Source organism: Streptomyces sp. NPDC002076, from assembly GCF_053593835.1.
The window spans coordinates 1-111,847 of the sequence record NZ_JBSFDI010000027.1 but is presented as its reverse complement, the minus strand read 5'-3'; the positions used below and the strand labels follow the sequence as shown (position 1 = coordinate 111,847).

Here is a 111,847-nt window from a genome sequence, read left to right as displayed (position 1 = left end):
GGCCGCCGGGAAACTCGACCTGGTCGGCGTCGTGGGTGTGGTCGATGGCCACGACCAGGTAGCCGTGGCTGGCCAGTTCCTCGATCAGAACAGTGCCGAGGCTGCGGTCGCTGCGCAGGCCCGGTGAGTACAGGACGACCGGCCTCCCGCACCGGCCGTGGTCCACCGGTGCGGCCAGGTGGGCGTGCGTGGTCGGCAGCAGCAGGGTGCCGGGCGGGATGCCCTGTTTCCGTTCGAAGAAGGGGACGGCGCCGGGTGACATCCATGGCGCGGGCGGGTGGCGATGGGCGGCGCGTGCCGGGTACCAGAGCTGGATCATGAGTTCCCGAGCCGGGCGGGAATCCTGCCAGGGATCGACGCGTGCCCGGTCGACCAGGTGCAACGAGACCGTGCCCAGGGGATGCGGACCGGTTGGTGCGGGCAGGGTAAGCCGCGCCGGAGCACGCGTGGGGTTGGCGGCGACCGGCGAGCCCGCGGTGGGTCGCGACCGGGCGGATGCCGCGGTGGCCAACGGGACGGAAGCGATGGCTGACGCCACGGCGGTACCGAGCAGCGCTCGGCGGGTCAGGAGCCGTCTGTCGTTCAACATCGCCAAAATGTAAGGTGTTCTTTCCATGAGGTCAAGAGTGCTTGACTCGATGGAAAGAACACCTTACATTCACGGCATGACAAAGCAGGTACAGCAGGACCAGGTGACGCGCGCGGCCCGCCGCGCTGTACTCATCGACGGCATCCCCGTGTCCACGTTGGGCGTGATAGCCCTGGCCCTGGGCAGCAACCCCAATCCGAGCGCCACCCAGAAGGTCTGGTGGATCGCGACCACCGCCGTCTTCACCCTCGCGATCGTCTGGGTGCTGTGGCGGGCATTCCGGCGCGCGGACGAATACCTGCGCAGGATTCAGCTGGAGAGCATGGCCATCGCGTTCGCCGCAGTCCTCGTGGGGCTGCAGGTAGCCACCCTGCTCGATGCCGCTGGCATCATCCAGCTGCATCAGCTCGCGGAGTTGATCCTCCTCGGCGGCGTGGCCATCTGGATGACGATCGCGGACCTGCGTACCCGCCTGAACCGGTGACGGCGCACTGTGAAGAACCGACTACGTGAACTGCGTGCAGCTCGCCGGTGGAGCCAGGCCGACCTGGCCGACCGGTGCCAAGTCTCCCGGCAGGCCATCAACGCCATCGAAACCGAGCGGCACGATCCCAGCCTGCCTCTGGCATTCACCATCGCCGACGTCTTCGGCCTGACCATCGAGGAAATCTTTCGTCCTGACCGGAGGGAAACGACGGACACCCCCGCCTGACATTGGCGGAGTCTTCGTCCTCCGGCACCAGCGAGACCACCGGCGTCGCATCCAGGTCGGTGCCGTGCGTCTCGACCAGCTCCAGCTTCTCGACCAGCACATTCGCCGCCCGGGGCGAGCGCAACGATCTTCCCGAGAACCCCCGCGCAGCACCCGATCACTGTGCTAACGACCAAGATCGACGGCATAGCCTTTTTGACCGCTGTACCGATGTTCCCCAAGGGCGAAACCGGTCAACCTATGCGGTGAAGGCACTACTCGTGCTGAGCGATGACTTCGGCCTCGGCGCTTTTATGGTTGGTCCCCGTGAACCGGCAGGAGCAGGGTGAAGGTGGCCGGGGTGCCGCGGGTCAGGGAGAGGCGGCCGCCGAGGGAGACTGCCAGGTCGCGGGCAAAGGCGAGGCCGATACCCGTCCCCGCCCCGCTGCCCGTGTGACCCCGATCGAACAGCCGTGCCGTATCACCGCTCACCTCGCCCTCGTCGGTGACGTCGAAGGCGAGCGCGTCGTCAAGGTCGCGCACCGTTACGCGGACCATGCCCTGGCCATGCAGGCGGGCGTTGTCCAGCAGAACGTCCAGGATTTCGGTGACAGCTCCACCGGGCACGGGCAGGTCGACCGGCACGTCGTGAGTGAGGTATTCCAGGCGTCTGCCGTCGTCGGCGAACAGGCCGTGCCAGCGCTGTTGCGTCGCCCGCAGCACCTGTCCCACCGGCCGCAGCAGGGCACTGGACCGGGGAGGGCCGGGTGAGCCGGACAGGCGCAGGACCTCCTCCACGGTGCGGTGCAGCCGACACGTGGTGGCCAGAGCCTCCTCCAGGACGGGCCGGAGCCGTGCGTCGTCGCCTTGCTGCAGGCCCGCCTCCAGGGTGAGCTGGAGACCGGTGAGCGGGGTGCGCAGCTGATGGGAGGCGTTGGCGGTGAAGTCTCGTTCACGGCGGAGGAGCTCGGACAGGCTGTGCAGCATCTCGTTGTGGGTACGGGCGACCTGGTCGATCTCGGTGATGCTGCTGGGGGCCGCGCGGGCGTTCAGGTCGCCGTCGGTGACGGCCTGGCAGTGACGCGAGAGGTCTTCCAGCGGGGCGGCCAGTGCGCGGGCCTGACGGCGGGCGACGAGGACGGCGACAGCCAGCCCGAAAGCGGCAACGCCCAGGAGCACACCCCACACGGCGAAAACGCGGTTGCGCACGGTTGCGATCGGCGAGGACGCCCGTACCACTCCGATCACCTGCTCGGCGTGGGAGACAGGCACGGCGACGACCAGGTCGCCGCCCGACCTGTTCGCGACCACCTGCCCTTTGAGGGCTTGGCGGACCGATGTGTCCCCTGGTCCAGAGCCGCTGCCAGTCCGTAGCCGCAGTTGTGGGTCGTACAGACCAAGCCGCGTGCCGGCCGGGGGTTGGGGGAGTTCGACTGGGTCGCCCTTCTGGTAGTCCGGGCTCACCTGCACGGCACCGGCGAGGGCGACCCGCTCCAGGCTGTCCCGCTGGTCGGTGTAGAGCACCGACCTGATGGCCCACGCCAGGGGGACGGCCAGGAGGACGACGGCGACCAGGGCGGCGGTGAGGGCGACTCGCACCACGCGCTGTCTCATGTCTTTCATCATGCGGGCCGTCGGCCTGACCGGGCGGAGTGAGCCACGTGCTTTTGCCGTCGTCTAACCGTCGGCGCGCCGGGCGTTAACCGGCCGGCTTCTAGCGTCGATGCCATGACCGTCTGGTCCAACGGCTCCTTGGGAGGGCAGTGGCCATGGCAGCACACGCACGGACGTCCGCCGTCGTCGGTCTGGCGCTGGTCGCCGCGGTGACCGCCGCCTGTTCCGGCGGTGCCGGATCGCACTCGGGTTCCGCCCCGTCAGCGCCCGCACCGGCCTCACACGCCGCGACAGGAGGCGGCAACAGCCCGAACAGTCCGGCGCCCACCGAGTCCAATCCGCCCGGCGACATCCCCGACAACCAGGTCTATGTCGCCTACCGGCCGGGCGGTGCCACGTTCACCTTCACCGGCTTCACGGTCAAGGTGCCCGAGGGCTGGGCCCGCACCGACCAGAAGAACACGACCGTGTTCACAGACAAGCTGAACACTGTGCGGATCACGGCGGCCTCCGCCTCCAGCGCCCCCACGGTCGGTTCGGTCACCAACACGGTCGTTCCCCAGCTGCGCACCCAGGTGCCGAAGTTCGCGACACCCAAGGTGTCGGAGGTGACCCGGCATGCCGGCCGTGTCGTCCTGCTGACCTACCAAGGCGACTCGGCCAAGGATCCAGTCACCGGGAAGGTGGTGCGGGACGCGTTCGAGCGGTACGCCTTCTACCGCTCCGGTCACGAGGTGGACCTGACGCTGTCCGGCCCGGTCAACGCCGACAACGTCGATCCCTGGCGGATCATCAGCGACTCCTTCGCCTGGCAGTGACCACCATGTCCGCCGACGCCTCCCACGAGATGCGCGCCCGCGCCCCCGCCGAGGACGTCCTCACGGCCCGCGAGCTGTATCGCTTCTACCGGGCCGGGGAGGAGGAGACGCTCGCGTTGCGCGGGGTGTCGCTGCGGGTCAGGCGCGGCGAGACAGTCGCGGTCGTCGGGCCGTCCGGGTCGGGCAAATCGACCCTGCTGGCGTGTCTGGCCGGACTGGACGAGCCCTCGGGCGGTGAGGTCCGCGTCAACGGGGTGCGGATCAGCCACCGTCCGGAGACCGAGCGCGCCCGGCTGCGCGCGGCGCACGTCGGCGTACTGCTGCAGACCCGCAACCTCCTGCCCCATCTGAGCCTGCGGGACAACATCCGCCTGGCACAGCGGGCAAAGGGCCGCGGGCCCGCCACCTCGCCAGGAGAGCTGCTGCGCCATGTCGGGCTCGCCGAGCGGGCCCACGCCCTGCCCAGGCAGCTGTCCGGAGGGGAACTGGCGAGGGCCGGACTCGCCGTGGCGTTGGCCAACTCGCCCGCCGTCCTGCTGGCCGACGAGCCGACCGGGGAACTCGACAGCGACACCGAGCGCATGGTGCTCGCCATGCTGCGCGATAGAGCCTCCGACGGCTGCGCGGTCCTGATCGTCACCCACAGCGCGGAGGCGGTGCGGGCGGCCGACCGGGTCATCGCTCTGGCCGACGGAATAGCCACCGACGCCTCGGCCCCCCACAGCGGACGCCCCGCACGGCAGGAGGTCCGCGATGCCACCGGATGAGGTGCTCGTGGCCTGCCAGGACGCAGCCCTCACCTTCGGCCAGGGCCCGCAGGCGGTCGTGGCCGTGCACGGAGCGAACCTTCGGATCGGGGCCGGCGATCGGCTCGCAGTCGTCGGCCCCTCCGGCTCGGGGAAGAGTTCGCTGCTGCACCTGCTGGCCGGGCTCGAACAGCCCACCGGCGGCGCCGTCACCCGGTCCGCGTCACTCGGGCCGTACGACATCGGTCTGGTCTTCCAGGGCGACAGCCTGATCCCGGCGCTGAGCGTGGTCGAGAACGCCGCCCTGCCTCTCGTGCTCGCCAACCGGACCGAACCGGAGGCATGGCAGGCCGCCCTTGCGGCGCTGGACCTGGTGGACGCCGCCGACCTGGCCGACCGGCTGCCCGAGGAGATCTCCGGCGGACAGGCCCAGCGAGTGGCCGTCGCCCGGGTCCTGGCCCAGTCTCCGCGGCTGATCCTTGCCGACGAACCCACCGGCCGTCTCGACCACGCCACCGGCGCCCATGTCCTGGACGCCCTGCTGGCCACCGCCCACCACATCGGGGCAGCCCTCGTCGTCACCACCCACGACCCCGCCATCGCCGCACGCCTGACCGTCCGGCGCTCCATGCGCGACGGTCGCCTGCTCGCCCCCGAGGAGGTCTCGTGATCACCGCCTGGGCTCGGGGCCTGACCCGTTACCGCACCGGACGGCTGCTGGCCGCCCTCGCCGGGATCGCGCTCGCGGTCGCTCTCATCGCCGCGCTCGGCTCCTTCCTCACGGCGTCGAAGGCGACTATGACCCAGCGCGCCCTGCGTTCGGTCGCCGTCGACTGGCAGGTCCAGGTACAGCCCGCGGCCGACCCGAACACCGTCCTCTCCCTGGTGCGCACGACACCCGCAACCCGCGCCGCCCTGCCGGTCGGCTATGCCGACACCACCGGCTTCACCGCCCGCGTCCAAGGCAGCACGCAGACCACCGGCCCCGGTATGGCCCTGGGCCTGCCCGACGGCTACCGCAGCCGGTTCCCCGACGCCATCCGCACGCTCTCCGGCGCCTCCACCGGCGTCCTGCTGGCCCAGCAGACCGCCTCCAACCTGCACGCCGCCCCCGGCGACACCATCGGCGTCCAGTTCCCCGGCATCGGAGTGCGGCAGATGAGGGTCGACGGCGTCGTCGATCTGCCCCAGGCCGACTCCCTCTTCCAGACGGTCGGCGCCCCCGCCCAGTCCCAGCCGACCGCACCCCCGGACAACGTCGTCCTTCTGCCCGCCACGCAGTTCGCCTCCCTCACCCACGGCGCCACGGGCGTCACCACCCAGATCCACGTCGCTCGCGACAACACGGGGCTGCCCTCCGATCCGGCCGCCGCCTTCACCGCGGTCACCGGCGCCGCCCACCACCTGGAAGCCCGCTCGGCCGGCGCCGCACTGGTCGGCAACAACGTGGGTGCCGCCCTCGACTCCGCCCGCCAGGACGCCCTGTACGCCCAGATCCTCTTCCTCTTCCTCGGCGTTCCCGGAGCCGTCCTGGCCGCCGCGCTCACCGCCGCGGTCGCCTCGGCCGGTGGCGAGCGCCGCCGCCAGGAACAGGGCCTGCTGCGCCTGCGCGGCCTGCGCCCAGCCCAGATCACCGCTCTCGCGGGTCTGGAAGCCGCCCTGATCGGCCTTGCCGGTGGCCTGGCCGGGCTGGGTATCGCCGCGCTGACAGGCCGCCTCGCCTTCGGCGCGGCCTCCTTCGGGGCGAGCGCGGGCACGGAGGCCATCTGGTACGGCATCGCCTTCGTCCTCGGCGCCGCCGTCGCCACGGCCGCCGTCCTGATACCCGCCCTGCGCGACCTGCGGACCGTCACCGTCGCCGACACCCGCAAGGAGGCCGGCGCACGCAGCACCCGGAGCCCGTGGTGGATGCGCTACGGCCTGGACTTCCTCCTGCTGGTCTGCTCCTGGTTGATCTTCCGCGCCTCCTCCGGCAACCAGTACGCCCTCGTCCTGGCGCCGGAAGGCGTGCCCAGCATCTCCGTGTCGTACTGGGCCTTCCTCGGCCCCGCCCTGCTGTGGATCGGCGCCGCCCTGCTGCTGTGGCGCCTGACCCTTCTCGCCCTCACCCACGGCCGTCCCGTCCTGGCCCGGCTGGCCCGCCCGCTGACCGCCACCCTCGCCGGCACCACCGCTGCCGTCCTGGCCCGACGCCGGCGCCCACTCGCCCGCTCCGTGGTCCTGCTCGCCCTCGCCGTCTCCTTCGCCCTCTCCACCGCCGTCTTCAACGCCACCTACCGGCAGCAGGCCGAGGTCGACGCCCGGCTGACCAACGGCGCCGATGTCACCGTCACCGAACCCCCGGGCGCCCGCGTATCGCCCAGCGCCGCAGGCACGCTGAAGGTCTCCGGCGTCCGGCACGTCGAGCCCCTCCAGCACCGCTTCGCCTATGTCGGCTCCGATCTGCAGGACCTCTACGGCGTCCGCCCGGACACCATCGCCCAGGCCACCTCTCTCCAGGACGCCTACTTCGCCGGAGGCACCGCCCACCAGCTCATGCGCAAGCTGGCCCAGCGCCCGGACAACCTGCTGGTCAGCGTCGAGACCGTCAACGACTTCCAGCTCTCACCCGGTGACACCGTCAACCTGCGCATCCAGGACGCCCGCACCAAGGCCCTGCGCACCGTCCCCTTCCACTACGCCGGCATCGCCAAGGAGTTCCCCACCGCCCCCAAGGACAGCTTCTTCGTCGCCAACGCCTCCTACATCGCCAAGGCCACCGGCAGCGACGCGGTCGGCGCCTTCCTCCTCAACACCGGCGGCACCCACCAAAATCAGATCGCCGCACACCTGCGCCATCAGCTCGGCACCGCCGCCACCGTCACCGACCTCACCCAGACCCGCGGCACCGTCGGCACCAGCCTTACCTCCGTCGACCTGGCCGGACTCACCCGCATCGAACTCGCCTTCGCCGTCCTGCTGGCCGCCGGAGCCGGGGGACTGGTCCTCGCCCTCGGACTCGCCGAACGCCGCCGCACCTTCGCCATCGCCACCGTCCTCGGCGCCAAGAGTCATCAGCTCCGTGGCATGGTCCTCACCGAAGCCCTCCTCCTGGCCGCCGGCGGACTGGCCGGAGGCGCCCTGATCGGCTGGGCACTGTCCGAAATGCTGGTCACGGTACTGACGGGCGTCTTCGACCCACCCCCCGCAAGCCTCTCCGTGCCCGGCTCCTATCTGGTGCTCACCACGCTCGCCGCACTGATCGCCATCATGGCAGCCGCGCTGAACGGAATCCGGCGCGCAAAGCGCCCGCCCGTGGAGGAGCTGCGTGACCTGTGAGCACCCCTCCGCCGCCGGCCAAGCCGATCCCCGCGCGCCCTCCTACGCTGTCGGCCATGCGCACCCCCGCCGTACCGGACCGCAGCCGCATCCGCGTCCTCGTCGTCGAGGACGACGACACCATCGGACGCCACCTGGAAACCGGCCTGCACAGCAACGGCTACGCGCCCACCTGGAGCCGCACCGGCGCAACCGCCCTGGCCGAAGCCGCCCGCACCCCCTACGACGCCCTCCTCCTGGACCTCGGCCTTCCCGACATGGACGGCCTCGACGTGGCCCGCACCCTGCGCACCCGCTGCCCCGACCTGCTCATCATCATCCTCACCGCCCGTACCGACGACATCGACGTGATCGCCGGCCTCGACGCCGGAGCCGACGACTACCTCGTCAAGCCCTTCAGCCTCACCGTCCTGCTCGCCCGCCTGCGCGCCCACCTGCGCCGCCACACCATCACCCCTGCCCCCCAGGAGGTACTCCGGCTCGGCGACCTCATGGTCGACACCACGGCGCGGCGCTGCAGCCTCCACGGCGAAGAGGTCCAACTGCGCCCCAAGGAGTTCGAACTCCTCGTCCTCCTCGGCCGGCACATCGGCGAGGCCGTATCCCGCGAAACCCTCATGGCCGAGGTCTGGGACGAGAACTGGTTCGGATCCACCAAAACCCTCGACGTCACCATGGCCAGCCTGCGCCACCGCCTCGCCGCAGCGGCCGAAGCATCCGACCGTCCCTGCCGACTGCCCCGCATCACCACCCTGAGAGGACACGGCTACCGGCTGGAAAGCCGTTCCTAGCACGCCGAGGGAGGGCCCAGCTCGGACAGACGGGGACAAGGGTGTCGACGTCGGCGGCACTGACGGCGTTCTCGTGCTGGCCCCTGCCGGGCACCCCTTCGGCCCTCAGACAGCTTGGCCGAGGCCGACGGTGGTCAGGTCCTGCTCGGGCAGCGGGCTGAACGGGCAGGCGTGGGAGGCAGTGGGTGAACGATTCCGCTGTGCTGGTGCACCGACCCCGAACGTAACCGTGTCGGGGTCACCAAGGCCCACCCGTGCTGGGACTATGCGCCTCATGCAGCCCCTGCCAGCCCCCTGCCCCGCTGATCTGATCCCGGACGTCACAGGGCTGGAGGCATTCAACGCCGCGTACAAGGCGGCAAAGCAACAGCGTGCCGTGTTCATCGCCATCGAGCGCCTGTGGCTCGCATTGGTCGGTCAAGGCCGACGCGCTCACCGCCCCGCAGCACGCCATCGACGCCAAGGTGTACGACGCCATCCGCACCGCGGTGATCCATCTCCCGCGAGATCCGCCCCGACTCCTCCGCCGGGCCCGTCTACTTCGTGCTGTACGACGTAGAGAGCGAACACAGGGCCCGCGAACTCGCCGCTGCACTCCACGCGGCCCTCTACGGACACCTCGAACCGCCGGCCCGTGCTATGCCGGGAACCCCGACCTGACGCCAGTCCCATCCCGGCAGCCGCAGATGTTGTCCGCACGCGCCGCCTCCAAGCCGAACACCGACGACATCCGGGACTCACCCGCCCTCGCCGTCGCCCAGAAGCTCCACGAACTCGGCGCCGAGGTCACCGTCACCGACCCCAGGCCCTGGACAACGCCTGCAGGGCACACCCCGACCTCGACTACGTCGACGACCCCATCGCCGCCGTGCAAGACGCCGAGCTACTGCTGCACCTCACCGAGTAGCCGCAGTTCGCGCACGGCAGACGTCGACGGCCAGGATTCGGTGAACGTCACCTCGGCGATCCTCGTCACCGGCATGCCGTGCGCGGACAGCAGCACCATCTGGGCCCGCCGCCAGGTCACCACCCACCCGGTGCCTCTGCGGATGATCCGCAGCAGCCGTCGGCCCTCGTCGTCATCGATCTCCGGAGCCTGAACTCTGTCGGCCACGCCGCCCGTGTTCGCTGAACTCGCCGATCGGAAGCGGATCCCGATCGGCGCGTCGCGGACTGCAGGTGTAGCTGTCAGCCGAGGTGCCTGGTGAAGAACCGTAGCGTGCTGTCCAGTTCGAATGCCGGGATCGCCCCGTGCTTGCCAGGGTTGGCGTGCAGGGTCTTCTCCGCTGAGGCCAACGCGTCGAACAAAGCCAAGCCGTGGGCCCGCGGCACCCGCTCATCGTCCCACTGCACCAGGAACTCCACCGGGACCGTGATCCGCGGGGCGGCCTCCGCTGATGCCAACGCCCCGCCCAACCCCAACACTGCCGCGCGGACCCGGGGTTCGTCGGCAGCGAACGGAACGCCGAGTCCACACCCCAACGACACCCCCCAAATACCCCACCGGACCAGCACCGACGTAGTCGAGATCCTGGACCCCGTCAAGAACCGCCTGCCATTCCGGGACGGTCTGGCGAGCGACGAGTGCCTGGAAACCGGCGACCAGCGGAGCCAGCTCCTCCCCGGCAGCCACGCGAGCCTGATTCTCGGTCGCGATCCGGTTGTACTCCTCATCCACCGGTCGGTCGCCATGGCCACGATGTCGGGAGCCTTCTTGTGCTGGCCGCCGCCGTGTCCCAGAACTCCTCGGGCGCCGGCAGGCGAGACAGAGCCCGGCGCGACCCCGGCAACCAGCTGCCGGTCACCTGCCGCGACTACGCAACATGGAGAAGAAGCATCACCACACGACTCAGCAACACCGTGGCGCTCGTGACCGGCGCGAGCAGTGGGATCGGCGAGGCGACCGCCCGCAGCCTCGCCGCCGAAGGTGCCGCCGTCGCCGTCGCCGTCGCCGTCGCCGTCGTCGGACGGCGGCGTGAGCGGCTGGAGCAGCTCGCCGACAAGATCCGGACCGATGGAGGCACGGCTCTCGTGGTGGAGGCAGACATCACCGATCAGCGGCAGGCCGCCGCCGCGGTGGGCACTGTGGTGGCCCAACTCGGCCGCCTGGACGCCGTCGTCAACAACGCCGGCTTCATGGGTGTCGGGCAGATAGTGGGCTCGCCGCTCGGAGAGTGGGAGCAGATGCTCGAGGTCAACGTCCAGGGCCTGCACTACATTACTCACGCCGCGTTGCCGCATCTCCTGCGCGCTGCAGAGGACTCGCCGCGAGGCATGGCGGACCTGGTCAGCATCAGCTCCACGGCCGGCCGGGTCGCACGGCCCGGCACGGCTGTTTACAACCTGACGAAGTTCGGCGTCAACGGATTCACCGAGGCCCTGCGGCAGGAGGTCATGCAGAAGCACGTGCGAGTGAGCGTGGTCGAGCCCGGCACCGTGGACACCGAGCTGAGCACCCATCTCCGCGATGGCGTGCGGCAGGCCATCGAGCGTCAGATCCAGGGCATGGAACTGCTGCGCCCCGAGGACATCGCCGACACCGTGTCCTACATCGTCACCCGGGACCGCCGGGTCGCCGTCAACGAGGTCCTCGTACGAGCCAGCGAGCAGACCTGGTAGCAGTCGACGGACGGCCTGCATGACCGCCCGCTCCTGCCTTACCGCTTCACGCCTTCCCGGGCCGACGGTCGCCGACCCCGGGATCCGCTCACACCCTAGGATGCCCTGAGGAGCAAGAGGTCGGCACCGCCTCCACCATCAGCTTGACGACGTCGCGCTGTGGTACCACCACACCATGTACGACCGTCACTTCTGGAACGCTTCCCAGTCCCCGTAGTGCCATGCGCTTTGACGGATGGCGGCGAGGCCTCGGGGTCGCCGCACGAAGCGTCATGTCAGAGGCATTCCCCGTCCCTCGCGCAATGCTGCAAGCCGGGCCATTTGCTCACCCATACCGCGTGCTCCGGCCAACGGCGTGTGGACGTGCGGCCAGACGGAGCGCACGAGGCTGATGTGTCGTGCACCTCCGAGGGCCACCACCGGGTCAAGGCCCACGATGTCACGCACGGTTGCCTGTTCCAGAAGGACCTGGCTCGTTACCGAGTCGGCTGCGCCATGAGGTGTGTCGTACGGCTCGATGACGTCGTCGAGGTCGAGGAGCCCGTGGCGTGCGGAGAGAATGAGCAGCAGGTCAGGTTGCAGTGCGTCGGCGGCCTTGCGGCATGCCCGGTGGTAGGAGCCTACGTACATGTCTGCGGAGCGCGCGGGCGAGCCCAGTTTGCGGCTGCCGCACGGGATGACGACGAGTTGCGGCTTGAAGTAGTCGAGATGGTCGTTTGTGGTCATGTCTGTGGTCCTGTGCTGTGATGTGAGCAGTACTGGTTGTGTGCGCGCCCGGCGTGTTCTGGTGGAGACCCGCCTGCCGGGCGGTCGAGCCGGGGGATGGCTATGGCGGAGCGGAGTTCGAGAAGAACAGGGTCATGCCGGATGACCGGCCTGAGGCGTCCAACGGGAGGGGCAGGGGAGGCGGCCGATGGAAGCTCAGACCCGGCGATGCCGCCGTCGCACGGACAGCTGGTGCACACTCGGCCTCTTCGAGCAGGCCCACCATGTCCCCTGACGCGCAGCGGCAACACCGTTCCGCCAGGCCCGCCGCGGCCGCGGACTCTCACTTTCGCCGCCGGCGGCACGTCAGACCACGCGCTCCTTGGCGTTGGTCCTCACCGTCGGAGTCTCGGCCGGTGTCGGGTGGATTCCGGCGAAGCCGAGGAACGCACCGAAGGCCGTCATGCCGGCGGCGATGGTGAAGCTGAAGGCGTAACCGTGCGCGGCGGCGGTCACCTGGTCGGCGCCCGCACGCCGCAGCACGGCGGCGTGGCCGGTGCCCAGTGAGACCAGGGCAGCCAGGCCGATGGCGCTGCCGATCTGCATGGACGCATTGTTCATGCTGGTGGCGATGCCCGCGTCCTCACCGGTGGCGCCGTCCACTCCGGCCACAGTGGATCCGACGAGGACGAGGCCGCCTCCCAGCGGCACGAGGATCAGTCCGGGCAGTACGTCGGCCACATAGGTGCCGTGGCTGCTGAGGCCGGCAAGGAGAACGTAGCCGACCGTGGTGACCGCAAGCCCTCCTCCGTTCAGGGCCCGCAGACCGAACCGGGGAAGGAGGCGTGGTGCCATCACAGTGGCGCTGAAGAGAATGACCAACCCGAACGGTACAAAGGCGAATCCGGTCGCCAGCGCGGAAAAGTGCAGTATGCGCTGGACATACAGGCTCAGTGAGAAGAAAAGGGTGGCGAACCCGACGTAGTAGCAGATGCGCACGATGTTGGCGATGCTCCGGTTACGTGAGCGCAGGAATGCGAGGGGCACCAGGGGTTGGGCCACGTGAGCCTCCACCAGCACGAAGCCGATCAGGCAGAGCACACCGATCCCGACGCAACCCAGGACGGGGAACGAGAACCATACGTGACTGTCCTTCTCCAGGAGGCCGAACACGACCAGGAGCAGACCGAGGGTGACCGTGACGGCGCCGAGGACGTCAGGCCGACCGCGCTTGGTGGCCCGGCTTTCGGAGACGAGCCTGAAAGTGGCGAAAAACGCGAACGCGGCGATGGGCAGATTGATGAAGAATATCCAACGCCAGGAGGCGATGGTGGTCAGGATGCCCGAGAGCACGACTCCCAGGGCTACCCCAACTCCGGCCAGGCCGCTCCAGATGGCCATGGCCCGTGCCCTTTCCTGCCGCTGTGTGAACAGCAGCGTCACCAGGGACAGGGCTGCCGGGCTGACGAGTGCCGCACCGACGCCCTGTACGAAGCGGCCGGCGATCAGTACACCGCCTTGCTGGGCCACTCCCGCGCTCGCCGACGCCAGCGCGAAGATCGCCAAGCCGGTCAGGAAGAGGCGTCTGCGGCCGAGCAGATCACCCAGGCGTCCGCCAAGCATCAGCAGCCCACCGTAGGTGACGGTGTAGCCGTTGACGACCCATGCCAGGCCCGTGGTCGTGAAGCCGAGATCGTGCTGGATGGGGGGAAGCGCGACATTGACCACGGTCACATCGAGGAGCAGCATCACCTGCACGAGGCAGATGATCCCGAGCGCGCGCCACCTGCGCGGATCCGGTTCGGGAGTGGGACTGATCGGAGTCATCACTGATCGCCTTCTATACGGTCGGGCCGCCGCCGTCCCCGCGGACGCCGTCTCAGGAGGAGAGGCAGCAAGCGGGCCCGGCCCGACGGACATTTCCTGAGGTTTTCAACTCGCAGGCGCCAGGTGTGCGTGGCCGCGGATAAGGACAGCGAAGGCGCACATTCGGTCTTCGCTGCGGGTTCGTCGCAGACCCCGGCGCCGGTACCGGAGCGAGGCTGAAGCACCTCCGGGTGCCGCCGCCTCCGGGGAGCGGCGCCGGCACCGTGATGTCCCAGGCCGGCGGGAGGGTCAGCCCTTCGCCCGCCTCCGTTGGCGGGACCCCGGATGCGCCCGATAGGCGCTGACGCTCGACTCGCCCAGCATCCAGAAGCGCCAGGGGTACAAAGCAGCAGGACCGCCCACCCCCGTCCGCGGCCCTCGACCGACCTGCGCGGACGAGACGCCCCCGGCGGGTTCCGCGAGGAACAACTCCGCCGCTGCGTCGCATGCTGACTGTCCGTCATGATGCAGATCGGCGATGCCCAACGCTCGCGCGAGGTTGGCCGGGCCGCGCGCCAGATCGCGCATCCGTACCCCAGGCCCCCGGCGTTCTTGCGCGACGTCTGCTCCCTCCACGACGGTGCCGGCGCGGAGCAGCACCGAAGCGGGACGCCGCCCGGGTCCGCAGACGGCGTTCAGGCACCGATGCACCGCGTGCGTCCGGTACACATAGAAGGTCCCCGGGGCCCCGAACTCCGCTCGATTGGTCCGGTTCGGGCCCCGGAACGCATGCGAGGCCGGGTCGTCGGGCCCCTCGTACGCCTCCACCTCGGTGATACGCACCGCCGTCACGCCGCGCTGCGAGCGCGAGACCACGAGAGCCCCGAGGAGTTCGGGAGCCACCTCGAGGGCGGGCCGGTCGAAGAAGTGCTCGCGCAGGGCGGACCGCCCTGCCGACGCAGCCCCCGGCTCATCGAACGCCCGCAACTGCTCGTGATCGGTCCCGGCCACGCCCGGGACCGTCCGGTTCTGTGCCAAGCCGCTGCCTCCTGTCGAGATTCCGGGACGCCGGATCCGACGCCCCCACCGTCCCAGCGCTCTCCTTGCGTTGCCCCATGGCCCGAGAAGCTGCCGTGAGGCACTCGGATACGGACCTCCGAGCCGAACGCCCACCAGGCCGTTGGAGGAAGGAACACGCTTCCGGACGAGGTGACATCGAGGCCGAGCACGCGATCCAGGCTGCGGACGCGATGCTGGACTATCCGCAGTCGGGCGAACGTTTCCGGGGCCGCGAGACAACGCGGCGGGCATCCGGCCGACCGGCGCTTCACCCTCCTGCGCGTCACCGGCCACGCGCATGTATGGGTGAGCGAATGCGTCACCATCTACGACGGTGCGCCTTCGTACTCGGCGAGCGTCATGGAATTCGCCGACCAGCAGGTCGTGCACGAGACGCAGTACTTCGCCGGTCGTTTCGGCGCGCCCGCGTGGCGGGCCGCGCTCGCAGAGCCGGTGCTTGGGACAGACTGTCGAGGAAGCCTGACTGGCCTCGTCCGGCACGGCCGGCCTGTCGGATTTCGGCGATTGTCTGTGCTCGCCGGATACCTCGAGGGCTCAGGCGCCCTTGCCGTCGACTCCGGTGTGCGTGGTGCGGAAGCGTGCCCGGTAGGCTCCCGGCGTGATGCCGAGGTTGCGCGTGAAGGCCCGACGCAGGGACTCCGGTGACCCGAAGCCGGTGCGCCGGGCCACGGTGGCCATGGGGTCGTCGCTGTCTTCCAGCATCGCCTGGGCGGCTTCCATGCGGACCTGCTCGACGTAGCGGGCCGGGGTCGTGTGCATCTCGTCGTGGAACAGGCGTGTCATGTGGCGGGTGCTCACACCTGCCCGGCGCGCCATGGCGGCAAGGGTGTGCGGGGCGGACGGGTCCTCGGCGACGGCGTCCAGGACCCGGCGCAGCATCTCCTGTCTCGCGCGCGGGGTGTGGGTGCGGACACTGAACTGGGACTGGCCGCCCGGCCGCTGCATGAACACGACCATGTCCTTGGCCACGGCGCGGGCGACGTCGGCGCCGAGGTGCTCTTCGACCAGGGCGAGCGAGAGATCGATGCCCGAGGTGACACCTGCGGAGGTCATGATGTGGCCGTCGCGTACGAACAGGGCGTCCGCTTCCACGGTCACCTTCGGGTAGCGCAGGGCGAGCTGGTCGGCGAAGCGCCAGTGCGTTGTCGCCTTGCGTCCGTCGAGCAGTCCGGCCGCGGCGAGGAGGAAGGCGCCGGTGCAGATGGACGCCGTGCGGCAGCCGCGTGCGTCGAGCCCTCTCATGGCGTCCAGCAGCGCGTCGTCCTTGATGAGGGAGGGCCACTCCGGGCCGCCGGGGATGACGACCACATCGCTGGCCGCCTGTACCTGCGCGGCAGCGAGGTCGACGCGCAGTCCGGTGCCGGCTGCGGTGACCACGTCGGCGCCGTCAGGGGAGACCGTGCGTACGCGGTAGCGGCCGCCGAATTCGTTGGCTGTCGTGAACACCTCGATCGGTCCGGTGACGTCGAGCAGCCGTACGCCGGGGAAGACCAGCACGGTCACCAGGAGCGGCTTCCTGCCTGACGGCCTGTCCTTCATCGTGCGCCTCCCGGACGGACTGGGGCCCACATCGGAGGACACCATCATGCGCCCGGCCTTGCTCTGCCGCTCCCGTGCCGATTGTCGTCCGCGTCCCTGCGGCATGCTGCTGCCTTCCGTGGTGTGGAACGAGGCATCGGGCTTCGGCGCCTCGCCCGTGTTCAGCGGTCGCTTGCCGTCTCGTCATGGCCACAGGTGTGGCCACAACACGCTCGGACAAGGACATCGGGGCATCGGGCCGGCACCCGGCAACGGGCCTGCACGGTGCTCGATGTCCTGGTGTGAGGGCGTCATGGCGCGTGCTGTTCTGTGGCGGGAGCCGCGCTTCGCCATAGCGTCGAGGGCGCCAATGGGCCGACGGTCTCGGCCGCGTCCCTGAGCTGCTGGGTGTGGCCCGGCCAGTCGGCCGGCCCGTCACCGTGGCTGGTCGTGGACGGTGACGAATCCGACACCCCAAGAGAGGGCACTCCGCGCCGTGACACCCCACCCCAGTACCAGCCGAGCGGTCCCGTCCCAGGTCGGCCCGGCCCCGAGAGCGTCCGCGGTCGGCTCGGCCCCGAGATCATCCGTGCTTGTACGTGACCAGCCGGACGAGGCGAACGGTAGGAAGCGTGGCCGGCTCGGTCCCGGCTGGTTCGCCGCCGTCATGGGCAGCGGGATCGTCGCCGTCGCGGCCGCCACCCTGCCGCGCGGTTTCCCCGGGCTCGGCGAGGCCGCCACGGTGGTCTGGGCGGGGACCGCGCTGCTGCTGATCGTGCTCGCCGTCAGCTATACCGGGCAGCGGGCGCTGCGGGTGCATGCCGGTGATCCGGTACTGGCCCAGTTCTTCGGGGCGCCGCCGATGGCTGTGCTCACCGTCGGGGCCGGGACACTACTGCTCGGCCGGCGGCTGATCGGGGAGCGTGCGGCGGTGGATGCGGACTGGGTGCTGTGGTCGGCCGGTACGGTGCTGGGTCTTGCCACCGCCTGCACGGTGCCGTATCTCATGGTCACGCGGCACCGTTTCACGCCGGACGCGGCGTTCGGCGGCTGGCTGCTACCGGTGGTGCCGCCGCTGGTCTCCGCCGCGACGGGCGCGCTGCTCATCCCGCGGGCGCCGGCCGGGCAGGTGCGGCTGGCCCTGCTGCTGTGCTGCTACTCGATGCTCGGGCTCGGGTTGGTCGCGGTCCTGCTGGTGCTGGCCATGGTGTACAGCCGCCTGGTGCATCATGACGCGCCCGGCGGTGCGGTGGTGCCCACGATGTGGATCGGCGTGGGGGCGCTGGATCAGGCGGTGGCGGCGCTGGGGACGCTGGCCACGGCGTCGCCGAGCGCGCTGCCCGCCCCGTACGCGCGCGGGAGTGGTGTCGTAGCGCTCCTGGGTGGGCTCGGGATCTGGGGCTTCGCCCTGCTGTGGCTGGTACTGGCCACAGCGCTGACCGTACGGGAAATCCGCAGAGGGCTGCCCTTCGCAGCCACCTGGTGGTCCTTCATCTTCCCCCTCGGTGCGTGCGTCACCGGCACGAGCGCGCTCGCTGCTCGTACCGGCTCGCAGCTGTTCGTCTGGATCGCCGTCGTCCTGTACGCCCTGCTCGTCGCCGCCTGGGCGGTGGTCGCCTGGCACTCCCTGCGCCATGCTGTCCGGCAGCGTGAGCGCGCCCGCCGCTGACAGGGCCCGTGTAACGCTCCGCATGACACGGACGCGTCGCGCGAACCCGGCTGTCTGCCGACGGGCAGCCGGGTTCGCGCCGCACCGCAACGCGTGCCTATGGCAGCGCCCCGGTTGCCGACGAGGCCGTGCTCTGCGGGCGGGCCGTCTGCCCCGCACCGGCGGATCCGTGCGCGGTCGTGGGGCGGGCCCGGAGCCTGGCTGCCACCATGGCGGCGAACACGACAGCCCAGAACACCACGGCGATCCAGACCTCCCAACGGCCCACGCTCGTCATCCACGAGGTTGCGGTCGCGCGTCCCAGCTCATGCGTGGTGACCGCATACATGCCGACCGGGAAGACGAGGTTCCACCAGCCGAGCACGTAGCGCAGCGGGATACGGCGCAGCGCGTGCCGCCAAACGCCCAGAGCCAGCAGGAGCGGAATCAGCCAGCTTGAGAACGCCCACAGGACGACGGACGTCCCGATGACGAGCGGACGCGACGACATCGTGGTGCCTGGATGGAGTGCGATCAGCCGGACTCCGGTGAGTACGGCGATCGCCGCCGCCCCCATGAAGATCCATACGGACGTCATGAGGCCTTCCGGCTGCACCGGCCGGGCCAGCAGCCGGGCCAGGACCAGCGCGGTGGTCGGCAGGTACTGCATCAGGCCGACGGCCCAGCACACCACTGCCAGGACGGCCAGTGCGTGGCCCGGGGTCACCCGGGCCAGCGATGCCGCCGCGACCGCCACCGACTCCGATCCCACCGACCACAGGAACCAGGTGCCGTTCACCTGGTCGAGCGAGGGGCCCCGCTTCAGCGTGGTGATGAGCGCGAGCGGGATGCCGTAGTCCAGCACCACCCACCCCAGCGTCCCGAACGCCAGGAACGCCCCGGCGACCGCGGTGTGTCCGGTCGGCACAAAGCGAGCAGCCAGCACGTTCGAGGAGATCGCGAGGGTGAGGAACGCGAAGGCACGCGGCCCGAGGAGATCCGCGACGAACCGCTCGCGCCGGCGCAGCAGCCGCCAGCCGTAGGCGGGCACCAGTACGGCATAACCGGCCAGGGCCTCCCACAGCAGTACGGCGGAGGCGGTATCGGCGCCGTTGACGTACAGGCCGTGGAGACGATGCCGGTGCCCATTACCGAACGCGAGTGCGCCCGCGTTGAGATTGGCCACCGCGGCGGAGACGGCCGCGCGGTGTCCGGGCGGCCGGGAACCGGGAGCGGTACGTCCGTGCTCGGGAAGGGCGGCATCCGGGCGCCGCTCATCGTGAGTTCCGGGTTGATGCGCGCCAGCAGGCTCAGCGCCGCTCCTCCTCGATGCTGCCGTGGTGTCGACGGATACGCGCCGTGGGCAGACGATGCGCACCGCGCGAGCCGCTGATCACTGGAAGGCCGATGTCACGAGAGCCTTCTGCTCCACGCCGTGCCGGCGGGCCGAGCCGACCGCGGGCGCGGGCGCCTCGGCCCGGCTCACGCACTCCACCGCGCGCCGGGTCAGCCGGTGCAGACGCGGCGCGACGAACGACCACGCACCCTGGTTCTCCGGCTCCTCCTGCACCCACCGCACGTCCGCGACCGCGCGGAAGCGGACGAGTTCCGCCGCGAGTTCCTCGTCGGGGAACGGGTAGAGGCGCTCCACGCGGACGATCGCCGTGTCGGTCGAGCCCGCGGCGTGCCGGTGGGCGTCGAGGTCGTAGAAGACCTTGCCCGAGCACAGCAGCACGCGCGAGACATGGGCCGGGTCCGTCGTGTCGTCCGGCAGGACCGGACGGAAGCCGCCCTGGGTGAACTCGGCGAGGGCGGAGACGGCCGCCTTCGACCGCAGCATCGACTTCGGGGTGAAGACCACCAGTGGCCTGCGGCCGTCCAGCGCCTGCTGCCTGAGCAGATGGAAGTAGTTGCCCGGCAGGGAGGGCATGGCCACGGTCATGTTGTCCTGCGCGCACAATTGCAGGAAGCGTTCGATCCGGGCGGAGGAGTGGTCGGGGCCCTGGCCCTCCAGGCCGTGGGGCAGCAGCATGGTCACTGCGGAGCGCTGGCCCCATTTCTGCTCGGACGAGGCGATGTACTCGTCGACGACCGTCTGCGCGCCGTTGGCGAAGTCACCGAACTGGGCCTCCCACAGCACCAGGGCTTCCGGACGGGCCTGCGCATAGCCGTACTCGAAGGCCAGCGCCGCCAGTTCGGACAGCATCGAGTCGTACGGTGCGAAGCTCGCGGCCTGCGGGCTGAGGGAGTTCAGCGGCGTGTGCTCCGCGCCGGTGCGCCGGTCCGTCAGTACGGCGTGGCGCTGGCCGAAGGTGCCGCGCCGGGAGTCCTGTCCGGCCAGCCGTACCGGGACGCCCTCCAGCAGCAGCGCACCGATCGCCAGTGTCTCCGCGGTGGCCCAGTCGACGGTGCCGGTGTCGAGCGTCGCCGTACGCCGGTGGAGCTGCGGCAGGACACGCGGGTGCACCGTGAAGCCCTGCGGCAGGTCGGTCTGCGATGCGATGACCTGACGGGCCCTCGCCTCGTCGATCGCGGTCGCCGTGCGCCGGGTGGCCGCCTGCCCGGCGTCGGCGCAAGGAAGGTCTTCGGCCGGTGCAGGAGCGGGCAGCGCCCGGGTCTCGGCGAAGGCCCGCTCGAGGTGATCCTGGTAGTTGCGGCGGGCACTGTCCACCTGCCGCTGGCCGATGTCCCCGCGGTCCATGAGGGCCGCGGCGTACAGCGTGCGCACCGAAGCCTTGGCGTCGATGCGTTCGTACATCATCGGCTGCGTGATGGACGGGTCGTCGACCTCGCTGTGCCCGTGGCGCCGGTAGCAGACCAGATCGACCACGACGTCCTTGTGGAACGTCTGGCGGTAGTCGAAGGCCATCCGTGCGACGCGGTCGACTGCTTCCGGGTCGTCGCCGTTGACGTGGAAGATCGGGGCCTCCACCATCCGTGCCACATGGGTGGCGTACGTGCTCGAACGGCCGTTGGCGGGCAGGGTGGTGAAGCCGACCTGGTTGTTGACGACCACGTGGACCGTCCCGCCCGTGCGGTAGCCCGGCAGTTGCGACATGTTCAGGGTCTCGGCGACCACGCCCTGGCCGGCGAAGGCCGCGTCGCCGTGGAGGACGACCGGCAGTACGGGGAAGGGCTCGCCCTGGTCCCCGGCCAGGTCCTGCTTGGCGCGCACCACGCCCTGGGCCACCGGCCCCACGATCTCCAGGTGCGAGGGGTTCGCCACGACCGAGACGGCGATGGTGCCGCCGTCCAGGGCACGGTAGGTGCCCTCCGCGCCGAGGTGGTACTTCACGTCCCCCGAGCCCTGGACCGACCGGATGTCCACCGCGTCCTCGAACTCGTTGAATATCTGGCCGTAGGACTTGCCGATGATGTTGGCCAGGACGTTCAGCCGGCCGCGGTGCGCCATCCCGATGACGGCTTCTTGGACACCGTCTTCGATGGCGCGGAGCAACAGGGCGTCGAGCAGCACGATGGCCGACTCGCCGCCTTCGAGCGAGTACCGTTTCTGGCCCACGTACTTGGTCTGCAGGAACGTCTCGAAGGCCTCCGCGGCCCCCAACCGGTAGAGGATCCGCAGCTGTCCGGCACGGTCCGGGCGGCGCTGCGGGCCCTCGACGCGCTGCTGGATCCAGCGGCGTTCCCGGGCGTCCTGGATGTGCATGTACTCGAACCCGGCGGTGCGGCAGTAGAACTCCCGCAATGCGCCGAGCACTTCGTCGAGTGTCATCGTGGTGTGCCCGGCGAACCCGTCCACGGCGAAGTCCTCCGCCCGGTCCGCGTCGTTGAGTCCGAACGCGGCGATGTCGAGTTCCGGAGGTGCGAAGGCGGGCCGCGCCATGAGCGGGTCCGTGCCTGCCATCAGGTGCCCGCGCACGCGATAGGCGTGGATGAGCGCCGCGACCCGGACCGCCTTGAGCGCCGCCTCGTCGGTGTCCTTGTGGTGTTGGGCTGAGGCGGTCAGGGAGGCCGTGGCGGCCGGGGACACCAGGGTGGCGAAGAAGTCCCTCCACGTCTGGTCGACCGAGCCGGGGTCCTGGAGGTAACGCCGCCGCTGCTCGTCCACGACCCATTCGTTGAGCCCGAAGTCCAGCCCGTGAGATGCTGCTCGAGCGGTGTCTGATTGCGACGCCATGGCGCGAACGCCTTCTTTCATCTGCGAAGCCTTGGGATGGCGGACGCGGCTACGGCGGTCGTCCGCCTGCGTGTCAGGTGTTCGAGGACTTCGCAACCGTTGCGGAGACCGACCCGTTCGACCGCGTCGCACTGACGACGCTAGGACGCCGGGAGTGCGGAGACGGATGGCCGGGCGGGCCACGACGGCCTCACATCAGGACATCGGCCGGTGACGGCCTGCTGCCTGCCGTCGTCGGACAGTCGGAGTGCGGGCGGGTGACGCCGTCCTGATCCGAGGGCTTCGTGTCCGTCCGGCCCGGGATCGACGTCGTATGGAATCTGGTTGTGATGCTGCGGCCGCGGGCTTGCGGCCGGAGAACCGACCCCTGGGAAGGAATATGATCGACTACGATTGGTCGGACACCACGCGGTGGCAGTTTCCAGGGGTCCTGCGGACCTTGGGTCTCGTGCACGGTGAGTTGCGGGTGCGGCACGGACTGTCGCTCCATGACTACCTCATTCTCGGCGCGCTCGGCGAGGTCGCGAGCGGATCTGTGCCCGTTGCCAAGCTGGCGGCGTTCCTCCAGGAATCCGGGGACCGGATGTCCTACCTCCTCAGGGGTCTGCAGGCTGCCGGACTGATTGATCGCCATCGTCGTGCCGCAGACCGCAGGACGGTCGAGGCCACCCTGACCGACGCAGGACGCTCCAGGTTCGCCGCCGCCGAGACGACCGCGCAGGCGCTGATGCGCCGGCACCTCGGTCCGGGACTGGACACCCAGGAGCCGTCCGGCCGATCGTGTGACGTCACTTGATCTGCTCGTTTTCCACGCCACCGGCTGTGGTCGGCGGACGGCACCTGGTGGCATGACCAAAGCGCCCAAGCCGAAGCCGGACCCCGACAACGAAGGCAATTACCTGCGCAACGGGGCCAAGGCCAAGGCCGGTACGAACCGCTCCATCACACAAGAGGCGTGGGGGCGGACGGTCACGATGCTGACCGCTCCCGTACACCTCCCAGCGATGCTCAGCGTGCGGCTTCATCATGCCAGGCAGCCGAGAGACCCAAGAGCTGTTCGCGTGCAAGAACACCGAGTGTGGACCGAGTGTGGATGGACCGGAAACGCCGACTGGAACGCGGCCCGGAACATCCTGCACCTGTATCGGATCGGCCACGTCATCATGGAGATCCCGGCCGCCGGAGGGCGCGGTCGTCGGGCGGGTAAATCCGTCAAGCCTGTCGCCGAAAGGTAGACGGGAATCCCCTTCCTGAGCTTGCGAAGGGAGGGGAGAACTTCAAGGCAGCTGGGTGTGACACCTGGTGCGTTCCGGGCCAGTTTCCGCACGACCGGCGTGGGCACTTCCGAGGCGGGCTCGGCGTCGTCCGTGACTGTTGTGCTGGTCGCCGGTGGAAGACCGCGGAGGCGGGAGGGCCCTGATCGACGGCGGCCCGGAGGGAGGAAACCCACACCTGAGAAGAACCACGCCGCGGTCGCGGTCACCGGAGTGACACCATCGGCCCGCGGGCCCAGGGCTTCGCACCCTACGACTCGACTCCTGATGCCTAGGCAGTGGCCGCGGTGCGGTAGAACTCGGCCGCGGTGACGGTGGCAGGGACGCCGAGTTCGGCGGCGACCGCGGTGATCGCCTTGTCGCCGACAGCGAGGTCGGCCTGGCCGTCCGTGGTGAAGTACGGCGCGATGAACGTGTCGTAGTGGGCTCGGGCCTCTTCCGCGGTCTGTCCGCCGAGGAACGTCTGCATGTGGCGCACCGTGGTGTCGGGGTCGTCGTGGATCACCTGAAGGGCGCGTCGGTGGGCTCGTACGACGGCCTGGACCGCAGGGTCGTGCGGTGAGATGTAGGTGGGGTCGACGGCCACGCCCACGGTGGGGATCTGGAAGTGGTCGCCGACCCAGGCCAGCACCTGCCAGCCGTGCTCGGCGGCCACCGCCTCCGGTGCCATGGTGCTGCCGACGTAGGCGGCGTCGATGCTGCCGTCGTTGAGCCGGCGCAGATCCATGCCGTAGTCGCCGGGCGAGCGGACGATGGTCTTCACGTCACGGTCCGGGTCAAGGCCGGCCTTTCGCAGCACGATCCGGGCGAATGCGCCGGGCGGGGTGTGCGGGGCGTGGACCGCCAGCCGTCGCCCGGCCAGGTCGGCCAGGGAGGTGAGGCCGGGGCGGGCGAGGAACCAGAACAGCGGGCGGTGGGTGTTGACACTGAGTGCGACCCACGGGGTGCCGTCGGTCAGTCGTGACAGCAGTGCCCGGCCGAGCCCGATGGTGGCGCAGCGGCGCAGCCGTTCCACGTCCCAGGTGCAGCCGTCGCGCAGCGCGACGTGGACACCCTCCTCGGCGTAGTAGTCCTGCTGGTCGGCGATGTAGGCGGCCAGCTCCTCGTGCAGGCCTCGTCCGACGTAGGCCAGGTCGATCGTGTGCATGAACGTCTTTCCTTGATCGTTTAAGGGTTCGGCCGCGTGTGCGGAGGTCAGCGGGGCGTCAGTACATGGCCATGCCGCCGTTGACCGCGGCCGTGGTACCGGTCATGAAGGAGTTGTCCTCGGCGGCGTAGAAGGCGACCGCCTGGGCGACATCGGCCGGGTAGGCCAGGCGGCCCAAGGGGGTGGCGGCCACCTGCCGCTGCCTCGTCGCGTCGTCGAGCACGGCATCGGCGGTGCGGGACTCCACCGGGCCGGGCGAGACGACGTTGACCGTGATGCCCTGCGGGCCGAGTTCCTGGGCGAGATACCGGGCGAACTGCTCGAGTGCGGCCTTGGAAACGCCCAGCGCGATCATGCCCGCCCGAGGCAGGCGGCTGAGTCCGGTGCCGATGTAGATGAGGCGTCCCCACCCTCGTTCGGTCATCGTGGGCAGTACGGCTTTGGTGACCGCGAACGCCGCGTGCATCTCGGCGTCGATCTTGCCGCCCAGTTCTTCCCACGTCATGTCCTGGAACGGCTTGACCGCATACGGGATGAGCGCGTTGTGCACGAGCACGTCGATGCCGCCCCAAGCTGCCTGGACCTGTCCGACCATGCTCTTGACGGCCGCCTCCTCGCGCACGTCGGCCTGCATGGCCATGGCCTGGCCGCCCGCGGCCTCGATGTCGGCCACGACCTCCTCGGCCGCCTTGGTGTTGCGGAGGTAGTTGACCACCACGCGCATTCCTCGCGCGGCCAGAAGTCGCGCCGTGGCCGCGCCGATTCCGCTGCTGGCCCCCGTCACCAATGCCACCCTGCCGGTCGTCCCGGTCATGGGCCCACCTCCTGATCGTCGTCGCGGGCCGTCGGGATGACCGCCCGGGGTTGTTCGTCGTCGATGCCCTGGCCTGTCGGGCGGATCGCCCCGTACAGCACGGTGTCGACGGTCGCCCGCAGCAGGTCGGCCGCGGTCCAGTCCAGATCGCGCGGCAACTCCGACATGAGCAGCCGCTCCAACGCGCCGCGGGTGATCTCACTCAGCAGCTCGGGCGGGGCCGGCAGCAAGCCCTGCTGGTGTCCCTCCCGGAACAGCTCGTCGAGCCGCCGGTAGACCACCGCGTCCACACGCTGCTCCACGTACTGGCGCAGCATCGCGTCGCCCCGCCCGGTCGCGAGCTGAGGCGCGCCGATCCGCCCGAGCTCACTGCCCGCCGCGATCAGGAACCGCTGCACCCGCACACCGAACGGTTGCCCTTCCGCGTCCTCGGCCGCCGCCACCAGCGTGCGCTCCACCGCGGCGAACTGGCGGTCCAGCACCGCGGCCAGCAGGCTGCGCTTGTCCGGGAAATGACGGTAGATCGTCTTCTTGCTCATCCCGAGCTCACGAGCGAGATCGTCCATGCTCACCCGCGCGAAACCCGCCCCGAAGAACAGCCGGCCGGCCGCCTCCACGATCACGTCCGCACGCCGCTCGTCACTGGTGGAAACTCGAGAAACTGGATTAGTTTCCATAGTTCCCATCGTTGCCCTCCGTCTCTTCGCTGTCAAGGCATGCCGTACGTCCCAAGTGCCTGCCGGCGAGGTCTGGCCGGGGGCGCGCTACCCGGCGGTGGCGAGCCCGATGAGCAGCAGGGCGATGTCGTCCGTCCGGGGCGCGGTCTGCCGTGCATGGTCGATCAGGGTCGTGGCGAGCCGGTCCATGGGCTGGGTCGAGGCCCGGGCGAGCTGGGCGGCGAGCCCGGACATGGCGTCGTCCATGTCGACCCCGGGAGTCTCGACGAGGCCGTCGGTGTACAGGGCGAGGACGGTGCCGGGTGTTAGCGGGATCTCGGTGGGGGGATAGTCCGCGTCGGGGTCGATGCCGAGCAGCACGCCAGGTCGGAGCGCAAGGACCTCGGCGTGGCCGTCCGGGTGACGCAGAACGGGCGGGGGATGGCCGGCGGTGGCGAGGACGGCTCGGTGGTGTGCGAGGTCGAGGTGGGCGTAGAGGCAACTGACGAAGCGGCCCGGGTCCATGGCGACCAGCTGACGGTTGGCCTGCGCGAGGGCCTGTGGAGGCGTGGCCCCCGAGGCGGCGTGGGCGCGGATGGCGGGGCGCACCCGGCCCATGAGCGCGGCGGCGGTGACGTTGTGGCCCTGGACGTCGCCGATGACCGCGGCTGCCGTGGTGTCGTCGACCCGGACCAGGTCGTAGAAGTCGCCGCCGATGTCCATGCCGCGGACGCTGGGCAGATAGCGGGCCGCCACATCCAGTCCAGGAAGGTCGGGCAGCGAGTCGGGGAGCAGGGCCGCCTGCAGGGTCTTGGCGAGTTCGTTGCTGGTGTCGTACAGGCGGGCCCGTTCCAGCGCCTGCGCGATCAGTCCCGCGAGCGCGATGAAGACGACCCGCTGCTGGTCGGGAAAGGGGTGGGGCCGGTCGAAGGCGAACACGCACGAGCCCACCGGACGCCCGGAGGCGATCAGCGGCAGAAACGCCCAGGCATGCAGACCCTTCTGATGCGGGGCGGGCGGGTAGGCCCGGGACAGCTCGTCGAAGGAGGCGAAGAAGCTGGGCACGCCGGTGGCGAGGACCCGGACCGCGGGTGCCGGGTGGGTCAGCGGCACGCCGTCGAAGTGTTCGAGCAGTGAGGGGTTGTAGCCGCTGCGGCCGATGACCCGCATTCTGCCGTCCTCGGCCGCGAGCAGGGCGACGGTCCGGGCTCCGAACGCCGGCAGCATCTCCTCGGTGACCAGATCGACCACGTCTGAGACGCCCACGGTTTCCGACAGGGCGGCGGCCAGGTGCAGCACCCGGTAGACCTCGCCCAAGCGGATCGGCTCGCCCTGGAACGTCTCCGTCATGGTGGGCCCCGGCTGCGAGTCCCCGCCCGGACCGGTCGGCGATATGCGGACGCTCACCCCCGAGCCGTCGGGATAGAGCTCGAACGCGAGCCACTGGTCCGGCGGGTGCATGGCGGTGTAGTAGCCGGGCTTCCGGCTGACCACGGTGGCGCGGAAGTGGTCCTCGAAGGCCGGGTCGGTGTGCCAGGGCAAGGACTGCCAGGGACGCGTGCCGATCAGGTCGTCGGGGCTGCTCGCGCCCAGTAGGGCGGCGGCGGTGGCGCTGACGTAGGTGAACCTGCCCTGGAGGTCGAGGGAGCAACTGCCCCAGGGCAGCCGCTCGACGAGGTCCGCTGCGGCGAGTGCCTCGGCCGGCCCCCGCTTGCCGGCGGGCGGCTGCACCAGGGTGCGGGGTGCGGGCCCCGGGCCGACGGCGTGGCCGGTGCCGGCGGCGTCGCGCAGGAACCGGCCCAGGCGTCGACCGGCGGCACGGACCCGTTCAGGGCTCGGGCCGTCGGCACGGGTGGAGCCGGCGCCGGGCCAGAACAGCAGCAGCGCGCCCCAGACCGTGGTGCCGGTGAGGAGCGGTGCCGCGGCCACCGCATGGTGGTAGGGCAGGGCGATCGCCGTGCGCGGATAGCGACGGGCGAGGTCCTCCGGGTCGCCGAGCCAGACGAGCCGCCGCTCGCGCACCGCATCGGTCACGGGAAAGCGGCTCGACAGCGGGACCCCGAACCAGGGCGCGAGATACTCCGCAGGCATGCCTGCGGTCACCTCCAGCCGCAGGGTCTGGCCGTCGGACGCCAGCAGGAAGACCGCTCCCGCGTGCACGCCCGTGTCGCGCACGGCGATCTCCAGCAGCCGGTCCAGCTCGGCCCGGCGCAGTGACCCGGCGGTGGGTGAAGGGGAGCGGGGCCCGTGGGGCTGCGCCGCGCCGCCTTCCCGCATGGCGCACATATCAGTACCGTACGTCCGCACCCGCCGGCCCCGCGCGGAGGCCGCTGCCGATTCCCGTCCCGGACGCCGTTCCCCACGACGGTCTGCTCACCCCGTTCGTGTCAGCGTTCGAGGACGAGGGCGAGGCCCTGGCCCACGCCGATGCAGAGGGTGGCGACGCCCGTGCCGGAGCCGCGGCGGGCGAGCTGGTGGGCGACGGTGCAGGCGAGGCGGGCGCCGGAGGCGCCGAGGGGGTGGCCGAGCGCGATGGCGCCGCCCTGCGGGTTGAGGATCGCCGGGTCGAACTCTGGCCATTCGGCGAGGCAGCCGAGGACCTGGGCGGCGAAGGCCTCGTTCAGCTCCAGTACGTCGAGATCGGCGAAGGTCCGGGCGGCCTTGGCCAGGGCCCGGTCGACGGCCTCGACGGGGGCGAGGCCGAAGTAGTCGGGGTCGATCGCGGAGACTCCGGTCGCGCAGACGCGTGCCAGCGGCTCGCGGCCGATGGCCTTCACACCCTCCTCGTCGGCCAGCAGCAGGGCGGCGGCGCCGTCGTTGAGGGGGGAGGCGTTGCCGGCGGTGACCGTGCCCTGCTTGGTACGGAAGGACGGCCTGAGCCTTGCCATCGCCGCGAGGGAGGCGTTCGGGCGTACGCACTCGTCGGCCGCGAACAGCTGGGGGTCGCCGTTGAGCTGCGGGACCGGGACGGGCACCAACTCGGCGTCGAACAGGCCCTGTTCCTGGGCCGCTGCGGCCTTCTGGTGGCTGTGCAGGGCGAACTCGTCCTGCTGCTCACGGCCGATCCTGTGCTTCTCGGCGATCAGCTCGGCCGACTCCCCGAGAGGGATGGTCCATTGCGGGTTCATCGCCGGGTTCACCATGCGCCAGCCCAGCGTGGTGGAGTACAGCTCGGCGTGGGCGGCCGGGAACGGTCTGTCGTTCTTGGGCAGGACGTAGGGGGCGCGGGTCATGGACTCCACGCCGCCGGCGATGGCGACGGAGGCGTCGCCGACAGCGATGGCGCGGGCGGCCTGGATGACGGCTTCGAGTCCGGAGGCGCACAGCCGGTTGACCGTCGCCCCGGGCACGCTGGTGGGCAGGCCGGCGAGCAGGGCGGCCATGCGGGCCACGTTGCGGTTCTCCTCGCCGGCGCCGTTGGCGTTGCCGAGGTACACGTCCTCGATGCGCGCAGGGTCCAACTGGGGCATACGGGAGAGGAGTTCGCGGATGGCGTGGGCAGCCAGGTCGTCGGGGCGCACCGGGGCCAGGCCGCCGTTGTAGCGCCCGATCGGCGTGCGCACGGCATCGACGATGTAGACGGGGTTCACAGGAGGCCCTCCGTGACGGTCAGCTTGGCGTCGGTCTTGGCGATGATCTCCTCGACGTCGACGGAAGGTGCGCACTCGACCAGCACAAGCCCCTCGTCCGTGACGTCGAGGACACCGAGATCGGTGATGATCCGGTTCACGCAGTGCTTCCCGGTCAGCGGCAGCGTGCACTCGGTGCGGATCTTCGGCGAGCCGTCCTTGGCTGTGTGCGTCATGACGACGATGACCGTGCGGGCGCCGTGGACCAGGTCCATCGCACCGCCGATCCCCGTGATCATCTTTCCGGGGATCGCCCAGTTCGCCAGGTCCCCCTGCTCGGAGACCTGCATGGCACCCAGCACCGCGACGTCGATGTGCCCGCCGCGGATCATCGCGAAGGACAGTGCGGAGTCGAAGAAGGAGGCGCCGGGCAGGACCGTGACGGTCTCCTTGCCGGCGTTGATCAGGTCCGGGTCGACCTCGTCCGCACCCGGGTAGGGGCCGGTGCCCAGGATGCCGTTCTCCGACTCGAGGATCACTTCCACCCCTGGCGGCAGGTAGGTGGGGATCAGCGTGGGCAGGCCGATGCCGAGATTGACGTACTGGCCGTCGCGCAGCTCACGCGCGGAGCGGGCGGCCATCTCCTCACGAGTCCAGGCCATCAGCTGGTCACCGTCCGCCGCTCGATCTTCTTGTCCGCCGCCTGCTGCGGGGTGAGGGCCAACACCCGCTGGACGAAGATGCCGGGCAGGTGCACCGTGTCCGGATCGATCTCGCCGGGCTCGACCAGCTCCTCCACCTCCGCGATCGTGAGCCTGCCGGCCATGGCCGCGAGGGGGTTGAAGTTGCGGGCGGACTTGCTGAACACCAGGTTTCCGTGCCGGTCGCCCTGCGCCGCCCGCACCAGCGCGAAGTCGGTGCGGATGCCGCGTTCGAGCACGTACTCGGTGCCGTCGAAGACCCGCACCTCCTTGGCCGGCGAGGCCAGTGCGACCCCGCCGGAGCCGTCGTAGCGCCAGGGCAGCCCGCCCTCGGCGACCTGCGTGCCCACCCCCGCCGGGGTGTAAAAGGCGGGGATGCCCGCGCCGCCGGCGCGCAGCCGTTCGGCGAGCGTGCCCTGCGGGATCAGCTCCACCTCCAGCTCACCGGACAGGTACTGCCGCGCGAACTCCTTGTTCGCCCCGACATACGATCCTGTCACCCGTCCGATCCGGCCCGCCGAGAGCAGTACCGCCAGGCCCGAATCCATTGCCCCGCAGTTGTTCGAGACGACCGACAGCCCGCCGACGCCCCGCTCGAACAGGGCCTGGATCAGCACGTTCGGCACACCACTCAATCCGAACCCGCCCACGGCCAACGACGCTCCATCCGGCACATCCGCCACGGCCTCCAGGGCCGTATTGACCAATTTCCCCATATTTTTCGGATCTCCAGATTCTCGCGTGAATTCTGTGTCCATCGCGGAGTGTTTTACGCCGCCGGCATGTCCGCCCGATGCGTATTCAGCCTGCCGGGGCCGTCCGCTGAGACCTGGTTCCACGGTCCGATGCCACGGCGCGCTTGGCCATCCCGCAGATCGGCGATATTGGCTGCGATTCAAGGGCTGTGCCGTCGGCCGCTCTCGCACGAATCGGGTATTTCACATTCCTGCGGGAATGAGATGCTGACGTGACAGGCGGGTGACCCCGTACGCCACCAGCGCGAGCCCGAACACCTGGAGGGTCAGCCACCAGCCACCACGCAGTCTTTCCCCGTAGAGGGTGACGCCGAGCGCCAGGCTCACCAGGGTGTCCCCGAGGGTCAGGGCAGGCTGGGAGGCGACCAGCGGTCCGGACTGCATGGCGTTCTCCAGCAGGAACAGGGCGCACACGCCGAGGGCTGCGAACGCATAGGTCTGCCATGTGGTGAAGAAGGCACCCATACCCCGGCGGCCGAGGGCAGCGGTCGAGGACTTCATGAGCGCGGCAGTGAGGGAGTAGGAGACGGCGGCGGCCAGGCCCATGCACGCGGCGCGCGCCGCGCCGTTGGGCAGCCTGACCGCGACGCTGCACAGCACCACCACGGCGAGCAGGCAGCAGGTCAGTACCGCTGTCCACCGGGCCGCGGGGATCCCGTGAGTGCCACCGGTCGGCGCGGCCGCGAACAACGCCAGGCCCAGGCCGCCCCCGATACTGCCGACAGGCAGCCAGCCGGCCCGGGGCAACGGGCGCCCGGAGACGATGCTCGCGAGCAGCAGCACGAACGGCAACTCCAGCATGAAGAGCGGCTGTACGACCGCCAGGGCGCCGGTGGCCAGCGCGGCGCCCTGGAACATCGCCGAGAGGGCGACCCCACCTATGCCGAGCAGCCAGACCGGTGTGCGCAGCAGGTCCCACATCAGGCCGATGCGCAGACCGCTGGACTGCGGGACGACGGTGGCGGCCCGGCGCTGCATCACGGTTCCCAGTGCGTTGGTTGCCGCTGCGAGCAGAGCGAAGATCGGCGACAGCACGGTCAACATCGTGGTCTCCTGTCCCAAGATCGCTGTGATCGATGATCGATCGATCGTGGGTGTGGGTCAGTACTCTGCGAGAAGATGCATCAGTTGGGCGTCCAGGTCGACATGCACGTGCTCGGTGCCGGGTGACACCACCGCATCGGTGCGTCGCAGGAACTCCGTCACCACCGGCCAGGGGAACATGAGGTCCGCCCGTCCTGCGGGCGGCGTGAGGACGATCTGCACCATGTGCTGTCCCTGGTGCCAAGCAGGGCGCAGGCGGACGTCGCCGATACCGACTGGCTGGAGCAGCCCCTCTCTCAGGAGCTCCCGGGCGAAGAACCACTCGACCGCCCGGTCACCGCCGAGGCGGAAGGTCGCACGGACCGCGTAGGGATCGTCGGGACGATAGCCCAGTCGCGTGGACACGGGCACCGCCGAGCCGTCCGGCATGACGAGGAGCGCACATAGCTCGGCACCGACGGCACCGGTGCTGGGTCTCGGCATTCTTCCTCACTCACTCGGTACGGGAGTCGAGCCCTCCGACCCGGGGCTGTCCCGGACACCGGGCCGGAGGGCTGTCAACGGGTGTTCCATGCGCTCTTGGAACACCGCTGCCCCCTGCATGCATCCCGCCTTCCCCCGCCGTCCCGGGTGACCTCGCTCACCAGCCCGTGGTGCGGACCCACTGCCTCGAACGTGGACCGCCGGATCGAGACGGTGCTCCTGGGCATAGCCCTCCAGCAGCGAGCGCAGCCGGCGGTGACCTCGGTGCAGTCGGGACAGCACGGTGCCGACGGGAGTCTGCATGATGTCGGCGATCTCACGGGTGGTGAAGCCCTCGACGTCGAAGAGGTACACCGCCGTCCGGAAGTCTTCCGGGACGGCTTGCAGCGCCGCGCTGACGTCCGAGTCGGGCAGGTGGTCGAGCGCCTCGGCCTCGGCGGAGCGCAGTCCCGACGAGGTGTGCGAGGCCGCGCGGGCGATCTGCCAGTCCTCGATCGCCGTCGTGTCGTCGCGTTGCGGCCGCCTGCGTTGACTGCGGCGGTAGTTGAGGAACGTGGTGGTGAGGATGCGGTACAGCCAGGCCCTGAGATTCGTGCCCTCGCGGAACTGGTGGAACGAGGCGTAGGCCCGGGCGTACGTCTCCTGGAGCAGGTCCTCGGCGTCGGTCGGACTGCCGGTCATCCGCACGGCGGCCGCGAAAAGCCGGTCACGGTGTACCAGTGCCGGTTCGAAGCGGGCCTGCATGTCGTGGTCCGCCACGGCCTTCGCGTCCTCATCGGTCTTCCCCGTCGCCGCCGGACTCAGCGGGATGTCGGGGTCGGCCTCGCAGTCGGGTCCGGTTCCGGTCATGGTGCCTCCTGGGGTGGGGACGACGGCCGGATCTCAGCCGTCGATCAGGTGCGCGCCGGACCGGTCCGCACCTGGTCCGGGAGACGCACGGACAGCGGCCGTATTCCTGGGTTCGGCACCCCCCGACCTGAACCCTCGCCGCTCGTGAATGCGGACCCCTCGGACGCCGTTCCGGTGACCTCGACCGGCATATCCGCCTGACAGAGGTCCGGATCCACGATCCAGCCCATGGACACCCACCGCATCGCGCAGACGAGTGATGTCCGTCGAGAGCCGGAGGCCCCGGGCGCGGAGCCTGTCGCACGAACAAGGTATTTCAACGCCGGTGCCCGTTATCCCTCGCGGATTACGTTGACCCCCGTCATTCAGGCATCGAAAGTCTTGGTTCCAAGCAGACGGCGGGACTGGGGAATTCTCATGAAGACATTCGTGCATCGGGGACAGATCACCAAGGTGGTCTTCGGCAGCGGTACGCGCAGCCGTATCCCTGAAGAGGCTGATGCCCTCGGATGCCGTCGGGTGCTCATCCTGTGCACACCTGGTCAAGCGGGCCAGGCAGTGGAGGTGCACGACGTACTGGGTACGGCGGCGGTGGGAACTTTCACGGAAGCGGCTCCGCACACCCCCGTCGAGGTCACGGAGAAGGCGGTCGCGTATGCCAGAACCGTGGGAGCGGACTCGGTGCTCGCCATCGGCGGTGGCTCGACGATCGGCCTCGGCAAGGCGATCGCTCTGCGGACCGGGCTGCCACAGCTGGCGTTGCCCACCACCTACGCCGGCTCGGAGATGACGCCGATCCTCGGAGAGACCGAAGGGCGCCGGAAGGCGACCCGCCGGCTGCCGGAAGTGCTGCCGAAGACCGTGGTGTACGACGTCGACCTGACGTTCACGTTTCCCGCGGCGGCATCGGTGGTCAGCGGCATCAACGCGATGGCGCACGCGGTGGAGGCCCTCTACGCACAGGACCGGGACCCGCTCGCCTTCCTGTTGGCCGGTGAAGCGCTCGAATCCCTCATCCGCTCCCTCCCGGTCGTCGCACAACGTCCGGACGACGGCGAGGCGCGGGCCGATGCCCTGTACGGGGCGTGGCTGGCGGGCACGTGCCTCGGCACGGTCGGCATGGCCCTGCACCACAAGGTGTGCCACGTCCTGGGCGGCACGTTCGGGCTTCCGCACGCCGAAACCCACACGGTCGTGCTGCCGCACGTCGTCGCCTACAACGCACCGGCGGCGCCCGAGGCCATGGCACGCATCGCAAGGGCGCTGTCGGCGGCCGACGCCGCGAAGGGACTCTTCGACTTCGCGGGACGGCTCGCCGCCCCCAGGGCGCTGCGGGACCTCGGCATGCCGGAATCGGGCATCGAGCAGGCGGCCGAACTCATCGTGCGGGACGGCTACTGGAACCCGCGACCAGTCGAACGGACGGCGGTACGCGCCCTCCTGGCCCGCGCCTGGGCCGGACAACCGCCGTGCACATCACCCGGCGACGGACATCCCCGGACCGAGTCCGCGACCCACCACCCAACCACCACGGGAGCGCGTCATGCGTGATCTGACCAGCGACACCATCACCGAGGCCGTGATCTCGACCATGCGGGACACCAAGGACTCCCGCGTCGCCGAGATCCTGGAATCACTGGTGCGGCACCTGCACGCCTTCGTCCGCGACGTCGAACTGACGCAGGACGAATGGGCCCGGGGAGTCGACTTCCTGACGCGCACCGGGCAGACGTGCACCCCGACGCGTCAGGAGTTCATCCTGCTGTCCGACGTGCTCGGAGTCACCATGCTGGTCGACGCCCTGACCAACCGACGCCCCAGCCAGGCCACGCAGAACAGCGTGCTGGGCCCGTACTTCAGGGAGGACAGGCCGCAGCAGGCCGACGCCGCCGACATCTCCGGGGGTCTGTCCGGTACCCCGCTGTTCTTCGAGGGACGGGTCGTGGACCACGAGGGAGCGCCGGTCGCAGATGCGGCGGTGGACGTCTGGCACAGCGACTCGGAAGGCCACTACGACATGGAGGTGCCCGGCCTGGACGAGCCGGCCATGCGCGCGCTGTTCCGCACCGACGAGACGGGGCACTTCGCTTTCCGTTCCATCCGCCCGTCCAGCTACCCGATACCCGGTGACGGCCCGGTCGGCGAACTCATGAGCGCGACCAGCAGGTCGCTCATGCGTCCCGCCCATGTGCACCTGCTGATCGAAGCGCCGGGATTCCAGCGCGTGACCACCATGCTCTTCCCCTCGGACGACCCGCACCTGGACACCGATCCGGTGTTCGGCGTCAAGGAGTCGTTGGTCGACCGCTACGACACCTACCCGGCCGACGCCGGGCCCTGCCGGGGCATGACCGACGCTCCGTACACCCTGCTGCGCCACACCTTCGTCCTCGAACCCTGCGTCACGGACTGATCCTCACGGCGTCACCACGACGGGAGCCGGTCATCCACGAGGACGGCCCACGTCGAACACTTCATCACACCGCGGGGTTCAGCCCCGAATTCACGGAGGTCCTCAAATGAGTGAAACCCTTGATGTCGTCTTCGGGTTCCGAGCCACGATGAGCCGGCTCGCCACGGGTGTCAGCGTGATCACCACATGCTCGGGCAGCACGCCCATCGGCATGACGGCGAGCGCCGTCTCCGCGCTGTCGCTGGAGCCGCTCCAACTGCTCGTGTGCATCGGAAACCAGCTGTACACGCGGACCGCGATCGCGGAGCACGGTCGCTTCGCCGTCAACGTCCTCGGCGAGGACAGCGAGCACCTCGCGCGGAACTTCGCCGTTTCCAAGCCGGACAAGTTCGCGGGTGTGGAGACCATCGACGACCACGGCGTGCCGGTGCTGAAGGACGCCATCGCGGCTGTCGTGTGCGACGTCGCCGCGGCGCTGCCCGGCGGCGATCACACCATATTCGTGGGCGACGTCCGTCACTTCGAACACCGGATGGAAGGCCGGCCGCTGCTCCACTTCGGCGGAGACTTCGGCACGCTCAGGCCCCCCTGCTAGCGCGGGTGACAGCGGCCCGACGAAGGCTGCCGTATCCCTGCCCCGGTCCACTACGGCCCCCGGCGTCCGGCTCCTGCAGGCGAGCCACGGACGCCGGGGGCTCCACCAGTCCTGACGACTCCACCGAAGGTGCCATGACCAGTTCCGTGCCGACCTTCAAGCTGCGTCCTGGGGACCAGCCCCCGCACCAGCTGACCCGCCCCCGGCTGCTACGCCGGCTGGACGCGTCGACCGAGCCCGTGGTGGTGGTCTCCGGGCCCGCCGGTGCCGGAAAGACGGTGCTCCTGACCGAGTGGTCGCGAAGCCTCGCAACTCGTGGCGCGTGCGCCTGGCTCAGCCTGGACGCGTACGACAACGCCCCGGGCCGGCTCTGGGCCGGCATCCTGCGGGCGTTGCAGCACGTACGGCCGGAACTGCCCGTCCGCCCCCACAATTGCGAGTGGACACTCGACGCGTGGCTCGAGGAGATCCTGCCGAGCCTCGTGAGCGGACTGGACGGACAGGGACCGCTCGCGCTGATCCTCGACGGAGTGGAATCGATCACAGATGTCGATGCGGTCCGCAGCCTTTCGGATTTCCTGACAAGGCTTCCGCAGGGCTTTCGCGTCGTTCTGTCGACCCGTCACGTTCCGGGTGGACCCGTACCGACCCTGCGCGCCCGGGGCACGATCGCCGAACTCGACCGGCACGACCTGGCCTTCACCCTCGAGGAGGCACAGGCCGTGCTCACCGATCTGCTCGGGTCCGCTCCGGCCCCGGACACGTTGAGCGCGGTGTACGAGACCACCGAGGGGTGGGCGGCGGCGCTGTGCATCATGGGCCGTACCCTCGCTCGCTCGTCGGACGACGCCGACGCGGCGGCCGACCTGGCCCGCGGCAGGCGAGCGGTCACCGAGTACCTGGCCACCGAGGTGCTCCACCGGCTCACCACCGAGCAGCGCGAGTTCCTGCTCCGTACCAGTGTGCTCGACGAGTTGAGTGCCGGGCCGTGCCGGGCCCTCGCCGGGGACCGGGCGGGCGTACTGCTGCGCGAGCTCGCACGGACCGTCCAACTGCTCGTACCCGTAGCCGCCGATCCCTCGGCATATCGGCGTCACTGCGCACTGTCCGCGCTGCTCTGCGACCTTCTCGGATCCGAAGGGCGCGAGACCGCCGTGTCGTTGCACCGGACGGCGGCTCGGTGGTACTCACGGCAGGGCGAGACGACCGCGGCCGTACGGCACTGGGTGCGCGGCGGTGACGAGGCCGCCGCCGTCGCGTCGATACTCCACGACTGGGAACAGGCGATCTCGGCAGGCCGCGGTCGGGAGGTCAGACAATGGCTGGAGCTCTTGCCGCTCCGCACGGTCGCCGCCGACGCAAGACTGTGCGTCGTGGCGGCGATGGCGGCCCTGTCGGGGGGTGCTCCGGAAACGGCCCGGCGCTGGCTGGACGTGGTCCGGCTCAGGGGGCCGGGAGCGGACACGGTCGGCGAAGGCAGCACGGTGTCCGATGCGGCGGCCGTCGCCCGGGCCGTGGCCTGCTGGCTGCAGGGGGAGGTCCTGACCGGCGACCGTCTCGCCGAAACCGTCTTCGCCGGCACCGTCCCGTTGACTTCCTGGCGTGCCCTGGCCTGTACGGCCCGCGGTACCGCTCTGCTGTGGACCTCCCGGTACGAGGAGGCCGAGGCGCTGCTCGGCGAGGCGACCCGTGACGCGCATGCCGCCGGGCACGGCCTGACACTCGTCCGCGCGCTGGGGCTGCGGGCGCTGTGCGCCCTGCTGGCCGGACGCCATGAGCCGGCGCGCATGCTGAGCGACGAAGCCCTGGACGCGGCCGGGACGGCCGGGCTGGAGCGGCACTTCGTCGCGGCGCCCGCCTACATCGGCAGAGCCGGCCTGCTCCTCGATGAGGGACGGGCCGACGAGGCCGAACGGACCCTGGCCGATGCGGAAGCGGCGCTGGCGGATTCGTCCCGGACAGGAAGCGAACCCCAGATGCACGCCTTGTATCACGGCACACGGGCACGACTTGCCACTGCGCGACGCAACGCGGACGCCGCGCGGGAAGCCCGTGAGGCGGCCGAGCGGGCAGCGGCCCGGTGCGAGTCACCAGGAGTGCTCACGGATCTGCTCGGGGGAGTCGGGGAGGACACCGTCGTGCCGCTCGTCGTGTCCGGCCCCCAGGAGCTGTCGCTCGGCGAGCGCCGGGTGCTCCGCGCCCTGTGCGGTCCGCTGACACTGCGTGAGATCGCCGCCGAGTTCTATGTGTCCCACAACACCGTCAAGACACAGGTACGGGCGGTCTTCCGCAAACTCGGTGCGCACGACCGGAGCGCAGCGGTCGCCAGGGCCCGGGAGTGCGGCATGCTCTGACCCGGGCCCCGGCATCCTGCTACGAGGCGTTCTGACGAGAGGCGTCCTGACGTCGGGCGTAGTCCGCCTGGGCCAGGTACGCGGTCTCCTGCTCCCCGTCGTTGCTCACGCTCTCGATGCCGCAGACCTTGCGCGCGAGGTCCGCCATGCTGCCGGTGGGGGACATCTCGGCACGTTTCATTGTGAGGCTTCGGATGGCCAGCAGGGGCGTGCCGTTGAAGTTCTCGAAGGTGCTGATGCGGTCGCCCCAGTCGGACAGGAACATGTCGCGGATCACCCGGCTGATCTTCAGCCGGTCGTGCGGCCTGCCGACCGGTCCGGTCTGCAGCGCCGTCAGCCACGGCCGCAGTTCGGGCCGCTCCCACTGCCCCTCGGTGGGATAGATGAGCGCGGCACGACCGGACAGGTCGATGAGCTCGTGGGTCAGGTCGGTGATGTGCTCGATGTAGTACGCCCGCCCGAAGTCGAACATCAGGACGTTCGGCTTGTAGATGCCGCCGGGAGTGAAGAAGCCTTCGTCCTCCGAGGCGATCACATGCGCCTTGAGCGTCTGGAGGAAGCCGGCGAACCGGGCGATCCGCGCCTGGACGGGCGGCAGTTGGTAGGTGCCGATGTGCTCGGTGATCAGCAGGGCCAGACCGAGCATCAGCTCGGCCTTGACCATGGCACGCACCAGCGAGTGGTAGTGCAACCAGTCGAAGACGCGCTGCGGGTACAGCGAGGCGTGCTCGGGGTTGCCGATGTGGAAGACCCGGTTCCAGGGGATGAGCACGTCCTCGAACACGATGATGCTGTCCAGCTCGTCACCCTGCGAGGCGAGCGGGTGCTCCACCTCCTCGCCGTCGCGGACGTTGCTCTCGCGGCAGATGATGGTGACCCCGGGGGTGTTGGGCTTCACCGCCCCGTAGATGATCTGCTCCGACACGATGCCGGGGCGGTAGAAGACGCCGATGTGGATCCAGTCCCCGAAGGCCGCGCCGGTGCTGATCGACTTCACACCCCGCACGGTGATGCCCTCGTCCGAGGTGGCGACCACCCGCAGTGCGGGGGAGATGGCCTGTGCCGAATCGCGCGAGCGGTCCGCCTGCGGGTCGACGAAGGCCGGCGTCGCGTTGAGGTCGCCGTCCCGCATCACGTTCCAGAAGTCGAGGATCCCACCGGTGAGGTCCCGCCCGTCGGTCCCGACGGACTGGCTGCTCCAGGGCTCGGGGTCGTCGACGTAGGTCAGCAGGACGTAGTTGTTGACGTCCGGCGTGCGCGGGATCGCACCGCCGCCCAGTTCCCGCTGCACCGTCTCCAGGTAGCGCCGCTTGCGCAGCAGGTCCTCCTTGGAGCGGTGCTGGAACCATGTCATGGACCGCCGGACACCGTCCTCGTCCAGGAACGTCATGACGTCCTGGAGGTCGGGACGGTGGTGCAGGTCGTAGAAGTCCGCGATGCTCCGGGCGTACGCCCTGGTCTTGGGGTGCGTGGACACGTCGTCGACGAGTTCGTCACCCACCCACACCGTGCGGCCGTCGTTCAGTGCCGCGAGGTATTCCTTGCCTGTACGCACGTCGTGCTCCTCTCGGGGGGCAAGAGATCTGGACGCCCCGAAGGATGTGTCGTGGCGGGGTGAGCGGACGGCACGGAACCGGCAATCACCCGGGTGAAAGCGCCGGGCACACATGAACCGGCGTTGAGGGCGATGTGGCCGTGCGGCATGCTGGCCCCATGCGCAGCACAGACCCCGTGGGTGACCGGCCCGGTGGGCGTGGGCACCGGGCCGTGAACGGCCTGCGCCTCAGGGGACGGGGCCGCGAGATGGCGGCTGTCCGTGAGGCCCTGGGCGCGGTGCGTGCCGGGCGGGGTGCCTGCGTCGTCGTGGAAGGCGCACCCGGCGTCGGCAAGAGCCGGCTGCTGGCGGAGCTGGACGACATGGCACGGCGGTCCGGGTTCGACGTGGTGTCCGTACGGGCCGACGAGCTCGACCAGTACGCCGCCGGAGCCGCCCTGCAGTCCGCCCTGCAGTTCTCCGACGGTTCCGAACGAGCGGCCGCGGCCACCGACGATCAGCGGCTGTGGCTGCTGGACAGCATCACGGACGCTCTCGAGGAGCGTGCCCAGCGCGCCCCGGTGGCCGTGCTGGTGGACGATGCGCAGTGGGCGGATCCGGCCACGCTCCTGGTGCTGCGCACCCTGCCCCGGCGACTGGCGGCTTCGCGGATCCTGTGGGTGCTGGCGGTACGGTCGGAGACCGAGCGGCCGACCGTTGCGAGGGTGCGGGAGGACCTCGAACGCCTCGGAGCCCGGTGGCTGACCCTCGGTCCCCTGCCGCAGCAGGAGCTGCAGCACATCGCGGCCGACGTCCTCGGGGCGAAACCGTCACCCGGTCTGGCCCGGCTCCTGCGGGGCGTCGGGGGCAATCCGTTCCTGGCGATCGAACTGGTGCGCGCCTTCGTCGACACGGACGCCGTCAAAGTGGAGGCGGGCGTGGCGAGCCTGCTGCACGACGGCATCCCCGTCGGTTTCCGGCGGAGCGTCGCCGCGCGTCTGGACCGGCTCCCGGAGGATGCCGTGCGCCTCCTCCAGATCGGGTCCGTCCTCGGTCGGGAGTTCGACCTCGGTACGGCCGCGCGCATGCTCGGCAGGCAGGTCGGCAGCCTGCTGTCGGGCGTCGAGGCGGCCCTGAACGCCGGTCTGCTCTCCGGCGACGGGCCGCGACTGGCGTTCCGCCACGACCTCATGCGGCAGGCCGTCCACGAGAATCTGGCGCCGGCCGTACGGACCGCTCTGCACCGGGAGGCCGCCGACATTCTGCGGGGCATCGGGGCACGATCGGCCGAGGTGGCCTGGCACGTCGTCCTGTCGGGCGGCCCGGTGGACGACGACGCCGTGACCACATTGACCACCGCGGTACGGGAACTGTCCTCGTCGGCCCCTGACGCGGCTGCGGACCTGGCTCAGCAGATCGCCGGACTGCTGCCCCTGCACGACCGGCGGCGCATCGCCCTGCTGACCGACGCCGCGGAGTACCTCGGCCGGACCCGCCGGGTGCACCAGGCGCTCGACCTGGTCGACGCGACCCTGTCGGACCGGCTGGAGCCGGTGCAGGAGGCGCGTCTGCGCCTGGTGGCTGCCGAGATCCACCAGGCCGCGGGCGACGATGCCGCAGCGATGACACACCTCCAGCAGGCTCTGGTCCTTCCCGGGCTGCCGACTGACCTGCGAATCAGGCTGCTGAAGACCAAGGCGACGGGCCACGTGTACCTCGGGGACATCACCGCTGCCGAGCAGACCGACATCGGACTGGTCGAGGCCTCCTACCGCAGCGAAGACCCGGCCGTCGTCGTCAGCGCCATGGTGTTCCAGTCGCAGACGTTCTTCTACCGTGGGCGCCTGGCCCGCGCCCTTGAGCTCGCCGAGGAGGCCACGGCACGCGCCGCCGGCACGGAGTCCGGCGTACTCTACCTGCGGCCTCCGCGGATTCCCGCGCTGTGGCTGGCCACGGTGCTGACCGCCACCGACCGGCTCGCGGACACCGAGCAGGTGCTGCGGGAGGGGCAGCGCGAAGCGGAGACGCTGGGCCTGGGCTGGTCGCTTCCCCACTGGCATGCGAGCCGTGCCTGCGCGCTGTTCGAACAGGGGGCGCTGGACGACGCGGCCGTGGAGGCCGAGTCCAGTCTGATGGTGGCCGACGAACTCGAGATCACCCAGCCGAATCCGCAGGCCCGCTCCGTCCTGGCATTGGTGGAGATCAGACGCGGTGACCTCGCCAAAGCCAGGGACCATCTCCGCGCCGCCGAAGCCGGATCCGGCACGAGCACCCAGCGGTTCGGCCTGTGGGTGTCGCTCGCACGCGCCTGCCTGGCCGACGCGGAGGGCCGGGACACCGCAGCGGCAGCGGCGATGGGCGGCAGCTTCACGGACGCCGAGCCGGCACGCCTGCTTGCGGTGCCGCCGTCCCACTGGCCCGGGATCGTGCGCATGGCGCTCCGCGGCGAGGACCCCTCGCTCGCGCAGGCCGTGTCCGGCGCATTGCGCATCCTGGCCGCACAGGACGGCGGCCAGCAGATCGTCGGGACGGTCCGTGCCCATGTGGACGGCCTGCTCCACCACGACCGGGGCGCACTGGCGTCCGCCGTCACCGGTTACCGGAGCACCGGCAGGCGGCTGGCCCTGGCCGCGGTCTGCGAGGACCTCGGGGACCTCGTGGCCGCGTCGGGCGACAGCACGTCGGCGATCCCGTATTTCGAAGAGGCGGGTGAGCTGGCGTCGGCATGCGGAGCCCTGCGCGATCACGAACGGATCATGCGGCGCCTCAGACAGTTCGGCGTGCGCACAGCTGCCCCACGGCACCACACGACGGGCGCCGCGGGATGGGAGAGCCTGACCGAATCCGAGCGGAAGCTCATCCCGCTCGTCGTGGAGGGCCTCACCAACCGGGCCATCGCCGACCGGCTCTACGTGTCCGTGCACACCGTCAACACGCATATGAAGCACATCTTCACCAAGCTCGGCATCAACACACGAGTCGAACTGACCCGGCTGGCGATCGAACGGGGCGGCATCGCCGACGGGGCGGACTGAGCGACGCCTGCGGCGGGGGGCGCGGCGGCGAGGATCCCGTGAATGGGCGATGCAGGCGGCTGACGTACAGGTGATCCTGGTCGCGACGGCGCCACAGGCACGGTGCCGTCAGCGATCCGATCACATGCGGACGGCTGAGCCCGGAGACCGACCGGGTCGTTCCCCTGGCGCAGACCGCGCCGCGTACCAAGCGCTCGAGAAGGAGTACCGGCGTGGGAGGACTTTCCCCCGTGTCGCGGACGGATGGTCAACCGCGGCCCGGGTCGGTCGGCACCGGCGCGGTCGCCGGACGCGGATACCGCGGCCAGCTCCGTGCAGCCGTGGCCGCGAGCGCGGCCCCGCACGGATACACCCTGGCGCTGTGGACCGCCACCGCCGTGACGTCGTCCGATCGGGGCGCCCCAGGGACGGCCGAAGTCCTGGCACTCCTCGCCGGTGCGACGCTCGCCTTCGTCGGGCTGGGTGCCGTCGCGTACGGCGGCTCCCCCATGAAGCCGGAGAGGTCCGCCCCGGCCGGCACGTGGATATGGGCCGCCTTCCATCTGCCCATGGCGGCTCTCGCTGCGCTGGTCAGCCTGTTGCTCGCATGGTGCTGTTCCGGTCCCCTCCTGTGGGGGCTCGTCGGGACGACCACGACGGCCGTCTATCTGCTTGCTGTCAGCGCCCAGTTCCTCTGTTTCTCAGTTCGCCGAACCACCTAGATGCCAAAGCCGCACACGCAGTAAGAGGTTCACCATGTCACTCGCACTCGACCCCGCAGCCCAGGACCTTTTGTTCCGGGAGGCTCGTACCGCCAACACCTTCACCGACGACCCGGTGACGGACGACCAGGTGAAGGCCGTCTACGAACTGGTCAAGTACGGTCCCACCAGCATGAACCAGCAGCCGCTGCGGATCGTGCTGGTTCGTTCCGCCGAGGCGCGTGAACGCCTGACCGGACACCTGTCCGAGGGAAACCGTAAGAAGACCGCGGCCGCCCCTCTCGTCGCCATCCTCGCCGCGGACAATGAGTTCCACGAGGAACTGCCGAGCCAGTTCCCCCACTTCCCGCAGGCAAGGGATCTCTTCGCCGAGCGTGCGGTGCGTGAGCGTTCCGCAAGGCTCAATGCGCTGCTCCAGGTCGGCTACTTCATCATCGGCGTCCGCGCGGCCGGCCTGGCCGCGGGACCGATGACCGGCTTCGACGCCGAGGACATCGACAAGGAGTTCTTCAGCGACGGCGAGCATTCGGTTCTCGCCGTCGTCAACATCGGCAGGCCGGGCGAGAATGCCTGGTTCCCGCGCTCCCCACGCCTGACGTACGCCCAAGTGGTCACGACCGTCTGATCCACTGCCAGGCGTCTGAGCTCCGGAACCCCTCCGGTCATCCACGCGTCCGCAGGCCCGGGGGGAGGGTCTCCCCCTCCGGGACCGGTTCCGTCCGGCTCCCGGCGGTGTCGCCGATGGCGGTGTGCGCGGGCGGCCATGGCAGCAGGGCGATCAGGGAGTGTGCCCGGTGGATGAGGAAGGCGGCGAGCGGCAGTTCGGTGGCCAGGGCAAGGCCCCCCGCCATCCAGACGTCCTCAGTTCCGACATCGAGCGAGATGTCGAACCAGGTGTCGCAGATCAGCAGGACTGCTGTGGCGTGCGCGTACAGAATGACCGAACGGCTGCGCCGCCAGGCCAGGAACGCCGTGGACGCCAACGCGATGATGAGCAGCACGTCGAATCCGACCCAGGTCAGGCGCCACTGGTGCACGTGGTGGGACGACGGCAGCGTCAGACCCAGCATCACGGTCCAGGGTATGAGACAGGCGGCGCACGTGGCGAGCAGCTCAGCGGTGTGCTTTCTCCGGCGGTCCGGCGCGAGGCCGCGGTGGCCGGTATGTTCCTTGATCACTTGTGGTCCGTCCTCGCGCACTTCCTCCGACACCGGCAGGTTTCCCGGATTCCACATGGGCACAGCCGTATACGTCGTTCCGGATATTCCCGCGGTGTGCCCCTGAACCTCTCGGGCCGCGGGCGATGCCGGTGTCACCCACTACGGGCGTGCCAACCCGAACGTCTCCAGCTGCTCCCAGATCCACGGGTAGAAGCGGTCGTACGTGGAACAGTCCCAGACGTGTCCGCGATGTCCGTCGTGGTGCCCACCGACGGTTCCCGTCTCGGCCACCGCACCCGCTCGGGCGGGGACGCGTGCGTCGGCCGGAAGAGCAGCCGCGTTCGCGGAACCCCCGGCGACGAGGAGGGTGCCTCCGGCGAATGCCAGAGCGGCGGCGGTGGTGGCTATACGCCGTACGAGCTTGTTCTTGGTGCGCAAAACAATCATCCCCTGGTTTCCGGAGAGTAGAAACTGTCAACACGGCCAGTTTCGATCAGGAAGGTGCGTAGTGCATCGCATGATCTGGTGATTGACTGCTGCCCAGGTGGGCCCGTGCTGCAGGTATGTATTCTGGGCTTGAGTCGAGACTTGGTAGTCACATGAATCGCTAGATTGTGCGATGTTCTCAGTTCCTTTCCGGTCTACTCTGCCCAGAGAGCTGATATCGCTCGAGTTTTCTTGACTCGGCGGTCGTCTGCCGAAGAAAAGTGGCACACGAAACCAGATCGGGGTCGGGGGCGTGGAGGGCCGGGATGTCCAGGCGCAGTAGCAAAATCGAGTTCGTAGGCTCGCAGGGCGTCCCGCTCGTGGCGCGCCTGGACCTGCCGGAGGGGACGCCTTGGGCGTACGCCGTATTCGCCCCCTGCTTCACATGCGGCAAGGACTGGATGGCGGCCGCTCGGATCTGCCGGGAGCTGGCCGAACGCGGAATCGCGGTCCTCAGTGTGGACTTCACCGGCATCGGCGAGTCCGGGGGTGACTTCGCCGACAGTACATTCAGCTCCGATGTGGACGATCTCGTGCGCGCCGCCGACCACTTGCGCGAGAACTTCACGGCACCGTCGCTCCTCATCGGGCATTCGCTGGGCGGCGCAGCCGTGCTGGCCGCCGCGCACCGGATACCCGAGACGGCGGCGGTGGCCACGATCGGTGCGCCTGCGGAGCCGGAGCACGTCGTGCGCACTTTCGGCGGCAGGCGGGAGGAGATCGAGCGGCACGGGGAGGCCGAGGTGCGTCTCGGAGGCCGCGTGTTCCACATCCGTCGGGAGTTCCTCGACGACATCGCCGCGCAGCCTCAGGCCGAGCGCATCCGCCGGCTGCGTCACGCGCTCCTGGTGCTGCACTCGCCGATCGACGAGACGGTGGGTGTGGAGAACGCCCAGCAGATCCTCGAGGCCGCACGGCACCCCAAGTCCTTCGTCGCGATCGACGGTGCCGACCATCTGCTCACCGATCGTGCCGACGCCCGCTATGTCGCGACGCTGCTGGCCGCGTGGGCGGGCCGTTACGCCCGCGATTCGGTCCAGGCCGGGCCGGCGTGACGGAATTCGCATGCCCCGAGCCGATAGGACTTCCGTGCGCCGAATGTGCCGTACATCGCATCATGCAGACATTGTGACGCTACTGGGACAGGAGTAGGTTTCGCACGTGATTAGAATTGCATCGATCGCATTTATTGGAGTCCTCGCAGTCGCATTCGGATCCTTCGCGGCGACCGTATCTCCCTGGTGGTGGCCAGCCGCCGTGCTGTGCGCGGCGTTGGCGGGCGTGGGTACCTACGATCTCCTCCAAAAGCGCCACTCGGTGCTGCGCAACTACCCTGTGCTGGGACATGTGCGCTTCATGCTGGAGTCGATCCGGCCGGAGTTGCAGCAGTATTTCATTGAGCGCAATTACGACGGCCGTCCCTACGACCGGGATGTGCGCAGTCTCGTCTATCAGCGCGCCAAGGGCTTGGAAGCGGAGCAAGCGTTCGGGACCGAACGGAACGTCTATGCCGAAGGCTACGAGTACTTCGAGTCGTCGATGAGGCCACGCCCGGTGCCGGCGGAGCAGCCGAGGGTCCGCATCGGTGGTCCGGACTGCACCAAGCCCTACGACATGGCCCTGTTCAATGTCTCGGCGATGAGTTTCGGCTCGCTGTCCGCCAACGCCATCCTCGCCCTGAACCAGGGCGCCGCCCTCGGGGGCTTCGCACACGACACGGGTGAGGGCGGCCTGTCGGAATACCATCTGCGGCACGGTGGCGACCTGGTGTGGGAGATCGGTACCGGATACTTCGGCTGCCGCACCGAGGACGGCCGTTTCGACCGGGCGCGGTTCGCGGAAAAGGCTGCTCACGACAGCGTGAAGTGCGTGTCGCTGAAGCTGTCCCAGGGAGCCAAACCCGGCATCGGAGGAGTGCTGCCCGGGGAGAAGGTCACCGCCGAGATAGCCCGGGTACGCGAAGTCCCCGAGGGGCGGACCGTCATCTCGCCCCCGTACCACGAGGTTTTCAGCACCCCACGGGAACTGATCCGATTCATCGCCGAAATGCGCGAGCTGTCCGGGGGCAAGCCGGTCGGCTTCAAGCTCTGTGTGGGCTCCCGGCGTGAGTTCCTGGCCGTGTGCAAGGCCATGATCGAGGAGGGCACCGCGCCCGATTTCATCATCGTCGACGGAGCGGAGGGCGGCACCGGAGCCGCCCCACTGGAGTTCGCCGACCATCTGGGCAGCCCCCTCACCGAGGGCCTCATCACGGTCCACAACGCTCTGGTCGGCGCCGGCCTGCGGGACCGGATCAGGATCGGCGCCAGCGGCAAGGTGGCCACCGGGGCCGACATCGTCAAGCGCATGGTGCAGGGCGCCGACTTCACCAATGCGGCTCGCGCCATGATGTTCGCGATCGGCTGCATCCAGGCGCAGAGCTGCCACACCAACACCTGCCCCGCCGGAGTCGCCACACAAGACCCGCGCCGCGCCCGCGCGTTGCACGTCGACGACAAGTCGATCCGGGTCCAGCGCTTCCAGTCCGCCACCGTGAACAGCTCCCTGAAGATCATCGCCTCACTGGGCGTGAACGGACCGGCCGAGCTGCGCCCGCACATGCTGCGCCGGCGCGTGGATCCGGTCACGGTCCGCTCCTACGCGGAGCTCTATGAATGGCTGGACCCGGGGCAGTTGCTGATCGAGCCGCCGGAGTCCTGGGCGGTGGACTGGAAGGCCGCCGATCCTGATCGTTTCGCCGCTTGACTGGTCTCGCCGCGGTGAGCGGGCGGGGTGCGCCATCGACGCCGGCACCCCACCGCTCTTCGCCGTGCCCAAGTCGCAGCCGTGCACGGCCCGCGCATCGACCACGCCCTCGCCCGGCCCCGCCCGAGGCACGGCAGCATCTGTCGGCGGGTGCGGGAGCCAAGGGTGAACGGTTCTACGACTGGGCAGCCGCCCGCTTGCCCGCAGTGTGGGAGTTCGAGGCGACGAGCCGACCCGGCAGCGGCGGATGCTAGCCCGCCGCAGCATGAGCGAGCCCGACGAAATCGCGTACTACCTCGCCTGCGCCCCGCTGGCGGCCACCGTCGTAGAAGTACGAGGTCCGCCGCTACATGGGATGGTGCCGGCACATCACGCTCACCATGCTCGCCCACGCGTTCCTCACGGTGAGGGCCGTCCAGAAGCGAGAAAATGGGGTGACCCGGCCGACGCACCCGACCTCGTGGACCTCACACCAGCTGAAATCCGTCGTCTGCTGGCAGCTGAAGCCCGCCACCCTCCTGCATGCCGCGACCACGCGGTGAACTGGTCCGGATGGCGGCGTCGCCACCAAGTACGCGCCCGCCGCTGTCACTAGATGCGGCGCGGACACACGTTGGTGGGACGGCCCGTCCAAGACCGTCCCACCCATGCCAGACCCTCGCTACGCTCCCCAGTTCTGACTGACTCACCGCTACTACACCATGCCCGCTTTGGCGCTGCCATGCTGGGCCGTGGCGGACGACGTTCAGCGGGAATACTCCACGAGCTCAAATTTCCATCTGCCGATGGAGTCACAGTGCAGGCACCGTATTTCGGCCCAAGCCTGGTCAAGAATGAGGTGCTTGCGTCGTCCACGTTCGGCGGGTGTCTCTGCCCGTTCGGCGGCGATCCGCCGAGCCTGTTGCTGGTCCCTGGCGTTGTCGACCAGGTAGAAGCACCGAATTATACGATCGGGGGCAACGTGGTAGCGGAATCCGATCAACCAGATGACGGTGTCAATCATTGTCGGCTCATCAGCTTCAACGAGGGGATGGGTGAATGGCATTTCATGTCAGTGATTCTCCTGGCCGATTGCCAGCCACGCTGAAAGCCAGGGCTCCAGTCCGTCTGTGAATGTTTGGCCTGGCTCATACTTCGGAGAGTCGAGATCGGTGGTGGCGCACTCCGGGATGCGCGTGTGACAAGACGAGGAAGGTTGGGACTCGGCTGGCGTAGAGCTCAGGGCACTGTCAATACCGCTCATCGTGCAAAACACCCCGGCTTCTATCAGGAACTAAATACCAACACCATCAGTGTTCGCTGTGCATCGCATAATCTAGTGAGCGGTCCTTGTACAGTCAGCACTCCTGGCGCGGAGCTCTTTGTGGGCATCGCGACAGATCTAATGACGCAGGGTGATGCTCTCACCAGGTCTACACGCCGGCGCAGCGTGCGCTGGCACAATCAGCGGGTTCACATGCGGCCGGCGAAGCGATGATCTTGCGCCGTGGCGGACTGGAAGCGGTGGACTCGAGCCGATGTTTCGTGGATGTTCGATGCGCTGGCGCGGCGCGGGTCCTGGGTGGCGAGGCCGACGGGGCAGGTGTTGGTGTGGCAGATATGCGCTGGATGCGTTCGACGGCGAGGGGCGGAGGGCTGGGCGGCTTTTGGCGCTGCCGGTTGCTCGGACTGTGATGCTGGGGCGGGGAGTTCGCGTTGACGGACACCCCGGGTCAGTTGACGTGTCCGAGCTCCGTGAGCTGGTCCCAGACCCAGGGGTAGAAGCGGTCGAAGCGGTCGTAGGCGTAGCGGCCGCAGTGCCCGTCCGAGGGCTTCCCGTGGTGGCGGTAGCCCTCACTCCTGACTCCGCCGTACCCGCCGTGGTTCCAGCCGGTGGCTCCCGTCCCCGCAACCACACCTGACTGGGCGGGGGTGGGCGTGTCCGCCGGGAAAGCGGCCGCACTCGCCGAACCGCTGGAAGCGAAGAGAGCACCTGCGGCGACTGCAAGAGACGCAGTCGCGATCCCGATGCGATGTGCGAGCTTTTCCATGATCATTTCTCCTTGTTTTATCGATCGCTAACAGGAATCACTATGGATCGGAAAAGGGCGGGGAGCATCGCATGATCGAGTGATTGGTCGGCGTGCGACTCGCCGCCCTTCTTCGAGGCGTCCCTTTCGGGCTTGACCGCAGAAAGATCGACTCAGGGCGATTCCTGTGCGCGCCGTCGAGTATCCCGTCGCCAACGCACGGTCACCAGTAAGGAGGAGTTACCTGTGACAAGGGAGGGAATGGCCGGACCGATCACCAGATCATGTGATGCGCCTCAGTTCCTTGCCGTGCCATTCTGGCCAGGCAGAAAACCAGTAGCCACGTTCCCCTCGCCCGCGCGGATGTCGGGTGTGTCCGGCAGCTCTTGCGGGCCTGCAGTGCGGGCGACGGCCAGCTCGCTGTCCGGGCCGTCAAGGACTTCGAGTCGCCGGTAGGAACCGAGCCCTCCGCACGGATGAACGGCCGCAGATGAGCGATCAGACGAAAGTGATGGTCCTGGGAGTGATCGCACTCGTCCTCGGTGTCAGCCTTGTTCTCGTACTGCAGCATGCCTGCACGCACTGATGGACAGCGCTCCCGAGGCTCGCCTGGGCCTTCCTGAGGGGACGCCTTGGGCGTACGCCGTATTCGCCCCCTTCTTTTTACGTGCGGCAGGGACTGGTTGGCGGCCGCCCGGATCCGCCGGGAGCTGGCCGGACACGGAATCGCGGTCCTCAATGCGAATCTCGCCGGCATCGAGGAGCCCGGGGCGACTTCGCCGGCAGCAGGTTCAGCTCCGACGATCTAGTGCGCGCGGCCGACCACCTGCGTGAGCACTTCGCGGCACCGTCGATTGTCGTGCGTCCCGCCACCCTCGACGGCACCGCCCGTCCCGATGGCCTCGACACTGTCGCCGACCTCCCCTCCTCCTACCTCGACCTGCTCGACGAGCTTGGCCTGCACGGCGTCATGGTCGCCGGCAGCTCGGTAGGCGGCTGGATCGCCGCCGAGATGGCGCTGCGCGACACCGGAAGCAGGATCAGCGCGCTGGTCCTCCTCGGCTCGACCGGTATCACCCCCGAACCCCCGCTGACCATCGCCAACCCCGCCGACCTCGGCCCGGTACGCACCGGTGAACTCGCCTTCCACAACCCCGACTTGCGCCCCGACCCCGCCGCACTCAGCGACGAGCAGAAGGCGGTCATGGCCGCCAACCAGCGCACCCTGGCCGTCTACGCAGGCGACCCCTTCTGTCACGACCCCAAGCTCCGCGGCCGCCTGCACCGCGTCACCGTCCCGGTCCTGGTGCTCGCCGGCGAGCAGGACGGCATCGTGCCGCTGGACTACGGACGCGCCCTGGCCGACTCCTTCCCCCGCGCCACCTTCGCCCCGATCCCCGAGGCGGGGCACTTCCCCCACATCGAGCAGCCCGGCGCGGTCTTCGCCGCCATCGGCGACTTCGTCGACACTGAGGTCAAGCCCGACGGGGAGTGAGTCGGCCCCGGCCGAGCCGGCCCTCGAGGCGGGGCCGCTCCACCCGCCTGTCAGTCGAGCGTCGACGCCCAGTCCCGCAGGGTCTTGACGTACAGCTGCGGATCGCTCGCGTGCATGGCGTGGGCGGCATCGGGGAAGGAGCGGTAGTCGCATCGCTGCCCGGCCTGGGTGACGATCCGGCACACCTGGGCGGCCTGGAGGTCGGAGACGGCTCCCAGGAGGGTTCCGGTCTCCTCGTCCACCTTGCGGTTGTGGTGGGCGAACAGGACCGGGACCTTCACCGCGGCGAGCATGCGGGCGTGGTCGTTGGAGGCGGTGGCCGAACCGGTCCAGAAGGCGCGCGCCCACTCCGGGTCGTACTCCCTCATGCTCTGCGGCGGCTCGTCACCGCCGAAGTAGCCGCCCGACCGCTCGCCCGAGCCGTCGCCTGAGGGGCCGGACATCTCCGCCAGGGCGCGGAGCAGCGCGGGCGGCAGCTCGCGCGGGAGCGCCGCGAGGAATCCGTGCCAGTCGCCGACCGACCACTGGTCGCCCAGGTAGGTGCTGATGAGCCGGTGCATCGGGCCGACGACCTGGCTGGTGCCCTGGCCGTAAGGCGGCCTGATCTCCGCGGAGAACAGCGGCGCGTCCTCCAGGTAGGCGCCGCGGACGGTACCGGGTGGCGCGTACGCGGCGAGCCATGCGGCGATCAGTCCGCCGGAGGAGTTTCCTGCGACGATGGCCGGGCGGTGGACGTGTCCGATGAGGAACCGGGCCAGGTCGTTGCCCATGTTGTCGACCGTGTAGCGGCCGGGGGTCCAGGTGGAGCGCCCTTGGCCGCGCGGGTCCACGGCGAAGACCTCGAAGTCGTCGGCGAGGAGCTTCATCGCCGCCTCGTAGCTCCACCAGGAGGTCGCCTGTGGCGGGATGAGCACCAGCGCCGGCTTGTCCGTCGAGCCGGTCGTGGCGTGGTTCAGCATGATCTCGCCGGTGTCGAACCTCGCCTGCAGGTAGGCGTGCGGGACGTAGGTGGCGTCAGGGTTGTCGGGGCCGTAGTGCGGCATGGGTCTGGTTCCTCTCCGTGGGCCGTGTGTCGGGCGGCCTGCGCCGGGTGTCCGGCCGGACCCTCAGTCGAAGTAGAGGCCCAGCTCAAGGTCCTCCAGGAGCCCCGGGTGGATGGGCTGCCAGCCCAGCAGCTCGCGGGTCAGGGTGTTGGAGGCGGTCATGTCGTTGCCGAGGATGCGGGCCAGGAACCCGAAGTGGGCGGCGGCGTCCTCGGCGGGGACTGCCTTGACCGGGAGGTCCAGGCGGCGCCCGATGGCCTCGGCGATCGCCCGGATCGTGACGCCCTCCTCGCCGACGCCGTGCAGGACCGATCCCGCCGGCGCGCTCTCCAGCGCGAGGCGGAACAGGCGTGCGGCGTCGAGGCGGTGTACCGAGGGCCAGCGGTTGGCTCCGTCGCCGAGGTAGCCGGAGAAGCCCTTGTCGCGGGCGGTGGTGATCAGCCGCTGCACCATGCCGCAGGTGTTCGCGTCGTGGACGGTGGGGGCGAGGCGCACGACGGACGAGCGCACGCCACGCTCCGCCAGCGCGAGCGCGGCACGGGCACCGGCGATGCGGGGGCTGCCGGAGGCGGGCGGGGTGTCCCGCTCGCTGCCGACCGGCCCGCCGGAGGCGATGACCAGCGGCCGGTCCGTGTCGGCGAGGGCGTCGCCGAAGGCCTCGATCGCGGCCAGCTCGGCCCGGGCCGCCTCCTCGTGCTGGGTCAGGTCGTGGTGGAACGCGAGGTGGATGACACCGTCGCACTCGGCCGCGGCGGCACGCAGGACGCCGAGGTCCTCGATCGTGCCGCGGACGGCCTCGACTCCAGCGGTGGCGGTCAGGGCGGCTGCCGAGGCGTCGGAGCGGGCGAGCCCGAGGACCTGGTGCCCGGCTCCGGTGAGCTCGGCGACGACGGCGGAACCGATGAATCCGGACGCGCCGGTGACGAAAACGCGCATGACTGATGCACTCCTTGGCAGGTGGATGAGGACCGGTCCTGGGGCGCTGGTGCCGCTCGCCGGCCGGTGAGTCCACTGTGCGTGCGCCCGCACGGGCGGGTCCAATGAATGTTCTGCAGCAGGCGATACGCTGCGCGTATCGGGCCTGCTCCGCGTAGCCTTCGTGCTCCCGGAAGGCCGTGTGGGCGAGGGTTGCTGGGGCTACGCTGAGGTGGTGCCCGACGCCGCGATATCCTCCGCCCCGGCCCTCGATCTGCACCTGGCATGGTGCTTCACGGTCGTGGCCGAGTACCGGCACTTCGGCCGGGCCGCCGAGGCCCTTCACACCACCCAGCCGTCACTGAGCCGTCAGATCCGCCGCCTCGAACAACAACTTGGCGTAAGCCTCTTCGAGCGCACACCGCAGGGCAACCACCTCACCGAGGCCGGAGAGGCCTTCCTCCCCATGGCCACGGAGCTGCTGCGCGCCGCCGAACGCGCCGCGGCCGCCGCCCGGTCCGCTACCCGGCCCGCCCGCATCACCATCGGTCACACGCCCGGCATCATCGTCACCCCCGCCGTCCGCGAACTGCGCCGCCGCCACCCCGACGCCGAGGTGCGGACCAAGCAACTGACGCCCGACGAACCGCGCCGCGCGCTGCTGGACCACCAAGTCGACGCCGTCGCCGCCCGCCTGCCGTTCCCCACCGACGGCCTTGACGTGACCGCCCTCTACGACGAGCCCCGGGTATTGTTGGTCCCGTTGGACCACCGGCTGGCCGGCCGCAGCTCGGTCACCCTGGCCGACATCGCCGACGAGCCGCTGCCCAAGGTACGCGGAGCCGACCCGCTGGCCAGCGCCTTCTGGCGGATCGACCCCCGCCCCGACGGCCGCCCGGCGCCCGACGGGCCGCTGATCGAGACCGCCGTCGACCAGTTCGAACTCGTCGCCGGCGGCCAGGCCGTCACTATCTCCGTCCCCAGCCACACCCTGCGCCCTGACCTCGCCGCCGTTGCGCTCGACGGCGTCGAACCCAGCCACGTCGTGCTGGTCACCCGCGCCCACGAACGCAACCACCTGGTGGCGGCCTTCCGCGCCCATGCCGTGAGTATCCTCGGCGGCGCCCAGCGCTGCGATGAGGCCGAGGTCTGAGCCTGCGTCACGCGGAGCCCATCGTCGCGACGATGGTGTCGCGGAGCCAGCGGTGTGCCGCGTCGTCGTCCAGGCGGAGGTGCCAGCAGATTGCGTAGCGCATCGCGCCGATCTCCTGCGGGGCCGGGATGACACTGGTGGTGCCCGGGACCACGTGGCGGACGGCGAAGTCGCTCGGCAGGGTCGCCACCCGCGCGGTGCCCGGGACTGCCGCGGCGGAGGCCGCGTGGTACGGAACGGTCACCGCGGCCCGCCTCGGGCTGCCGAGGGAGGCGAGGCGCTGGTCGACGTGGCCCTGCCGGCCGTCGGTGACATCGACGACCACATGGGCGCAGCCCAGTAATCCCAAGCGACAGCGCGGGCCGCTGGGCGAGGGGGTGGTGGCTCGACATCAGGCACGAGTACCCCTCCTCGAAGAGCACCCGCGTGCGCAGCGGCGGCGGTGTGCCGCCGTGGACGAGCAGGCCCACCAGGCCGTGCTCGGCGTCGGCGAAGACCACGTGGTGCCAGCGCGAGAAGAGCACGGTGGAGCCGGGCGACTGCTCGAAGACCCGCGCCAGCAGCGCGCCGCTGAGCACGGAGACGGCCCCGCCAGGAGCACGTCTTCTCCGGCGAGGCTTTCCACCTCGCCACCGCCGCCCGCGCGTTCCGGCTCGCCGGAACCGACTGCTGCTGCAGCTCGGCCCGGATGCGCTCGGCGCACGGGTATGCGCGTCATCTCGGTCGACTACCGGCTCGCCCTCTAGCACCCCTATCCCGCTGCGCTTGATGACGCGCTGGCCGCCTACCGCGCCCTTCTCGACGCGGCCAGCGGCTGCTTCTCCCGGACCGCCGGCTTCTGGGCGACCGGCGCCGTGGCGGCGAGTCCGCCGGCGCGGGCCTGGCAGCGGCGCTGCTGGTCGTCGCACGCGACCAGGCCTGCCGATGCCCGCCGCCGGGGTGCTGTTCTCCCCCTACGCGGACCTGACCCTCTCCGGCGCGAGCATGACCAGCAAGCAGGCGGTCGGCCTGTCTTTCACCCCGGAGGCGATCGCGGTCCGCGCCAAGGACTACGCCGCTGCGGTGAATCCATCGGATCCCCTGGTCAGCCCGGTCTTCGCAGACCTGCGCGGCATCCCCCCGCTGCTGATCCAGGCCGGGTCGCACGAACTGCTGCTCGACGACGCGGTCCGACTCGCGGCCCGTGCCGCAGCCGACGGTGTACCCGTCACCCTGGAGGTCACCCTCGGCGTGGCGCACCTGTTCGACGCGTTCGCCGGGATGCTGGACGAGGGGGAGGCCGCACTGCGGCGTGTGGCCGACTTCCTGGCCACCACGGTCACCGGGGCTGTCCGGTGACCGGGACGATGGCCGGACCGGGGGCAGCGAGCTCGCCGCCGATGGGCGCCACCGCGCCGAGCGGAGAGTTCGGTGCAGCGCCCGTCACGGCTCCGTACCTGGCCACGCGAGGACCGCTGTCGGGCTCTACGAGGACCGCTGTCGGGCTCTACAGGGACAAGGTCGGCCACATCCAGGCCATCGAGCGGCGGCCCGTCACCCCGCTCCACGCGACCCTTCTACCAAGCTTGACGCGGGGTTGAACGGGCGAACAGGGGGCACTGAAAGCGTCTCGTAAGGAAGCTCTCCCTACCTTGCCGAGTGAGACAGGCAGTGGCCGCCGCTGCTGCCGTTCACCGGGAGGGAAACATGGAGAAGCTGAGCGGGTGGGTGATCCGCCATCGGCTGCTGGTGGGCCTGGGCTGGCTGGTGATCACGGTCGCCGGGGTGGTGCTGGCCCCGTCGCTATCGAGCCGGTTGCAGCCGGGCACGCATGTCAGCGGCCCGGGCTACACCGCCGACGTGGCGATCGCCCAGGGCTTCGGCGGGGTGACCCAGGACCCCGGTGTCGTGATCCTGGACCTGCCGCCAGGTCAGACCGTGACCTCGCCGCAGGTCGCGACGGAACTGAGGGCGGTGGACGCGGGGATCGCCAAGGCGATGCCCAGCCTGCGGGTGGTCTCCTACGCCTCGACCGGCAGCCGGACGCTGGTCGGGACCGGCGGTACGAGCACGGTCGTCCTGGCCTACCCACCGAAACCGGGTGACGACATGGCCACCGAGCAGGTCGACGCCCTGACGCAGGCCGCGAAGGCGGCGGCGCCGGACCTGGCAGTGCACGGCACCAGCCTGCGGGCCCTGGAGGCCGGCAACACCACCGGCAGCGGCAACTCCAGCGTCACCAGTGAGCTGATCATCGGGGCGATCGGCGCCCTGGCGGTCCTGGCCTGGGTGTTCGGGTCGCTGCTGGCGCTCCTGCCGCTGATCATGGCCCTGATCTCGGTGCTGACGATGCAGCTGTTCGTCTACGGCCTCACGTACCTGATGCCTTCGTCTTCGCCGATCCACCCGGCGGTGCAGTACATCGTGGCGCTGCTGGGCCTGGGCCTGTCGATCGACTACTCGCTGCTGGTCGTCACCCGCTGGCGCGAGGAGCGCGCGGCCGGCAAGAGCAATGACGAAGCGGTGCGGGCGGCCGTGCGGCGGGCCGGGCACAGTGTCTGGTTCAGCGGGATGGTGGCCTCGCTCGGCTTGTTCGCGCTGATCGTCATCCCCAACTCGATGGTCCGCGGCATCGGCGTGTCCGGCCTGTTCATCCCCTCCACCGCGACCCTGGTCGCGCTGACGCTGCTGCCCGCGGTGCTGTCCAGGATCGGGCCGCGGGTGGACTGGCCGCGGCGGGTGTCGCGGCGGCGGCCGGTCAGCCGGTTCTGGACCGGCTGGTCGACGTTCGTGATCCGCCACCGGGTGGCCTCGGCCGTCGCCGGCCTGGGCATCCTGGCGGCGCTGACCGCCACCGCCGCGACGATCAGCATCAGCACGCCGAGCAGCCACGCGCTGGCCACAGCCGGCGCCTACACCGACGGGCTGCACACCCTGGAAGCCGACGGATTCCCCTCCGGGACGCTGACGGCCGTGCCGCTGTACGTGCCGAAGGCCGCCGACGCGGGGACCGTCGTGGCGGCTCTGGATACCGTCTCCAGCCTTCGTGGCGCGGTCGCCCCGTCGGGGCGCGGCTGGCCCGCCGGGAGCAGCGCAATGGTCATCGCCATCCCGCGGCACGAGGTCGGCAGCGCGAACGGCGGCACCTCGCTGGACGACATCCGCCGCAGCGTCCCGCCTGGTGTGCTGGCCGGCGGCGAGGGAGCGCAGAAGATCGACGAGACCAGCGCCACCTACGGCTCGTTCCCGCTGCTGTTCGCGGTGGTCGCGGTGGTCACCTTCCTGCTGCTGGCACGCGGGATGCGGTCGATTCTGCTGCCCGCCAAGGCCGTGCTGCTCAACATGCTGTCGGTAGCGGCCTCCTACGGGCTGCTGGTCATCGTCTTCCAGCACGGCGTCGGCATGAAGGCGCTGTGGGGGGCGTCCACCTACGGCGCGATCGACGCCCTCGCCCCCGTGCTGATCTTCGGGTTCCTGTTCGGGGTGTCCATGGACTACGAGGTGTTCATCCTGGCCAGGGTCCGCGAGGGGTACGAGCGCACCCGGTCCACCCGGGAGGCCGTCATCGAGGGCGTGTCCCGCACCGGCCGCCTGGTGACCTCGGCCGCGCTCATCCTGTTCTTCGCGCTCGCCTCGCTGGCCACCGCCAACGACGTCACCGTGCGGGAGATCGCCATGGGCCTGGCGTTCGGGGTGCTTCTGGACGCGGTCGTGGTCCGGATGCTGCTGCTGCCCGCGCTGGTCTCACTGCTCGGGGAGTGGAACTGGTGGCTGCCGGACCGGGCCGCGCGGCTGCTGCGGCTGCCGGCGAAGGAGCCCGCCGTCGTAGTCGAGGGCGAGACGTCCGTTCCGCTGCACGTCGGGGATGCTTAGCCCATGCGGGTACTCGTGGTCGAGGACGAGCCGGACGTCGCCCAGGCCCTGGTCTGGGGCCTGACGGCCGAGGGCTACATCGTGGACACGGCGGACAACGGGACCGACGGACTGTGGATGGCGACGGAGAACGCCTACGACGTCATCGTCCTGGACGTGATGCTGCCGGGCTTGGACGGCTACCAAGTAGCCCAGAGCCTGCGCGAGCGAGAGCGCTGGACGCCGATCCTGATGCTGACCGCCATGACGGACGACCTCGACCACGCCGAGGGACTGGACTCCGGCGCGGACGACTACCTGCCCAAGCCGTTCTCCTACCCGGTCCTGCTGGCGCACCTGCGCGCGCTGACCCGACGGACCCTCGGTGCCAGGCCGGCGGTACTCACCGCCGCCGGCCTGGCGCTCGACCCCGCCGCGCGCACCGTCACCCGCGACGGCGCACCCCTGGATGTGACCGGTCGGGAGGCCGCCGTGCTGGAGTACCTGCTCCGGCACAAAGGCACCGTCGTCTCCAAGTCCGAACTGTTGGAACACTGTTGGGACGCCTCCCGCGACGGAGATCCCGCGGTCGTCGAGGTCGTGGTGCACCGGCTGCGCCGCAAGATCGAGACGCTGGAGGCACCTGCGGTCATCGAGACCGTCCGCGGCAAGGGATACGTCATCAGGAGCGAGGAGTCATGACCGAGCACCCGTGCGGCTGGTACCGCCTGGCTCGAACGGCTCACCCCCGCAGCGTGCGGACCCGGGTCACGTTCCTGGCGGGAATCGCGCTGACCGCCGCCGTCATGCTCGGGCTGATCGTGATGTATCTGCTCCAGGCCGACCAGGCCAAGCGGACCATCGCCGACCAACTGCGTACCTACGCCGTCCAGATCGAGCAGTCCGCGACCGGCCCGATCTTCCCGCGGCCCCTGCCGCCGTCGGTGCTCGACGCCCAGGCCCAGGCGCAGGTCCTTGCACCGGACGGCACCGTCCTCGCCGCCACCCGCGACCTCGACGGCCGATCCGCGGTGTTCTCGCTCCCGCCCGGCTCCACCGCCCCGGTCCGGCAGAAGGCCGCCGACGACATCCTCCCCGCCGAGGTCTCCGTCGTCGGCGAGCGCACCACGGTCGGCGGCCGACCGGTCACCGTCGTCACCGTGACCTCGACCAACCAACGCGACCAGGTTGACGAGACTTTCGCACGGCTCCTCGTCATCGGCGTGCCGGCCACGCTCCTGCTGGCCTGCGGCACCGTGTGGTGGGTCGTCGGCCGCGCGCTGCGGCCCGTGGAGCAGATCCGGCGCACCGTCACCGCCATCACCGCAGCGGACCTGTCCCAGCGCGTCCCGGAGCCAGGCACCGACGACGAGATCGGCCACCTGGCCAGCACCATGAACCACATGCTCACCCGGCTCGACGACTCCGCCGCACGCCAGCGCCGCTTCGTCGCCGACGCCAGCCACGAGCTCCGTAGCCCCCTGACCGCGATCCGCACCGGCCTGGAGGTGGGGCTGGCCCATCCCGGCCGCGCGCCGTGGCCGGACATCGCCACGCGCGCGGTCCGGCAGACGGGGCGGCTTGAAGAGCTGATCTCCCAGCTGCTCACCCTGGCCAAGGCCGACGTCGGACAACTGGCCGCAGGGCAGGAGACCGTCGATCTCGGCGCGTTGCTCACCGAGATCCGCGCCACGACCACGGCCCCGCACCTGCGGATCGATGTCTCGGTCCCACCAGACACCACCGTGACCGGCAACCCCGAGGACCTGGCGAGGCTGTTCCGCAACCTCGTGGACAACGCCGTCCGCCACGCCGGATCGAGAGTGTCTCTCACCTCCGGGGGGGATCCAGGCAGCGTGCGCGTGGAGATCAGCGACGACGGCCCCGGAATCCCGGCCGAGGAGCGCGAGCGCGTGTTCGACCGCTTCGTCAGGCTCGACGCCAGCCGGGGCCGCACCAGCGGGTCCACCGGACTCGGCCTGGCGATCGCCAAGGAGATCGCCACGGCACACGGAGCGACGATCGTGCTCACCGAGGCCAACACCGGCGGAGTACGCGCCGTCGTGACCCTGCCGCGCTGACGAGGTGTGTGACACGACGTCGGCTGGCGGCCACGCCGTGATTTGCTCGGCCGCCTGTCAGTGGTCAGTTGGATTTCAGGACGGGCGATCGGTCGTGCCCAGGACGACGAGTTCGGTGCTGTTCAGCACCTCCGCGAGCGCCCGCGGCGCGCCGCGCATGTGGAAGTAGTCCCACTGCGCGCGGCGGATCACCTGGTCCGGGTGGCCGAGCGCGCGCAACACGTCCCAGTGCAGGGCCTGGGCCCAGACGTAGCCGGGTTCTCCGTCGACGTCCATGTCTTGCACGTCGATCGGGGTGTCCGCGAGCGCGGAGGCCAAGCGGTGGCTGTCCACGGGCCCGGCGGCGAAGTCCAGGAACGCAGCGGGGTCAGCACCCAGGGGCGCGTCGTTGGCGCTTTCATCGTCCCGGTCCGGCCAGGAGTCGTAGCGGTGGGCACGCACTCCGTCCCGCCAGACCTCCAACTCCAGTCGGTCGCCGTCGTACTGGAAGGCGGCCAGCACCGGGGTGCCCAACTCGGCGCTCATCGGCCCGGCGAGCGCGAAGACACTGTTGTCGTCGACGGACCGGTCCGGATGGACGAGGCAGAATGTCGGCCCGGCGGGAATCGCATAGCCAGCCGCGCAGACCTCGCGCAGGACGGGGGCCGCCTGGTCGAGCGGCACGGGAATCAGCATCGTGCCGTACGTGGTCACGGCCTCACCTCCTGAGAGGCGGTGACCCTACGTGGCGGTACAGCTGCGAGGCAAAAGAAATACACCCGCTTCGGACTCGCGCCGTCCGATGATCTCGCCCATCGGGGCCGTCACCGCTGCACCCCTCGTCATATGGCTCCGCAGCCCGTAGCCGATCCGTGCCTCAGGGGAAGATCAGAGGGCCGATCTCCTGCTGTGCGAGGTCGATCAGGAGGCTCAGCCCCTGGCTTTGCAAAGGAGCACCAGGATCCCCCTGTGCATCAGGGTTGTAGTCCTGATGTCTGACGACCTCCCCAAGGGCTTCCGCGATCGCCTCCTCGTTGTCAGCAGCCAGAGCACAGTCCAACGCCAAGGTGGCCGCCCGGGTCTTCCAGCCCGTCCAGGCCCAAGCGGTTGAAGCGGTGAAGTCACCGGCGAACTGTCTTGGGATTGCACCTCAACTCATGCGCGATGGCAGGCACTCGCTGTCCGGAAGCCCCCGAGCACCTGTGCAGCGGCCCCGGACCACTGGCTGGTCCGGGGCCGCTGCTATGTCTGCTGCAGGGGCAGCGAGGGGCCCTCGGTGGTCCCAGAGAGCGATGACACTCCGAAGCCATAGCTCAGGCGGCACACGGCAGCGGGTCGTGCTGCCCAAGCAGTGGAGGCGTGTATCGCGGGTGGTCTTGCCGTGGCCTTACCCAGGGAGGGCGGGCTGGTGCGTAGGATGCGCGGCTGATGGATCACTGGGAGGGGACAGTATGAGAACACGTATACGCGCCGCCGCAGTTGCCGCCGCCGTGGCATTGGGGTTGGTGCCCACCAGCGCGGGCACAGCGTCTGCGGCCCCGGCCGGCACGCAGGCATCTGCGACTCATCAGATCGGGTCGTTGAAGGAGTGGGCGAGCGGTATCCCGTCGTCTATGCACCGGGGCACCACGATCGACGTCACCATGTCCTACATGCAGAAGTCCCGGGATGTTCTGGCCCCGGCCGGCTTTGCGCTGTCCTTGTGGAACTTCGCTGCCCCGGGCTTCAAGCAGATGCGGGGGATCTCCGCTACGTGGTGGAATCCGGTACACCACCGTTGGGAGAAGGCCAGCTACTACGACTCGAACGGTCTGATCGGTCTCAGCCTGCCCGGCTACTCGCCCACGGTGAAGGTCGCCTCCGGCAAGGTCGGCCACGTCTACCTGCATGTCACCTTCAGCAAGACCGCCTATACGGGCACGTGGCACTTCGAGCCGATGGTGAACTCCTACTGGCTGCTCACCTCGAAGGGCGCCTACGACACCAACAACTACCTCGGCGACAGCAGGAGCCAATACACCTCCACCCTGCGCCCATAAGCGGATGCGCCGGCTGACCACCGTGCCCCGTACGCCTGTTCTGTGGTTCCCGGTCTGGCGGCTGGGGTAGCCTGGCGACAGTGTTCGTGGCGTTCCCTCCGCGCCGCCTGTGGCGGGGCGCCACGCATACGGCCAGCCACGCCGAGCACCACGCACTGTCGTAGGTGACGCGATCGTGGTGACATTCCGGTGGCGCGGCGCGGACGCCGTCGGTGGCGGCGGGGCGTACTGATTCCAGGATGAATCCAGGCCACCACCTTCCTCCGGAACGCGCAGCATGCCGGGCCGCAGTCCCGGGCAATCGGACCGGTGCGGACCGGCTACTGCAGAGCCGCCTCGTCCGGGGTGGCCGACGAACACCGGCGGACGACGTCCGGTAACTGGCGGAAACTTGCGGCCGGATGAAGAAGAGGTCGGCCATGCCCAGGCCGGTGACCACCAGCACCGACGGCTCGTCCGCCCCGCCCTTTCCACTTCACGTGCTGGCGCTGCCGGTTCAGCCACCGTCCGACGTCCACGCCGCCCGAGGTCACCCCCTCAGTCTTCGACGGTGACAAGGAGCCCGGCGAGGTGGGTGGCCGTGACCAGGACGTAGGCGTGCTGCCAGGCCGGACTCGATGCCTCGCAGGCGAGGTCGAGCCGGGCCGCGATTCTCACCGCGCCCAGGTGCCGATCGATGGCCTGGGCCATCCGCAGCGCGCTCATTTTCCGCAAGCGAGCTGTGTCGGTCCGTCCGGAGGCGGGGACCGTCGTCTCAAGGCTGCCATGGAGGAGTTCGATCCAGCGCCATGGCGGTTTGACCGGGGTGACGGCGCGGATGTGCGTACCGGGCAGGGAGGTGGCCGCGAGCTGCTCCAGCGGCCGGCGGGGCGGGAATCGACCGGCCAGCGGCATGGTGGTCAGCTCCAGGTCGACCATGTGATCGGCAGCGTCGAATTCCCGCGCCACAGCGGCACTCACCTCGGCCACCGCCGCCTGCGCTGCGTGGCCCTCAGGCGTTGCGGCCTGCCGGTCCGGTGATGAACGATCGCGGGCCTCTGTCTTGCGTCGCATCAGCCGAAGGTACAACCGTGGAGGAGTCGTGCGCCGAAGTGCCGCCCGGGGATCGGCGTGCGGCGCCCGTGGGAGGCGGCGGCCACCGCGCCGTGGTCCCAATCTGCGCGGCACGGGCCTTGGTGCGCCGTGCCTCCACCGCCCCCCTGGCCTGCGCCCGACCATCCTGGGTCCCGTCAGGGGCCCGGCCCCAGCCCCCGTTGAGCCCCCGTCAGGGGGTGCCGGCCGACGGCCGGTCCCCCCGCCTCGGGAGTCGGTTGTCGTACAGCGCCCGGCGGAAGGGGCAGCGGGGCCGCACCGTCTACTGGCCGGGGACGGGCGGTTCGCGCCGGGGCCGACCGGCCCCGGTCCCGTGCCTGGCCGTCCTGGGTCCCGTCAGGGGCCGGGCCCAGCCCCCGTTGAGCCCCCGTCAGGGGGTGTGCCCCCCCGGCCTCGGGAGTCGGTTGTCGTACAGTGCCTGTTTCTCATCCCTCGTAGGCGAGAAGCGGCCCGATTTTCACACCGTCGACGACGCCGTGAACGACGGCCTGCGGGCGGCCATCGTCCATCTGGTCCGCGAGCAGAAGGCCGGCGTGGGTCACGCAGGTCCGGTGTACTTCATGCTGCACGGCGTGCGGAGCGAGGAGCGGGCTCGCGAGCTTGCCGCCGCCTTCCATGCCGCCCTGTACGGGTCTCAGTTGATGGCGAAGGCATCGCGGTGGAACACGGTGTCCTTGCGGGACTGGTGGGTGCTTTTGACCCCTGATCGGTGCGACTAGGTGTCGAGGAACTCGGGGATGAAGATGTCGCGGCTGGTCAGCAGGCGCTTGGAGAGGCCCTGCTCGTGGTGGTAGCGCAGGAAGGTGTCGACCGCCTTGCGGTTCGCGCGCAGGCCGTAGGGCCACCAGTCCTCGCCGAGCAGGCTGCGGTTGTGTTCGAACAGGCTGCTGAACCAGGGGGTCACCAGGCTCATGTGCTGCTTCGGGGCGTCCTCGATGTATTTGCGTTCGGCCAGGTCCTTGGCCTTGAGGAAGGCGCGGTAGACCGAGCGCAGGTCCTCGGAACGGTGCACCAGGTCCTTGCGGACCGCGACGATGTGCATCGGGGGGAAGATCCCGGTGCGCCGGTAGTACTCGCGCTCGACGTTCTCATAGTCGGGGAAGAGCCGGACGATCTTCGTCGATCCCCGCACCATGGCCTGGGGCACGTCGACCGAGATGAGCGCGTCGATCTCTCCGGACTCGAGCATGGCGCCGAGGGTCTGGCCGTCGTCGGCGTGTCGCACGTGCACGCCGTCCGGCACCGGCTGCGGGACCCAGTCGAACGCGGGGATGGGATGGTTGGTGCCGCCGATGACCCAGCGGCACTGGTCGGCGGTCACGCCGTACTCGTCCGACAGGATGCCCTTGGGCCAGACCCCGGCGTCGTGCCCGAAGAGGGCGAACTCGCCGACTGTCTTGCCGGCGAGGTCCTGCGGCTTCTCGATTCCCGCCTCGGTGTTCACGAAGATGGCGGAGTGCCGGAAGTTGCGGTTCGGGAAGATCGGCAGCGCCATGAATGGCGCGTCCAGGTCGAAGGTGCGCAGAAAGTAGGTCAAGCCGAGTTCCGCTATGTCGTAGCGACCTTCGAGCATGTGGCGGAAGAGGTCCGAGACCAGGGGCTCCGTCTCAAGGGTGGCGTCCACCTCGTCGATCTTCACGCGGCCGTCGAAGAGCGCCTCGGTGTGCTCGTACCGGTAGGTGCCGATGGTCAGCTCGATGCTCATCAAGATCCTCGCTTCCGTGAATGAGCTTTCATTTTCACGGTGGCCCCGATATGGTCCCCTGTCAAGATGAAAGATCATTCACTTTGAGGGAGGCGGGCCATGCCGCGCATCACGCCCGAGCGTCGGGAAGCCAAGCGTGCGGAGATCGTGGCGGCAGCGCGCCGGTGTTTCGCACGGGGCGGCTTCCACCAGACCTCGATGCCGGACATCGCCGCCGCAGCCGGTGTTTCTGCGGGTGCCCCCTACCGCTACTTCGCGAGCAAGGAGGAGATCATCCTGGCCATCGCCGCGGACGCCTTCCGGCTGATCTTCGAGCCGATGGAGCGGGTGGCCGTGGCCGCTGACGCCCCTTCCCTGGGCGACCTGGTCGCCGCCTCCCTTCAGGCACTGAGTGCCGAGACCATCACGGACGCCGCAGGGCAGGTGGTGCCGGTCGAGGAACTGCTGCAGTGCGTCGTGCAGACCTGGTCGGAACTGCTGCGCAACGACGGCCTGCACGCCCGCGCCTTGGAGGGTTTCGAAAGGGTCCGTCGCAGCATCGCCGACGCCCTGCGCCGCGGACAAGCGGCGGGCGCTGTCCAAACCGTGGAGCCGGAGAGCGGCGCACGGGTATTGATCGGTCTGCTGCACGGATTCCTGCTCCAGCGTGTGGCCTTCGGTTTGACCGACACGACCGGATTCAACGACGCCGTCCGGGGGTTGCTCGACGGAGCCGAGCGCCCGGACAACACCTCGCGGTGAGCGTTCCCCAGCTCAGGCTGCAAATCCGCTGCACATGCGGATGCGGCACCCCCGCATCCGCCGGCGCCATGATGGCCCACGCCGCGGTGGTGTTCCGCTGACAGGCCACGGACGGCGGTGGGAGAGTGGCACCGAGGCCGGGTTCGGGCCGGTGCGGGCCAAGGAGCGTGCGTATGCCGCGTTCCGGGACCGCATGGGCTTTGACCAGCAGCAGTGGAAGTACTTTCGGGCCATGGCCGAGCGGTTCTTCGATCGGAGCCCGGTCTTCGGCGCGCCGGATCCCCGGTATGGCGACGGCAGGCCGGTCTATGAACGCAGCGGACCCTATGGCGTGCGGTGGACACTGGTCGGTGTCGCCTGTCCGGACCCGCGCCGACTCAGAGCGTGGGCGGAAGAACTGGCCCTGCTGGTCCCCTCCCACAGCGAACTCGAAGTCCTCGCCGGTCGGGCGTGGGCCCCGTTCCAGGTCTATGTCCTTAACCCGGACACTGGCGAGACGGACGAAGAGCGCGTGCTGCCGGCAATTGTCATGTGACCGGCGTGCATGAAGCCTTTGGCTCCCGTCAAGGCTCACCGCCACGGGCATCACAGGCCGCGGGTGGCGCTGCACCCTGTCCTCCCTTACGTGCACCCGCAGCGATGTCCTCAATGCTGGGAGCAGCTACCCGCCCATCACCCTGAGGGTCCGCGTCGCCCGCAACACCCCGCCCCAGGTCGTCACGAACACCGTCACCGTCACCGGCGGCGGCGACACCACCACTCACACCACCACCGACCCCACCACTATCGACCACGAGCCGGGTCACCACGAGCCGGGTCACCACGAGCCGGGTCACCACAAGCCGGGTCACCACGAGACCCACGGCAAGAAGAAGTAACCCACCCTAAAGAAGCCCCCTGCCTGCAGTTGCCCTTGGGCTGTGGGAGGGGGCTCTTCGGTGTGGATCACTGCCGGGGCCCGTCAGGGCCACAGCCTTCGCCCTGTGCGAAGCCCGCGTCAGGGGCTTTTCCGCGCTCGGCTAAATGGCCGGCCCCTTGTGGTGTGTGGGGAATCGACGGATTTCGCTGTTCTGCGGAAACGTGGCAGGCCGGGGGAGATTGCCTCAAGGAGAGAGGCTCGTCAGGCGTTGGTGCCGGTGCACAGGAGTACAGCCAGGACGATGGCCGTGGCCAGGGGGCCCAGCAGCGCGTACCGGGCAGAACGAGCGAGGCGGCGGATGCCGGGGGCGAAGTACAGAGGTATCAGCATGGCCGCAGTGAGCCCGGTCTGGATCAGTGTCACCTTCGCCGACGGGAGTACCGACGTCAGAGGCTGTGCCCAGGCAACGGACAACACGGTCAGGAGAAGAACAGGGCCGAATGTGATCAGTGCCGTTCCGCTCCAGAAGAACAGGGCGACATCTCGACGAGGACGGCGGTGTTGAGGCGCTCGAGGGCGTCGGGATTGGGGAAGATCTGGACGACGTCGGTCCGGTGCTTGATCTCGCGGTTGATCCGCTCCAGCGGATTGGTCGACTGGATCTTCTTCCAGTGCCGATCAGGGAAGTCCGCGAACGCGGTCAGATCCTCCTTCGCCTCCAGGAGCATGCCCCTGACCTTGGGGAAGTGTCGGCCGAGCATGTCAGCGACGGTGTCGAGCTGGGCCCGGACGGCTGCTGCGGTGGGTTCGGCGAAGATCGTGCGGATGGTCGCCGCCACCATCTCGGCACAGTCCTTCGGGATCACTGCGAAGACGTTGCGCAGGAAGTGAACGCGGCACCTTTGATAGCCGGCGCCGAGCATGACGTTGCGCACGGCCTTGACCAGGCCGCTGTGGGCGTGGTGGTCGGCCGTCGAGTAGTCACCGAGGGCCAAGTGCGCGGAGAGGGCCAGTAAGTCCAGCTCGGCCTGGTCGTAGAAGGCGAGCATCCACACCGGCCGGTAGTCGGTGGGGTCGGCGCGCAGCATGGCGTCCTGCGCCTGCTCGAACGCCCGGCGGGTACCGGTGCGGTCCTGTGCCCCGCCGTGGATGGCCCCCTGGCGGGCCAGGCCAAGGGAGGCGAACAGGGGATCACGGCGGGTGAGGTGCAGGTTGCGGGCGACGTCGTTGGCGGCGAACGCGTCCGCCAGTCGGCCCATGTGGCGCTACCCCCTGGTCACCGAGGGCCGGAACGGCTCTTGCTCTTCCTGCACTTCGATCGTCCCAGCAGCAGGCTCGTTGCCTGCTGAGCTGAAGCGGCGAAGTCGGCCTTCATCACCCTGGCGAGGGTTGTCCTCGAACTACTCGGTCCGCGGCGCATGCTGCTCTGTCAGACTCGAGGGCGTGCCGAAGAGTCGTGGCCGCCGCACATCGCGTCGCGGCAAACAGTCAGTCCGCCGTTCGCCAGGCCCTCTGCGGTTGTCGGATCGTGTGCTACGGCAGGCCCGAACACTGCGCCTTGAAGACGCAGATGTCCTTGCCGCGGAGGCGTGGGCGAGTGGCTGCCTGGGCGAGGCGTGGCTGGGTGCAGGGATGACCGAACGCGAACCGGAACTGGTGCTATGTCGTGAGGTGGTGGGACGGGCTTCGACGAAACCGTCCCCCTCTGGCCTTGCCGCCCTCGCCGCGCTTCAGCGAGTCGGCCCGCCCGCCGGCCACGCCATGCTGCAGGAGACGATGGAGGTTCTGGCCGGTTCACAGCCGGTGCCGGCGTGGCACGCGGCCGACCCGCACCGCCCGGTGGGGGCTTGGTGCGCGGTGGACGTGTGGGACAGCGAGCGGGTGCTGTTCATCGACTACGACGGCCTGGTCCCGCACACGCTGATGGCGCACATCGGCGAGGTCGGCGGCACGCTGGTGGACAGGCTGGCGCTGCTTATGCCACAGGCGGCCCGCGCCTGGGAGGCGACGCGGGGTCAGGGCGAGGTGCCGATGCCGCTGGTCGAGCAGGACGCGGCCGAGGTGCTCGCCGATCTTGCCGCGGCGCTTCGGCTGACGGACATGACCTGGCCTCGCCCCGACGATGAGGATGTCGTCGGGCTGCGGGCACTGGCCTGGGCACGCTGCCGCGACCACCTGCCCGACTGGCCCGAGCACCAGCCGCTTGCACAGGGCGAGCGGGCCCGTGTGCTCGATGCGTTCGCACAGGCGGGCGCCCCTGCCGCGGAGGAAGCCGACACCGCCCGGTCGCTGGCCGAGCTGTTCTTGGACTACGCGGAGAACTACCTCAGCCGTGGGCCGCTGTGCTGGAGCCCCGGCCAGATCGCCGTCTTCCTGGGGGACTGGCTGCCCCGCAAGACGGTACTCGATCAGGCACACCGCGCTCTCCTGCCCGCTGTCTTGAAGCGATGGGTGACCTTCGCGCTCACCGAACGCGGCGTCCCCAAGCCGTGGATCGCTCCCGTCGTCGCCGCCATCGAGGCACATACGACCGCTTTCCGTGCGGCCTTCGACGACGAGGAGGCGTGGGGCCCGGCCAAGCAGATCGCGGCCGCCCTCGCCGCGCGGGACGTCGACCTCACCGACCGCGATGCCGTCGACGCCGCCGTGCGCGCCCTGAATGCCGAACGGCTCGCGCAACACCTCATGGACCACACCCGGCCGCCCGGCCCCTGACGTCCAGGCACGGACCGCACCCGCCCCCCGGGGCGGCGGCTCGCGACAACGCACCCCACACAGCAAGGACAGGCAGGAAGAAGCAGTAGTGGAACACGGCGATTCCCCCACGGTGCTGCCCCGCATCGCCCGGCTGGTGGCACGCAGCGGGGACCTCAAGTGCGAGCTGGTGGCCTTCGCGCACAGTCCCCGCTTCGCCCGGCGGTTGGATGCCCGGATCGAGGAGGCGGCGGACCGGCTCGGCTTCCTGGACGAGGCGATGGTCATCGAGACCATCGACCACTTCGTGCTGCAGCACCGGCTGGCGGACGGCTCGAGCGTTCTGGAGCGGTTTGTGACCCAGCGGCGGCCGCCGCTGAGCGAGGACGAGCGGGCGATGCTGCTCGGCTGGCGCGACGTGGTGGAGGCAGTCTTCGAAGTACAGGCCTGCGAAGGGGCTGCCGTCGTCCTGCACAACCTGCTCGATGACCTCCTCTACCGGGTCCACTCCAACCTGGGCCGGCGCGCCCTTGGGAAACTGCGCACAGGGATGTTCGTGGCCGGCCGTATCGTGCCCGTCCACCCCGACACGGACGTCTGGCTGGTCAGCGGCAACCTCACCACCTACCCACCCGGTGACGGACCGCAGCTGGCCCAGATTGCCGTCCAGACGCTCACCGTCCATCCGCATGTGCTGCGCCGCAATCCCGACATGCTGCGCAAGGCGTGGGAGATGCAGGCCGAAGCCCGCGCCGACTTCATCGAGGTGTTCGGTACCGACATGCTCGTCCTGGATGCCGGCGAGGCGCCCGTACGGATGCGGGAGTACCACCGTCACCGGCAGGACAAGGCCCTGGCCGAACTCGACGACGAAACCGCCACGCAGGCGATGAACGGCAGGCCTTCCCTTGACGAGCTCAGCAGTCTGCCCGAAGAACTCCGCGACGCGGACACCGTCGCCGTGATCTTCGACGAGACCGAAGGCCTGTGCTACTACGCCGACTTCGGCCACCTCGATGCGCTGTTCGCCGATCCCGCCCTGGCCCGTGACCGCACCTACCTGAGCCGGCTCAGGCAGTACCTGAACGACGACTCCGTCGCTCCCATGGCCATCCGCCGACTCATCCAGCGGCATCCCACGAACGCCGACGCCGTCTTCCGCGCACTCCTGCGCAAGCCCACCTTCGCCTGGGCGCGGGACGGGGAGGAGCTGCTGCGCCGCCGCAAGGCAGATCACTTCGCCCACGAGCCCTTGCCCAGCATCACCCCGGTCGGCGCCCGCCTCGCACAACTCCTGCGCACGCAAGGGAAGAAGAGGCGATGAGGCTGTCCACCGCCGCACTCGACGCCCTGGTCGCCGAGGCGATCGTCGATGCCTACGACGAGCACGAACAGCTCGCCGCCTTCCAGGAGGTCATCGAGGACCGCCTGGCCCTGCCGTTCACCACCGTCGTGCTCGGCATCCCCGTGACCGTCACCGCACTCCAGGACCGGCCCGGCAGCGGCATCGCCGCCCTGTGCAGACACGGCCGGCACGCTCAGGCGATCGGCATCCTCGACCTACCGCTGCCCGACCCCGCGCCTGAGGGATGGGCCTGGGTGGAGGCCTACCGGCACTGGACATCATGAGCCGCCTACGCGCCGGGCCCTTCCTCGTGGCTGCCCCCTGTGGGGCCGCCCAGGCCCTGACCGCCGCGTGGAGATCCTGACTTCGCCACCCACTCCTTCTGGGAGCCGGCGCGCCCCTGGGCCGAGGTGTCGCAGGGGCCGCCGCGCAGGACGGCTGCGGCGGGAAAGGGCCCGCCTGGCGGATAGCGAGCGCCCGTAGCTTGCGGCACGGGCCACCACGCAAGGGTGCGGGCTCGCCGTGTTGAAGGCGATGGCGGACACGCACGCCGTCCAGGGCGACGTTCATCGCCGACCGGGCGATCCCGCCTCGATGGAAGTCCCCCGGACTCCCACCTGTGTCTCCAGGGAAAAAGTAGCTCTGCGTGACCTACCGGCGTGTCATTGCGGAGTGTGCCCGCATGGTGTTGGCCCAAGGGTATGACCGTCTTCGGAACTGGGGTGCGCGCGGGCATTGTCGCTGGTGTGCTCAGTGGTGTGCCGTCGACGCTGCATGCCTTGGCCACGCGGCGTGATCCGCTGGCGGTGACCCGCGCGGCCGGATCGCTGCAGCCGGTGTCCTCCTGGTACTCGATCTTCGCGTACCGCCGCTTGTCCTCCTCGTCTCCCCGGCGGATGCCGGGCATGCCGGCACCCGTCCGGGCATCTGTTCCGTCGGCCTCCTCGTCTTCCGCAGACACCGGGTCCGGCTCCCGGGGCCCGACGGGTGCGCGCCGGTGAGGATTGAGGCAGACCAACTCCAACCGGGCCCTTCCGATACGGCTGCTGATCAGCGATCCGGGAACACACTCCCCCTGGCTGACAGCACGTGCCTGAAGGGGGCGGCCCGAGCTGCGGTAGAAGGCGACGTCGAATCCGCTGTCGAGCCACTCGTCAAAGATCTCGTCTGTTCCAGGCCGGCCGGAGCCGCTCGCCTCAGCCGTGCAGAACAGCGCCCGGGCAGCGTCATGGTCACCAGGCCCGCGCGGTCCGGCTCTGCGACTGCGGACATGGCGGGTCCGGGCGCCGGCTCAGGGCGTCCGTGGCCGCGGCCAGGTCCTTGCCGCCGCGCACGACGTGGCGGCAGCGGCTCCTGAACACGTGCCAGTGACCAGTTGTTGCGTCCTTGTGGACGGTCGCGGGCAGCGCGCAAGGCACGGTCCCTGAAGGGACGCCTTCGGCCTTGTGACGTAGCCTTCGGGTGCCGACCGATAGGGTGGCCAATTGACGAGCCGTCATAGTGCGTACCTAAGCGACGGTGGGTAGTCAGTGTGTCGCGAACTGCCCAATCGTCACCGGAGGTTCGGGGAGGGGCGCGTGCTAGCCTGAGACGTCCACAGCTAAGACAATGAGGACGAAATGATTGAAATTTCCCATCTGTTGGCGTGTACCGGCGCCTCCTTGGTCAAACCTGGAGCCGAGACCTTTACTGGTGCAGCCATCAACAGCAAGGAAGTTTCATCAGGTAGTCTGTTCTTCGCCATTCGCGGCAATCGGGATGGCCATGAGTTCGTACCGGACGCCGTCCGTGCCGGGGCGTCCGGAGTCGTCGTACAGCGGGACGTCGAAGACGTTCCGGACGGTGTGACAGTCGTCCGGGTTCCCGACACGCTCGTAGCGTTGCAGGAACTGGGGGCGGCGGCCCGCGCACGTTCGGACGCCCGGGTCGTCGCAGTCACCGGAAGCGCCGGCAAGACCACGACCAAGAGCATGGTCGCCCATCTCCTGGGCTCACGTTTCAACGTGCTGAGCAGCGACAAGAGTTTCAATAACCACCTGGGCGTTCCCCTTAGCCTTCTTCGGCTGATGCCAGAGCACTCGCACGCGGTAGCGGAGGTGGGCACCAATCATCGGGGAGAGATCAGCGCCCTCGCTCAGCTCGTGAAACCGGATGTCGCGCTCGTGACCAACGTCGGTTTCGCGCATGTCGGTAATTTCGCTTCCCGGGAGGAACTCGCCGACGAGAAAACCGATCTGCTGCGCCATGTGCGGTCCGGCGGCGTCTGGCTGCTGAACGGCGACGACGACCTGCTGAACGACGCGGCACGCCGCCAGCCCGCGCCGGAAGGCGTTAGCGTGCTACGAGTGGGCTTCGGTCCCGGCAACGACATCAGGGCCGCCGACGCCCGGTTCACGGAAACGGGCACGTCCGGCACGATCGTCGCCGGTAGCGAATCGGTCGTCTTCCACCTCCCGCTGCCCGGCCGGCATTTCGTCTACGCCGCGCTCTTCGCCTTGGCTGTCGGACGCCTGTGCGCGATCAGCCTAGAGGAGGGTGTGAAGAGCCTGGAGGAGTTCTCCACGCCCCAAGGCCGGGCATCGATGCGGAAGGTGACCGCAGAGCTTTCTGTTCTGGACGACAGCTACAACGCCAGTCCGGATGCGACCCTCGCCGCTTTGGATCTGCTTGGCGAGATGTCGGCGGATACCCGCATCGCGGTACTCGGCGAGATGCGCGAGCTGGGCATCTGGTCCGATGAGCTCCACCGGCTGGTCGGCCGGAAGGCGGCCACGGCCGCCACCCACCTCATTGCGGTGGGGGAAGAGGGAAAGAAGCTGCTCCAGGCGGCGGAAGCCCAAGGGTTTCCGGCGTCGGCCATGTCCTTGGCCGATTCGGCGCGCAACGCCCATGTGCTGACCCAGGACATCGTCTCGAAGTCCACCGGCCGGTGCGTCGTGCTGGCCAAAGGCGCCCGGTTCATGCATATGGAGCGTGTGCCGCTCGGCTTGTCCGGGCGGCATGTCGACTGTTCGCGGCGCGTGTGCACGAAGTACATCCATTGCCAGGACTGCCCTGAACTGGAGGCTGAGTAATGCGTGATCTCTCCAAACGGGATGAGCCGCTGATCAGGAAGTGCGCGGCCGGACATCACTTCCTGTCGGACTCCTGTGACCTGTGTTCCGCCGCCGTAGTGGCGGAGTACCCGTACCGGCCCGGGGACTGCATCGCGTGCGGCGTCTTATGCGGTGAACAGGCGTACGGCTGCACCTCTCCAGCTCCGCTGGAGATCGGCAGTGCCGCGCTGTAGTTGGACCTGTCACACAGGAACAGGCCCCCGCCCGTCGTCCGAGCGGGGGCTGCCGTTTTGCTGAGGCCTTCTACGGTTTCCCAGCGTGACGCCTCATCGCGGGCTCACGCCGAAAACGATGCTCTGCGCCGCCCGCAGCGCGTTCTGATACGACTGCTCGCGATCTTCCCCCACGGCGTGCACGTAGCCCACCGGACTGCTGTTGGAGTCCACGACGTGGCTCACGGCCTCACCGTAGGCGTAGTAGAGGCCGGCCGAGAGGCAGCCGGGATGGTCCACGGCGTCTTCGAGGCCTTCCGCCTTTTGGAGGAGACCGCTCTCGGGGACGGTGAGATACAGCTCGGTCGCGGCGCCTGAGAAGGTCGCCACCGGGTTGTTCCCAGTGAGCTTGGCGAGGACGAAGTCGGCGAGCGGCAGGCTCGACACGTAGCCAATGGCTTGTTCCATACCAGCGCCAACAAGGCGGGCGTTGAGTTCGACCAGCCGCGGCCCGTCTTCCGTGAGAATGAACTCGAGGTGGAAGGGGCCGAAGTCGTATCCCAGCGCGTCGAGAGTACACCGGACGAACGCGTCCGCCTCCGCGACAGGGGGCTCGGCAGCGAACCGCAGGGACAGCTCAACGAAGTGCGGAGGCGGCGACATCACCCGGTCGGAATAGCCGAAGATGGTCAACTCGTCGCCGTCGATGAAGCCTTCCGCACTGATCAGCGGGCCTTCGAGATACTCCTCGAAGAGAAGCTCGCGCTTCGGCTGAACCCTCCTGGCGTAGTGACGTTCGAGGTGCTTGCGTGCCAGGGCCCGCACGTCGTCGTCGTTGTGTACCAGCGCCACGTCCCAGCTGTAGGCGCCGTCCACGGGCTTGACGATGCAGGGGTATCCGATGGGTGAAGTCGGGTTCGGCTCGCTGGCGGGCAGGACGCCCCAGCGTGTGTTCTCCACGGCTGCGGCGGCGAGTGCCTGACGGGCCTTGGCCTTGTCCCGGGCGATGCCGACGCCCTGCGGATCGGGCCCGGGCAGCCCCAGGCTGCGGGCTACCTGGGCGGCGATGCGGACGAAACTGTCCACTGCGCTGTAGACGGCGACAATCTGGGAATCCAGGGCTTTGAGGGTCTGCTGGATGCTACCGGGGTCGCCGCTATCGGTGATCAGCCAGGCGTCTACGAGATCGTCGAAATGGTCTCCGTAGTAGCCCTGGTCGACCGTGACCACGGCCGTGCGGTGACCGCGTTGGCGGGCCGCCCGGAGAAAGAGCTCACTCGGTGAGCTCAGAGGCCGGCCGGCGTGGGGAAGGGCACGCGCACCGCCCGGTGAGGTGTGCAGTTCTATGAGAACGACCCAGGAGTTCTTCACGGACATCTTCCGTTCTGTGGGGAACATTGGTGCCGGTCAGCAAACGTGGTGGATCAAGGTGCTGGACAGGGCGTGCGGTGTCTGCACGAGTTCGTCCTCGAAGCTCTGCCAGAGGGCATGGTTGTGCCGGACGGCGGCCTCCGGGCGTGCCCCGTCGACGTCTCCTGTGGCCAGTCCCCACAGGGGACGCACCTGCGCGCCTCGACGGGCTTTGGTGGCGAGCGTTCCGATGCCGAGGTGCAGAAGGGGGATGCCCGCCCGGTAGGCCTGCTCGATCGGCCGGTAGTAGACGAGTTCGAAGTACTCCGACGCACTGGCGCGCGGGTGATCGAAGCCGAAGGCCCGTCCGGCGATCACGGTGGGGGTTGTGAAGGCCAGACCTCCCGCCCTCATTTCGCCCTCCGCCCAGCACGCCTGCACGGTGCCGGTCTCGCCGCAGCATTCGGCCTGCAGACGCATGAGCTCAGCGATGAACTCGTCGCCGACGTCATGTCCGTGTTTCCTCTCGTGGCGAGCCACAAGCGGAGCGAACTCCTGCCAGACGTCCCGGAATCCGACGGCCTTGGTCACATACCCAGCTTCCTCGAACGCTCGCCGGTCCCCCTTCACCTGGCGCCGCTGGTTCCGGCTCATTCCGGCCAGGTAATCGGCGAACGTCTCGCCGGGCAGCTCGATCGCACAGTCGCCCGCCAGGATGCGGGCAGTGGTCGTAGGCACCAGGCCGGTGAGGTAAGAGGCGTCCTCGTCATCGAGATAGAGCCACCAGGCACGCCCGTCGGACTCCTTGGCCGCGATCTCGTTGACGGCCCGGACCAGCGCCTGCGTCGCGGCCGCCGCCTCGGGGTGCGCACGGTCGACCAGCAGCCGGTTCGAGTTGCCTCTCCGGTTGCCCGCGAGGACAGTGGGCCCTTGCCGGGGCCTGTCGGCGTGTAGGTCGGGGAACTTCTCGACGGTGTCGTACAGGTCGCTCCATTCTCTATCGACCACATACACAGCGGCAGCCGCGACGACCGCGTCGTTGACGGTGACCTGCAGATACCGGGCTGTTGAGTGTTGATCCTGCTCCTGGTACAGGGTCCAGGCATGTCCGGCGTAGAACCAACCGCCGGCCAGTGTGTCCCAGGTGTCGGCATCCACTTGCTGGATGGTGTCTAGAGTCGAAATCTTCATCTTCAACCTTGCGGTGTGACAGTGCGGAGAGGTTGGACCGGAGAGGCACAGGGGTCAGGAAGCGGCAGTCGCTCGCGGGTCGGTGCCCGTGGGCGCGGAACCGCTGGCAGGAAGCCGCAGCTGTGCCCACCGGGCCGCGGCGGCCGTGCCCAGGCCTCCGGCGACGAAGACCGCAGCCAGTGCGGCCCAGCCGATCTGTCCGCGCTCAAGAACCAGGAGGGTCAGACCGGCAGGCGCCAAGGCGCGCACCACTCCTGGGGCGAGGGCAAAGGCGCTCTGGTAGACGCCCTGGGCGTCATCGGGGGCCAGTTGGAAGCTGAAGCAGAACTCACCGGCGCTTTGGAAGAGTTCCCCCAGGGTGAGCAATGCGGCCCAGGCCAGGAGCAGGATCAGGGCCGTCATGGCAGGCACGTGCGGGGTGAGCGCCATGACCCCACAGGACACCGAGAGCGCGAAGCCCGCGCGTCGCGAGGAGCGGGCGGCAGCGAGAATGGTGTTGGCCCGCGAGCTGACTCTCACCTGGAAGAGCACCACCAGGCCGGTGTTGACCAGGAGTACGGCGGAGACACTCCACAGCGGCGCCCGGGTGTGGTCGGCGATCCACAGCGGTACGGCGAAGGAGAGAACGGTGACGTGGAGCGACAGCAGGGCGTTGGCGGCGGCGACCGACATGTAGCCGAGATCGCGAAGCGGCGCGAAGAGCGATCCAGCCGGCGCGTTGTCAGCCCGTGGCTGGGCGGCATGTGAGGAGGCGGGGATGCGGGACACGAGCACGGCCGCCGCCGCGAACAACACGCTATTGCCCGCGATCAGGACGGTGTAGCTGGCAGTCGTGCCCACCGCCAACGCTCCGGCTGCCAGCAGGCTGCCGCAGCCCAGGCCGAGGTTCGTGCTCGTACGCAACTGAGCACGCCCCACTACCCGTTCCTCAGGCTTGCTGATGGAGTGGATGAGGGCACCCGCGGTCCCTGACACCCCGCTCTCGGCAATGCCGTTGACCGTGGCCACGCACAGGAATGCCGTGAAGCTGTCGACCACAGTGAACGCAGCCATGGCGAGCGCCTGCGTGATCAACAGAGCGACATAGATCCTTTTCGCGCCGTAGCGGTCCGCCAGCTTGCCCAGCGGCATCATCAACGCGAGACCGACTCCTGTGGCCAGGCCGAGTCCCGAGGCGACCTGACCTGCACTGAGGCCTACGCCGCGTGTGAAGTACAAGGCGCTGCCTGCGAGGTAGAGGCCGATGCCGATGGTGTTGATGAGGTTTGCGTAGGCGTAGCGGCGCAGCCCGGGTGATGCGGGCACGAGATTCAGGCCGGCCATGACGGTGTCAGTTTCCAATCGGTGGGTTCGGAGGAATTTGCTGGGCTCGAAGGAGCGGGGAGCGGGCACATGGCCCATCGGACACGCAGGCCGGGGAAGCCTGAAGGCACCGTCACGCTCTGGGTGTGACGGTGCCTTGTGCGCTGCTATGCGGCCGGCAGGTGCGACCTCACGGTTGGTAGGTGGCAGGTCGCTGCAGCCCGCTGGTCAGGATCGCCTCGATGAGACGGTCGTAGCTGATGCCGTCGGCGGCCGCCATGGTGGCGAGGTTCCCCGTGAGGGCCATGCCGGGCACCGTATTGAGCTCCAGCACGATCGGGCCGTCGGAGGACAGCATGAAGTCCACTCGGCCCACCCCGTAGCAGCCGCAGATCTCGAAGACGCGGAGAGCGGTGGAGCGCATGGTCTGCGACAGTTCCTCGGAGACTGGTGCCGGGCACCGGTACTCGGTGAGGTCCGGGTCGTTCTTCGCCTCGTTGTCGTAGAACTCGTTCTTGCTGACCGCCTCGAGCACCGGCAGGGCGCGGATCTCACCGCTGATCTGCAGGACACCGACCGTCATCGTGTTGGTCGACAGATACGGTTCGGCCAGGTATTCCTGCGAGACGTACCGGCCTTCGCTGGTGAGGATGGTCTCCACGTCCGCCATGTTCCGGACGATGCCCGCCTCGAAGCTGTCGCCGCTCGAGGCTGGCTTTACGAAGAGCGGGAACTTGAGGTCGGCCAGCGCCTGGACGATGTCATCCCTCGACATGCCTCGGCGAAGCACGGCCGAGGGCAGCGTCGGGATTCCATGGGCGGTCAGTAGCCGCTTGAACGTGGGCTTGTGCATGCCCAGCGCGCTCGCCAGCACGCCGGATCCCGTATACGGGAGGCGCACCATCTCAAGGAGTCCCTGGAGCTTGCCGTCCTCCGCGTACCAGCCATGTCCGGCCAGGAAGGCGGCGTCGTAGTCAGGGAGTTTCTTCCAGAACTCCAGGTCCAGCATGTCCACCATTTCGGCGCTGTGCCCAAGGTTGGTGAGGGCCTTCGCCGCCGGCTCGCCAGAGGTGTACGAACCCTCACCTTCCGGGCTGGGGCCACCTACAAGTACGGCAATACGCATGACAGAACTCCTGAATTCTTCCTTTTTACTGGCGCGAAGAAAAATCTGAAGGGCTACGGCACTAAGGGCAACAAGCTGGTCAGTCAGCGACCCTGCGAAGCGTGCGCCGTGAATCGTCGATGAGCCCGGTGCTCAGTTCCCATGGGTCGATGCCGGCGATTTTGGCGTGATCGGCTAGGGAGAGACCGTCGCCGATGAGGGTCACGGGTGTATCGGTCGGGGCCCAGTCGTCCATAATTACGCACAGGGCATCCATATAGACGGCCACGACCTGCGCCGATTTGTCACCAACGAAGATCCGGGTCCCGGCCAGTTTTACGTCGAAGCCGTCTGCATAGCCGACCGGAACAATCCCCATGAAGGAATCCCTGTGCACGCGATAGGCGTCCTCGTATCCGAGGGATTGACCGCGGGATACCCGTCGTACCTGGGCCAGATAACTAGTCCATCGCAGGGTCGGTCGAATACCGAAGTCCGAGTCCGGGGAGGGCGGGAAACCGACCAGCGTACAACCGGCGCGCACGGCATCGAGATGTGTCTCGGGGAAGAGCCATGCGGCACAGCTGTTCGCGATGTGCCGCATGGCTCCGGGCACGTGTGCGGCCAGCTCCAGGAAGGCCGAGAGCTGCCGGGAGGTGATGTCCGGATCGCCGTCGGTGGCGAACTGACTCATCACGCCGACGACTCGACCGCGGTGGATTGCGCCCGGGGTTTCGACTCCCCATCGGTTCAGCCCTGTGTTGATCTTGAGATGGTAGTCGACCTGGTCTGCCAGGAGCCGTGCCATCTCGTTCGTATGCGCCACACACTCCAGCCTCGCGTCCCGCGCGGCGGGTACCTCGTGGGAAGACACCGGGCCCATGACAATGATTCTTGCCTGGGGTAGCGCTTTTCTCAGTGCAATCCCTTCATTGAGTGTCGCCACACATAACGCGTTGGCGCCTACTTCCATTGATGCTTGTGCGACCGGAAGGGCTCCGTGTCCGTATGCATTCGCCTTGACTACAGCCCATAATTCCGTCCCGGATAACTCCTGCATGAGCAGGTCCGCATTCTGGCGGACCGCAGACAGATCTAAAGTTATTTCCGAACGATGCACCGCGAATCCCCCGCGTTTCGGATCATTTAATTAGTGCCGCCGTCTCGCATCTCCGGCCAGATAACTGTATATGAAAACCTCGTCAGGAGTGGGGGAGTTTGCGTCATGACGACCTAGGTCGGCGCGACTTCTGTTTGGCCAATTCGGGTCTCTATCGGGGGGTACTTGTGCAATGTTGTACCGTTATTTCCGGTGAGGCTCGAGTGGGGCATGGCGAGAAGCAAGGCGAAAATAGTGGCCTGATCAGGTCGTCCCTGGTGCAGCATCTCACGGTCGACCGTGTGAGTGATGTAACAGCGGTGTCAATAGCCGCCGGCTCAACGGTCGGGAGGGTTAAAGAACGGATAAGCAATGAGTCGGCGCCGAGCGCGTGCCGGGTTCTATGGCTCAAGCGGGTCGAGGGGTCATTCCTCACCCTGCGATAGCCGGACTCACCGATATCGCACAGCAGCCGGGTTTCGGGCCACTCGCTGCCGGTGGCCGTGTAGCGGACGGCGGTACGCTCCAGGTCGATGCCATGTGCGGCGGGGTCGGTGAGCATCCGGGCGAGGTAGGCGGTGGAGTCGGCACCGAGGCCTCGGTTGATGACGGTGTCCAGGCCGTCGGTGGTGCTCAAGCCGGGCAGCGACAGCGTGTACACGGTGCGGGGCGTGGCCTCCGTCACTCCTTCCGGGGCCCGTGCCCGGGCGAACGGCCGGGCATGGAAGGGAGGTTGGGCTGGTCCGCGCAGGGCGGCGAGTGCGTGCGCGGGTCGTGGACCAAGACGGAGCGCTGCTCGGCGAGCAGGCGGACGTTGCCGTCGGCGCGCACCAGCCCCGCTCCATCGCCCCTCTGTGCGCCCAACATGTGCAACGAGGCCCCGCCGGACGTACTCCGAGACTGGGCCCCGAGGGTCAATTCCTGCGCTGCCCGTCTCTTGGGTCAGAGGGTGTCGCGGATCATCACGGTGAGGACCGGTGAGGCCGGTGACGGCTGGCTTTTTCCGATGTCCTCGTATCCCCACGACTCGTGGAGCGCGTGGACCTTTCCATCCCCGGCGGCCGAGTTGACCGTAAGCGTCACGTACGGCTCGTCGCGGATGGCGAGGAGGGCGTCGTGGATGTGGCGGGCAGTGCCGGTCTTTCGCCAGGTCGGGCGGACGCCGATCTCCTTCAGGGCCACGGCCGGGCGCTCGGTGTACTTCTGGGCCGGTGTCGGGCTGGTGCGCTGCCAGTAGCGGTCGCCGTGCCCGATGGTGTTGCCGTAGGCGTAGCCGACCGGATGCCCGTCCGCGTACGCAAGGACGGCCGTGAACCCCGGCTCGGTGCCGTGCCGGTCCAGGCGCTCACCGAACGCCGTGACGGCGTAGTTCGGCAGGTGGAGCAGCGGGGCGCGCACGTCGGCGTACACGTCAAGGAGATCACCGCGGGCGGTGTCGAGCGTGGTGAAGGTGCGTAGTTCGACGGCGGGCGCCGTGGTCATGCGGCCATCCTCCAGGTGGCAGTGTGCTCGGTCCAGGTCCGCACGCTGGAGCTGCCCGGTGCCGTGGCGCGCAGCGCGGCCCCGAACTCCTGCAGCATGCGCGTGACCCGAGCGTGATGGGTGGCGGCTTCGGCGGGGACCTTCATCGCGGTGGCCGTGGCGGCGTCGGGGGCGCCCTGAGCGAGCTGGGCGTGGGCACCCTCGTCCTCGGCGTACGCCTGCACGACCCCGACGCCCTGGACCGGCACGCTTCCGTCGACCTGCTGGACGGGCACCTGCGCCACGCCCGCGGCGAACAGGACACCCGCGTGGCCGACGAGCCCGCTGCCGCGGACGCGATCGCCGACCTGTGCGCGGGGCTGCCGCTGGCCTTGCACATCACGGCTGCGCTGCTGGCCGACAGCCCCGGCCGGCCACTGGCCGTCCACGCCCGCGCACTGGAGGCGGCCCACACCCGACTAGACCGGCTGCACCGCAAAGTCGTCGCGGTGCGCGCCGCGTTCGATCTGTCCTACCAGCGGCTGGCCGTCGACCACGCCCGCCTGTTTTGTCTGCTCGCGCTCGCCCCCGGGCCCCGACACCAGCCACTGAGGCGGCCGCCCATCTGCACTGCCCGGCCGTGGACCTGGAGCGTACCGAGGACCTCCTGCCGGACCTCGCCCGCGCCCACCTGGTCATCCAGCCTGCAGCCACGGGGGAGTGGGGGCCGCTGGCGCATGCACGACCTCGTGCGCCTGTACGCCGACGAACACGGCCGCGCCTGCGCCGACACCGATCAGCGCGACACCGCCCTGACCCGCCTCCTCGCCTACTACCGCGACACGACAGCAGCCGCTGCCACCCACCTCGACATGGCCCTCGGCCCCGCCTCGCCCCGCTTCCCCGACCGCGGCAGCGCCCTGGCCTGGCTGGACGTTGAACGCCCCACCCCGGTCGCTGCCGCAGCGCAGGCTTCCGCTCTTGGACACCCCCAGACCAGCACGGATCTCGTTTTTACCCTCTCCCGCTACTTCCACCAGCGCCGGTATGCCGAGGACTGGATCGCGGTCAGCGCCACCGCGCTGGAGGCATCCCGTGAGCCCGCTACACGACTGCTCCGACTCAGCTGAGCAAGGCACGACCAGCACGACAGATCCACAGGTGAGATACCAGGTGTTGGTGCGGGTCCGGTTCGCGTCCGGCAGCACCGTGCAGTCGACGAAGCCATCGGAGCGTAGCCTGTTCAGAACGCGGGATATCAGCTGCCGCGTGCCGCCGGGACGCAGCATCCGACGCAACTGGCTGGTGGTGACGATGCGGTGCTGGGCGAGCCCGGCCAGCACCTGGTGGGCCAGGGGTTCGGCCGGGCTGGGAGCCCACGCCGAGGCTGGAGTGTCCGATGCGGGGCTGCTCATGTAATTCCTTTCGGTGCACGCCCGGGCCTGGGTGTGTTGAGCGCGCCGGCTCCGCGCATGAGAACACCGGTCGACGCGCCGATCACTGGATGCCGAGCTATCTGCAGCGCGAAGGCGTCGTCAAGGTAGGCGTCGACCACGCTGTCAAGATGACGCGCCAACCGGTCGTTGCCGCGGGTGGCCTCCCCGACTTGAGCAGTACGGGCGGCAGCTGCGTCCCGCAGAGCAGTGTTCACGAGATCGGCGGCGGTGGCGGTCGGGCTGCTCGTACCGCAGGCGTCGCATGACGCACGGTCGACGTTGGAGGTGCCACAGGCGCCGCACGTCCAAGCGCTGCTCATATGAGGCTTTCCTTCCGAGGCCGTGGCGGGCTCCTCATAGGTGGTTGCTGAGGAGGAAACCCGCGGGCCCCGACCAGAACCCCGACCACGACGCCCCGACCACGGTCACGAAGGCGAAACAGCCCACCGTGGTCGACATCCATGGCCCAACCATGGGCCGCGCCGCGCCTGGCAGCTCGCTTCTGCAGTGGAGGTCCGTAACCAGCTCGGCAGGAGGCCGCCGGTGTTCTAGGCAGAGGGCGGACTTACGAGAAGTTCGGCGATGGCCGGTCCGCAGCAGCCGGGCTGCTGCGGGGCGTGGTGGCGAGCCACGCCACGCCGGCCATCGTGCGACACCCGGCCCGCAAGGGACCAACGACCCGTAACCGGATGCCGCGTCTATGGGGCGGTGGGTGAAGGCGCGCTCACCGCCGGTTTCTGCCTCGGGGTTGGGCGGCCTGCTCGAGGATCCGCCGGCGCGTCCAGCGCCGGCGCCCAGCGTTGTGGCGGAGATGGGTCGGGTCCGTGAGTCGACTGGCGCCGGTTCGGGGTGCCGGCAGGGGCGGCCGCTCGGGTCCGCCCCTGTCGGCGTTGGATCAGGATGCTTCCGCGACCCGGTTGAAGAGCCGGCCGGCGAGGTCGACGCCTGTGACCGCGCCGTTGGCGTCGCGGGAGAAGTAGCCGCGCTGCCCTTTGAGGCCGCCTTCGGTGACGATGTACTCGTCGCCGTCGCCGTCGCCGTCGCCGTCGCCGTCGCCGTCGCCGTCGCCGTCGCCGGGAAGGAAGCCGATGTCCGCGGCCGGGTAGTCCGGGGGCATTTCCTCGTCCGATGCCTCGCGGATCTCCGGCTTGATGCCGACCGCCAGGGTGAGACGGGTGCCGTCGGTGGCGATGTCGAGGTTCATGGCGTCGATCTCGTAGCGGCCGACGACCTGCCCGGCTCGTCCCTCGTCGTACGGGACCGGCTCCGCCGTCTTCTCGATGACGCCGAGGTAGTGCTCGAGCGCCCACCGCACGACGGACTGGTTGAAGGGGTAGCCGTCCGGGCCGGCGTTGGCCAGGGAGACCACCGCGAAGTTGCGCTCGGGCACGATGAGCAGCTCGGCGAACTGGCCGTTTCCCGAGCCGCCGTGGCCGATCCCGTGCAGGCCGTCCAGGTCGTGCAGAAACCAGCAGATGCCAAAGCCGTCGCCGAGCGTGCTGGCGCGCAGCCTGACCGTCCGCTCCCGCATGCGGTGCAGCTCCGAGGCGGGCAGCACGCCCTCGCCGTTGCCGAGTTGGAACCGTGCCCAGCGCAGCAGATCGCTCATCGAGGAGGCGAGGCCGCCGCCGGGGTGGTCGCCGCGCGCGCCCTCCTTGAACGCTGCCCAGGGCCGGGCGGGGCGCAGTTCGCCGTCGTCGTCGCGGTTGTAGCCCACGGCGAACTTGCGGACCATCACCTCGGACAGGCCGTACACGGTGTCCGCAAGGCCCACCGGCTCCAGGACGAGCGAGGCCATGGCCTGCTCGAAGGGCAGGCCCGTGACCTTCTCGATGATCCGCCCGGCCAGGTTGTAACCGGCCTGGCTGTACGAGGCGCGGGCCCCGGGCGGTGCGATCAGCGGCAGTTGGGGCAGCTTCGCCACGAGCCCGGCCAGGGAGCGGTCGCCCTCGCCGTCGTCGATCAGGTTCCAGTCCAGGCCCGCGGTGTGGTTGAGCAGGTTCAGGACGGTGATCTGCTTCGCGGCCTGCTCGTCGGCGAGCTTCAGCTCGGGCACGTAACGCCGTACCGGCGCGTCCAGGTCCACCTTTCCCTCGGCGACCAGGCGCATCAGCGCGGTCGCCGTGAAGGTCTTGGATACCGAGGCCAGAGGGAACAGCGTCTTCTCGTCGACTGGCAGTGGGTTGCTGAGGCTCGTCACGCCGTGCGAGGCGTAGATCTCCTGTCCGTCCAGGAGCACCCCGACGGCGACACCAGGAACGCCGAGCTCCGTGGCCTGTGCCTTGACGAACTCCGACAGCTTGTCCTGCAGCATTGCTCCCCCTTCGAGCACTTGAACTAAGTACGAGAAGCAGCGTAGGTATTACTTGAACAAAGTGCAAGACACGTCATGAACTAAGTTCAAGTAAGGTGGTGGCTATGCCGCGAGACACCCTGACCGCAGACCGGATCGTCCGTGCGGCCATCGAACTGCTCGACAGCGAGGGACTGGACGGCCTCAACATGCGGAGCCTGGCGAAACGCCTCGGCTCGGCAGCCACGGCCGTCTACTGGCATATCAAGACCAAGGATGACCTGGTCCGACTCGCCAGCGACGCGATCTGGCACGAGGTCGAGCTGCCAGACCTCGGCACCACCGACTGGCGCACGGCCGCCACCGCCCAAGCCAGGGGCATGCACGCGATGCTCACCCGGCATCCCTGGCTCGTCCAGGCGTTCGGCAGCCACCTCCTGCACGGCCTCGGTCAGGCCCGGTACAACGACCTCAGCCTGGCCATCTACGAAAAGGCGGGCTTCGCCACCGACGGCGCGGACCGGGCGGCCGCCGCCGTTTTCACCTTCGTGCTCGGCAGCGCGCTCGGCCCCGCCGCACAGGTCTCGCTGAACCGCCGGCTGAGCAAGAACGGCGCAGACGCCGAGCAACTGATGGCCGACGCCATGACACGCGCCACCGAGACCGCCATGCAATTCCCGCATCTGCGCGAACGCCTCGACACCACGGCCGCCATAGACTACGCCGCAGCGCCCGACAGCACCTTCGAGTTCGGCCTTCAGTCTCTCCTCGACGGCTTCGAGGCCAGCCTCGCTCGGCGAGAGTGACCCGCGCCTGGCACTGGGACAAAGGGCTCATCGCGCTTCTCCGGGGGTGATCGGCATGCCCAGGGTGCCCGGGGTGCGGTTGCGGTTCCGGGCAAGGCGGTCGAGCGAGGCGAGATTGTTGCGTGCGGCTTCAAGGTTGATCTGGAGGCCTTGGACTTCGCCGAGCCAGCCGTTGACGCGTGCCTCCTCGATGCGGTCACCGAGGTTGCGGATGATCTCTTCCAGCCGTCGGCGCTGCTGGGGGCGACTCGGAGCATCGGACACCGGATGGCACGGCGGCCCTGGGTGACGAAGTCGCGCCAGGTACCGGCGCACCGGTTCGATCGGCTGTCCGTCGGCATCCTGTACCTCGTACGGCACGACACCTCCGACCTCAACTACTCGCCCCCGCCTTGGCAGCCGGATCGCGTCGACATCGCGTTCCACATCGTTCGGTAGTGCCACGCGGATCCCTCCATTCGAGTTGCGTGACTTCCTACCGGTGCAGCACGGCAGACCGTCCACGACACACGCGTGTCGCCCCCGTTAGTCCGGTCAACTGTCGGGAGGTTCCGGCCCAGTCGCCTGCGCCGGGCACCGAGTCGTACCTCCAGTGGTACGGCATCGGTGCGTCGGTGTGCCACTTCTCGACCGTGTCGGTCGACCAGTCCTTCAGCGGCACCTGCCGTACAGCGTGGCCCGGTCCGATGTCGGGCCGGGCTGCCGCCGTATGAGGCCCGGGAGGGATTCCCCCGGATGGGTGTTTCTGCGCGACTTCTGCTTCGAGGGCAGCACGAGGTGCGCGGGGCCGACGAGGTCTGCGGGAGCCGGGTTCCTGCCCCTGGTCAGCTACGACGTGGAGTGTCAAATGAGCGACGAGAAGAAGATGGTGGCCGCGCTGGTGGTCGTCGGGGTGTTCGCGGTGGTCACCTACACCGCGTTCATCAACCCGCCGCTGGGCATCGCGATCGGCGTCGGCGTTGCTGTGGCGACGCTGGTGTGGCGGGTGCTCCGCGACAAGTAGCACCACCTTCGTGAAGGCCTCCCGCGGCTTCGCCGTCGCGGGAGGCCTTCGCTGTTTCCCGGAGCGCCGATGAACCAGCTTCCATGATTTTTTTCCGGTTCCTCCCCGCATTGATTCGTGTGTTGCGACTCCTCCTTTTGCAGGGCAGAGCGACGCACGAGAAGGACTGGAACACATGGCAGTTGGACGTGTCGAGCGCGGCATGGGTGACTCATCGCCGCCGCGCTCGCCCGCCTCCATCGAGGCGGCCGAAGGAAGCACTCCGGTCGAGCCGGAGAGTACCGAGGCAGTGCTCCCTCACCAGGCGTCGGCTGCGGGGGAGGTGACATCGGCCGACGCGGTCTCGGCTTACGCCCAGCTGCACAAGGAGATCAGCCAGGAGCTGTGGGAGAACCGCAACCGCCTCCGGGGCTACATCTGCTCACAGGGCTACAGCGAACCGGACCAAATCCAGGGTGTAAGCAGCTCGCCGCGGACCCCCGCAAGGAACCGGAGAGCTACTTACACGGGCAGCGGACGCCTTGGCCCTCTCCAGTCCCCGAGGCTCACTCTGAGACCGGCGCCGTTGCCCGCCGATGGATTCGTGGTGGTGACGTGGGCGCCGGGCAAGGTCTGAACCGGCCAGGGCCCACGAGGCCTCCCGATAGAGCGACAGCCCGGCGTCTCCGCACCACTACGAGTCCATCCATGCCGTGAGCTTCGCGGGGTACGCGGGCTCCGGGCTGATGCCTCAGTTTCCCCTGGCCGTTCCAGGCCTCGGTCAAGAGCGGCACGGCCCGGAGCCTCCGTGACCACCGCGAAACTCACGGCGGCCGGCCGAACGTTGACCGTCACGGCGCGAGCCCGCTCCAGGGTCGACCTCTTGTTCATCCGCGAGCCAGTGAGCTCTGCAGACAGATCGAGCCCCTGGGGTGCGCTGGTGTCGCGAACGGCTACTGAGATGGCGGACCAAAGAGTCCTGGGATTAGGGCGCCGCGTGACCCGCATGTGCTCGTGACCTGCACAAACGAATGGACCTGGGAGGACAGCTTGACCGTGTTCTGCGGCATCGACTGGGCGGAGCGCCACCACGACATCGCCATCGTCGACGACAACGGCACTCTGCTCGCCAAAGCCCGCATCACCGACGACGACGCCGGCTACAACAAGCTCCTGGACCTCCTGGCCGAACACGGCGACAGCCCCGGCACCCCCACACCGGTGGCCATCGAGACCAGCCACGGCCTCCTTGTCGCCGCCCTGCGCACCGGCAGACGCAAGGTCTTCGCGATCAACCCCCTCGCCGCTTCCCGCTACCGCGACCGCCACGGCGTCAGCCGCAAGAAGTCCGACCCCGGCGACGCCCTCGTGCTGGCGAACATCCTGCGCACCGACATGCACGCCCACCGCCCCCTGCCCGACGACTCCGAACTCGCCCAGGCCATCACCGTTCTGGCCCGCGCCCAGCAGGACGCCGTCTGGAACCGGCAGCAGGTCACCAACCAGGTCCGCTCCCTGCTGCGCGAGTACGACCCCGCTGCCCTGCACACCTTCCAGGGCAAGGAAGGTGGCCTGACTCGTCCCGACGCCCGCGTCGTCCTCACCCTGGCCCCGACCCCGGCGAAGGCCGCGAAGCTCACCCTCACCCAACTGCGCGCCGCCCTCAAACGCAGCGGCCGCACTCGCGCCTTCGACACCGAGACCGAGCGCCTGCGGGCCATCTTCCGCTCTGAGTACGCCCACCAGCTCCCGGCCGTCGAGGACGCCTTCGGCCAGCAACTCCTGGCTCTGCTCAAGCAACTGGACGCCGCATGCCAGGCCGCGGACGACCTCGCCGAGGCAGTCGCCACCGCCTTTCACCAACACGCCGACAGCGAGATCCTGCTCAGCTTCCCCGGCCTGGGCTTCCTGCTCGGCGCTTGGGTACTCGCCGAGACCGGCGACGACCGGAGCCGGTTTGCCGATGCCAGAGCCCTGAAGGCCTACGCCGGCTCTGCCCCGATCACCCACGCCTCCGGCAAGAAACGCTTCGTCGGCCGCCGCTTCGTCAAGAACAACCGCCTCATAAACGCCGGCTTCCTCTGGGCCTTCGCAGCCCTCCAGGCCTCACCCGGAGCCAACGCCCACTACCGGCGCAGACGCGAGCACGGGGACTGGCACGCCGCCGCACAGCGCCACCTCAACCGCTTCCTCGGCCAACTCCACCACTGCCTCCAGACCCGACAGCGATTCGACGAGCAGCGAGCCTTCACACCGCTGCTTCAAGCATCCGCGTGACTCAGAAGAAGGGCCACAAGCTCTGTCAGTGAGTGCTTGCCAACCCTCGTTGCGAGGCCGCGCCAGCGGGACGCCGAGTTACTCAGTGAGGGTGAGTAAACGAAGGTCAGCGTCCAGCATGCGGATCAACTCGCCAACCCGTCCGTCGCCACCCGGCGCCGTCGGGAAGCGTTTGAGCACGTCAACGACGACCGGTGTTGCACGATGCACCGTCCGCTCAAGGTGTTCAGCACCAACGCTGCGATCGTCGCCGGCGGCAAGTTCGGCTGCTCTGGCTGCGTAAGCGCCAGCTCCGAGAATGTGCTTGACCTGGGTGGCCTTGGCCAGCGGATGCAGGTAGGCGGCGCCTGCCGCAGACATCGCTGCCCACGCTGCCTCGCGCGCAGCCGCAGTTTCCGCGCTCTTGGCCGCCTTGAGGGCCGCCGACGCTGTGTCGCGCAGAGATTTCCCGCGCTCACCACCCTGGGCGAACTCCCACGCGGCACCGATAGCGTCTCGAGGCCGCGAGTCGTCCGGCTGATCGGCCTCGAATATCTCCAGTACCGCCTCCGCGCATGCCGCCGCGAACGCGGTGACCTCACGAAGGTCCTGCTTGCTCAGAATGACCTCGCTCGCTTCCCCTGTCATGGTTCCATCATCGATGATCGCGCTGGACCACAAGGCGGTAGGGTGGTTCCGGGCTGCCCATGCCAACTGGCTCCCAATCAGACTGGATCGTCGAACTGCTGGACCGGACTGGCCGCATTGTTACCCGTCCGACCAGTGCAGGCTCCGCCGACTTCGAAGGTCAGCTTGACTTCTTACGGCCCCACCCGCGATTGATCGTGGATGCTGTGCCTTGAGGGCCAGGGCTAGGCTCGTGGCTGATCACGGTTACCGACGAGGGGGTTCCGAGGCATGAGCGGGAGAGTGACGGCGGTCAGCAGCAACGGGGAGTACTCGTTCACCAAGCCGAACCGGGACAGCGTCAGATTGCTCGCCGGGCTCGGTGTGGAGGGGGACGTGCACGCCGGTGTGACGGTCAAGCACCGCTCGCGCGTCGCGCAGGATCCCACCCAGCCGAATCTGCGCCAGGTCCACCTCATTCATGAAGAACTCTTCGCCGAGGTCGGCGAAGAAGGGTTCAAGGTAGCGCCCGGCGAACTCGGCGAGAACATCACCACGCGCGGCATCGATCTGCTCGGTCTGCCGGTCGGCACATTGCTGCGCATCGGCGACTCCGCGGTCCTGGAAGTCACCGGCCTGCGCAATCCCTGCCTGCAGATCGACAACTTCCAGGACGGGCTGCTGAAGCAGGTCGTCGGCCGCGACGAGGCGGGGAACATCGTGCGCAAAGCCGGAATCATGAGCATCGTGAGAGAAGGCGGCGTGGTGCGCCCTGGCGACACGATCGAAATGGAACTTCCCAGCGGTCCGCACCGACCCCTGGACCGGGTCTGACCAGCCTCCCGGGCAGGCCGTGACATCACGACGGCCGCGCGGGTTCTTGAGCTGTGAAGATCAAGCAGGCCCGCGCGGCCATGGCCCATCCTGCCTTCTGCGGCATCGCACGCCAACATCTTGGCGAGTTGATCGAAGAACTCGCGCCGCGCTGGGAAGCGCGCTGCGAGTCCGCACGGCACGAACGGCGCCGGGGCGCGCGGCGATGGCAGGCCGGGGTCGGCCCGAGGTACGAACTCGTCTTCACCGACCGGCTGCTGGCCACCCTGGTTCACCTGCGCACCGGCCTCACCCACGAGGCCCTCGGCGTGATCTACGAGGTGGGCTCCTCCACCATCGGCCGTGCCATCAGCGAGATCCGCCCGCTCCTGGCGGAGCGCGGATTTGCCATCCCCGACCGGCTCGGCCTGCGACTGCACACACTGGAGGACGTGTTCGCCTACGCCGCCGCCGAGAACATCACCCTGCGCATCGACGGCACCGAGACCCAGGTCCGGCGCCCCAGGGCCAACCGGCCCGGCAGGCGGGCCTTCGTCTCGGGCAAGCGCAGGCAGAACACCATGAAGACCACCACCATCAGCGATCAGCGGGGCCGCACCCTGTGGTCCGGCGCAATGCGTCCCGGCCAGATGCACGACCAGACCTGTGTGCGCACCGAGGGCATCGCCGAGCAGTTCCGCCTCCAGCCCAACGTGAAAGCCGAGGTCGACGAGGGTTACCGGGGACTGGCCAACGAGTTCCCCGACCAGGTCAGCGCCCCGCCGAGAAAACCGAAGGACTTCGACGAGGCGCCGCTGACCGAACGGTACGGGTGGCGCGAGCAGCGGCGCCGTCAGTCCTCCCGACGGATCTGCGTCGAGCACGCCAACGCCGAACACCGGCAATGGCGCACGCTGCAGCGGTACACCGGACGGCGCGAGGACTACGGCCACACACACCGGGCCATCGCCGGCCTGGTCTCCGACCGCGCCGCCAAGCGGGCCACCCGGCACAAGCCGAGCACCGAACTCGTGCTCGTCCGCACGGCGGCCTGCTGAATCATCCACCAGCCGAACCCCCAGGCCGGCACGGCCCGACACCAATCGCGGGGCAGCCCGTTAGCCCCCTGAGATGTCTATCGGTGCTGGAAAGCGACACCCAGGTCCGCTACTACCAGGCCAGGCTGAAGCCCAACTTCGCCTTCACCCACGGCGAGCCCTGGCCCCTGCTCGTGCAGTGTTTCCGCTATGCCCGCAAAGACTTCCATCGCAAGGAGGGCAAGCAGCCCAAGCCGATGGACGAGTTGCCGTCGGCGGGTGGCGATGGTCCCTCCGCAGTGGACCAGGTGACGCAGCGCGAGGCCATCAACGCGTTCCTGGAGCGGCACCTGCCTCATGAGGGCCACCGGAAGGCGTGGCTCCTGGCTTCCCGGGACGGCAAGGGGCCAGTGGAGATCGCCCGTGAGCTCGGCATCGACCGGGGTACCGCGGCCGAGTGGCGCGACCGGGCCGTGGAGCGGCTGAAGTCCCCACCACCAGACGAGTTGGATCACCTGAGGTAGGCCCCTTCCAGGAGGGCACGGAGCCAGCCCTGCCCCGTGCCCCCGAGTGGAGGCCTACCTCCCGGTGCCTGCCCAACGTGGACAGCAGCCGGGCATCGGGAGGTGCGTGGTCTCTCCTGCGAGAAGGTCTCGTGGCCTCCGGCCTTAGAACTCCTAACGAAATGATCTATGAGGTGGTTGGATCACCCCGGGACCGATGATCTGGGGGTGCGGGGTGGCTCGGCCGAAGCCGTGGGAAGTTGACGACGAGCTGTGGGCGGTGATTGAGCCGCTGTTACCCAAGGTCGAGCGTCGGACGCGGTATCCTGGACGCAAGCGGCATCCGGACCGGCTGGTGTTCCAGGGCATCCTGTTCGTGCTACACACCGGGATCTCCTGGGAACACCTGCCGCAGGAACTCGGCTTCGGGTCGGGCATGACCTGCTGGCGGCGCCTGGCCGAGTGGACCGAGGCCGGCGTGTGGTCCCGGCTGCACGAGGTTCTCCTTGCGAAACTCCGCAGCGCGAACGCCCTCGACTTCTCCCGGGCGGCCGTCGACGGCTCCCACATCCGGGCGTTAAAGGGGGAGCCAAGACTGGACGAAGCCCTGTTGACCGGGGCAGAACCGGCAGCAAGCACCACCTGCTGACCGACGCCACCGGGATCCCGCTCGCCGCCACCCTGACCGGCGGCAACCGCAACGACGTCACCCAGCTGATCCCGCTGCTCCAAGCGGTACCGCCGGTGCGGGGCAAGCGAGGCCGGCCCCGGCGCCGCCCGGACGTGGTCCTCGCGGACTGTGGCAACGACCATGACAAGTACCGCCGCTTGGTCTGGGACCTCGGCGTAAAGCCGCTGATTGCCCGCCGCGGCACCGAACACGGCTCCGGTCTGGGCACCCAACGCTGGGTCGTGGAACGCGCCTTCGCCCACCTGCACTGGTTCCGCCGCCTACGGATCCGATGGGAGATACGCGACGACATCCACGAAGCCTTCCTCACTCTCGGATGCGCACTCATCTGCTGGCGACGCCTGAACTCACTGCCAGTAGTTTCTTGACCGAGGCGTCGTCACCACCTCGTTCGGCCACGTCTGCCGGACCCGGACGAGCTGCTCACGCAGCTCGTCCACCCAGCCGTCCCCCGGATCCAGGACGACGCGGACCGAAACCCCGGACTCGCCACAGTCGTCCACCGTGACGATAGGACGGGACACCGAGAATTGCCTGTCGATCTCAATCCGGATCTCAGTGTCGCCCTTGGCCGTCCAGCGGATGCCCTGCCTGTCGGAGAGCTCGTCCAGGGCCGTTGACCAGTCGTCGATGACTTCCGGTGACAAGCACAGCCCAAGGCGCCCGTTGGCGAAGGCGCTCGTGATGACGAGCTCGGCATCAAGGTAGTCGTTGTACGGCGTGTCCCCAGGCCTGTTCCGCCCCAGAATGCGTACCCGGACGCTGCTGTCCGGGTCGATCAGGCAGATCAGGTCTACCCCCTTGCCCTCATCCACGCGTCCTCCCAAATCCCCAACGTTCCCGATCATCATGCACGAGTCGCGAACTGGCCCCCGTCGGTATTTCGTTAGGAGTTCTTACGCCATCCCCCTGGGCTGTCGTTGCGCGTACGGACACGGCCCGGTGCGCCACAGAACTCGCAGGTGCGCAGTGACTCCGCGTCGGCGGAGGCGATCAGAGGCCGCAGCACGCCGCTGGTGCCGGCCGGACTCTCCACATGGAGGCGCAGACCACCCAGCTTTTCCTTGAGATCGACGGCACGGTAATCGGGGGCGACCGCAAGGATGCGTTCGTGCAGACGCTCCAGCAACTGCCGCCAGCCCGGTCCCACCGCGTGAGCACGTTCGGGAATCTGTACTGGCTGCGGACCGGCAGCCGCACCGGGATGGGGCATGCCGCCATTTTCGCCCCTTCAAGCACCTGCGTGCACGCCGCCTGCTCAGCCGCTGGTAACCCACTGATGACCGGCCGCCGTTGTGGCCGACCGATCCACCGCCCAGGGGGCATCGGCCTGGCGGGTGCGCACCCTGAACCGCCCGGGGCGGCGCATCTCTCCGCGCCCTGCCGGAGGGTGTCGTCACCCAGTTTTCTGAGTGGTTGCTGTGGCTGTGAACTGGGGTTTCTCAGTTCCTGTGGGTGATGTTCGCGGTGTCTGGGGGCTCGCGGGGTGTGGAGCTGGGCGGGGTGGTGTCTATCTGACCTGCGCATACGTGGGTGTGCGCAGGTTGGTCGAGCGTTGTGCAGTTCCAGTGAGCTGCTACTTGGCGGGGCCGATCAGGTGGTGTCGGGGTTGGTGAGTTCGTCGTGGGTGAGGGTGACGCGGGTGGCTTTGCCGGCTTTGCTGGCGGTGGTGGTGGGTGGCAGGACTCGGACGTGGATGAAGTAGACGCGGACGCCGGAGAGTTCGGTGTACGGCGGCCACGCGCCGGGGGGCGTCGGTGGGCAGTTCGAGGAGCTTGTCGGTGATGTTGTAGATGACGAGGTAGGCGGTGTGCTGTCCGTAGTCGTGGGCGTACTTGATGATCTGGTGCACGCCTTTGACGAGGTAGCCCTTGCCGCGGCTGCTCCCGTCGAAGATCTTGCCGTCGCACACCAGGGGGTCGCGGCCGTCGAGTTCTCCGATGAGGTCGGCTTCGCCGGAGGCTGAGCGGGGCTTGGCGTGGGTGATGTGGTCGCCTTCGAGGAAGAGGAAGCGCTGCAGGTCGAGGTTGTAGACCTCTTCGCCCTTGGCGCGGTCGGCTTCGAAGCGGGTGTAGAGCTCTTCGCGGTCGAACCACTCGATGCGGGTTCGGTAGCGCTCGAGAGTGTGCAGGATGCTGCTCTCGGCCCCGACGCGTTCGCTGAGGTAGCCGAAGAGAGGCTGCAGGATGTCTTCGGTGAACTCCCGCCAACTGTCTTGGGGGCGCCCGCTGATGCTGTAGCCGATAGCGGTCTGCCACCCGATCTCGGGATTGTCCGCTTCCTGCTCAGCAATGTGCTGCATCAGGTCCCAGATGAGTACGGCTCGTCCGTCTTCGGTCCGGCTGGGCCAGACGAACTGGCCGCTGCGTGTCAGCCCAGTGCGGAAACGTTCCCGGTCCATGTTCGGCTCGGTGCGGGCGGCTTCCTCGAGGAGGCCTTTGAGGGCTGGCTGGCTGTTGATCCAGGTGACGGCGATGTGGACTTCGTGGCCGGCGCTGGAGAAGGGCGCGGTCATGAGTTTGCGCAGGCGTTCGCGTACGGCGACCTGGAGGCGCTGTTGGTACTTCACCCGAAGAGGCCTTTCAGAGGGTATTTCGCGGAGTGGTGTCTGTTTTGGGCTTTGGTGTGGGTCGGGTGGGCTGGTCGGTGACGTGTGTGTCGGTCCGTGGTCCCGCCGGGGCGGACTGTCCTGGTTCGGGTTGGTCGGCCGGGTCGCGCGCCATGGGGTGCTTGGCGTTGGCGTGCACGTCTTCGATCGTCCGGGGCAGGTGGCCGAGGCTGAGGCGTTCGCGCAGGTTGCGTGCTCGCAGTGGTCGGTCGGCCTGGGGGCGAGGGTGGTGGGGATCTCGGGGTAGTGGGGGTGGGGCGGCAGGTCCGGCGGCGGCTTGGAAGCCGGCTCCTCCAGGTGTGGGGCGAGGGCGAGGATGGTCTTGGGGGTGATCCGCACCGCCGCGGCCTCGGGCGCCGGCTCGGCCAGTTCTTCGGTGAGTTCGGCGATTCCTGCACGCGGGACGTCGCTTCGCGCGTCGAGGGCGGACTCGCGTTCGTCCTGAAGGGCCAGGAGCCGGTCGGCGCTGGTCACGCGGTCGCCTCCCGAGGGGCGGTGGCCACGGCGGGGGTGCGCCAGGTGGAAGTGTTCTCGCCGGTCGGCCGACGGGAGAGGCGGTCGGTCTCGGCCCAGTGGACACGGGACTCGGACGAGGCGGGCAGCGACTCGTAGTCGCGGACCAGGCGTCGGTGCAGCATGAGCGTGCCGTTCGTCTGCTCGGCCCGCCAGCGGATCGGCTGCGGCACGAAGCCCTTGTCCTTGTCGGCCGGATTGCGCTCGATGACCTCGGCGGTGATGCCCGACTCCGCTCCATGCTAGGCGACTTGGCGCTTGAAGCCCTGGTCGGCCTTGGCCGCGACCGCGGTCGGGACCCGCTCGGCGGCCTTGTCCAGCAGCGCCTTGCCGATCTCGTTGTCGTGGACGCTCGCGGCGGCGACGATCACCGTGATGACCAGGCCTAACGCGTCGACCGCGAGTCCCCTCTTGCGGCCGGGGACGTTCTTCGCGGCATCCTTTCCGGTCGTGGCGGCTGGGACGTTCACCGCCGCGTGCAGACTCTGCGTGTCGATCACGACGAGCGTGGGGTCCTCTGCTCGGCCGGCCCTCTCCCGCACCTGGCAGCGCAGCAGCTCGTTGATCGTCTGGTCTCTGCCGTCGTCCCGCCGCTTCGCGAAGTAGTAGTAGACCGTGCTGGCCGCCGGCAGGTCGTGCGGCAGCAGGGCCCACGAGCAGCCGGCGCGGTTCTGGTAGAGGATCGCGTTCATGATCTCCCGCATCTCGTACCGGCCCGCGTGCCCGCTCACCGACGGATGGGCCGCCTTCCAGGCGGTGATCACCGGCTCGAACAACGCCCAACGCTCGTCGGACAGATCGGTCTTGTAGGGCTTGCGCTCGGTCATCCGCGCAGCCCATCACGCCCAAGCCCGCCGACCAGCCGAAAGCCGGAGGGCTCCACCCCGTCGAGTGATCACAAAGCAGGCATCACACAGCGAAAGGCCTTTGAGAGGCCAACTGACCGATCAGCCCTCACCTGCTGCGATGAAATGCTCGGTCGGCCTGCCCGACGGCACCTGGAGCGGGCAGTCGCAGGGCACCCTGCAAACCATCGTCTCCAGCAACGGCCAGACGAAATTCGAGTGCACCGGAAGCGGGCGGGGGACGGACCAGCACGGCCAATCCGCCCACATGGATCGCCTCAACTTGAACCTGTCGCAATAACTCGGACAACCGCCGTAGAGCCAGTCAGGACTCGTCATCATCATGCGTAGCGCCGCCTTGGCCGCAGCTGCGCTCGCCGGTGCCGTGCGAGAGGAATTCGGCCTGGCGAAGGCAGAGCCCGAGGCGGGGCAACGATGCAGCCTCAAGGGCCTGGGATCGGCTCCGGCCCGCGGTCGTGGTCAGCCGGAATGCCGGTCCTGGTACGCGGACTTGATGAGCGTCTCCGCGCCACGTGCCAGGTCGAGTCGGGCCTGTTCCGCGTCTTCGAGATAGCCGGCCACCATGGCGCCGTCGCGGAGCAGGAACAGGGTGCGTGCCGCCCGTTCTGGATCCGGGTGACCCGCCCTGGTCAGCAGGGAGGTGAGCGTGTCGTGGAACCAGGCGCGGTGCGCGGTCACGGCCTGACGCACGGGGTGGTCCGCATCGGGGTACTCGGCAGCCGCATTGATGAACGGGCAGCCACGGAATCCCGGACGGCACACCTCCTCGCCGATGCCGTGCACCATCAGCATGAGCAACTCGCCGGGCTCGTCCGTCATCTGGGCGGCACGTGCCAGGGTTGCGCGGATGTTCTGGTCCGTGGCTTCCAGGTATGCCCGAACCAGGTCCTCCTTGCTGGGGAAATGCCGGTAGAACGTCGCGCGGGTGACCTGAGCCTCGGCGATCACCCTGTCGACGGCCACGGCGTGGATGCCCTCGGCATAGAAGACGCGCATTGAGGCGGCCAGGAGCCGCTCGCGGGCCTCGGAGGGCCGGGCCGAAACATGGGCGGGGGGCGGGGCAGAGGTCATTCAGACACAATACAGAACGGTTCGTCTTATCGGGTGCGTCGCGTTCGCGCTCCGATGGGAGCCGAGGCGTGCGGGAGCGGGTGGACCGGTCCTGCGAGTAGCCCCGCTTCCCGGCCCGGGGCGGAACCGGGCCGGGAAGCGGAGGCTGGGAACGGCGCGGTCAGCCTGCCTGGGCGGCGTCGAGGATGAGCGACGTGACGGCGTCGGCGTTGGTGATCATCGCCGCGTGGGGCGCGTTCACCTCGACGGTGTGGGCATGGGCGCGCTGGGCCATGAAGCGCTCGGTGGCCGGCGGGATGAGGTTGTCGTCCGTGGCGACGAGGTACCAGGAGGGGACCGTCTTCCAGGCCGGAGTGCCGGACGGCTCACCCACGGCCTGCGGGGCGATGGGCCGCTGGGCGGCGGCGAGTTCGGCCGCGGTGCGGGTGGAAACGCGGTTGCTGAGGAAGAGGTCGTTGAACTTGTCGGGCTTGATGTAGAGGTCGACCCCGGTGCCCCCGCCGGCCTGGGTGAAGGGGACGGCGTTGAGGGCCGTGGGGATCTGGGCCGTGGGGTCGTCGGTGATGTGGCTGCCGGGGAACTTGGCGGCGAGATCGTTGGCGCTCTCGCCCGCGTCGGGGGCGAAGGCGGCGATGTAGACCAGGGCCTTCACGTTGGGATTCCCGGTGGCGGCGTCGGTGATGACGGCTCCGCCATAGGAGTGGCCGACCAGGACGACGGGTCCAGTGATGGTCTTGAGGTAGTCCGCAAGGTAGGCGGCGTCACTGGACAGACCGCGCAGCTGGTCGGGCGGGGCGGCGACCGTGTAGCCGTCCGCCTGCAGCTCCTTGACGACCTTGCTCCAGCCCGAGGCGTCGCCCCAGGCGCCGTGCACCAGCACGATGGTGGGCTTCGCGCTGCTGTGGTCCCCGGTGCTGTCCGCCTGGGTGCTGGGCGTCTCGGCGCTGGTGGTGGCTACCGGGGCAGAGGGAGACGTCGAGGCCGAGGCGAGCGGCACGGCCAGAAATCCCAGGCCCACGGCCGCCACCCCCCCGGCGGCGAAGAGGGCGGGACGCAGGCTGCGGCGACGGTGAAGCATGGGTTTTCTCCAAAGGGGGAGGGAGGCAGCTAAGAGACAGAACGTTTCGTTCACTATAGGCAGAGAGTCCCCGCCCCCCGTCAAGAGATGGAGGGGCGGGCTTCTCCGGCGGGCCGGCTCGGTCGCCGAAAGGGGGCGAGCGCCCACCCCGGCGACGTCAGGACTTCTGTCGCCGAGTACGCAGGCCGGATCGGCCATACCGGGTCTGTGAACCGAGTCACACGGCGATCACTGGGGGTGTGGCCCGCGTCCGCAGGAGTCATGCGAAGTCGCAGCTCACAGGCCTGACGCGGGCGCGCGCAGGGGATCCGTGGCGATGAGGCTCCGGACGGCTGCGACCGGCCCGTCCGCACGCGACCCCTTGCGGTCCCGGTAAGGCGCGCTACAGTCTGCTACATAGAACGTTCTGTCTCACGATCGAATGGGAGCCTGGCAAACATGGACATCGGCGACTCCGTCCCTGACTTCACCCTGCCGGACGAGACCGGCAACCCCCGGTCGCTGGGTGAGTTCCTTGCCCAGGGCCCCGTGGTGCTCTTCTTCTACCCGGCGGCCATGAGCGCCGGCTGCACCAAGGAGGCATGCCACTTCCGCGACCTGGCCGCAGAGTTCAAGGCGGTGGGGGCACAGCGTGTGGGAATCAGCCCGGACACGCCCGAGAAGCAGCAGAAGTTCACGGAGCGCCACTCCTTCGACTACCCGCTGCTCTCCGACCCCGACGGCGCGGTCGCCCGGATCTTCGATGCGCACCGAAGTTGGGGCCCGCTGAACGCCAAGCGCAAGACGTTTGTGATCGGCACCGACTTCCGCCTGATCGAAGCCATAAAGAGCGAGATCAACATGAACGCGCACGCCGACCGGGCGCTCGCCGCCCTGCGCAACTCGGTCGGCGCCTGACCGCACCGGACGCGTCTGCGTGGCCCGGGACGCCGGGCTGTCCCCGTGTCCACAACCGGCATGGCTGGGCACCCAGGAGGCGCGGCGGGCCGGTGGCATTTCGCTCTGTTTCGATTCCACGGACGGGGCGGAGTGCGCTACTCGCGGGCCGCGGCGATCTCGCCGGTGATGCCGAGCCCGACAAGGACAAGGGCTTCGTGCCGCAGCCGATCCGCTGGCGGGCCGAGCAGACGAACGGCACGCTCATGCTGCACCGACGCCTGGTCCGCGACTACGAGTCGCTGCCCGCCTCGTCCGAGTCCCGTGTCCACTGGGCCGAGACCGACCGCCTCTCCCGTCGGCCGACCGGCGAGAACACTTCCACCTGGCGCACCCCCGCCGTGGCCACCGCCCCTCGGGAGGCGACCGCGTGACCAGCGCCGACCGGCTCCTGGCCGTTCAGGACGAACGCGAGTCCGCCCTCGACGCGCGAAGCGACGTCCCGCGTGCAGGAATCGCCGAACTCACCGAAGAACTGGCCGAGCCGGCGCCCGAGGCCGCGGCGGTGCGGATCACCCCCAAGACCATCCTCGCCCTCGCCCCACACCTGGAGGAGCCGGCTTCCAAGCCGCCGCCGGACCTGCCGCCCCACCCCCACTACCCCGAGATCCCCACCACCCTCGCCCCCAGGCCGACCGACCACTGCGAGCACGCAACCTGCGCGAACGCCTCAGCCTCGGCCACCTGCCCCGGACGATCGAAGACGTGCACGCCAACGCCAAGCACCCCATGGCGCGCGACCCGGCCGACCAACCCGAACCAGGACAGTCCGCCCCGGCGGGACCACGGACCGACACACACGTCACCGACCAGCCCACCCGACCGACACCAAAGCCCAAAACAGACACCACTCCGCGAAATGCCCTCTCAGAAGCTAGCAAGAGGCACGCTGACAGAGGCGCTCGGCCGGTATTGCCCGGCCGATCGCCTTCTTCTCGCGTCCATCGAGTGGTGAACGCGGCCGCCCGGGCGGGAGCGCTGCCATGGTCGGGGCGGCTACGGGAGCCTCTTGGCGGAAGGGTGGTGGTCACTGGGGTGCTTCGGCGGCGCCGCCGACGCGGATGGCCTCGAGTACCTCGTCGGTCTTCTCCGGGATGACCGCCCTGATGCGGCGCCTACGCAGGTATGCGCGGTTGACGCGGGAGGCGTACGCCTTGTCGCCGGGACGGGGTGGCCCGGCGACAGGCGGTCTCCAGCGCGGACCTCGCTCCGATTAGCCGTCGGGGAGCCCGCTGGAGTTTTGCCCGCGTCCGGCACGGTCGGCATGTGCCGTGCGCGGCGTCTACTTCGCTCACCGGACGCCTTCGGTGTCGGTGACGGACTTGCGGCCCGTGTAGTGGTCCACGTGCTGCCCGCCGTGCCCCGGCGACCGAGTGCAGTGCCGCGGCCGGAGGGGTACTCGGCGCCGCAGTAGCCGGCCGCGCGGAGAGCAGCCAGGCCCGGGGCATTCGCCGACGTCTCTAGTAGGGGTGATCGGCGCCGGACGGATTCGGCGGCAACGGCACCTACCTCGACACCACCGACTACACCCCCCTCGGTCAGGTGACCGACACCCGGTGGGGACTGTACGGAGAACAGGTCGAGCCGACCTTCTCCTACGACGCCGCCACCGGCCGCGTCACCCAGTCCCAGGTGAACCTGCAGACCAGCGCCGCCTCCGCGCTCGACGTCACCGACTACCGCTACAACCAAGCAGGCGACGTCACCGCCGTCTCCGACGCCCAGTCGGGCGGCACCACGGACACCCAGTGCTTCACCTACGACCACCTCAACCGACTGACGACCGCCTGGACCGACACCGCAGGGCTGACCTCGGCCGGCGTCGGCAGCACCGGCGGATGCACGGCCTCCACCCCCTCGGCCTCCACCGTCGGCGGCCCGGCCCCGTACTGGCAGTCCTACACCTACAACGCCCTGGGTGACCGCACCCAGCGGGTGCAGCACGACCCTTCCGGCACCGCCGCGAACGACGTCACCCAGACGGCGACCTACCCGGGCAACGGAACCTCCCCCGCCACCCTCGCGAACGCCGCCACCAAGATCACCACCACCGGGCCGGGCGGCACGGCGACGATGACGCCGGCCTACAACGGCGCCGGTGACACGATCGGACGGACGGTCACCACGGCGGGCCCGCTCGTCTCCGGCCTGACCCGCTCGGGCACGAAGCTGTGCGTCGACGACTCCTCGTCCGCCACCACCGACGGCAACAAGATCGACCTCTGGACCTGCAACGGCACCAGCGCCCAGCAGTGGACGATCGGCACCGACGGCACGGTGCGCGTACTGGGCAAGTGCCTCGATGTATCAGGTGGCGGAACAACCAACGGCACCAAGATCGACCTGTATACCTGCAACGGCGGTGCCGGTCAGCAGTGGAAGCCAGGCGCCAACGGTTCGCTGGTCAACCCCGCGTCCGGCAAGTGCCTGGACGATCCGTCCTCGTCGACCACCAACGGCACTCAGCTGCAGATCTGGACCTGCAACGGAACATCCGCGCAGCGCTGGACGAACGCGACCATGGGCGCCGTCCTGCCCGGCGCCACCCAGTCCTTCGGCTACGACGCCGAGGGCCGCACGGCCTCGGTGACCACACCCTCCGGGGGCAAGGACCAGACCACCAGCTACCTCTACGACGCCGGCGGCAGCCTCCTGCTGCAGACCGCACCGACCAGCAAGATCCTCTCTCGTCTCGCCGTCTGCACGGACATGCCCTCGCCGGCCATCACCGCGACGGCCTGGAAGCGTCTTTTGGGGGCACCACCTTGCCTATGAGCTCGGCTGCCCGGCGGTGGACGGCCAGCTCCGCCTCCAGTTCGGCGATCCGTCGTCGGGCTGCCACCAGCTCGGCCTGGTCCTCGCTGGTCGGCCCAGGCAGTCGACCCGTGTCGATGAGGTGCTGACGACGCCAGACATAAATCGTCTGCTCGCTGATGCCGAGGTCGTGAGCAATCTGCCTGATCGGCCGGCCGGCTTCGACGAGATCGAGGACCTTGCGCCGGAACTCAGCCGGGTAACTACGGGGCACAGAAGCCTCCTTGAGTCTGGAGCATCATCTGTCCAGCAAGATGACTCCACCAGACCCGAGGCACGTCACTCGATTCCCTGAGAGGATCGAGTCATGGCCCGTCCGTCCCCTTACCCTGCCGAGCTGCGTGAGCGTGCGGTGCGCATGGTCGCGGAGATCCGCCCCAACTACCCAAATGAGTGGGCCGCGATGAAGGCGGTCGCGGCGAAGCTGGGCATCGGCTCCGCCGAGACGGTGCGTACGTGGGTCCGCGAGGCCGAGGTCGACGCCGGCCAGCGTCCCGGGGTGACTTCGGAGGAGGCCGCCGAGATCAAGCGGCTGCGGGCCGAGAACGCCGAGCTGCGCCGGGCGAATGAGATCCTCAAGGCGGCCTACGTCGATTCGACGGTCTGCCGGGCCCATCAGCACGCGGCGGGCGCCCGCCGCGACGGTCACACCCAGAAAGAGCCGCCGGGCGGGACCCGCACCGAGCCAGAAGACCACGGGCTGGGCCGGTCCCGATGGAGGCTTCAGCACCAAGATTCATCTCGCGTGCGAGCAAAGGCAGCGGCCTTTGTCGCTGCTGGTCACCGCTGGGCAGCGGGGTGACAGCCCGCAGTTCACGGCTGTCCTGGAGGGCATACGGGTACCTCGTCTCGGCCCGGGTCGTCCCCGCGTCCGCCCCCTGCGAGTGCGGGGCGACAAGGCGCATTCGTCCCGCGCGAACCGGGCCTACCTGCGAAAGCGCGGGATCCGCTGCACGATTCCGGAGCCGGCCGACCAGGTCCGGAACCGAAAGCGGCGCGGGACGGCGGGCGGGAGGCCACCGGCCTTCGACCGCGAGGACTACAAGGCCCGGCACGCGGTCGAGTGCGGGATCAACCGGCTGAAGCGAAATCGTTCGGTGGCTACGAGGTTCGACAAACTGGCGGTCCGTTGCGAGGCCACCGTTCTGGTCGCTGCGATCGGTGAATGGCTGTGACAGGCCCGGGGTGTCTGCCTCGCATGCCATGCTGACCGCGATCAGTGGAGCGGGCGAGGGGAGACACCACCGATGGGGGCCCGGTACTACGGCGCTGACAGTGAGAACGGCGACCGCATCGACGACCCGTCCGAGGATGCGCTGTTCATGATGATCAGCGACCTCAACGACTCCGACAACACCTTCGTTGTCGTCCAGCCCGATGAGGACGACCCCATCTGGTTCGCCTCGGTGGCGGTCCTGGACACAGGTGGCTACGAGGTCGTTCGTCACGATGCCAGCCGTCGCAAGCACGACGTCACCACCTCGGCCAGCATCAACGACATCGCCCGCGAACTCACCATCTGGATGGCCGCCCGTCACTTCCGCGAACGGCCAACCGAGCAGGTCACCGACATACGGCCTAGCCGAAGAGGCTGTGCTTCGCCGTCGGTGGTTCTTGGCTGTCCGTCAGATAGCGTCGTCGGAGGCGAGTGAAGGCGGCGGGACTGGGGCGGTGCGGGAGGAGTTCCTTGATGCGCTGTGCGCATTCGCGTGGGCTTGCCGTGCTGGTGTCGCACTCCACGTCGTAGTCGCCGTGGGCGTGGACCAAGTCGTATTGGTGCGCCGCGAGGCCCGGCGGGCGGTCGCCCCGGGCCAGCTCGCGGCGGGCCAGCTCGTCCAGCGGGCAGTGGACGCCGACAAACAGTACGTCCTCGGGCGGCAGCACCGTCAGGCAGTCGAGCAGTCGCCACGGCTCGCTCAACACATGGTCGACCACGATGTCGTTGCCCACCTCGGCCATGGCCGCAATCGAGCGGTGGAAGCCCATCCTGGTCCGCCGCAGCGCGGCGTCGAGCTCCTCCGCCCCGAGCTCCCGCTTGCTGCGCATCGCGTTGAAGCTGTCGACCGCCAAGTGGAAGAAGACGCCGTCATTCAGGATGTCCAGAAGCTCCCGGGCGATGCTTGACTTCCCTGAACTGGAGGTGCCATTGAGGAAGATGATCCGACCAGATGTCATATCGGCATGGTCACATGGTGCCGTTCCGGCTCCGCGTTGAGGCCCTGTTCTCGTATACAGCCTCGACTGGTAGGCGCGCATGTTCAGGTGTCGCGTAATCGCTGGCGGCCGTCCGTCTCGGTCACGCTGCGTTGCAGGTTGGCATGGCCGCTGTCCCGACGTGATCGCCTGGCGCCATCCAGCGCAGACGCCGCCACAACGCTGTACCGAGCCCTGGCTCATGGCGCGGCAGCGTGGTCGAGTGGCTGCTGTGCCGGACGGCGCGTCCAATGCCAGCAGCCCCCTGCGGTCGTCGAGCCGCGGGCCCCACTCCTGGGGCGCCGCTCGCTCGCACCTGGTCCGGCTGGGGTTGTCAGTCTGGTTGGTCGGTGAGGGTGGCCAAGGCCTGGCGGGCTCGGATGGTGCCGTGGTGGTCATGGCCGAAGTGGGTGCGCCAGGCGTCGTGGGTGGTGTGCAGGAGCTCGGCTGCCTCGTCGTTCCGGTTCAGGACTGTCAGGGCGGTCCCGCGTATGGTGGCGGCCTCCAGCGTGCGGTGGTGGGCGGGGCCGAGGCGGCGCTCGCACTGGCTGAGGCAGTGTTGGACCTCGTGTTCGGCGGCGGCGGGCCGGTCCAGGGCGAGCAGCGCCGCGGCTCTGGCCAGATGGATCGCGCTCAGATTGTGCGTCAGCGCGTCGGCGCCCGGAGCCTGGTCGAAGATGTCGTGCGCCTGGTCGACGGCGGCGAGCGCCTCCTGAGCCCGGCCCTGACCGGTCAGCGCCCGGGCCGCACCGAGGTGCAACACCATCAGGAACCTGCCCTGGCGCTGTCGGCGTGCGTCGTCGAGCACCGGGAGCAGTAGGTGCTCGGCCTGTTCGTAGTTGCCGTGGAGTGAGAGGCTGAAGGCCAGGCCGTTGGTGACGGCCAGTGGCAGCAGGATCCGGTGGATTCCTTCGGTGCCGCGGGCGGCGCTCTTCAGGGTGCCTGCTTCCGCGACGACTTCCTCGTGCAGGCCGAGGTATGCCAGGTGCTGGAGACGGTCGCTGCGGCCCTTGAGGACCAGCCAGTAGTCGGAGGGAGCGGTGCGGGCGCGCGCCGCCGCGGTGACGGCCAGCAGGTCGGCTGCCTCACGGTGGCGGCCCAGGTCGCCGAGGACAAGGGCCAGCACATCGTGTCCGTCACGCCCGTCGAACCTGCCGGGCACCGGTTGGGCGTCGATCGCGGACCTGGCCTCGTCCTCCGCTTCCTGCAGGCGGCCCTGCGCGCGAAGCGCCTGCGCGAGCAGGGTGCGTGCCGACGCCACCAGCGGGCCCGTCCCGCCCGCGGCGGCCTCCAGGACCCCGCGCAGTTCCGGCTCCGCGTCCGCCCAGCGCCGCTGCCTGCACAGGTACTCGCCCGCCTCCAGTCGGCGGTTCAGCCGCCGACGCTCCCACCAACCCACCGCTTTTCCTCTCCCAGGGCAAACGCCGACGAGCATAAGCCCGGCCACGGCGTCGGGTGCCGCGGCCCGGTCCCTGGCGCAATTCGTGCCCTGTAGTAAGTCGGGTAATGACCTGCTGGGGTCGGTAGACTGGTAACCCCGCATGTTGAGGTGTCGCGTATTCGAGCGTGGAACACCGCGGCAGGTCACTCTGAGTGGCGAGCTTTCGTGTCTGCTGGCCTGCCCTCGGCTTAGGCCGTGTCCGATGGGTCGTGGAATTGCGTGGGCGTCAACGCAGTGTGCGGCGATGATGTGCGGGTGTTCTACGAAGATCTCAGCGAGTACACGTACCAGGACGAGGACGCGTTCGGGGACAGGGAGTCGTTCTACGAGCTCTGGTACCGCCCTGAGTACATCCGCCTGAACATCGGATGGCTGGAAGCCGGAAAGCCGCACCCGATAGGGCCTGTTCCCGCGGACTTCGTGGAGAAGCTGCGGGCCGTCCAGCAGGTCCAGTGGATGAACGTCTGCCTCGGCGTCCACGAGTGCGACCTGTGTCCTGAGGCAGAGGCCCCAGAAGGGAACGGGGAGATACGGATCCCGGGCGAGGTCGGCATCGCCTACGCCGCCCCGTTCCTGATCGCGCATTACATCACCGTTCACAGCTACCGGCCGCCTCAGGTTTTCATCGATGCCGTTCTTGCTGTCGATCTCGACGCGTGGGCTGCCGCACGGTGGCCCGACGTGCCCTTCCCATGGGTCCCGGAGGACGCTGAACGACTGCTGGAGTAGGGGCGCGATCCTCACCGGCGCAACCAAAGCCGGATCGAGGCGACGGCGACCGTCCCGTGGAAGACGTAGGCCCTCTTGTCGTAGCGGGTCGCGACCGCGCGGAAGATCTTCAGTCGGTTGATCGTCCGCTCCACTTCGTTGCGCCGGCGGTAGATCTCTGTGTCGAACCCGGTCGGACGGCCGCCTTTGCTGCCTCGGCGCCGACGGTTGGCCCGCTGGTCCCTGGGCTCGGGAATGGTGTGTTTGATCTGACGTCGTCGCAGATAGCGACGGTTACGGCGTGACGAATAGGCCTTGTCGCCCCCAAGGTGGTCGGGCCGCGTACGAGGGCGTCCGCCAGCTGGCCTCGGTACCCGGATCTGTTCGAGCACGGGGATTAACTGCGGGGCATCGCCCCACTGGCCGGGCGTGATGACGAAGGCAAGTGGACGAAGTCCACCCTCACCCACCGGAGATGGATCTTGCAGGTGAGCCCGCCCCTTGATCGGCCCAGGGCCTCGTCGGATCGGTGCCTGACCGGCGTCCTTCGCCTGCCGGGGACTCGTGGCGGGCGTGCGCGAGCACCTGCCGCGTGCTGATGGGCCCGGCAGGAGGAGGAGTCCACGCTGACCATGCTCCAGTCGATCCGGCCCTCGGCGTCGGCGCCCTGGACAACGCGCTCATGGAGTCCCAGATCGGCCTCTACAAGACGGAGCTGATCAAGCCCCGCAGGCCCCGGCACGGCCTGGCCGACGTCGAGCTCGGCACCGCGGAATGGGTGGACTGGTTCAACAACCAGCGCCTCCATACCGCCATCGGGAACATCCCGCCCCACGAACACGAGACCAACCACTACGCTCAACACCAGCCCCAACCGGCGGCTGGAGTCAACGCATAGAGCCTCCACCGATCCCGGAGCGCTTCACCTCACCCAACGCCGCGCCTACAAGGAGGACTTCGATCAGAGCGCCGGCGCCTGGCAGCAGTAGCGCGGGGCCGCAGCCCACCTGTGTGCGTAATGGTGATTTATCTGCTGAGGTTCCGTGAACAGCTCGTGAAGATAGTTACGTTGTCTTCGTTTCTTCCGCCGCATTAACCTCACGCTCGACCACTTATTTTTGCTTTACGTCTGTGTGCGTGGGGGGCTGCAGATGTTACTTCGTCATGCCGTCACCCGTGCCTGGAAAGGAATTCGGGTGACTCCTCGTATGCGCAGGATGCTCCCGGTCGCGGGGGTTGCTGTCTTTCTGGCGGTCGCGGGCATGCCGATGCTCGCCTCGGCCGACCCGCAGCCGACCGGGGGAACTGCCGGGGCCACGCCGCCGTCCGCGGTGGAGGACTACGCCTATCCGAACGCGGATCAGATCCAGCGGGACCAGGGCATCAAGCTGATCAGGGGCGACGGGCACATCATCCTCGCCAAGTGTGACGACTCCGCCCAGCAGATCAAGTTCCTGACCGTGCAGGGGCAGAGTGGCAATCCGCAGGGCGCGTACTGCTTCAAGGCGAACGCGAAGTCGGGGCATCTCACTCTGGAACTGGCGCGGGTGTTCGCGCTGGAGACCGCCGACCACCCGATCAGCGCGGATCTGAGGCCGCAGGCGGATCCCGCGGCGCCGGTGAAGACGGTGACGGTGGACAAGAACGGCTACCAGAGCGTGGGTGAGGGCGCGGCCGGTGGTGCACCGACGGTGCTGCTGGAACTGCGGGTCACCGGCTGACCCGGTCCGCCTGCCCGTTCTCTCTTACCCCTTTCTCGCACGACAGCAAGGAAATTCCCATGCCCGGTTTTCGTCCGCGCGCTGCGTGGACCGGCGGTCTGATCGCCGCCACCTCGCTGGCCGCCGCCGCTGTGACCGCCGCACCCGCGACCGCCGTGTCCGGTCCGGCCGCTTCTGCCACGGTCTCGGCCGCCACCGCCCGCCTCGATGTCGGCGGCCAGCGCGGCTGTTCGGCCACCCTGGTCGCCGCGCAGTGGCTGCTCACGGCCGCGAGCTGCTTCACCGACACCCCGGGCGCAACGCTCGCGTCCGGTGCGCCGAAGCTGAAGACGACCGCCACCATCGGTGGGGGCGCCCAGCAGGTGGTGAACCTGGTACCGCGCACCGACCGTGACGTGGTGATGGCCCAACTGGCCAAGCCTGTCAGTGGTATCACCCCCGTGCCGGTGGCCGGTGCCGCGCCTTCCGCCGGGGACGAGGTCCAGGCCGCCGGGTTCGGACGTACCCACGAGGAGTGGGTGCCTGACCAGGTCCATGCGGCCGCGTTCACCGTCCAGAACACCGCCGCCACCACCCTCGACCTGGCCGGCAAATCCGACGGCGCTGTCATCTGCAAGGGCGACACCGGCGGTCCGGTGCTGAGCACCGCCGGAGCGGTCGTGGGTGTCAGCAGCCTGTCCTGGCAGGGCGGTTGCCTGGGCACCGATGCGGCCGAGACGCGTACGGGGGCGGTGGCCGCGCGGGTCGACGACCTGACCTCGTGGGTGCAGCAGGTCGCCTACGCTCCCGTCTTCGCGGCCGCGCCGTGGAAGCACGCGGTGCAGATGACGGCCGGTTACTACGCGGGTGACTCCGCGGGCGGTACCCGGCACATGGACCTGATCGTGGTCTGGGACGACGGCGAGGTCACGCTCTACCAGGGCGGTTACGGCAGTGATTCCGCCCGTCCCTTCACCACCGAACACCAGCTCATGCCTGGGAAGAGCATCTTCACCCACGCCGTGAACGTGACCGGTGTTAACACCGGGGGCGCCACCGACGGGGTCGTGGTCCGCTGGACCGATGGTGAGATGACCCTCTACAACACCGTCGACGCCAAGGGCTTCCATGGTGAGAAGCAGCTCGCCGTGCCGAACTCCGCCGAGTGGAAGGACGACGCCCGGCAGCTGACCGGCGGCCGCTTCACCGCGAACGGCCAGCGCGACGACCTGCTGGTGACGTGGAAGGACGGCCATGTCTCCGTCTTCGGTGACCTGGCGGTCAACGGGCTGAAGAAGCAGACCCAGACCGTGGCCAAGAACAACACCTGGCCCTACGCCGAGAAGCTCGCCAGCGGCTCCTTCACCGGCAAGGACACGGATGACCTGCTGGTGCGCTGGATCGACGGCGAGACCACCATCTACCCCGGCATGACCGGCAAAGCCCTGCCCGCGGAGATCAGGATCCGGCCCGAAAAGTCGTACTGGGTCAACGCGGCCGCGATGACCGTCGGCGCCTTCAGCACCAACACGACCGCCAACGACATTCTCGTGCGCTGGAACGACGGCCACGTCAGCTACTTCATCGGCGTCGACGCCAAGGGCCTCCACGACGAGATCCAACTCGCACCCGCCGGCTGACACACCCGCGGTACGGCGCGCTGAGGGACGGCTCGCAAACAACCGCCGAGCCGCCCCCTGGCCGTCGCCTGCTCGGACGTCTCCGGCGTGACCCCCATCTGACCACGGACGATATGAGAGACAGTTGAAAACAGGGAAAGCCGCGACCATCGCGGTGAGAACGGCTTGGCATGCGACACGGATGCTCTGTCTGTGTTTGCTGCCTCTTGCACTCATAGTCGGTCTGCTCGGGAGCGTGGCCTCCCGTGCGAGGGCCGACAGCACTCCGACCGGTGGCGGCACTTCGGCCACTGGCGAGCTGTCCGATCGTGGTCGGGCGCTTGCGCTGTGGTCGACGGGCGGCCCCGAGGTGCGGGCCGCCGCGGAAGTCGCTCTGACCGGCAGCGACGACGACGTACGGCACTTCCTCGACACAGCGAAGAACGCAGCCTTCCAGGACGAGCGCGTGTTCGCGGCCCAGCTCGCCAGCGTGGGCGGACTGAGTCTGCAGGACGCGGCCCGCAAGGCGCTGGACGGAACACAGGGCGACCTTGAAGTCTTCCTTAACGAGGGCTGGCAGGGCCCGCTGTTCCAGGACCAGCGGGTTCAGGTCGCGCAGATCATCGATGCGGGCGGCCCGGAGGTGAAGAAGGCCGGGCAGGCCGCGCTGAACGGCACGGCGGATGACATCCGGGCGTTCTTG

The 111,847-nt window shown here is 69.1% G+C and carries 102 protein-coding genes and 12 pseudogenes (1 of these 114 cut by a window edge); 58 read left to right on the top strand and 56 right to left on the bottom strand.

The features are described from left to right. A protein-coding gene (locus tag ACWCQS_RS39105) for an alpha/beta hydrolase family protein (RefSeq protein ID WP_451008902.1) crosses the window boundary here: on the bottom strand, positions 1-319 show its 5' portion. The gene continues 656 nt to the left of window position 1, outside the view; only the first 319 of its 975 coding nucleotides appear in the window; its start codon is at positions 317-319; the stop codon falls past the left edge of the window. A 346-nt stretch (positions 320-665) separates the two neighbouring features. On the opposite strand from ACWCQS_RS39105, the gene ACWCQS_RS39100 reads away from it, so the two are divergent. Both ACWCQS_RS39100 and ACWCQS_RS39095 read left to right on the top strand, forming a co-directional pair. Next, positions 666-1,073, top strand: coding sequence for a hypothetical protein (locus ACWCQS_RS39100; RefSeq protein ID WP_451008901.1), 408 nt, complete (start codon positions 666-668; stop codon positions 1,071-1,073). Positions 1,074-1,082: 9 nt separating this feature from the next. Next, a complete protein-coding gene (locus tag ACWCQS_RS39095) occupies positions 1,083-1,301 on the top strand; it encodes a helix-turn-helix transcriptional regulator (protein WP_451008900.1) in 219 nt (72 codons plus the stop codon). A 291-nt stretch (positions 1,302-1,592) separates the two neighbouring features. Here the strand turns inward: ACWCQS_RS39095 and ACWCQS_RS39090 are convergent, their stop codons facing one another. After that, positions 1,593-2,894, bottom strand: coding sequence for a HAMP domain-containing protein (locus tag ACWCQS_RS39090; protein ID WP_451008899.1), 1,302 nt, complete (start codon positions 2,892-2,894; stop codon positions 1,593-1,595). Between the two features lie 155 nt (positions 2,895-3,049). On the opposite strand from ACWCQS_RS39090, the gene ACWCQS_RS39085 reads away from it, so the two are divergent. The 6 genes and pseudogenes from ACWCQS_RS39085 to ACWCQS_RS39060 all read left to right on the top strand — a co-directional run. Further along, on the top strand, positions 3,050-3,712 hold the full coding sequence (locus ACWCQS_RS39085) for a hypothetical protein (protein ID WP_451008898.1): 663 nt from the start codon (positions 3,050-3,052) through the stop codon (positions 3,710-3,712). A 5-nt stretch (positions 3,713-3,717) separates the two neighbouring features. After that, positions 3,718-4,479: an ABC transporter ATP-binding protein gene (locus ACWCQS_RS39080; RefSeq protein WP_451008897.1), complete on the top strand. Its 762-nt coding sequence runs from the start codon at positions 3,718-3,720 to the stop codon at positions 4,477-4,479. Next, on the top strand, positions 4,466-5,128 hold the full coding sequence (locus ACWCQS_RS39075) for an ABC transporter ATP-binding protein (protein ID WP_451008896.1): 663 nt from the start codon (positions 4,466-4,468) through the stop codon (positions 5,126-5,128). The genes ACWCQS_RS39080 and ACWCQS_RS39075 overlap by 14 nt, the downstream gene beginning before the upstream one ends. Next, complete coding sequence (locus tag ACWCQS_RS39070; protein ID WP_451008895.1) at positions 5,125-7,776, top strand: FtsX-like permease family protein; 2,652 nt, start codon at positions 5,125-5,127, stop codon at positions 7,774-7,776. The genes ACWCQS_RS39075 and ACWCQS_RS39070 overlap by 4 nt, the downstream gene beginning before the upstream one ends. 56 nt (positions 7,777-7,832) lie before the next feature. Beyond that, positions 7,833-8,567 carry a response regulator transcription factor gene (locus ACWCQS_RS39065; RefSeq protein ID WP_451008894.1) on the top strand — a complete coding sequence of 245 codons (735 nt, stop codon included), beginning with the start codon at positions 7,833-7,835 and terminating at the stop codon, positions 8,565-8,567. A 686-nt stretch (positions 8,568-9,253) separates the two neighbouring features. Beyond that, positions 9,254-9,325: pseudogene (locus ACWCQS_RS39060) on the top strand (hypothetical protein); the annotation flags it as partial. Between the two features lie 188 nt (positions 9,326-9,513). Here ACWCQS_RS39060 and ACWCQS_RS39055 read toward each other — a convergent pair. Both ACWCQS_RS39055 and ACWCQS_RS39050 read right to left on the bottom strand, forming a co-directional pair. Further along, positions 9,514-9,681, bottom strand: a pseudogene (locus ACWCQS_RS39055) (IS630 family transposase); the annotation flags it as partial. 74 nt (positions 9,682-9,755) lie between these two features. Next, positions 9,756-10,361, bottom strand: a pseudogene (locus ACWCQS_RS39050) (alpha/beta hydrolase). Between the two features lie 75 nt (positions 10,362-10,436). Here ACWCQS_RS39050 and ACWCQS_RS39045 point away from each other — a divergent pair. Then, the gene (locus ACWCQS_RS39045) at positions 10,437-11,186 is read left to right on the top strand and encodes an SDR family NAD(P)-dependent oxidoreductase (RefSeq protein ID WP_451008893.1); all 750 of its coding nucleotides are present in this window, start codon (positions 10,437-10,439) and stop codon (positions 11,184-11,186) included. 270 nt (positions 11,187-11,456) lie between these two features. On the opposite strand, the gene ACWCQS_RS39040 is transcribed toward ACWCQS_RS39045, so the two are convergent. The 4 genes from ACWCQS_RS39040 to ACWCQS_RS39025 all read right to left on the bottom strand — a co-directional run bounded on the left by ACWCQS_RS39040 (position 11,457) and on the right by ACWCQS_RS39025 (position 16,316). Further along, positions 11,457-11,912 (bottom strand): DUF6884 domain-containing protein, encoded by a 456-nt coding sequence (locus ACWCQS_RS39040; protein WP_451008892.1) that lies wholly within the window; start codon positions 11,910-11,912, stop codon positions 11,457-11,459. A gap of 345 nt (positions 11,913-12,257) precedes the next feature. Continuing rightward, positions 12,258-13,811: an MFS transporter gene (locus ACWCQS_RS39035; protein WP_451008891.1), complete on the bottom strand. Its 1,554-nt coding sequence runs from the start codon at positions 13,809-13,811 to the stop codon at positions 12,258-12,260. A 195-nt stretch (positions 13,812-14,006) separates the two neighbouring features. Further along, positions 14,007-14,735, bottom strand: coding sequence for a DNA-3-methyladenine glycosylase (locus ACWCQS_RS39030; protein WP_451008890.1), 729 nt, complete (start codon positions 14,733-14,735; stop codon positions 14,007-14,009). A gap of 576 nt (positions 14,736-15,311) precedes the next feature. Then, a complete protein-coding gene (locus tag ACWCQS_RS39025; RefSeq protein ID WP_107100545.1) occupies positions 15,312-16,316 on the bottom strand; it encodes a GlxA family transcriptional regulator in 1,005 nt (334 codons plus the stop codon). Between the two features lie 568 nt (positions 16,317-16,884). On the opposite strand from ACWCQS_RS39025, the gene ACWCQS_RS39020 reads away from it, so the two are divergent. Beyond that, on the top strand, positions 16,885-17,964 hold the full coding sequence (locus ACWCQS_RS39020) for a TDT family transporter (protein ID WP_451008889.1): 1,080 nt from the start codon (positions 16,885-16,887) through the stop codon (positions 17,962-17,964). Positions 17,965-18,061: 97 nt separating this feature from the next. Here ACWCQS_RS39020 and ACWCQS_RS39015 read toward each other — a convergent pair whose 3' ends face one another. Together ACWCQS_RS39015 and ACWCQS_RS39010 are read right to left on the bottom strand one after the other, a co-directional pair. Further along, complete coding sequence (locus tag ACWCQS_RS39015) at positions 18,062-19,129, bottom strand: tellurite resistance/C4-dicarboxylate transporter family protein (protein ID WP_451008888.1); 1,068 nt, start codon at positions 19,127-19,129, stop codon at positions 18,062-18,064. A 207-nt stretch (positions 19,130-19,336) separates the two neighbouring features. Beyond that, positions 19,337-22,081, bottom strand: a complete 2,745-nt coding sequence (locus tag ACWCQS_RS39010) for a multifunctional oxoglutarate decarboxylase/oxoglutarate dehydrogenase thiamine pyrophosphate-binding subunit/dihydrolipoyllysine-residue succinyltransferase subunit (RefSeq protein ID WP_451008887.1) — start codon at positions 22,079-22,081, stop codon at positions 19,337-19,339. Positions 22,082-22,460: 379 nt separating this feature from the next. Between ACWCQS_RS39010 and ACWCQS_RS39005 the strand changes: the two genes are divergently transcribed. Beyond that, positions 22,461-22,877 carry a MarR family transcriptional regulator gene (locus tag ACWCQS_RS39005; protein WP_451008886.1) on the top strand — a complete coding sequence of 139 codons (417 nt, stop codon included), beginning with the start codon at positions 22,461-22,463 and terminating at the stop codon, positions 22,875-22,877. 118 nt (positions 22,878-22,995) lie between these two features. Then, a pseudogene (locus ACWCQS_RS39000) lies at positions 22,996-23,316 on the top strand (zinc ribbon domain-containing protein); the annotation flags it as partial. A 310-nt stretch (positions 23,317-23,626) separates the two neighbouring features. Here ACWCQS_RS39000 and ACWCQS_RS38995 read toward each other — a convergent pair. From ACWCQS_RS38995 to ACWCQS_RS38950, 10 genes are all read right to left on the bottom strand, one after another. After that, on the bottom strand, positions 23,627-24,502 hold the full coding sequence (locus ACWCQS_RS38995) for an ABC transporter substrate-binding protein (protein ID WP_381947526.1): 876 nt from the start codon (positions 24,500-24,502) through the stop codon (positions 23,627-23,629). Between the two features lie 58 nt (positions 24,503-24,560). Then, positions 24,561-25,316 carry an SDR family NAD(P)-dependent oxidoreductase gene (locus tag ACWCQS_RS38990; protein ID WP_451008885.1) on the bottom strand — a complete coding sequence of 252 codons (756 nt, stop codon included), beginning with the start codon at positions 25,314-25,316 and terminating at the stop codon, positions 24,561-24,563. Then, entirely contained in the window at positions 25,313-25,939 is a 627-nt protein-coding gene (locus ACWCQS_RS38985) for a TetR/AcrR family transcriptional regulator (protein ID WP_451008884.1), read from the bottom strand. The genes ACWCQS_RS38990 and ACWCQS_RS38985 overlap by 4 nt, the downstream gene beginning before the upstream one ends. A 141-nt stretch (positions 25,940-26,080) precedes the next feature. After that, complete coding sequence (locus tag ACWCQS_RS38980; RefSeq protein WP_451008883.1) at positions 26,081-28,258, bottom strand: SpoIIE family protein phosphatase; 2,178 nt, start codon at positions 28,256-28,258, stop codon at positions 26,081-26,083. A gap of 101 nt (positions 28,259-28,359) precedes the next feature. Next, positions 28,360-29,562 (bottom strand): thiolase family protein, encoded by a 1,203-nt coding sequence (locus tag ACWCQS_RS38975; RefSeq protein WP_451008882.1) that lies wholly within the window; start codon positions 29,560-29,562, stop codon positions 28,360-28,362. Then, positions 29,559-30,203: a CoA transferase subunit B gene (locus tag ACWCQS_RS38970; RefSeq protein WP_351618988.1), complete on the bottom strand. Its 645-nt coding sequence runs from the start codon at positions 30,201-30,203 to the stop codon at positions 29,559-29,561. The genes ACWCQS_RS38975 and ACWCQS_RS38970 overlap by 4 nt, the downstream gene beginning before the upstream one ends. Beyond that, positions 30,203-30,958: a CoA transferase subunit A gene (locus ACWCQS_RS38965; RefSeq protein ID WP_451008881.1), complete on the bottom strand. Its 756-nt coding sequence runs from the start codon at positions 30,956-30,958 to the stop codon at positions 30,203-30,205. Before ACWCQS_RS38965 ends, ACWCQS_RS38970 begins: the two co-directional genes overlap by 1 nt. A 222-nt stretch (positions 30,959-31,180) precedes the next feature. Next, complete coding sequence (locus ACWCQS_RS38960) at positions 31,181-32,041, bottom strand: DMT family transporter (protein ID WP_451008880.1); 861 nt, start codon at positions 32,039-32,041, stop codon at positions 31,181-31,183. 57 nt (positions 32,042-32,098) lie between these two features. Beyond that, positions 32,099-32,524 (bottom strand): SsgA family sporulation/cell division regulator, encoded by a 426-nt coding sequence (locus tag ACWCQS_RS38955; RefSeq protein WP_451008879.1) that lies wholly within the window; start codon positions 32,522-32,524, stop codon positions 32,099-32,101. Between the two features lie 6 nt (positions 32,525-32,530). Further along, the gene (locus tag ACWCQS_RS38950; protein WP_451008878.1) at positions 32,531-33,373 is read right to left on the bottom strand and encodes a sigma-70 family RNA polymerase sigma factor; all 843 of its coding nucleotides are present in this window, start codon (positions 33,371-33,373) and stop codon (positions 32,531-32,533) included. A gap of 417 nt (positions 33,374-33,790) precedes the next feature. Here ACWCQS_RS38950 and ACWCQS_RS38945 point away from each other — a divergent pair, with 417 nt between their 5' ends. The 4 genes from ACWCQS_RS38945 (at position 33,791) to ACWCQS_RS38930 (ending at position 38,735) form a co-directional block, all read left to right on the top strand. After that, positions 33,791-34,924, top strand: coding sequence for a maleylacetate reductase (locus ACWCQS_RS38945; protein ID WP_451008877.1), 1,134 nt, complete (start codon positions 33,791-33,793; stop codon positions 34,922-34,924). Next, complete coding sequence (locus tag ACWCQS_RS38940) at positions 34,917-35,786, top strand: dioxygenase family protein (RefSeq protein ID WP_451008876.1); 870 nt, start codon at positions 34,917-34,919, stop codon at positions 35,784-35,786. The genes ACWCQS_RS38945 and ACWCQS_RS38940 overlap by 8 nt, the downstream gene beginning before the upstream one ends. 106 nt (positions 35,787-35,892) lie before the next feature. Next, positions 35,893-36,381, top strand: coding sequence for a flavin reductase family protein (locus ACWCQS_RS38935; protein ID WP_365331541.1), 489 nt, complete (start codon positions 35,893-35,895; stop codon positions 36,379-36,381). Positions 36,382-36,515: 134 nt separating this feature from the next. Beyond that, positions 36,516-38,735 (top strand): AAA family ATPase, encoded by a 2,220-nt coding sequence (locus ACWCQS_RS38930; RefSeq protein ID WP_451008875.1) that lies wholly within the window; start codon positions 36,516-36,518, stop codon positions 38,733-38,735. A 19-nt stretch (positions 38,736-38,754) separates the two neighbouring features. On the opposite strand, the gene ACWCQS_RS38925 is transcribed toward ACWCQS_RS38930, so the two are convergent. Next, positions 38,755-40,290, bottom strand: a complete 1,536-nt coding sequence (locus ACWCQS_RS38925; RefSeq protein WP_451008874.1) for a 4-hydroxyphenylacetate 3-hydroxylase family protein — start codon at positions 40,288-40,290, stop codon at positions 38,755-38,757. A gap of 158 nt (positions 40,291-40,448) precedes the next feature. Here ACWCQS_RS38925 and ACWCQS_RS38920 point away from each other — a divergent pair, with 158 nt between their 5' ends. The 3 genes from ACWCQS_RS38920 (at position 40,449) to ACWCQS_RS38910 (ending at position 44,630) form a co-directional block, all read left to right on the top strand. Further along, a complete protein-coding gene (locus ACWCQS_RS38920) occupies positions 40,449-43,304 on the top strand; it encodes a helix-turn-helix transcriptional regulator (RefSeq protein WP_451008873.1) in 2,856 nt (951 codons plus the stop codon). A gap of 212 nt (positions 43,305-43,516) precedes the next feature. Then, on the top strand, positions 43,517-44,005 hold the full coding sequence (locus ACWCQS_RS38915; RefSeq protein ID WP_451008872.1) for a hypothetical protein: 489 nt from the start codon (positions 43,517-43,519) through the stop codon (positions 44,003-44,005). Between the two features lie 34 nt (positions 44,006-44,039). Further along, positions 44,040-44,630: a malonic semialdehyde reductase gene (locus tag ACWCQS_RS38910; RefSeq protein ID WP_451008871.1), complete on the top strand. Its 591-nt coding sequence runs from the start codon at positions 44,040-44,042 to the stop codon at positions 44,628-44,630. 37 nt (positions 44,631-44,667) lie between these two features. Here the strand turns inward: ACWCQS_RS38910 and ACWCQS_RS38905 are convergent, their stop codons facing one another. Next, positions 44,668-45,240 (bottom strand): hypothetical protein, encoded by a 573-nt coding sequence (locus ACWCQS_RS38905; RefSeq protein WP_451008870.1) that lies wholly within the window; start codon positions 45,238-45,240, stop codon positions 44,668-44,670. Between the two features lie 84 nt (positions 45,241-45,324). Next, positions 45,325-45,603, bottom strand: coding sequence for a hypothetical protein (locus ACWCQS_RS38900; protein ID WP_451008869.1), 279 nt, complete (start codon positions 45,601-45,603; stop codon positions 45,325-45,327). A gap of 314 nt (positions 45,604-45,917) precedes the next feature. Between ACWCQS_RS38900 and ACWCQS_RS38895 the strand changes: the two genes are divergently transcribed. From ACWCQS_RS38895 to ACWCQS_RS38880, 4 genes and pseudogenes are all read left to right on the top strand, one after another. Continuing rightward, positions 45,918-46,706, top strand: a complete 789-nt coding sequence (locus tag ACWCQS_RS38895) for an alpha/beta hydrolase family protein (RefSeq protein WP_451008868.1) — start codon at positions 45,918-45,920, stop codon at positions 46,704-46,706. Positions 46,707-46,812: 106 nt separating this feature from the next. Beyond that, positions 46,813-48,396, top strand: coding sequence for an FMN-binding glutamate synthase family protein (locus ACWCQS_RS38890; protein ID WP_451008867.1), 1,584 nt, complete (start codon positions 46,813-46,815; stop codon positions 48,394-48,396). Positions 48,397-48,536: 140 nt separating this feature from the next. After that, positions 48,537-48,804: pseudogene (locus tag ACWCQS_RS38885) on the top strand (IS701 family transposase); the annotation flags it as partial. Positions 48,805-49,192: 388 nt separating this feature from the next. After that, a complete protein-coding gene (locus ACWCQS_RS38880) occupies positions 49,193-49,483 on the top strand; it encodes a hypothetical protein (RefSeq protein WP_451008866.1) in 291 nt (96 codons plus the stop codon). Between the two features lie 365 nt (positions 49,484-49,848). Here ACWCQS_RS38880 and ACWCQS_RS38875 read toward each other — a convergent pair whose 3' ends face one another. Then, on the bottom strand, positions 49,849-49,995 hold the full coding sequence (locus ACWCQS_RS38875; RefSeq protein ID WP_451008917.1) for a glutamate synthase-related protein: 147 nt from the start codon (positions 49,993-49,995) through the stop codon (positions 49,849-49,851). A gap of 113 nt (positions 49,996-50,108) precedes the next feature. Then, complete coding sequence (locus ACWCQS_RS38870; protein ID WP_451008865.1) at positions 50,109-50,426, bottom strand: hypothetical protein; 318 nt, start codon at positions 50,424-50,426, stop codon at positions 50,109-50,111. Between the two features lie 646 nt (positions 50,427-51,072). On the opposite strand from ACWCQS_RS38870, the gene ACWCQS_RS38865 reads away from it, so the two are divergent. Continuing rightward, positions 51,073-51,900 carry an alpha/beta fold hydrolase gene (locus ACWCQS_RS38865; protein WP_451008864.1) on the top strand — a complete coding sequence of 276 codons (828 nt, stop codon included), beginning with the start codon at positions 51,073-51,075 and terminating at the stop codon, positions 51,898-51,900. Between the two features lie 50 nt (positions 51,901-51,950). Here ACWCQS_RS38865 and ACWCQS_RS38860 read toward each other — a convergent pair whose 3' ends face one another. Together ACWCQS_RS38860 and ACWCQS_RS38855 are read right to left on the bottom strand one after the other, a co-directional pair. Then, the gene (locus ACWCQS_RS38860) at positions 51,951-52,943 is read right to left on the bottom strand and encodes an alpha/beta fold hydrolase (protein ID WP_451008863.1); all 993 of its coding nucleotides are present in this window, start codon (positions 52,941-52,943) and stop codon (positions 51,951-51,953) included. Positions 52,944-53,006: 63 nt separating this feature from the next. Continuing rightward, on the bottom strand, positions 53,007-53,879 hold the full coding sequence (locus ACWCQS_RS38855) for an SDR family oxidoreductase (protein ID WP_451008862.1): 873 nt from the start codon (positions 53,877-53,879) through the stop codon (positions 53,007-53,009). Positions 53,880-54,093: 214 nt separating this feature from the next. On the opposite strand from ACWCQS_RS38855, the gene ACWCQS_RS38850 reads away from it, so the two are divergent. Then, positions 54,094-55,011, top strand: a complete 918-nt coding sequence (locus ACWCQS_RS38850; protein ID WP_451008861.1) for a LysR family transcriptional regulator — start codon at positions 54,094-54,096, stop codon at positions 55,009-55,011. A 7-nt stretch (positions 55,012-55,018) separates the two neighbouring features. Here the strand turns inward: ACWCQS_RS38850 and ACWCQS_RS38845 are convergent, their stop codons facing one another. Next, positions 55,019-55,360, bottom strand: a complete 342-nt coding sequence (locus ACWCQS_RS38845; protein WP_451008860.1) for a hypothetical protein — start codon at positions 55,358-55,360, stop codon at positions 55,019-55,021. A gap of 575 nt (positions 55,361-55,935) precedes the next feature. On the opposite strand from ACWCQS_RS38845, the gene ACWCQS_RS38840 reads away from it, so the two are divergent. The 4 genes from ACWCQS_RS38840 to ACWCQS_RS38825 all read left to right on the top strand — a co-directional run bounded on the left by ACWCQS_RS38840 (position 55,936) and on the right by ACWCQS_RS38825 (position 60,923). Further along, entirely contained in the window at positions 55,936-56,349 is a 414-nt protein-coding gene (locus ACWCQS_RS38840; RefSeq protein ID WP_451008859.1) for an alpha/beta hydrolase fold domain-containing protein, read from the top strand. A 348-nt stretch (positions 56,350-56,697) separates the two neighbouring features. Then, on the top strand, positions 56,698-58,863 hold the full coding sequence (locus ACWCQS_RS38835; protein WP_451008858.1) for an MMPL family transporter: 2,166 nt from the start codon (positions 56,698-56,700) through the stop codon (positions 58,861-58,863). A 3-nt stretch (positions 58,864-58,866) separates the two neighbouring features. Further along, positions 58,867-59,544, top strand: a complete 678-nt coding sequence (locus ACWCQS_RS38830) for a response regulator transcription factor (RefSeq protein WP_451008857.1) — start codon at positions 58,867-58,869, stop codon at positions 59,542-59,544. Then, positions 59,541-60,923: an ATP-binding protein gene (locus tag ACWCQS_RS38825; RefSeq protein ID WP_451008856.1), complete on the top strand. Its 1,383-nt coding sequence runs from the start codon at positions 59,541-59,543 to the stop codon at positions 60,921-60,923. The genes ACWCQS_RS38830 and ACWCQS_RS38825 overlap by 4 nt, the downstream gene beginning before the upstream one ends. Before the next feature lie 75 nt (positions 60,924-60,998). Here the strand turns inward: ACWCQS_RS38825 and ACWCQS_RS38820 are convergent, their stop codons facing one another. After that, positions 60,999-61,616 carry a hypothetical protein gene (locus ACWCQS_RS38820; protein WP_451008855.1) on the bottom strand — a complete coding sequence of 206 codons (618 nt, stop codon included), beginning with the start codon at positions 61,614-61,616 and terminating at the stop codon, positions 60,999-61,001. 899 nt (positions 61,617-62,515) lie between these two features. Here ACWCQS_RS38820 and ACWCQS_RS38815 point away from each other — a divergent pair. Continuing rightward, on the top strand, positions 62,516-62,941 hold the full coding sequence (locus ACWCQS_RS38815) for a hypothetical protein (RefSeq protein WP_451008854.1): 426 nt from the start codon (positions 62,516-62,518) through the stop codon (positions 62,939-62,941). Between the two features lie 537 nt (positions 62,942-63,478). On the opposite strand, the gene ACWCQS_RS38810 is transcribed toward ACWCQS_RS38815, so the two are convergent. Then, positions 63,479-63,994: a hypothetical protein gene (locus ACWCQS_RS38810; RefSeq protein WP_451008853.1), complete on the bottom strand. Its 516-nt coding sequence runs from the start codon at positions 63,992-63,994 to the stop codon at positions 63,479-63,481. Positions 63,995-64,509: 515 nt separating this feature from the next. Between ACWCQS_RS38810 and ACWCQS_RS38805 the strand changes: the two genes are divergently transcribed. Continuing rightward, a complete protein-coding gene (locus ACWCQS_RS38805; RefSeq protein ID WP_451008852.1) occupies positions 64,510-64,752 on the top strand; it encodes a hypothetical protein in 243 nt (80 codons plus the stop codon). On the opposite strand, the gene ACWCQS_RS38800 is transcribed toward ACWCQS_RS38805, so the two are convergent. Then, positions 64,749-65,738 (bottom strand): 4,5-dihydroxyphthalate decarboxylase, encoded by a 990-nt coding sequence (locus ACWCQS_RS38800; protein WP_451008851.1) that lies wholly within the window; start codon positions 65,736-65,738, stop codon positions 64,749-64,751. The genes ACWCQS_RS38805 and ACWCQS_RS38800 overlap by 4 nt on opposite strands. Positions 65,739-65,837: 99 nt before the next feature. Here ACWCQS_RS38800 and ACWCQS_RS38795 point away from each other — a divergent pair, with 99 nt between their 5' ends. Continuing rightward, entirely contained in the window at positions 65,838-66,479 is a 642-nt protein-coding gene (locus tag ACWCQS_RS38795) for a TetR/AcrR family transcriptional regulator (RefSeq protein ID WP_451008850.1), read from the top strand. A gap of 151 nt (positions 66,480-66,630) precedes the next feature. Next, positions 66,631-67,014 (top strand): hypothetical protein, encoded by a 384-nt coding sequence (locus ACWCQS_RS38790; protein WP_451008849.1) that lies wholly within the window; start codon positions 66,631-66,633, stop codon positions 67,012-67,014. 585 nt (positions 67,015-67,599) lie between these two features. Here ACWCQS_RS38790 and ACWCQS_RS38785 read toward each other — a convergent pair. Beyond that, a complete protein-coding gene (locus ACWCQS_RS38785) occupies positions 67,600-67,728 on the bottom strand; it encodes a hypothetical protein (protein WP_451008848.1) in 129 nt (42 codons plus the stop codon). Positions 67,729-67,877: 149 nt separating this feature from the next. Then, a pseudogene (locus ACWCQS_RS38780) lies at positions 67,878-68,297 on the bottom strand (transposase); the annotation flags it as partial. 817 nt (positions 68,298-69,114) lie between these two features. Between ACWCQS_RS38780 and ACWCQS_RS38775 the strand changes: the two are divergent. The 5 genes from ACWCQS_RS38775 (at position 69,115) to ACWCQS_RS38755 (ending at position 74,666) form a co-directional block, all read left to right on the top strand. Further along, positions 69,115-70,053 (top strand): hypothetical protein, encoded by a 939-nt coding sequence (locus tag ACWCQS_RS38775; protein WP_451008847.1) that lies wholly within the window; start codon positions 69,115-69,117, stop codon positions 70,051-70,053. A gap of 88 nt (positions 70,054-70,141) precedes the next feature. Next, on the top strand, positions 70,142-71,356 hold the full coding sequence (locus ACWCQS_RS38770; protein ID WP_451008846.1) for a hypothetical protein: 1,215 nt from the start codon (positions 70,142-70,144) through the stop codon (positions 71,354-71,356). Next, entirely contained in the window at positions 71,353-71,661 is a 309-nt protein-coding gene (locus tag ACWCQS_RS38765; RefSeq protein ID WP_451008845.1) for a calcium-binding protein, read from the top strand. The genes ACWCQS_RS38770 and ACWCQS_RS38765 overlap by 4 nt, the downstream gene beginning before the upstream one ends. A gap of 1,335 nt (positions 71,662-72,996) precedes the next feature. Continuing rightward, complete coding sequence (locus ACWCQS_RS38760; protein ID WP_451008844.1) at positions 72,997-74,451, top strand: UDP-N-acetylmuramoyl-tripeptide--D-alanyl-D-alanine ligase; 1,455 nt, start codon at positions 72,997-72,999, stop codon at positions 74,449-74,451. Then, positions 74,451-74,666 (top strand): hypothetical protein, encoded by a 216-nt coding sequence (locus tag ACWCQS_RS38755; RefSeq protein WP_451008843.1) that lies wholly within the window; start codon positions 74,451-74,453, stop codon positions 74,664-74,666. Before ACWCQS_RS38760 ends, ACWCQS_RS38755 begins: the two co-directional genes overlap by 1 nt. 93 nt (positions 74,667-74,759) lie before the next feature. Here the strand turns inward: ACWCQS_RS38755 and ACWCQS_RS38750 are convergent, their stop codons facing one another. The 8 genes and pseudogenes from ACWCQS_RS38750 to ACWCQS_RS38715 form a co-directional block, all read right to left on the bottom strand. After that, on the bottom strand, positions 74,760-76,022 hold the full coding sequence (locus tag ACWCQS_RS38750) for an ATP-grasp domain-containing protein (protein ID WP_451008842.1): 1,263 nt from the start codon (positions 76,020-76,022) through the stop codon (positions 74,760-74,762). A gap of 30 nt (positions 76,023-76,052) precedes the next feature. Beyond that, complete coding sequence (locus ACWCQS_RS38745; RefSeq protein ID WP_451008841.1) at positions 76,053-77,153, bottom strand: GNAT family N-acetyltransferase; 1,101 nt, start codon at positions 77,151-77,153, stop codon at positions 76,053-76,055. A gap of 87 nt (positions 77,154-77,240) precedes the next feature. Then, complete coding sequence (locus ACWCQS_RS38740; protein ID WP_451008840.1) at positions 77,241-78,509, bottom strand: MFS transporter; 1,269 nt, start codon at positions 78,507-78,509, stop codon at positions 77,241-77,243. A 169-nt stretch (positions 78,510-78,678) separates the two neighbouring features. Beyond that, positions 78,679-79,614 carry a D-alanine--D-alanine ligase family protein gene (locus tag ACWCQS_RS38735; protein WP_451008839.1) on the bottom strand — a complete coding sequence of 312 codons (936 nt, stop codon included), beginning with the start codon at positions 79,612-79,614 and terminating at the stop codon, positions 78,679-78,681. A gap of 79 nt (positions 79,615-79,693) precedes the next feature. After that, positions 79,694-80,713, bottom strand: coding sequence for an alanine racemase (alr, locus tag ACWCQS_RS38730; protein WP_451008838.1), 1,020 nt, complete (start codon positions 80,711-80,713; stop codon positions 79,694-79,696). A 660-nt stretch (positions 80,714-81,373) separates the two neighbouring features. Further along, entirely contained in the window at positions 81,374-81,523 is a 150-nt protein-coding gene (locus ACWCQS_RS38725) for a hypothetical protein (RefSeq protein WP_451008837.1), read from the bottom strand. A gap of 111 nt (positions 81,524-81,634) precedes the next feature. After that, positions 81,635-82,174 (bottom strand): N-acetyltransferase family protein, encoded by a 540-nt coding sequence (locus ACWCQS_RS38720; RefSeq protein ID WP_451008836.1) that lies wholly within the window; start codon positions 82,172-82,174, stop codon positions 81,635-81,637. After that, positions 82,171-82,371, bottom strand: a pseudogene (locus tag ACWCQS_RS38715) (hypothetical protein); the annotation flags it as partial. The gene ACWCQS_RS38720 and the pseudogene ACWCQS_RS38715, both read right to left, overlap by 4 nt. Here ACWCQS_RS38715 and ACWCQS_RS38710 point away from each other — a divergent pair. Continuing rightward, positions 82,366-83,283 (top strand): hypothetical protein, encoded by a 918-nt coding sequence (locus ACWCQS_RS38710; RefSeq protein ID WP_451008919.1) that lies wholly within the window; start codon positions 82,366-82,368, stop codon positions 83,281-83,283. The pseudogene ACWCQS_RS38715 and the gene ACWCQS_RS38710 overlap by 6 nt on opposite strands. Before the next feature lie 30 nt (positions 83,284-83,313). Here the strand turns inward: ACWCQS_RS38710 and ACWCQS_RS38705 are convergent. The 3 genes and pseudogenes from ACWCQS_RS38705 to ACWCQS_RS38695 form a co-directional block, all read right to left on the bottom strand. Beyond that, positions 83,314-83,568 (bottom strand): annotated as a pseudogene (locus ACWCQS_RS38705) (MarR family transcriptional regulator); the annotation flags it as partial. Then, complete coding sequence (locus tag ACWCQS_RS38700; RefSeq protein WP_451008835.1) at positions 83,565-83,909, bottom strand: hypothetical protein; 345 nt, start codon at positions 83,907-83,909, stop codon at positions 83,565-83,567. The gene ACWCQS_RS38700 and the pseudogene ACWCQS_RS38705, both read right to left, overlap by 4 nt. Before the next feature lie 575 nt (positions 83,910-84,484). Then, complete coding sequence (locus ACWCQS_RS38695; RefSeq protein WP_451008834.1) at positions 84,485-85,903, bottom strand: serine hydrolase domain-containing protein; 1,419 nt, start codon at positions 85,901-85,903, stop codon at positions 84,485-84,487. A gap of 104 nt (positions 85,904-86,007) precedes the next feature. On the opposite strand from ACWCQS_RS38695, the gene ACWCQS_RS38690 reads away from it, so the two are divergent. Then, a complete protein-coding gene (locus ACWCQS_RS38690; protein ID WP_451008833.1) occupies positions 86,008-86,688 on the top strand; it encodes a TetR/AcrR family transcriptional regulator in 681 nt (226 codons plus the stop codon). Positions 86,689-86,715: 27 nt separating this feature from the next. Here the strand turns inward: ACWCQS_RS38690 and ACWCQS_RS38685 are convergent, their stop codons facing one another. Continuing rightward, positions 86,716-87,132, bottom strand: a complete 417-nt coding sequence (locus ACWCQS_RS38685; protein WP_451008832.1) for a hypothetical protein — start codon at positions 87,130-87,132, stop codon at positions 86,716-86,718. A 403-nt stretch (positions 87,133-87,535) separates the two neighbouring features. Between ACWCQS_RS38685 and ACWCQS_RS38680 the strand changes: the two genes are divergently transcribed. Together ACWCQS_RS38680 and ACWCQS_RS38675 are read left to right on the top strand one after the other, a co-directional pair. Next, positions 87,536-87,691 (top strand): hypothetical protein, encoded by a 156-nt coding sequence (locus ACWCQS_RS38680; protein WP_451008831.1) that lies wholly within the window; start codon positions 87,536-87,538, stop codon positions 87,689-87,691. A 1,029-nt stretch (positions 87,692-88,720) separates the two neighbouring features. Beyond that, positions 88,721-89,947 (top strand): IS110 family transposase, encoded by a 1,227-nt coding sequence (locus ACWCQS_RS38675; protein ID WP_451008830.1) that lies wholly within the window; start codon positions 88,721-88,723, stop codon positions 89,945-89,947. A gap of 78 nt (positions 89,948-90,025) precedes the next feature. Here ACWCQS_RS38675 and ACWCQS_RS38670 read toward each other — a convergent pair whose 3' ends face one another. Continuing rightward, positions 90,026-90,607 carry a putative immunity protein gene (locus ACWCQS_RS38670; RefSeq protein ID WP_451008829.1) on the bottom strand — a complete coding sequence of 194 codons (582 nt, stop codon included), beginning with the start codon at positions 90,605-90,607 and terminating at the stop codon, positions 90,026-90,028. Between the two features lie 237 nt (positions 90,608-90,844). Here ACWCQS_RS38670 and ACWCQS_RS38665 point away from each other — a divergent pair, with 237 nt between their 5' ends. The 4 genes from ACWCQS_RS38665 (at position 90,845) to ACWCQS_RS38650 (ending at position 93,965) form a co-directional block, all read left to right on the top strand. Continuing rightward, the gene (locus ACWCQS_RS38665; RefSeq protein WP_451008828.1) at positions 90,845-91,387 is read left to right on the top strand and encodes an MOSC domain-containing protein; all 543 of its coding nucleotides are present in this window, start codon (positions 90,845-90,847) and stop codon (positions 91,385-91,387) included. A gap of 80 nt (positions 91,388-91,467) precedes the next feature. Beyond that, positions 91,468-92,424 (top strand): transposase family protein, encoded by a 957-nt coding sequence (locus tag ACWCQS_RS38660; protein ID WP_451008916.1) that lies wholly within the window; start codon positions 91,468-91,470, stop codon positions 92,422-92,424. Positions 92,425-92,507: 83 nt separating this feature from the next. Beyond that, positions 92,508-92,927, top strand: coding sequence for a hypothetical protein (locus ACWCQS_RS38655; protein WP_451008827.1), 420 nt, complete (start codon positions 92,508-92,510; stop codon positions 92,925-92,927). Between the two features lie 196 nt (positions 92,928-93,123). Further along, a protein-coding gene (locus tag ACWCQS_RS38650) for an IS5 family transposase (protein WP_451008826.1) occupies positions 93,124-93,965 on the top strand; the annotation gives its coding sequence in 2 pieces (ribosomal slippage) (positions 93,124-93,484 and positions 93,484-93,965; 843 coding nt in all). Here ACWCQS_RS38650 and ACWCQS_RS38645 read toward each other — a convergent pair. The 6 genes and pseudogenes from ACWCQS_RS38645 to ACWCQS_RS38620 form a co-directional block, all read right to left on the bottom strand. Then, positions 93,945-94,412 (bottom strand): DUF5959 family protein, encoded by a 468-nt coding sequence (locus tag ACWCQS_RS38645; RefSeq protein WP_451008825.1) that lies wholly within the window; start codon positions 94,410-94,412, stop codon positions 93,945-93,947. The genes ACWCQS_RS38650 and ACWCQS_RS38645 overlap by 21 nt on opposite strands. A 71-nt stretch (positions 94,413-94,483) precedes the next feature. Beyond that, positions 94,484-94,810 (bottom strand): hypothetical protein, encoded by a 327-nt coding sequence (locus ACWCQS_RS38640; protein ID WP_451008824.1) that lies wholly within the window; start codon positions 94,808-94,810, stop codon positions 94,484-94,486. A gap of 363 nt (positions 94,811-95,173) precedes the next feature. Next, positions 95,174-96,679, bottom strand: coding sequence for a hypothetical protein (locus tag ACWCQS_RS38635; protein ID WP_451008823.1), 1,506 nt, complete (start codon positions 96,677-96,679; stop codon positions 95,174-95,176). Next, a pseudogene (locus tag ACWCQS_RS38630) lies at positions 96,676-97,545 on the bottom strand (IS5 family transposase). The gene ACWCQS_RS38635 and the pseudogene ACWCQS_RS38630 overlap by 4 nt, the downstream one beginning before the upstream one ends. A gap of 498 nt (positions 97,546-98,043) precedes the next feature. Beyond that, positions 98,044-98,655, bottom strand: a complete 612-nt coding sequence (locus tag ACWCQS_RS38625; protein ID WP_451008822.1) for a TetR/AcrR family transcriptional regulator — start codon at positions 98,653-98,655, stop codon at positions 98,044-98,046. Positions 98,656-98,815: 160 nt separating this feature from the next. After that, positions 98,816-99,733: an alpha/beta fold hydrolase gene (locus ACWCQS_RS38620; protein ID WP_451008821.1), complete on the bottom strand. Its 918-nt coding sequence runs from the start codon at positions 99,731-99,733 to the stop codon at positions 98,816-98,818. 438 nt (positions 99,734-100,171) lie between these two features. Here ACWCQS_RS38620 and ACWCQS_RS38615 point away from each other — a divergent pair, with 438 nt between their 5' ends. The 4 genes from ACWCQS_RS38615 (at position 100,172) to ACWCQS_RS38600 (ending at position 103,444) form a co-directional block, all read left to right on the top strand. Continuing rightward, positions 100,172-100,630, top strand: coding sequence for a peroxiredoxin (locus tag ACWCQS_RS38615; RefSeq protein ID WP_451008820.1), 459 nt, complete (start codon positions 100,172-100,174; stop codon positions 100,628-100,630). Between the two features lie 197 nt (positions 100,631-100,827). Continuing rightward, a complete protein-coding gene (locus ACWCQS_RS38610; protein WP_451008819.1) occupies positions 100,828-101,043 on the top strand; it encodes a hypothetical protein in 216 nt (71 codons plus the stop codon). Continuing rightward, positions 101,040-101,624 (top strand): hypothetical protein, encoded by a 585-nt coding sequence (locus ACWCQS_RS38605; RefSeq protein ID WP_451008818.1) that lies wholly within the window; start codon positions 101,040-101,042, stop codon positions 101,622-101,624. The genes ACWCQS_RS38610 and ACWCQS_RS38605 overlap by 4 nt, the downstream gene beginning before the upstream one ends. Before the next feature lie 587 nt (positions 101,625-102,211). Next, complete coding sequence (locus ACWCQS_RS38600; protein WP_451008817.1) at positions 102,212-103,444, top strand: ricin-type beta-trefoil lectin domain protein; 1,233 nt, start codon at positions 102,212-102,214, stop codon at positions 103,442-103,444. On the opposite strand, the gene ACWCQS_RS38595 is transcribed toward ACWCQS_RS38600, so the two are convergent. Beyond that, complete coding sequence (locus ACWCQS_RS38595; protein ID WP_451008816.1) at positions 103,395-103,697, bottom strand: transposase; 303 nt, start codon at positions 103,695-103,697, stop codon at positions 103,395-103,397. The two genes, ACWCQS_RS38600 and ACWCQS_RS38595, sit on opposite strands and share 50 nt — an antisense overlap. A 93-nt stretch (positions 103,698-103,790) precedes the next feature. Between ACWCQS_RS38595 and ACWCQS_RS38590 the strand changes: the two are divergent. The 3 genes and pseudogenes from ACWCQS_RS38590 to ACWCQS_RS38580 form a co-directional block, all read left to right on the top strand. Then, positions 103,791-104,075, top strand: a pseudogene (locus ACWCQS_RS38590) (transposase); the annotation flags it as partial. Continuing rightward, positions 104,073-104,658, top strand: a pseudogene (locus ACWCQS_RS38585) (IS5 family transposase); the annotation flags it as partial. The pseudogenes ACWCQS_RS38590 and ACWCQS_RS38585, both read left to right, overlap by 3 nt. A 72-nt stretch (positions 104,659-104,730) precedes the next feature. Then, positions 104,731-105,135, top strand: coding sequence for a hypothetical protein (locus tag ACWCQS_RS38580; protein WP_451008815.1), 405 nt, complete (start codon positions 104,731-104,733; stop codon positions 105,133-105,135). On the opposite strand, the gene ACWCQS_RS38575 is transcribed toward ACWCQS_RS38580, so the two are convergent. Further along, positions 105,062-105,658, bottom strand: a complete 597-nt coding sequence (locus ACWCQS_RS38575) for a chloramphenicol phosphotransferase CPT family protein (RefSeq protein ID WP_451005835.1) — start codon at positions 105,656-105,658, stop codon at positions 105,062-105,064. The two genes, ACWCQS_RS38580 and ACWCQS_RS38575, sit on opposite strands and share 74 nt — an antisense overlap. Before the next feature lie 352 nt (positions 105,659-106,010). Continuing rightward, on the bottom strand, positions 106,011-107,075 hold the full coding sequence (locus ACWCQS_RS38570) for a tetratricopeptide repeat protein (RefSeq protein WP_451008814.1): 1,065 nt from the start codon (positions 107,073-107,075) through the stop codon (positions 106,011-106,013). Positions 107,076-107,336: 261 nt separating this feature from the next. On the opposite strand from ACWCQS_RS38570, the gene ACWCQS_RS38565 reads away from it, so the two are divergent. Next, entirely contained in the window at positions 107,337-107,846 is a 510-nt protein-coding gene (locus ACWCQS_RS38565) for a DUF7919 family protein (protein WP_451008813.1), read from the top strand. 11 nt (positions 107,847-107,857) lie between these two features. Here the strand turns inward: ACWCQS_RS38565 and ACWCQS_RS38560 are convergent. Continuing rightward, positions 107,858-108,531, bottom strand: a pseudogene (locus tag ACWCQS_RS38560) (IS5 family transposase); the annotation flags it as partial. Between ACWCQS_RS38560 and ACWCQS_RS38555 the strand changes: the two are divergent. The 4 genes from ACWCQS_RS38555 to ACWCQS_RS38540 form a co-directional block, all read left to right on the top strand. Beyond that, positions 108,424-108,723, top strand: a complete 300-nt coding sequence (locus ACWCQS_RS38555; RefSeq protein ID WP_451008812.1) for an integrase core domain-containing protein — start codon at positions 108,424-108,426, stop codon at positions 108,721-108,723. The pseudogene ACWCQS_RS38560 and the gene ACWCQS_RS38555 sit on opposite strands and share 108 nt — an antisense overlap. A gap of 298 nt (positions 108,724-109,021) precedes the next feature. Beyond that, positions 109,022-109,546 (top strand): hypothetical protein, encoded by a 525-nt coding sequence (locus tag ACWCQS_RS38550; protein ID WP_451008811.1) that lies wholly within the window; start codon positions 109,022-109,024, stop codon positions 109,544-109,546. 59 nt (positions 109,547-109,605) lie between these two features. Next, positions 109,606-111,165 carry a S1 family peptidase gene (locus ACWCQS_RS38545; RefSeq protein WP_451008810.1) on the top strand — a complete coding sequence of 520 codons (1,560 nt, stop codon included), beginning with the start codon at positions 109,606-109,608 and terminating at the stop codon, positions 111,163-111,165. Between the two features lie 235 nt (positions 111,166-111,400). Beyond that, a partial coding sequence (locus ACWCQS_RS38540; protein WP_451008809.1) for an ALF repeat-containing protein occupies positions 111,401-111,847 on the top strand: 447 nt, incomplete at its 3' end.

What these genes read in the sequence shown, in the direction of transcription:
- ACWCQS_RS39100 (WP_451008901.1), top strand. Translation starts at nt 666, where the DNA reads ATGACAAAGCAGGTACAGCAGGACCAGGTGACGCGCGCGGCCCGCCGC.
- ACWCQS_RS39090 (WP_451008899.1), bottom strand. Translation starts at nt 2,894, where the DNA reads ATGAGACAGCGCGTGGTGCGAGTCGCCCTCACCGCCGCCCTGGTCGCC.
- ACWCQS_RS39085 (WP_451008898.1), top strand. Translation starts at nt 3,050, where the DNA reads ATGGCAGCACACGCACGGACGTCCGCCGTCGTCGGTCTGGCGCTGGTC.
- ACWCQS_RS39080 (WP_451008897.1), top strand. Translation starts at nt 3,718, where the DNA reads ATGTCCGCCGACGCCTCCCACGAGATGCGCGCCCGCGCCCCCGCCGAG.
- ACWCQS_RS39075 (WP_451008896.1), top strand. Translation starts at nt 4,466, where the DNA reads ATGCCACCGGATGAGGTGCTCGTGGCCTGCCAGGACGCAGCCCTCACC.
- ACWCQS_RS39065 (WP_451008894.1), top strand. Translation starts at nt 7,833, where the DNA reads ATGCGCACCCCCGCCGTACCGGACCGCAGCCGCATCCGCGTCCTCGTC.
- ACWCQS_RS39040 (WP_451008892.1), bottom strand. Translation starts at nt 11,912, where the DNA reads ATGACCACAAACGACCATCTCGACTACTTCAAGCCGCAACTCGTCGTC.
- ACWCQS_RS39035 (WP_451008891.1), bottom strand. Translation starts at nt 13,811, where the DNA reads ATGTCCGTCGGGCCGGGCCCGCTTGCTGCCTCTCCTCCTGAGACGGCG.
- ACWCQS_RS39025 (WP_107100545.1), bottom strand. Translation starts at nt 16,316, where the DNA reads ATGAAGGACAGGCCGTCAGGCAGGAAGCCGCTCCTGGTGACCGTGCTG.
- ACWCQS_RS39010 (WP_451008887.1), bottom strand. Translation starts at nt 22,081, where the DNA reads ATGGCGTCGCAATCAGACACCGCTCGAGCAGCATCTCACGGGCTGGAC.
- ACWCQS_RS39005 (WP_451008886.1), top strand. Translation starts at nt 22,461, where the DNA reads ATGATCGACTACGATTGGTCGGACACCACGCGGTGGCAGTTTCCAGGG.
- ACWCQS_RS38995 (WP_381947526.1), bottom strand. Translation starts at nt 24,502, where the DNA reads ATGCACACGATCGACCTGGCCTACGTCGGACGAGGCCTGCACGAGGAG.
- ACWCQS_RS38990 (WP_451008885.1), bottom strand. Translation starts at nt 25,316, where the DNA reads ATGACCGGGACGACCGGCAGGGTGGCATTGGTGACGGGGGCCAGCAGC.
- ACWCQS_RS38980 (WP_451008883.1), bottom strand. Translation starts at nt 28,258, where the DNA reads ATGTGCGCCATGCGGGAAGGCGGCGCGGCGCAGCCCCACGGGCCCCGC.
- ACWCQS_RS38970 (WP_351618988.1), bottom strand. Translation starts at nt 30,203, where the DNA reads ATGGCCTGGACTCGTGAGGAGATGGCCGCCCGCTCCGCGCGTGAGCTG.
- ACWCQS_RS38965 (WP_451008881.1), bottom strand. Translation starts at nt 30,958, where the DNA reads ATGGGGAAATTGGTCAATACGGCCCTGGAGGCCGTGGCGGATGTGCCG.
- ACWCQS_RS38960 (WP_451008880.1), bottom strand. Translation starts at nt 32,041, where the DNA reads ATGTTGACCGTGCTGTCGCCGATCTTCGCTCTGCTCGCAGCGGCAACC.
- ACWCQS_RS38955 (WP_451008879.1), bottom strand. Translation starts at nt 32,524, where the DNA reads ATGCCGAGACCCAGCACCGGTGCCGTCGGTGCCGAGCTATGTGCGCTC.
- ACWCQS_RS38950 (WP_451008878.1), bottom strand. Translation starts at nt 33,373, where the DNA reads ATGACCGGAACCGGACCCGACTGCGAGGCCGACCCCGACATCCCGCTG.
- ACWCQS_RS38945 (WP_451008877.1), top strand. Translation starts at nt 33,791, where the DNA reads ATGAAGACATTCGTGCATCGGGGACAGATCACCAAGGTGGTCTTCGGC.
- ACWCQS_RS38940 (WP_451008876.1), top strand. Translation starts at nt 34,917, where the DNA reads ATGCGTGATCTGACCAGCGACACCATCACCGAGGCCGTGATCTCGACC.
- ACWCQS_RS38935 (WP_365331541.1), top strand. Translation starts at nt 35,893, where the DNA reads ATGAGTGAAACCCTTGATGTCGTCTTCGGGTTCCGAGCCACGATGAGC.
- ACWCQS_RS38930 (WP_451008875.1), top strand. Translation starts at nt 36,516, where the DNA reads ATGACCAGTTCCGTGCCGACCTTCAAGCTGCGTCCTGGGGACCAGCCC.
- ACWCQS_RS38920 (WP_451008873.1), top strand. Translation starts at nt 40,449, where the DNA reads ATGCGCAGCACAGACCCCGTGGGTGACCGGCCCGGTGGGCGTGGGCAC.
- ACWCQS_RS38910 (WP_451008871.1), top strand. Translation starts at nt 44,040, where the DNA reads ATGTCACTCGCACTCGACCCCGCAGCCCAGGACCTTTTGTTCCGGGAG.
- ACWCQS_RS38905 (WP_451008870.1), bottom strand. Translation starts at nt 45,240, where the DNA reads ATGTGGAATCCGGGAAACCTGCCGGTGTCGGAGGAAGTGCGCGAGGAC.
- ACWCQS_RS38895 (WP_451008868.1), top strand. Translation starts at nt 45,918, where the DNA reads ATGTCCAGGCGCAGTAGCAAAATCGAGTTCGTAGGCTCGCAGGGCGTC.
- ACWCQS_RS38870 (WP_451008865.1), bottom strand. Translation starts at nt 50,426, where the DNA reads ATGGAAAAGCTCGCACATCGCATCGGGATCGCGACTGCGTCTCTTGCA.
- ACWCQS_RS38860 (WP_451008863.1), bottom strand. Translation starts at nt 52,943, where the DNA reads ATGCCGCACTACGGCCCCGACAACCCTGACGCCACCTACGTCCCGCAC.
- ACWCQS_RS38855 (WP_451008862.1), bottom strand. Translation starts at nt 53,879, where the DNA reads ATGCGCGTTTTCGTCACCGGCGCGTCCGGATTCATCGGTTCCGCCGTC.
- ACWCQS_RS38840 (WP_451008859.1), top strand. Translation starts at nt 55,936, where the DNA reads ATGCCCGCCGCCGGGGTGCTGTTCTCCCCCTACGCGGACCTGACCCTC.
- ACWCQS_RS38835 (WP_451008858.1), top strand. Translation starts at nt 56,698, where the DNA reads ATGGAGAAGCTGAGCGGGTGGGTGATCCGCCATCGGCTGCTGGTGGGC.
- ACWCQS_RS38830 (WP_451008857.1), top strand. Translation starts at nt 58,867, where the DNA reads ATGCGGGTACTCGTGGTCGAGGACGAGCCGGACGTCGCCCAGGCCCTG.
- ACWCQS_RS38825 (WP_451008856.1), top strand. Translation starts at nt 59,541, where the DNA reads ATGACCGAGCACCCGTGCGGCTGGTACCGCCTGGCTCGAACGGCTCAC.
- ACWCQS_RS38815 (WP_451008854.1), top strand. Translation starts at nt 62,516, where the DNA reads ATGCACCGGGGCACCACGATCGACGTCACCATGTCCTACATGCAGAAG.
- ACWCQS_RS38810 (WP_451008853.1), bottom strand. Translation starts at nt 63,994, where the DNA reads ATGCGACGCAAGACAGAGGCCCGCGATCGTTCATCACCGGACCGGCAG.
- ACWCQS_RS38800 (WP_451008851.1), bottom strand. Translation starts at nt 65,738, where the DNA reads ATGAGCATCGAGCTGACCATCGGCACCTACCGGTACGAGCACACCGAG.
- ACWCQS_RS38795 (WP_451008850.1), top strand. Translation starts at nt 65,838, where the DNA reads ATGCCGCGCATCACGCCCGAGCGTCGGGAAGCCAAGCGTGCGGAGATC.
- ACWCQS_RS38785 (WP_451008848.1), bottom strand. Translation starts at nt 67,728, where the DNA reads ATGCTGATACCTCTGTACTTCGCCCCCGGCATCCGCCGCCTCGCTCGT.
- ACWCQS_RS38775 (WP_451008847.1), top strand. Translation starts at nt 69,115, where the DNA reads ATGGAGGTTCTGGCCGGTTCACAGCCGGTGCCGGCGTGGCACGCGGCC.
- ACWCQS_RS38765 (WP_451008845.1), top strand. Translation starts at nt 71,353, where the DNA reads ATGAGGCTGTCCACCGCCGCACTCGACGCCCTGGTCGCCGAGGCGATC.
- ACWCQS_RS38760 (WP_451008844.1), top strand. Translation starts at nt 72,997, where the DNA reads ATGATTGAAATTTCCCATCTGTTGGCGTGTACCGGCGCCTCCTTGGTC.
- ACWCQS_RS38755 (WP_451008843.1), top strand. Translation starts at nt 74,451, where the DNA reads ATGCGTGATCTCTCCAAACGGGATGAGCCGCTGATCAGGAAGTGCGCG.
- ACWCQS_RS38750 (WP_451008842.1), bottom strand. Translation starts at nt 76,022, where the DNA reads ATGTCCGTGAAGAACTCCTGGGTCGTTCTCATAGAACTGCACACCTCA.
- ACWCQS_RS38740 (WP_451008840.1), bottom strand. Translation starts at nt 78,509, where the DNA reads ATGGCCGGCCTGAATCTCGTGCCCGCATCACCCGGGCTGCGCCGCTAC.
- ACWCQS_RS38735 (WP_451008839.1), bottom strand. Translation starts at nt 79,614, where the DNA reads ATGCGTATTGCCGTACTTGTAGGTGGCCCCAGCCCGGAAGGTGAGGGT.
- ACWCQS_RS38720 (WP_451008836.1), bottom strand. Translation starts at nt 82,174, where the DNA reads ATGACCACGGCGCCCGCCGTCGAACTACGCACCTTCACCACGCTCGAC.
- ACWCQS_RS38700 (WP_451008835.1), bottom strand. Translation starts at nt 83,909, where the DNA reads ATGAGCAGCGCTTGGACGTGCGGCGCCTGTGGCACCTCCAACGTCGAC.
- ACWCQS_RS38695 (WP_451008834.1), bottom strand. Translation starts at nt 85,903, where the DNA reads ATGCTGCAGGACAAGCTGTCGGAGTTCGTCAAGGCACAGGCCACGGAG.
- ACWCQS_RS38690 (WP_451008833.1), top strand. Translation starts at nt 86,008, where the DNA reads ATGCCGCGAGACACCCTGACCGCAGACCGGATCGTCCGTGCGGCCATC.
- ACWCQS_RS38680 (WP_451008831.1), top strand. Translation starts at nt 87,536, where the DNA reads ATGAGCGACGAGAAGAAGATGGTGGCCGCGCTGGTGGTCGTCGGGGTG.
- ACWCQS_RS38665 (WP_451008828.1), top strand. Translation starts at nt 90,845, where the DNA reads ATGAGCGGGAGAGTGACGGCGGTCAGCAGCAACGGGGAGTACTCGTTC.
- ACWCQS_RS38660 (WP_451008916.1), top strand. Translation starts at nt 91,468, where the DNA reads ATGGCCCATCCTGCCTTCTGCGGCATCGCACGCCAACATCTTGGCGAG.
- ACWCQS_RS38640 (WP_451008824.1), bottom strand. Translation starts at nt 94,810, where the DNA reads ATGCCCCATCCCGGTGCGGCTGCCGGTCCGCAGCCAGTACAGATTCCC.
- ACWCQS_RS38625 (WP_451008822.1), bottom strand. Translation starts at nt 98,655, where the DNA reads ATGACCTCTGCCCCGCCCCCCGCCCATGTTTCGGCCCGGCCCTCCGAG.
- ACWCQS_RS38620 (WP_451008821.1), bottom strand. Translation starts at nt 99,733, where the DNA reads ATGCTTCACCGTCGCCGCAGCCTGCGTCCCGCCCTCTTCGCCGCCGGG.
- ACWCQS_RS38615 (WP_451008820.1), top strand. Translation starts at nt 100,172, where the DNA reads ATGGACATCGGCGACTCCGTCCCTGACTTCACCCTGCCGGACGAGACC.
- ACWCQS_RS38580 (WP_451008815.1), top strand. Translation starts at nt 104,731, where the DNA reads ATGGGGGCCCGGTACTACGGCGCTGACAGTGAGAACGGCGACCGCATC.
- ACWCQS_RS38575 (WP_451005835.1), bottom strand. Translation starts at nt 105,658, where the DNA reads ATGACATCTGGTCGGATCATCTTCCTCAATGGCACCTCCAGTTCAGGG.
- ACWCQS_RS38555 (WP_451008812.1), top strand. Translation starts at nt 108,424, where the DNA reads ATGGGCCCGGCAGGAGGAGGAGTCCACGCTGACCATGCTCCAGTCGAT.
- ACWCQS_RS38545 (WP_451008810.1), top strand. Translation starts at nt 109,606, where the DNA reads ATGCCCGGTTTTCGTCCGCGCGCTGCGTGGACCGGCGGTCTGATCGCC.